This is a genomic window from Falsiroseomonas sp. (assembly GCF_041690465.1).
In the GTDB taxonomy this organism is placed as follows: Bacteria; Pseudomonadota; Alphaproteobacteria; order Acetobacterales; family Acetobacteraceae; genus Falsiroseomonas.
Genome location: NZ_JAWLHG010000001.1, coordinates 221919 through 333181 on the forward strand (window position 1 = coordinate 221919; position 111263 = coordinate 333181).

The window sequence follows — 111263 nt, forward strand, 5'->3', positions numbered from 1 at the left end:
CAATGGTGCCGGGGAAGGCGCGGCAGGATCACTCCGTGCGCAGGTTGGTGGCGGCGGCCTTGCCGCGTTCCATCACCACTTCATAGGACAGCTTTTGGCCCTCGTTCAGGCCGGTGAGGCCGGCCTTCTGGACGGCTGTGATGTGCACGAACACGTCCTTTCCGCCATCCTGCGGAACGATGAAGCCGAAGCCCTTCGTTGCGTTGAACCATTTCACAGTGCCGACCGCCATGCGATCCGGGCTCCTCAACCTCTGGTGTCCGGGCGCCGATCGCCCGGACTGGGCGCCACGCGACGGCGCGACCTGGAGGCGGCCCGGGTGAAACAGGAACCCGGTAGGCACGGCAAGCCGGAACGCGAGGGCCTGTTCACGATGCGCGCCCGCGCGCGGCAAGGTCAAAGCCTGAGCTTGATGGTCACGCATTTGTCAGCCGTGCCGAAATCTCGCTCCGCACGCGACCCAACGCAGAAGGGGCGGGCCTTGCGGCCCGCCCCCCCTCACGCACTCCGATCCGAGTTGGATCAGAAGTCCATGCCGCCCATGCCGCCCATGTCGCCGCCGCCACCGCCGGCCGGGGCCGACTTGCGCTCGGGGCGCTCGGCGACCATCGCCTCGGTGGTGATCAGCAGCGAAGCGACCGAAGCCGCATCCTGCAGTGCCGTACGCACGACCTTGGTCGGGTCGATGATGCCGGCCTCGACCAAGTCCTTGTACTCGTCCTTCTGCGCGTCGTAGCCGTAGGACGCACCGTCGTTGCGGAGGATCTCACCCGCCACGACCGCGCCGTCCTTGCCGGCGTTCTCGGCGATCTGCTTCAGCGGCGCCTGGATCGCGCGGCGCACGATCTCGATGCCGACCTGCTCGTCGTTGTTGGTGCCCTTGAGGCCGCCGAGCTTCGTGGAGGCGCGCAGCAGCGCAACGCCGCCGCCCGGCACGATGCCTTCCTCGACCGCGGCGCGGGTCGCATGCAGCGCGTCGTCGACGCGGTCCTTGCGCTCCTTCACCTCGACCTCGGTGGAGCCGCCCACGCGGATCACCGCCACGCCGCCCGCGAGCTTCGCCAGGCGCTCCTGCAGCTTCTCGCGGTCGTAGTCCGAGGTGGTCTCCTCGATCTGCGCCTTGATCTGCTCGCAGCGGCCCTGGATCTCCTCCTTGGAGCCGGCGCCGTCGACGATCGTGGTGTTCTCCTTCTCGATGCGGACGGTCTTCGCCTTGCCCAGCATGTTGAGGGTGACGTTCTCGAGCTTGATGCCGAGATCCTCGGAGATCACCTGGCCGCCGGTGAGGATCGCGATGTCCTCGAGCATCGCCTTGCGGCGATCACCGAAGCCCGGCGCCTTCACCGCCGCGACCTTCAGGCCGCCGCGCAGCTTGTTGACGACGAGCGTGGCCAGAGCCTCGCCCTCGACGTCCTCGGCCACGATCACCAGCGGACGGCCCGACTGCACCACCGCCTCGAGCAGCGGAAGCATGGGCTGCAGGCCCGACAGCTTCTTCTCGAAGATGAGGATGTAGGGGTTGTCCATCTCGGCGATCATCTTCTCCGCATTCGTGATGAAATACGGGGAGACGTAGCCGCGGTCGAACTGCATGCCCTCGACGACGTCGAGCTCGGTCTGGATGCTCTTGGCTTCCTCGACCGTGATGACGCCCTCGTTGCCGACCTTCTCCATCGCCTTGGCGATCATCTCGCCAATCTCGGACTCGCCGTTGGCCGACAGCGTGCCGACCTGGGCGACCTCGGCGGAGGTCGTGATCTTCTTGGTGTTGGCCTCGAGGTACTTCACCACCTCGGCCACGGCCTTGTCCACGCCGCGCTTGAGGTCCATCGGGTTCATGCCGGCGGCCACGGCCTTGGCGCCCTCGCGGACGATGGCCTGGGCCAGCACGGTCGCGGTGGTGGTGCCGTCGCCAGCGATGTCGTTGGTCTTCGAGGCCACTTCGCGCACCATCTGGGCGCCCATGTTCTCGAACTTGTCGGCCAGCTCGATCTCCTTGGCGACGGTTACGCCGTCCTTGGTGATCCGCGGCGCGCCGAAGCTCTTGTCGAGCACCACGTTGCGGCCCTTCGGGCCGAGCGTGACCTTCACCGCGTCGGCGAGGATGTCAACGCCGCGGAGCATCCGCTCACGCGCGCTGGCGCCGAACTTCACGTCCTTTGCAGCCATGTTCTTCCGTTCCTTATGTCGAGGTTGGGTTCGAGATCAGCCGAAGCCTTGGCCTGGAGCCGGACCTCAGGCCGCCTTCGCGACGGAAGGGTTCTCGAGGATCCCCATGATGTCGGACTCCTTCATGATCAGGAGCTCCTCACCATCGAGCTTCACCTCGGTGCCCGACCACTTGCCGAACAGGATGCGGTCGCCCGCCTTCACGTCGAGCGCGCGCAGCTCGCCCTTGTCGTTCAGCGTGCCGGAGCCGACGGCGATGACCTCGCCTTCCTGCGGCTTTTCCTTGGCGGTGTCGGGGATGATGATGCCTCCCGCGGTCTTCTCTTCGGCCGTCACGCGGCGAACGAGAACGCGGTCGTGCAGGGGACGGAACTTCATACAATCCTCTCCTGACTGCTTCCAATTGAGTGGCAAGCTCTTCCGGAGATACGCGGGCCGCGCGCACGGCACCACCGCCGCCCGGACCCACCGCCACCAGGCCCATTCCGGCGCCCGCTAGCACTCCCCCCAGAGGAGTGCCAGAGATCTAGGCCAGAGCCAGCCCGCGGTCAAGCGGCGGCAGCACTCTCGGTGTGCGAGTGCTAATGCATTGAACCCGCACGTTTTTCTTGCATTGCCCCCTGTCCGTCATGCCATGATTCCCACCCCGTCAAGGCGCGGGACGCAGCCACGATGGGAACAAGGAAGGAACAGCACGGCGCAAGCCGGACGCGACAGGATCAGAGGACAGGAGCAAGATGGATCTCAGTGGTCTCCAGGGTCTCGCCCGCTATCCCCTCTACGCCGACTGGCGGCTGACCACGGCCGAGTTGCTCTACCACATGCCGGACCATCCGGGCCTGCTGCAGAGCTTCATCTGGCAGAAGCACGATCTGGCGCCCGGCTTTCCGGAGCTCGCCCGCTTCCTCGATTTCTGGCGCCGTGAGATCGAGGCGCCGCTGCATTCCGTCCGCGTCGCCTCCGCCGCGCTGACCCGGCCGGCGGAGCTGCGCTATGCCGGGGGCCAGTTCACCCTGCATTAGGTCGCGCGCCAGCCGCCACGCCCGGGCCATGGCGGCTTGGGCGCCCGGCCGACCGGTTCCGCATCCGCATCGGCATCCCTCCGCGCATCGCCGCGTTCGCCTTGCATGCCAACGACTGCCCACACCGCGGCAGTGATCAGGAGGCTTGCATGGCGACCAAAGGCGAACCCTACGATCCCGCAAAGTCAGGTGCGTATCCCGCGACCACGCCCTATTACCGCCGCCGGTCCAGCTGGGTCTGGGCGATCTTCGCGATCATCGTGGTGGCGCTGCTGATCTGGTGGCTCTGGCCCACCACCGAAACCGTGTCCCCGACGGCACCTGCGACCGTTCCCCCCGCCGCCGTGGCACCCCCGCCTCCGGCGGGCGTAGCGCCCCCGCCCGCCGCCCCGGCTCCGGCACCCGCACCGGCCCAGTAGGCCGACGCCCGCAACGCCGCGCCTCGGCGCGCATCGGCACCGCCGACGCGCCGGGGCGCGGCCCGTTACGCTCCCTCGCTGCTCTCCAGCGCGCGCGCCGCCCGGTGGCGGCGTAGCAGCCACACACTGATCGCTACCGAAGCCGCGAGCAGCACGCCCGCCAGCACCAGCTGCCACGCCCCCTCCACCCGTACCCCCTTGCCGAGCAGCGCGAAGACCAGCGTCTGCGGCAGGTAGCCGAGGGCAGAGCCCAGCAGGAACGGCACCAGCCGCAGCCCCGCCATCCCCGCCAGCAGGTTCAGCGCCAGATTGTTGCCGACCGGCAGCAGGCGCAGCGCCAATGTCGCCTCGAAGGGGCTGCCGGCCAGCACGTCGCGCAATGGCCGCAGCCTATGCCCGAACCTGCCTCGCAGCCGCCGCTCCGCCCAATCCCGCCCAAGCATCCGCGCCCAGCCATAGGCCGCGGCGCACCCCAGCAACTGCGCCGCCAGCCCGAGCGCGGTGCCGAGCACGGTCCCGAAGGCATAGCCGCCCAGGAAGGCCACCCCCTGCCGCGGCAGTCCCGCCGCGGTCAGCGCCGCGCCGACCGCGGTGAAGACCACCTCGCCCCAGAGCCCCTCGTCGCGGATGGAGGCGTCCACCCAGGCGGTGCCGGGCACCCCGCCGAGCTCGCGCAGCAGCACGCCGGAGGCCAGCAGGCCCGCAGCCAGCAGCAGCAACTTCAGCAGCGCCCACCGGGGGCCGCGCTCCACCGCGTCCGCCATCCGCGGTCAGCGCGGCGGCGCCAGCCGCGGCTCGGTGGCGCCCTGGATGAGCCGCTCCGCGACGGGGCGCTTCCAGCGCCGCTGCAGCCAGATCAAGCCGAGCATGTCGGCGATGCTCACCGCCAGCCGGTCCAGCGTGCCGTACTTCGACACGCCGCGGATGCGGGGGCGATGGTTCACCGCCTCGCTCACCACCCGCCCGCCCTGGCGCAGCACCAGCGCCGGAAGGTAGCGGTGCATGTGGTCGAAGCGCGGCAGATCGAGGAACAGCGCGCGTGGGAACACCTTCAGGCCGCAGCCGGTATCGGGCGTCGCATCGCCCAGCAGCCGTGCCCGCACCTTGTTGGCGACCCGGCTGGTCACCCGCTTCACGCCGCTGTCCTTGCGGCTGATGCGGTGCCCGGCCACCAGCACGCCGTCGCCGCCCGCCGCTTCCGACCGCGCCCGCGCCCAGAGCCGGGGAATGTCCGCGGGATCGTTCTGGCCGTCACCGTCGAGCGTGGCGATCCAGCCGGCGCGCGCCGCCCGCACGCCGCTCACCACCGCCGCCGACTGCCCGCAGGAGGCGGCATGCCGCAATGCCACCAGCGGGAAGCGGCCCATCGCCTCCGCCAGCCGCAACGCGGTATCGTCGGAGGAGCCGTCATCCACGCAGACCACCTCATAGCGTGTGCCGGCCAGCGCTGCGTCGATCTCGGCCAGCAGAGGCAGCACGTTCGGCCCCTCGTTGCGCATCGGGATGACCACCGAGAGCAGCGGGTCGGCCGGCGCGCTGGCGTCAAGGTCGCTCGGCGCCGGATCGGCGGAGCGGTTCCCGACGGGCACCGGAGCGGCGCCGGAAGCAGGCCGGTCCGGCCCCGGTGCAAGGTCTGGGGCCATGGAGGGCGGGGTAGCAGGGGGCTGCCCGCGCGGCAAGCAGCGCCGCCATTCCCCACGAACAGGGAGCCAAGGTGGGGCGAAGGTGTGGGCGAGCGCACAACCTATCCCTATTATAGTTTCATGCCGTTCGACGCCCGCTCCCTGCCCCCGCCCAAGGCCGAGCCCACGGTCCGGCGCGATGCCCGCGCCGTGGCGCGCTGGCTGCTGGGCGTTGCCGGCCTGGTCTGGATCATGGTGGCGATCGGCGGCGCCACACGGCTGACCGGCTCGGGCCTCTCGATCATGGAATGGGCGCCGCTCTCCGGCGCATTGCCGCCGCTGACCGAAGCGGAATGGACCCGCCTCTACGAACTCTATCGCACGATCCCGCAATACGCCCTGGTCAACCAGGGGTTCGGGCTGGAGGGCTTCAAGGAGATCTTCTGGCTGGAATGGATCCACCGGCAATGGGGCCGGCTGATCGGGCTGGCCTATCTCGCCGGCTTCCTCTGGTTCTGGCTGCGCGGTCGCATCCCGGCGGGATACAAGCCGCGGCTGCTCGGCCTGCTGGCGCTCGGCGGGCTGCAGGGGGCGATCGGGTGGTACATGGTCGCCTCCGGCTTCGACTCCGACCGCACCGAGGTCTCGCCGTACCGGCTGGTGATCCATCTCGGCCTGGCACTGGTTATCTACGCGGCCCTGTTGTGGACCGCGCTCGGCCTGCTGCGCCCGGAACCGGAAGCACCCGCCGCCGCGCGCCCGGTGCGGCGGATGGTCCAGGTCACCGCCTGGTGCGTGGCGGCGGCGATGCTGGCCGGCGGCTTCGTCGCCGGCACGCGCGCCGGGTTCACATGGAACACCTTCCCGTTGATGGATGGCGCGCTGTTTCCCGGCGGACTGCTCGCGCTCGATCCCTGGTGGCGGAACCTGACCGCCAATCTGCTCGCCGTGCAGTTCAACCACCGGCTGCTGGCCACGCTGGCGGCGCTGACGGCGGCCGGCGCGGTGTGGGCCGCCTGGCGGCGCCTGCCGCCCGGCCGGGCACGCCACGCCGTGTTCGGGCTCGGCGCCACGGTCGCGCTGCAATACGCGCTCGGCGTCGCGACGCTGCTCTGGGTGGTGCCGGTCTCGCTCGGCACGCTGCACCAGGCCACCGCGGTGCTGGTGCTCACCGCGGCCTTGCTGGCGCTGCACGCGCTGCGCCCCGCGCCGCCGGCTGCCCGCGCCGCATGAGTGCCGCCCCGATCGAGCTGCGCGTACTCGACGCACTGCCGCAGGCGGTGAGCGTGGTGGATGAGGCCGGGCGCCTCGCCTACGCCAACTCCGCCTTCTGGCGCGACGCGGGCGTGGAGCGTGCGGCGTGCCCGGTCGGTAGCCCGCTGCGCGACCTGGTGCGGCTGCTCGCCTATCGCGGCCTCTACGGCGCCGGCGACCCCGAGGCGCAGGTGGCCGCCGTTCTCGCGCTGGACCGCAGCCGCCCGAGCCGACGCCAGATCGGCCTGCCTGACGGCTCCCGCAGCTTCGAGACGATGTCCGTGCCGCTCGATGGCGGCGGCTTCGTCAATGTCGCGCACGACGTCACCGCCCTGGTCCGCGGGCGGGAGGAGCAGGCGGCGCGCGCCAGGCTGCTGGAGACGACGCTCTTCGGGCTGCGCGGCGGCGTGCTGCGGATGGATGCCGAGCTGCACATCGCGCTGTTCAACCCGGCCTACGAGGCGCTGCTCGGCCTGCCCGGGGGCACGCTGCGGCCCGGCATGACCCTGCAGGAGGTGTTCGAGCTGCTGGATGCGCGCGGCGAGTTCGCGACGCCCGGCACGGCGGCGGAAAGCGCCGCGCGCGTCGCCGGCAACCGCGATCGGCCGGTCAGCCGCCAGCGCCAGCGCCCGACCGGCACGGTGCTGCGCTTCGACAGCCAGCCAACCGCCGATGGCGGCTTCCTCACCGAGGTTGCCGACGTCACCGCCTTGAAGCGCGCCGAGGACGAGGCGCGGCGCCGCGCCGCCCTGCTCGACGGCGTGCTGGATGCGCTGCCGCACGGCGTCTGCGTCTACGGCCCCGATCGCCGGGTGCAGATGTTCAACCGCGCCTATGCACAGATGATGGACGGCGTCGGCGTCACGCGAGGCGAGACGCTGGAGGCGGTACTCGCCCGCCGCCTGGCGCAGGGCGAATACGACGAGGCCACCGTCGCACGCATCCGCGCCCGCTTCGCACCCGGTGCCGCCGACTTGCCGGTCATGCGCCGGGTGCGCCCGAATGGCATGGCGATCGAGAACAGCATGGCGGCGCTGCCGGATGGCGGCGTCATCTCGGTGTTCACCGATGTCACCGCGCTGCACCGGGCGGAGGAGGCAGCCCGCCAGCGTGCGGCGCTGCTCGACGGCGTGGTGGACGCGATGCCGCACGGCGTCTGCGTCTACGGCGCCGACCGCCGCGTCGCCATGTTCAACGAGGCCTATCGCCGCATCATGCAGGGCGCGGAGATCGCGGTCGGCGACCACATCGACCTGGTGGTGGCGCGCCGCATCGCCGAGGGCGAGTTCGACGCCGACTATGCCGCCATCACGATGGCGCGCAGCCATGTCCCCACCGGCCGCAGCGAGGAGGTGGTGCGCCGCCGGCCCAACGGCACCGTGATTTCCATCCGCACCGCGAAGCTGCCCGATGGTGGCCACATCTCCGTGGTCACCGACGTCACCGCTCTGCACCACGCGGAGGAGGCGGCGCGGGAGCGGGCCGAGCTGCTCGACGCCGTGCTGGACGCATTGCCCGAAGGCGTCGTGGTGTACGGCCCCGACAGGCGGGCGCGCATGACCAACCCCGCCTATCGCCGGCTGCTCGGCGACGCCGCGATCCGCATCGGCGAAAGCTTCGAGGAGCTCGCGGATCGCCACATCGCAATGGGCGAGCAGGCGCCCGAGATCGCCGAGGCGCTGGTGCGTCGGCATCACGGCCCGGCGGCCGGCGCGGCGGAACCGATCCGCCGCATCCGCAAGGACGGCACCGCCATCGTCACCCGAGCCGGGCGGCTGCCGGATGGCGGCCACATCGCGGTGCTCAGCGATATCACGCGGCTGCACCGCGCCGAGGAGGAGCTGCGCCGACGCGCCGCCATGCTGGAGGCGAGCTTCGCCTCCATGCGCCACGGCATCGCGATCTTCGGTCCCGACCGCCGCCTGCTGGCCGCGAACGATCGCACCCCGGCACTGACCGGCGTGCCGAAGGAGCGCTACCTGCCCGGCCGGCTGTTCGATGAGCTGGTGGACGAGCAGGTTGCCCATGGCGTGCTGACACCCGCGCGCGGCGAGGTCGCGAAGGCGGTGGACCGCAGCAAGCCACATCGCTTCGTACGCGACTCGGACGGCCGGGTGGTCGAGATCCTCTCAGATCCGACCGCGGATGGCGGCTTCGTCGTCACCTTCGCCGACGTCACCGCGCTGCACCGCGCGGAGGCGGCGCTGCGCCAGCGCGCGGCGATGCAGGCGGCGATGCTCGGCACGATCCGCCACGGGATCGTCCTCTACGGCCCCGATCGCCGCGCGCTCGCGACCAATGCCAAGACCTACGAGTTGACCGGCATGCCGCCCGACCGGCCGATGACCGGGCGGCTGATGGACGAGCTGGTGGACGAGCAGGTGGCGCGCGGCCAGATCGACCCGCCGCAGGCCGCCGCGATGAAGGCGATGGATCGCAGCCGGCCGCAACGATACACCCGCTGGCGCACCGATGGGCGCGTGCTCGACACCGTCTCCGAGCCGACGCCCGATGGCGGCTTCGTCATCACCTATTCCGACGTCACGGAGGAGCGCACCATCCGCGCCGAGCTGGAGCGCGCGCGCGCCCAGGCGGAGGCCGCCTCCGAGGCCAAGTCCCGCTTCCTCGCCACCATGAGCCATGAGCTGCGCACGCCGCTCAATGCGGTGATCGGCCTGTCGGAGGCGATCGGGCTGGATCCCGACCGCCCCCGTACCGAGGAATACGCGGCGATGATCAACGCCGCCGGGCGGCAGCTGCTGCGCCTGGTGGACGACATCCTCGATGTGGCGCGCAGCGACACCGGCCGCCTGGCCGCGGCGACGGAGCCGGTGGCGCCCGCCGCGGTGATCGCCGCCGTCGCCGAGGCCTTCGCGCCGGCCGCCACCGAGGCCGGCCTGACACTGCGCACCGAGCTGCCACCGCGCCTGCCACAACTGCGCGGCGACGCGCGGCGGCTGCGGCAGGCACTGGAGAAGCTGCTGTCCAACGCGGTGAAGTTCACCCCGGCCGGCGGATCCATCACGGTCTCCGCCGCCGTCGGGGAGGAGGGGCTCGCCATCCGGGTCGCCGATACCGGCATCGGCATCCCGCCCACCGAGCGTGAGCGGATGTTCGAGCCCTTCACGCAGCTGGACAGTTCGCTTGCGCGCCGTTTCCAGGGATCGGGCCTCGGCCTGCATCTCGCGCGCAGCCTGGCCGTTGCACTCGGGGGCACGCTGACGCTCGATGCGCCCCAGGAGCCGGGCGAGAAGCTGGGCGAGGGGCCGGGCACCGTGGCCGTGCTTCGCTTCCCACCCGAACGGCTGATCGCCGCGCCCGAAGCGGTGCCCGTTGCCGCCGGCACGCTGCCGGCCTGAACCCTGTTTCCTGCCGAGGATCCACGCTGTGACCGACGCGCTCACCGCCACCGACACCCTGTTTTTCTCCACCCTTGACCGTGCCGCCGCGGAACGCTTCGCCGCCGAGGCCGCGCAGGGCGCCGAGGATGGAGAGCTGTTCCTGGAGCATCGCGAAAGCGAGGCGATCAGCATGGAGGATGGCCGCATCCGCAGCGCCTCCTTCGACGCGACGCGCGGCTTCGGCCTGCGCAGCGTGGCCGGGGAGGCCGCAGGCTACGCACATGCCGCCGAACTGAGCGAGGCCGCGCTGGCGCGCGCCGCGGAGACGGTGAAGGCGGTGGCCGCCGGCCATTCCGGCACGCTGGACGTCGCGCCGCGCGCCACCAATGCGCGGCTCTACTCCGACCTGAACCCGCTCAACGCCATGGAATTCAGCGCCAAGACCGCGCTGCTGGCCGAGATCGACGCCTATGCCCGCGCCAAGGACCCGCGCGTCAAGCAGGTGATGGCGAGCATCTCCGGCGAGTGGCAGGCGGTGCAGATCCTGCGCCCCGATGGCCGCCGCGTCGCCGATCTCCGCCCGCTGGTGCGGATGAACGTCACCGTGGTGGTGGAGGCGAATGGCCGGCGCGAGACCGGCAGCTTCGGCGCCGGCGGCCGCTTCGCCTATGACCGCGTGCTGGGCGAGGCGAATTGGAAGGCCGCGGCCGACGAGGCGCTGCGCCAGGCGCTCGTCAACCTCGAGGCGGTGCCCGCGCCGGCCGGCGAGATGGAGGTGGTGCTCGGCGCCGGCTGGCCCGGGATCCTGCTGCACGAGGCGATCGGCCATGGGCTGGAGGGCGACTTCAACCGGAAGAAGACGTCGGCCTTTGCCGGCCTGCTCGGAAGCCGCATCGCCTCGCCCGGCGTGACCGTTGTGGATGACGGCACCATCCCCGACCGCCGCGGCTCGCTCACCGTGGATGACGAGGGCACGCCTTCCGCCCGCAACGTGCTGATCGAGGACGGCATCCTGGTCGGCTTCCTGCAGGACCGGCAGAATGCGCGCCTGATGGGCGTGCAGCCCACCGGCAACGGGCGGCGCCAGAGCCACGCGCACATCCCGATGCCGCGCATGACCAACACCGTGATGCTCGGCGGCGCGCATGAGCCGGGCGAGATCATCGCCAGCGTCAAGCGCGGCATCTATGCGGTGAATTTCGGCGGCGGGCAGGTGGACATCACCTCCGGCAAGTTCGTGTTCAGCGCCAGCGAGGCCTACCTGATCGAGGATGGGAAGCTCGGCGCACCGGTGAAGGGCGCGACGCTGATCGGCAACGGGCCGGACGCGCTGACCAAGGTGGCGATGGTCGGCAACGACATGGCGCTCGACCCCGGCATCGGCACCTGCGGCAAGCAGGGTCAGGGCGTGCCGGTGGGTGTCGGCCAGCCGACGCTGAAGATGACCGGGCTCACCATCGGCGGCACGGCGGTCTGACCTGCCGGCGCGCCGCGTCGCGTCGCAGCGGAGGAGACATCGCATGGACATCAGGCGAGCCGGCTCACGGCCTTCCGCGAAGGCCCCGGCGGAGTACTTCACCGGCCATGTCCGCCTCGATCCGCTGGTCGAGGCGCCCGATCCGGCGCGAATCGTCGCCGTCAGCGTCACCTTCGAGCCGGGCGCCCGCACGGCGTGGCACACCCATCCGCTCGGCCAGACCGTGATCGTCACCGCCGGCCTCGGCTGGGCGCAGCGCGAGGGCGGGCCGGTCGAGGAGATCCGGCCCGGCGACGTCGTCTGGTTCCCGCCGGGCGAGAAGCACTGGCACGGCGCGACCGCCACCACCGGCATGACGCATATCGCAATCCAGGAGAGGCTCGACGGCCAGACCGCCGAGTGGCTGGAGCCGGTGAGCGAGGCCCAGTACGGCACATGACGCAGGGCGCATGATCCACCGCGCCTGACGCGCCCATCCAGCTGGCGGTGCGGCATCACGAACGCGTGCGGCGTTCAGCCCTTGGCTGGTCATGGCGTTCCGCTTCCGCCACCCGTTCAACGCGGGAGCGCAAGGGAGAAGATGCATGCGGAAAGCTCTGCTGGCGGCGCTGGTGTCCTGCACGCTTGCCGGCGCGTGGCTCACGCCCATGCGCGCCGCCGCCCAGGTCACCATCTCCATCTCCTGCAGCGCGCTCGGCATCGAGGCGCGGCTGTGCCGCGAGGGTGCGGAGGCCTGGGCGCAGCGCACCGGCAACCAGGTGCGCCTGGTCTCCACGCCGAACAGCGGGACGGAGCGCCTGGCGCTTTATCAGCAGCTGCTCGCTGCGCGCTCACCGGATATCGACGTGTTCCAGGTGGACGTGGTCTGGCCCGGCATCCTGGCGAGCCACCTGCTCGACCTCAGCGGCAAGATCGACGTCTCCGGCCATTTTGAGGAGGTGGTGCGCAACAACACGGTGGATGGAAAGCTGGTCGCCATCCCGTGGTTCGTCAGCGCCGGCCTGCTCTACTACCGTCGCGACCTGCTGGAGCAGCACGGCGCCGAGGTGCCGGAGACCTGGCAGCAGCTGACCGAGACCGCCGGGCGCGTGATGCAGGCCGAACGCGCCGCCGGCAATGATCGGATGTGGGGTCATGTCTTCCAGGGCCGCGCCTATGAGGGGCTGACGGTGAACGGCATCGAGTGGCTCGCCAGCCACAATGCCGGGCGCATCGTGGAACCCGATGGCAGCGTCTCGGTGGACAATCCGCGCGCCGTGCAGGCGCTCACGCTGGCGCGGTCCTGGATCGAGCGTATCACGCCGCTCGGCGTGCTGAACTACGCCGAGGAGGAATCGCGCGGCGTGTTCCAGTCCGGCAACGCCGTCTTCATGCGCAACTGGCCCTATGCCTGGCCGCTGCTGAACGCCGAGGACAGCCCGGTGCGCGGCAAGGTGGGCGTCGCGGTGCTGCCGCGGGGCGCAGTGCAGGGTGGCGTGCATGCTGCGGGGCTCGGTGGGGAGCAGCTTGCCGTGTCGCGCTACACGGCGCATCCCGAGCAGGCGGTCGATCTGGTGCGCTACCTGACGAGCCGCGAGGAGCAGAAGCGCCGCGCGATCGCCGGCGCCTTCACGCCGAGCATCGTGGCCCTCTACGAGGATGAGGAGGTGCTGGCGCCCAACCCGTTCTTCCGGGATCTGGTGCCCACGCTGCGCAGCGCCGTGGCGCGCCCCTCCGGCGTGACGGGCGCGCGCTACAACCGCGTCTCGGCCGAGTTCGCCGCCGCGGTGCATGCCGTGCTTTCCGGCCAGTCGGAACCGGCCGAGGCGCTGGATCGCCTGGAGCGGCAGCTCACGCGGATCGGACGGGCCGGCCGCTGGTGAGCGCCGCAGGCGAGGCGGGCGCGGGCGCCACGGCGCCCGTGCGCCGGCCCCGCATTCGCCGCAGCGTTTCGGGCATGCAGCGGCGGCGGCGCCGCGCGGCCTGGCTGTTCCTTTCACCCATGCTGGTGGTGCTGGCGCTGGTAGCCGGCTGGCCACTGCTGCGCACCATCTACTTCGCCTTCACCGACGCGACGCTGTTCGACCTCGCCGGCCACGAGTTCCTCGGCCTGCTGAATTTCGAGCTGCTGGCGACCGATCCGGATTGGTGGCGGGCGGTGCGGAACACGCTGCTCTTCGCCACCGTCTCCGTCTCCATCGAGACGGTGCTCGGCCTGATCATCGCGCTGACGCTGAATGCGAAGCTGCGCGGCCGCGGCCCGCTGCGGGCGGCGATGCTGATCCCCTGGGCGATCCCGACCGTCGTCTCGGCGCAGATGTGGGGCTGGATGCTGCACGACCAGTACGGCGTGATCAACGCGGTGCTGCTCTCGCTCGGCATCATCGCGCAGCCCTGGGCCTGGGTGGCGGATCCCTCGCTCGCGCTGTGGTCGGTGGTGGCTGTGGATGTCTGGAAGACCACGCCCTTCATGGCGCTGCTCATCCTCGCCGCGCTGCAGCTGGTGCCCAACGACGTCTACGAGGCGGCGCGGATCGACGGCCTTGGCCCGGTCGGCATCTTCTTCCGCATGACGCTGCCGTTGATCCGGCCCGGGCTGATGGTGGCGGTGCTGTTCCGCGCGCTGGACGCGCTGCGCGTCTTCGACCTGATGTACGTGCTGACGGGCAACAGCCCGTCCACCGCCTCCATGTCGGTCTATGCGCGGCAGCAGCTGGTGGATTTCCAGGATGTCGGCATGGGCTCTGCCGCCGCCACCTTCCTGGTGCTGGTGGTGGCGGCCTGCGCCGCGCTGATCATCACCGCCGGCCGCGTCCGCTTCGACAGCACCGGGAGCTGAGGGCGATGTCGCGCGGGATGCAACGCATGCTGGGCCGCCTCGGCCTGTGGCTCGTGGTCGCGGTGATCGTGCTGTACACGGTGTTCCCCTTCTACTGGGCGGTCGTGTCCTCGCTGAAGGACGGGCAGGCGCTGTTCGGCACGGAGCTCTGGCCGCGCGACGCGGATCTGGGGAACTACGTCGCGCTGTTCCGCCAGCAGCCCTTCGGCCGCAACATCCTGAACTCCGTCTTCGTCGCGGGATCGGTGGTGGCGATCTCGCTGGTGCTGGCATCGGGCGCCGCCTATGCGCTGGGGCGCGTCAGCTTCCGCGGCCGGATGCCGCTGCTGATGGTGATCCTCTCGGTCTCGATGTTCCCGCAGGTCGCGGTGCTGTCGGGCATGTTCGAGCTGATCCGCTGGCTTGGCCTCTACAACAACCTGCTGGGCCTGACGCTGAGCTACCTGATCTTCACCCTGCCCTTCACCGTCTGGGTGATGACCACCTTCATGCGCGAACTGCCGCGGGAGCTGGAGGAGGCGGCGATGGTGGATGGCGCAACGCCGATGCAGACCATCATCCGTGTCTTCCTGCCGCTGATGGGCCCGGCGCTGGCCACCACCGGCCTGCTCGCCTTCATCGCGGCGTGGAACGAGTTCCTCTTCGCGCTGACCTTCACCCTCACCAACGAGATGCGCACGGTGCCGGTGGCGATCGCGCTGATCAGCGGCGCCTCCGCCTTCGAGCTGCCCTGGGGGCGGATCATGGCGGCCTCGGTGATCGTGACGGTGCCGCTGATCGTGCTGGTGCTGATCTTCCAGCGGCGGATCGTGGCGGGGCTGACGGCCGGCGCAGTGAAAGGTTGATCAGCCCTTCACCGCACGCTGCGGCGCGAGCCGGCTGGACAACAACTCGCCACGGCGCTCCAGCAGCGGATGCGCCACCGCCGCCAGATGCGCGCCGACCCGGCGCAGGTCGCGGATGGCATCCAGCACCAGGCCCGGCGTTGCGCCCGGCTCGCCGAGCGGGAGCGGCGCGGCGAGGGCGGCGCGGCGCGCCGCCTCGCGCTCGGTCACGCGCATCCTCTCCTTGGTCCGCACCAGGCGGCGCGCGGCCTCGGCGTCCTCGACCATGAACACCGCGACGGCCAGGCGCAGCTCCTCCAGCAGTCGCTCATGCAGCGCCGCAAGGTCGTCCCGGTCCTCTGCCGCCAGCGTCACGCCCCGGCGCAGGCGCTTGGTGGCGTGGCGCGCCACGTCGCGGCTCAGCACGTCGGCGGCATGCTCCAGCGCGATGGCGAAGGCCTGGATCTCGGCGATACGCTCCGCATCGGCATCCACCAGCTTCTCGGCGGGAATGGCGGCGAGGTAGGCCAGCACCGCGCGGTGCAGCCGGTCCACCACATCGTCCATCGTCGCCAGCGCCTTGGCGCAGTCGCGCTGCTCCTCGGTGAAGGCGCGGGCGGAGGCGTCCAGCATCCGCTCCAGCACATCGGCGATGCGCAGCACCTCGCGCCGCGCATTCGCCATGGCGACGGAGGGCATCGAAGCGGCGCCGGCATCGAGGTAGCGTGGCATCGCCTCGTCCAACTCCGGCCGCTCCGGCAGCGTGCGCGCCAGCACCCAGGCAAGCGGGCGGAGCAGCGGGAAGGCCAGCAGGCTCGTCACCAGGTTGAAGGCGAGATGCGCGTTGGCCACCAGGCGAACCGGCGCCGGATCCAGCGCCTGCATCCAGCCGGTGACCACAGGCAGGAAGGCCAGCACCAGCACGCTGCCGAGCACCCTGTTGACCAGGTTGCCGAGCGGCAGGCGCAGCCGCGCGCGCTGCCCGGCACGGCCGCCGGATTGCAGCAGCGGGTTGAGCGCGCTGCCGAGATTGGCGCCCGCCACCATCGCGATCGCCGCCTCCGCGCCGAGCACGCCGCTGCCGGCCAGTGTCGCGACGAACAGCACGCCGGCGATCGAGGAATGCGCCGCCCAGGCGATGGCGGCGGCGATCAGCAGGTTCGGCACCGGCGCATCCGCCAGCGCCGCCAGCACCTGTCCGAGCATGGGCGAGGCCTCGACCGGCGCCAGCGTCTGTACCAGCAGGTGCAGCGCAAGCAGCATCAGCCCGAGCCCGATCGCGACGCGGCCGAGGTCGCGCGTACGCGCCTGCGCGCCGGTGCGGAAGGCGACGACGCCCGAGAGGATCAGCAGCGGCGAGAGCCAGCCCACGTCGAAGGACAACAGCTGCACGATCAATGCCGTGCCGATGTTGGCCCCGAGCATCGCCGCCAGCGCCGGCACCAGCGCCACCGCGCCCGCCGCGGCGAAGGAGGCGATCATCAGCGCGGTCGCGGTGCTGCTCTGCAACGCCGCGGTCACCCCGAGGCCGGCGAGCATGGCGCGTGAAGGCCGGCCGAGCCTGGTGGCAAGCAGGACCTGCAACTTCCCGCCAAAGGCGCGCTCCACGCCGCTCTGCACCATGTGCAGGCCCCAGAGCAGCAGCGCCGCCTCGCCGGCGAGTTGCACCAGCAGGCGCAGCTCGGTCATCGGCGGGTCACCTCCTCATCCGAAGGCAGAACGCGCGAGGTGCGCCAGGTTGTCATGGCCCATGCGGGCATAGGTGAGCGGATGCGCCTTCGCCGGGTCCTGCTCCGCCTCCACCACCAGCCAGCCCGCATAGCCGGACGCGGCGAGCGGCTTCAGCGCCGCGGCGTAGTCCACGCAGCCATCGCCCGGCACGGTGAAGACGCCGGCGAGCACGGCCTCGAGGAAGGGCAGGTCGCGCGCTTTCGCCTCCGCCATCATGTCGCGGCGGATGTCCTTGCAGTGCACGTGCACGATCCGCGCGGCATGGCGCTGCGCCACCGCAACCGGATCGCCGCCGGCGAAGGTGAGGTGGCCGGTATCGAAGAGCAGGCCGACCTCCGGACCGGTGCTCGCCATCAGCCGGTCCACCTCCGCCTCGGATTCGATCACCGTGCCCATGTGGTGGTGGTAGGCGAGGTGCAGGCCGCGCGCCTTCAGCCGCCGTCCCATCTCCGCCATCCGCGGCGCGAGAACGGCCCAGTCGGCGTCCGACAGCATCGGGCGGCGCGAGAGCGGCGTGGTCCGCTCGCCATGGATGGCGCGGGACACCTCGGCATGGACCATCACGGTGCAGCCGAGCGCGGCCAGCAGCGCGATGTGCGGCTCGGCTTCCGCCAACTCGGCCTCCACATTGCGCTCCAGCAGGCGGGAGCCGTACCAGCCGGAGACGAGGTCCAGCCCGTGCCGCGCCAGGACCGGCCGCAGCTCCAACGGGGTGCGCGGGAACTTGTTGCCGAGCTCCACGCCCGCGAAGCCCGCCAGCTTCGCTTCCGCCAGGCAGGTCTCGAGCGGCGTCTCGGCGCCGAGCTCGGGCATGTCGTCATTGGTCCAGGTGAGCGGGTTGATCCCGAGGCGGACGGCCATGCTCATGCTCCTGCGCCCTGGCGCTTGCGGTTGGCCTCGTAGTCGCGCCGGGCGGTGTCCTGGGCGGGGGTCGTGGGCGCGGCGGTGACGGGCACCTCCCACCAGGCGCCGCCTTCCGCGGTGCCGGTCGCGGGGTCGGTGTCGATCACCAGCACCTGCGTTCGCTTCGCCGCCAGCGCCTTCGCCAGCGCGGCCTCCAGCGCGGCGATGCCGGCGACCTTCTGCGCCTGTGCCCCGAGCGCCGCGGCGTGCGCGGCGAAATCGACCTGCGGCGCGGCGTCGGGCAGCAGGTTGTTGAAGGGCTCGCCGCCGGTCGCGCATTGCAGGCGGCTGATGCAGCCGAAGCCGCGATTGTCGAGCACCACGATCGTCAGTTTGGCGCCGAGCGCGACCGAGGTCGCGATCTCGCTGTTCATCATCAGGTAGCTGCCGTCGCCGACCAGCACCACCACCTCGCGCGCCGGCGCGGCGAGCTTCGCACCGAGCCCGCCGGCGATCTCGTAGCCCATGCAGGAATAGCCGTATTCGAGATGATAGCTAGCCGAATCCGTGGCACGCCACAGCTTGTGCAGCTCGCCCGGCAGACCGCCGGCGGCACAGACCACGATACCGTCCTTCGGCATCGCACGGTTGACCGCGCCGAGCACCTGCGCGTCGGTCGGCAGGCCGGTTGCCTTCGGCTTCGGGGCCGCCGTCACGCGCTCCACGGTGCGATGCCAGCGCGCGGTGGCCGTAACGGCCTTCTCGTGCCAGGCGCGCGGCGCGGACCAGCGGCCGAGCGCGGTCGTGAGCGCCGCCAGGCCGCGCGCGGCATCCGCCACCAGAGGCTGCGCGCCATGCTTGTGGGCATCGAAGGCCACGACGTTGAGCGCCACCAGCCTCGCCTTGCCGAACAAGGCGCGCGACCCGGTGGTGAAGTCCTGCAGCCGCGTGCCGATGGCCAGCACCAGGTCGGCCTGTGCCGCCAGCGCATTCGCCGCTGCGCTGCCGGTGACGCCGATGGCGCCGAGATTGGCTGCGTCGTTCCAGGCGAGGCTGCCCTTGCCCGCCTGCGTCTCCGCCACCGGCACGCCATGGCGCCGCGCGAAGTCGGAGAGCAGCGCCTCCGCGCCGCTGTATTTCACGCCGCCCCCGGCGATGATCAGCGGGCGCTTCGCCGCGCGCAGCGCCGCCGCCGCCTCGCGCAGTTCCGCCGCATCCGGCTCCGGCGCGCGCGGGCGCCAGACCCGCTTGCGGAAGAACTCGGCGGGCCAGTCCAGCGCCTCGGTCTGCACATCCTGCGGGAAGGCGAGGGTGACGGGGCCGCACTCCGCCGGATCGGTCAGCACGCGCAGTGCCGCCGGCAACGCCACCAGCAGCTGCTCGGCGCGCATGATGCGGTCGAAGAAGCGGCTTACCGGGCGGAAGCAGTCATTCGCCGAGACCGTCGCATCGCCGAACGCCTCCACCTGCTGCAGCACCGGATCGGGCCGGCGGGAGGCGAAGACGTCACCCGGCAGGAACAGCACCGGCAGCCGGTTCACATGCGCCACCGCCGCCGCCGTCACCATGTTGGTCGCACCCGGCCCGATCGAGCTGGTGCAGGCCATCATCCGCCGCCGCGCATGCGCCTTGGCGAAGGCGATGGCGGCATGCGCCATGGCCTGTTCGTTGTGCGCGCGATAGGTTGGCAGCGCCCGGCGATTCGCGTGCAGCGCCGGCCCGAGGCCCGCGACATTGCCATGCCCGAAGATCGCCCAGACGCCGCCGAACAGCGGCAGGATGCGTCCGCCGAGCTCGGTCTGCTGCGCCGCCAGGAAGCGCACCGTGGCCTCGGCCGCGGTCAGGCGTAGACTGGGCATGCCTTCCCCTCGCCCCGGGATTGCCGCGGGCGCCCCTTGTGTTACGGTTTGATGACAGCGCCCGCAAGCGGCGCTTCCGCGGAAAACGACATGCTCCACTTCGCACAGTTCGGCGCCGGCCGCATCGGCGCCATCCACGCCGCCAACCTGGCGGCGAGCGGCCGTGCACGGCTGCGCCACGTGGTGGACATCCACGCCCCGGCGGCCGAGGCGCTGGCCGCGAAGCACGGCGCCCGCGCCAGCGACACCGCCGCGGCGCTCGCCGATCCGGAGGTCGGCGCCGTCCTCATCGCCTCCTCCACCGACACCCATGCCGAGCTGGTGATAGCCGCCGCGCGCGCCGGCAGGGCGATCTTCTGCGAGAAGCCCATAGACCTCTCGCTCGCGCGCGTGGATGCCTGCCTGGCGGAGGTGAGGAAGGCCGGCGTGCCCATGCTGGTCGGCTTCAACCGCCGCTTCGACCCGGATTTCTCCGAACTGCAGCGGCGCATCGCGGCCGGCGCCATCGGCAGCGTCGAGCAGGTGGTCATCACCAGTCGTGACCCTGGCCCGCCGTCCGTCGCCTACATCAAGGTCTCCGGCGGCCTGTTCCGCGACATGACCATCCACGATTTCGACATGGCGCGCTGGATGCTGGGCGAGGAGCCGGTGGAGGTCTTCGCCCAGGGCGCCAACCTGGTGGACCCCGCGATCGGTGCCGCCGGCGACATCGACAGCGCGATGGTGCTGCTGCGCACCGCCTCCGGCCGCATGGCCCACATCAACAACAGTCGCCGCGCCAGCTACGGCTACGACCAGCGCGTGGAGGTGTTCGGCAGCGCCGGCCGCCTGATCGCCGGCAACCGCACGCCGACCACGGTGGAGCTGGCCGATGCGCGGGCCGTGACCACCGACAAGCCGCTGCACTTCTTCCTGGAACGCTATGCCCCGGCCTACCGGATCGAGCTGGACGCCTTCCTCGACGCACTCGCCAACGGCACGCCGATGCCGGTCGGCGCGCAGGACGGGCGGCAGGCGCTGGTGCTGGCGGACGCCGCGTTGCGCTCGCTGCAGGAAGGCCGGCCCGTGAAGATTGCAGCATGAGCGTCCTGCCGAAGGTGCGGCTGGACGGCCGCGTGGTACTCGTCACCGGCGGCACCTCCGGCATCGGCGAGGGCTGCGCCCTGGCGGCGGCGGAGGCCGGCGCCGCGGGCATCTGCATCACCGGGCGCAACGCGGTGCGCGGCGCGGCGGTGGTGAAGAAGCTCCGCGCGCTCGGCGCCCGCGCGCATTTCGTCGCCGCCGACCTCGCCGATGCCGAGGCGACCAACGCCATCCTGCCGCAGGCCGAGGCGGCGCTCGGCCTGGTGGACGGGCTGGTGAACGCCGCCGGCCTCACCGACCGCGGCACCGTCCTGGATACCTCCGTCGCGCTGTGGGATCGGCTCTTCGCCGTCAACGCCCGCGCGCCCTTCCTGCTGACCCAGGCGATGGCGCGGCGGCTGAAGGACGCTGGCAAAACCGGCGCCGTGGTCAACGTCATCACCATGTCGAGCCACGGCGGCCAGCCTTTCCTCACCGCCTACTCCGCCTCCAAGGGTGCGCTGGCGACACTGACGAAGAACACCGCCTTCGGCCTGCGACCGCTGCGCATCCGGGTGAACGGCATCAACATGGGCTGGGCCGACACGCCGGGCGAACACGCGATCCAGGCGCGCGACGGCCGCCCGCCGGACTGGCGCGAGCGCGCCGAGCCGGAACAGCCCTTCGGCCGCCTGCTGCGCCCGTCGGATATCGCCGGGCTGTCCACCTACCTGCTGTCGGACGCCGCCGAGATGATGACCGGCGCACTGATCGACTTCGACCAGAACGTCATGGGCGCCTATCAGTGAACACCGCCGAACTCCGCCGCCGCCGGGATGCCGCCGCGGGCATCGCGCAGGAGGCCGCCGCGCTCGCCGCGCGCATGCGCGCCAGCGGCATGGCGGCGACGAAGATGAAGGGCGCACAGGACTTCCTGACCGAGGCCGACGGCGCCACCGAGCACTTCATCCGCGAACATCTGGAAGCGCTGTTCCCCGGCGAGCCGATCCTCGGCGAGGAAGGCGGCGGGGTGGCGCCGAAGGATGGCCCGCTCTGGATCCTCGACCCGATCGACGGCACGGCGAACTTCGCACGCGGCGGCGATCGCTGGTGCGTCTCGATCGGCATGGCGCTGGATGGCCGCGCCGTCGTCGGCGCCGTTGCCCGCCACGCACCGCGGGAGATCATCACCGGCGCTGCCGGCTGCGGCGCCAGCCTGAACAACGCGCCGATCCACGCCGCCGACACCCAGGACTTCGCCCGCGCCACCATCGAGGTCGGCTGGTCGCTCCGGCGCCCGCCCGAGGCCTATGTCGCGCTGGTCGGGCGCGTCATGGCAGCCGGCGCCGGCGTGCGTTCCTCCGGCTCCGGCACGCTCGGCCTGGTGGAGACCGCGATCGGCCGGCTCGACGCGTATTTGGAGCTGCACATCAATGCCTGGGACGCCGCCGCCGCGCTCGCCATCGCGCGCGAGGCCGGTTGCTGGACCAACGAATTCGACAGCGGCGACTGGCTCGCCGCCGGCAACCCGATCTGCTTCGCCGCGCCAGCGCTCGGGCCGCGGCTGGCCGCGCTGATGGAGGCTTGATGCCGCCGCGGCCGCGGTTGAGACTGTAACGCAAACCATGCAACGCAGCGGCGCGGAACGAACCCGCCCGGAACCAGGGAGACCAGCACTCATGTCCACCACACGCCGCCTGTTCGGCGCCCTCTTCGCCGGCGCGCTCACCGCCACCCTGCCCGGCGCGGCCAGCGCCCAGGGCAATCTCACCGTCTATTGCTCGGTGCAGGAGGAATGGTGCCGCCCGATGATGGCCGCCTTCGAGCGCGCCACCGGCATCCGCGTCGCGATGACCCGCAAGAGCTCGGGCGAGACGCTGACCCAGATCCGCGCCGAATCCGCCAACCCGCGCGGCGATGTCTGGTGGGGCGGCACCGGCGATCCGCACATGCAGGCCGGCCAGGAGAACCTGACCGTCGAATACCGCTCGCCCAACCTGGCACAGCTGCATCCCTGGGCCGTGCGGCAGGCGGAGCAGACAGGCTTCCGCACCGTCGGCATCTATGCCGGCGCACTTGGCTATTCCTACAACACCACCGAACTCGCCCGCCGCCGCATCGCAGCACCCCGCTGCTGGGCAGACCTCGCCAAGCCGGAATTCCGCGGCGAGGTGCAGGTCGCCGACCCGAACACCTCCGGCACCGCCTACACCATGCTGGCGACGCTGGTGCAGGTGATGGGTGAGGAACCGGCCTTCGAATACCTCCGCGCGCTCCATCGCAACATCAACCAGTACACCCGCTCCGGCGCCGCGCCGGCGCGTGCGGCGGCCACCGGCGAATCGCTGGTCGGCATCACCTTCCTGCACGATGCGGTGACGCAGCGCGTCAACGGCGCACCGGTGGAACTCGTCGGACCCTGCGAGGGCACCGGCTACGAGATCGGCTCGATGTCCATCATCCGCGGCGCCCGCAACATGGAACAGGCGCGGCGCTTCTTCGACTGGGCGCTGACGGCAGAGGCACAGGCGCTCGGCGCCGAGGCCAAGGCCTATCAGCTGCCGTCGAACCGCAACGCGCCGATCCCGCCGCAGGCCCCGCGCTTCGAGAACGTGCCGCTGATCGACTACGACTTCGCCCGCTGGGGCCGCGCGGAGGAGCGCAACCGCATCATCCAGCGCTGGGAGCGCGAGGTGCGCGCCGGCGCGCGCTGATGCGCTTCGGCTGAGCCACGCGGTCAGCGCGTCTTGGGTGCCCTGAGCCTGGGCCGCGTGGCGCTGCTCTGCGCCACGCTGGGCCTGCTGCTGCTGCCCTGGCATGGGCTCGAGGGCGGCGTCGCCGAGCTTGCCGCCTGGCCGGGCGGCGCGCCGGCGCCGCTTCTGGCGCTGCTGGTGACGGGCGCGCGCTGGTGGCTCTGGCCCGTGGCGCTGCTGGTGGGTGTTGCGGCTCTGCCCTTGCTGCGCGGCCGCGCGCCTAGGACCCTGCTGACGCTGGCGGGTGCCGGCATCATCGTCTGGATCCTCGCGATGGGCGAGGCGATCGGGCTGCGCGGGCTGGAATGGCAGTGGCTCGCGCCGCTGCTCGGTGCGCCGCCGCCGCAACCCTCGCTCGGCTGGGGCGCGCTGTTCGTGCTGATCGGCGCGACCGGGTTGCTCGCCGCCGGGCTCGCGGCGCGGGGGGCCTTCGGCGCGGATGCCTTCATCGCCTTCCTGGTTGCCGGCAGCGCCTTCCTGCTGCTGGTCTTCGTCTTCGCCCCGCTCACCACCATCCTGATGGCGGCGATCTACGACGGCGACCGCTTCGCACCCGATGCGCTCGCCACCCGCCTCACCGCGCCCGAGGCCTGGAGCCTCGCCTGCCTTGCGAGCCACCAGGGCTGCGGCGTGGTGTGGAACACCTTGCTGCTGGCGACGCTGACGGCGGTGATCTCCACCGCCATCGGCCTGTTCTTCGCCCTGCTGGCGGTGCGCGGCGGGGTGCGCGCGGCGCCGCTGTTCCGCGCCATGACCATCCTGCCATTGATCACGCCGCCCTTCGTGGTGGCGATGGCGCTGATCGTGCTGTTCGGCCGCACCGGCATGGTCACTACCGCGCTGTGGGACTGGTTCGACATCCCGCGCAGCCGCTGGATCTACGGGCTGCCGGGCGTGCTGCTTGCGCAGGTGCTGGCGCAGGCGCCGATCGCCTTCCTGCTGCTGGACGGCGCGCTGCGTGCGATCTCGCCGAGCCTCGAGGAGGCCGCCTCCACCATGGGCGCGCGCCGCTTCCGGGTGTTCCGCAGCGTCACCTGGCCGCTGCTGAAGCCCGCCCTGGCCGCGGCCTTCCTGCTCGGCTTCGTCGAATCGCTCGCCGATTTCGGCAACCCGCTGGTGCTCGGCGGCGATTTCGACGTCCTCTCCACCCGCATCTTCTTCGCCATTGCCGGCGCGCGGCATGATCCCGGCCGCGCCGCGGCACTCGCGCTGCTGCTGCTGGCACTGACGCTCGGCGCCTTCGCGCTGCAGGCCCTCTGGCTCGGCCGGCGGCGCTACACCACCATGACGGGCAAGGGCGATTCCGGCCTGCCGGCACCGCTGCCGGCGGGACTCAGGCTGACCTGCTCGCTCGTCGTGTGGCCCTGGATGCTGTTCACCGTGGCGGTCTACGGCGTGATCCTGGTCGGCGGCTTCGTGCATGATGTCGGCCGCGGCGACATGAGCTTCACCTGGCGCCACATCCTCACCGCCTTCGAGGTGGAGTGGATGGACGGCATCGCGCTGCGCGGCTCCGCCTGGGACAGCCTGCTGACGACGATCCAGGTGGCGGCACTCGCCGCGCCCTTCACGGCGGGCCTCGGCATCCTGCTCGCCTGGCTGATCTCGCGGCAGGATTTCCGCGGCCGGCGGACGCTGGAATTCATGACCATGCTGTCCTTCGCCATCCCCGGCACGGTGGTCGGCGTCTCCTATGTGATGGCGTTCAACGTGCCGCCGATCGAACTGACGGGCACCGCGCTGATCCTGATCCTCTGCTTCGTCTTCCGGAACCTGCCGGTCGGCGTGCGCGGCGGGCTGGCGGCGCTGGCGCAGATCGACCGCTCGCTCGACGAGGCCAGCGCGACGATGGGCGCCGGCGCGGTGGACACGCTGCGCCGCGTGATCCTGCCGCTGATGCGGCCTGCCATCATCACGGCACTCGCCTACAGCTTCGTGCAGGCGATGACGGCGGTTTCGGCGGTGATCTTCCTGGTCTCGGCGCGGCACAACCTGGCCACCGTCTACATCGTCGGCCGCGTCGAGGCCGGCGAGATGGCGCTGGCCATCGCCTATTCCACGGTGCTGATCTTCATCATGCTGTTCGTCGTGCTGGGCATCGAGAAGCTGGTCGGCCGCGCCCGCATCGGCCGCCGCGCCGCAACGGAAGGCCGCCTCGCCGGCGGCATCACGGCCGGCGCCCCCACCGCGCCGATGCGGGCCGGAGCCTGATGCCTGCCATGTCCGACCATCCCGCCATCACCTTCGACCGCGTCACCAAGGCTTTCGACACGGTGCGCGCGGTGGACGAGGTCTCCTTCAGCTTCCCGCAGGGCGCGCTGGTGACGCTGCTCGGACCATCGGGCTGCGGCAAGACCACCACGCTGCGCCTCGTCGCCGGGCTCGAACTGCCCACCGATGGCCGCATCACCATCGAAGGCCGCGACGTCACCCGCCTGGCGGCGGCCGAGCGGCGCATCGCCATGGTGTTCCAGTCCTATGCGTTGTTCCCGCACATGAACGTGCTGGAGAACGTCGCCTATGGCCTGCTGGTCAACGGCGCGCGCAAGCCGGCCGCGGAAGCCGATGCGCTGTCCATGCTGAAGACCCTTGGCCTTGAAGGTCTCGGCCAGCGCCTGCCGTCCGAACTTTCCGGCGGCCAGCAGCAGCGCGTGGCGGTGGCGCGCGCGCTGGTGCTGCGGCCGCAGGTGCTGCTGTTCGACGAGCCGCTCTCCAACCTCGATGCGCGCCTGCGCCGCCGCGTGCGGGAGGATATCCGCGACCTGCAGAAGCGCCTCGGCCTCTCGGTAGTCTACGTCACCCACGACCAGCAGGAGGCGCTGGCGGTTTCCGACCTGGTCTGCGTCATGCGCGCGGGCCGGATCGCGCAGATGGGCACGCCCACGGACCTCTACGAAGACCCCGCCGACGCCTTCATCGCCGATTTCATGGGCGAGGCGAACGTGCTTGCCGGCGAGGTGCTCGGCCCCGGCCGCATCGCGCTCGGCGGCGCGGAGCTTTCCACCACCATGCGCGCCCATCCGCCCGGCCCGGCGCAGCTCGCGGTGCGACCGGAATCGGTTGCACTGCTGGCCGATGGCGAGGGCCTGCCCGGCCGGATCGGCCGCGCCGCCTTCCTCGGCCAGACTCGTGAATACGAGGTGGAGACCGCCGCGGGCACCTTGTTCGTCGTCACGGCGGCCGCGGCACCTGCTTTTGCGCCCGGCGAGGCAGTGCGCTGCCGGCTGGAACGGGTTATTCCCCTGCGGGCGTAGCGCACCGCACCCCGCGACCCCACATTGGCCGAGACGCAGTTCCCCTTGGAGGGCGCTGCGCTTCCCGCAATCCGAACAGCGCGAGGCCCCGCCCACCCCGGGGCCCCCAGGATGTCGTCCCATGGCACAGATCAAGACCGGACAGGCCAGCTCCGCGCCGGCCATCGACCCCACACGCCTGGAGGAAGAAGTCGCCTACCTCGCCAAGCGCCACCGCATCTCGGCAGCCATCGTGCGGGAGATCATCCGCCGCATCGGCACCGTGGAGCGCAGCGCCGTGGAGCGTGAGATCCGCAAGGGCATGGCGCGGCGGTGAATGACGCGATCCGGGTCAATCCGGCACCGGTGCTGACCCTCTGGGCGGCGGTGGTGGCGGAGCGACTCGGCCATTCGCCCGATGTCGCGCTTGGCCTTGCCGGCGCGGTGGCGGGCACCTCCCCGCTACTGGCGGGCGTGGCCGGGGGCGAAACCATCCCGCTGCTCGGCCGGATGGTGCCGGTGGTGGTGGCGCAGGACGGCACGCGCCACGCTGCCGGCGCGGCGGGACAGCCGGTGGCGGTCGAGCCGTTGCGGCACTACCTCGCGCGCGCCTTCGGCCCGCATCTGGCTGTCGTGCGCGCCGCGATGGAGGCGCGCGCCGCCGCGCTGCCGCCCGAGGAGCTGAACCGTCTCGGGCTGCGGCTCTACGAGGCGTTCCGTCCGGACCCGCCGGCGACGCTGCGCGGCAAGGGCTTGCTGCACCTCGAACGGATACGCGCCGCCGCGGCGTGACCCGCGCCCGGCATCAGCCCGCGCGCTCCTCCACCACCTGATCCCGCCAGAAATAGAGCGGCCCGGGGCCGGCCCCCTCCTCGGCCGGGGCCAGGCGCAGCATCTCTCCCGTCCGCTCAAGCAGCCGCCAGCCCTGTCCCCGGAAGACGGTGACACAGCCGCCAGCCGTGCGCGCCGTCGCAAGGCGCCGCAGCGCCGCCGCGTCCGACGCCGGCTCGCGCAGCAGGCGGAGTGCATCGGGATCGGCGCAGCCGGTGGTGCCGTCCTGCGCCACGCGCCAGACCGCGGGTGCCGCCGGGGCCCGCCGGGGCGGGCGCGGCTGGGCTGCCTGCTGCGTGGCAGCCGGCCCGCCCCCCGCCGGCGCGGCAGGGGCGGCGGGCTCGACAGCCGCGCAGGAGACGACGAAGGGGAAGGAGATCCCCAAGAAGATCATTGCCTTCCGCTGCATTGCTCACCTTCTGTTGAACGCGATGCGGTGGCACAACCGCTGCGCGAGATCCATTGTCACCCCAGACTAGCGGAATCGAAGCCCCGTGGATCGAGTCGCGGCATCGTGAGCGCATGTGAGCCTGAAGGACACGTGATGCGAGCTCTTCCAGCGCCGGCGCGGCGTGCCACAACGGGCGCTTCACCCGATGGCGGTCGGCGACGCCTGCTGCAGCTCAGCGCCTGGTCGTTCCTGGCGATGGCCGTGCCGGTCGCGGCGCCGCGCGCCGAGGACGCTGCCCGGCAGCGCCTCGCCCAACACGCCCTGGCACTTGCCGAGGCCGCGGAGGCGGAGCTGCGACGGGCGGAGACGGCGCTGCTGACCGCCGCGGCCGCGCTTGATCCGGGCCGGGCGCCGACCCTGCCGGTGGCGGCGCTCGATCGTGTGGTGCGGGCCGCCGCCACCTCGCTCGGCCTGCCGGTCGCCGGGCTCGATGCGTTGCTGGCGCCGCTGGTCGATTCGGATCTGCCCGCGGGCACGCCGCTGCCCGCCTCCACGGCCGGCCAGCTCGCCGCCGAGGCCCTCGGCGCGATGCGCCCGGTTGTCGGGCCATTGGTCGGGCCAACGGGGCCAGAGGCGATTCTCGGCGTGGCCGTGCCGGTGGCGCGGCCGGAGGGCGGGCGGCCGCTCGGCGTGCTGGTCGCCCGACTCACCGCCGAGCGGCTGGCAGCGCTGCTCGCCGCGACGCTGGTGGCCGATGGCCCGGCGGAGGAGATCACCGCCGCCTGGTTGGTTTCGGCAGGCGCGGAAGGCGCCGCGCCGGGGCCCCTCGCCTGGATCCGCCCGGGCGACCTCCCTGCCGGGCTGACGATGCCCGACGCCAACGCCGCCCTGGTCGAGACGCCGGCGGAGGGCGGCGCGCCGCCTCGGCTGCTGGCCATGCGTCGGCTGGCGCGCGTGCCCCGCTGGGCGGTGGCGCTGGCTGCGCCGCTCCCCACCGCTCCAGCCACCGCGGCGCCGCCCGCGGCCAGTGCGGCCACGGCCCTCGTGCCGGCCGGCACGCCGCTGGCCGCCGTTGCGCTCGGCGCCGCCGGCTTCGGCGCGCTGCTGGGCACCGCGCTGGGCCGACGCCGCCGGCAGCCCGCTCCATCACTGCCGGATGCCGCCGAGGACGACGCGATCGCCGCACTCGGCGCGGCCGAACAGGAGGCCCGGCAATCGCTCGCCGAGTTGCGGGCGATCTGCGACACCATCCCGGTCGGGCTGGCGTTGCTCAGTCCGCGCGGCGTGCTGCTCAGCGCCAATCTGCGCTTGGCCGCCTTCGCCGGGCTGCCGGCCGAAAGCCTGCCTGGACGCCTCGCCGCCGATGTGCTGCCGCCGCCGCTGGCCGAGGCGATCCTCGCCGGCCAGGCGCAGGTGCTGCGCGAAGGGCGCCCGGTGCTGGATGCTCCGTTGGCCGTGGAGGCCCCCGGCACGCTGCGCCATTCGCGCAACCTGCTCGTCTCCTGCCATCCGGTGCGCGGCCCCTCGGGCCGCGTCGAAGCGGTGAGCGCCACGGTGCAGGATGTGACCGAGCGCGCCCGCGCCGAAGCCGGGCGCGACCTGCTGGTGCATGAGCTGAACCACCGCGTGAAGAACACCCTCGTCACCGTGCAGACCCTCGCACAGCAGACGCTGCGCAACGCCGGCGACGACCCCGCCGCCTTCGAGCGCAGCTTCGGCGACCGTCTGCGTACCCTTGCGCGCGCACACGACCTGCTCACCGCCCATGCCTGGGGCGCGACCGAGCTCCGGCTGGTGGTGCAGGCGGCCCTCGCCCCCTGGCTCGGCGATCTCCGCATCACCACCGAGAACGGGCCGGATGTGACGCTGCGGCCGACCCAGGCGCAGGCGCTGGTGCTGGGCCTGCACGAGCTGGCGACAAATGCGGCGAAGCATGGCGCGCTGACCCGCGACGAAGGCCGCGTGCGCCTCGGCTGGAGCCTCGACCGCGACGGCATGGTGGTGCTGCGCTGGGTGGAATCGGGTGGCCCGCTGGTGGCGCCGCAACCCGCGCGCCGCGGCTTCGGCACCAGGCTGCTGGAGCGCGCGCTGCGCCAGGACCTTGGCAGCGGCGCCCAGCCGGAGATCGTCTATGATCCGCTGGGCCTGCGCGCGACGATCCGCTTCCGCCCCGGCGGCACGCTGATGCCCACCGCGCTGCCCGCGCCGGCCGCCGCCCCGCCCAGCCCGCCGGCGCGCGCCTACAGCGCGAGCGTCGTGGGGTGGAACAGCTCCTCCGGCGCCACCTCGCGCGCCGCAAGCCCATCGGCCAGCGCGTAGCGGCACATCGCGGCGATCTCGTCGCGGTTGCGCGCGAAGCCGTAGGGCCAGGGATCGCCGCCCATGATCGCGGTCTGCCGCGCAGCCTCGGCGGCGATCCAGGGCAGCGAGACGCGAAGCACGTTGACCATCGCAAGCTCCGCCAGCGCCTGCGCCTTGGCTTCCGCGAAGGCGGCGTGGAGGGCGGCGGCGAGGTCGGGATGCGCCTCGGCCACGTCGCGGCGGATGGCGATGCAATGCATGATCGGGAAGAAGCCGGTCGCCTTGAAATAGGCTTCCTCCGCCGCGCGGCTGTCGGCGAAGAGCCGCGCCACCGGCGCGCTGCCGTCCAGGAAGCAGGCCGGCGGGCGCGGGCCGATGAAGGCGTCGATCCGGCCATCGGCGAGCATCGCTTCCAGCGACTCGCCGGCCGCGATCTCCTGAACATCGAGGCCGCCGGGCAGGTTCAGCTTCGTGCGTTCGCCGCCCGAGCGCCACTTGATGCCGCGCGTGTCCACGCCGTGCTGCTCGCGCAGCATCCCGCGCACCCAGAGTGCTGCGGTCTGCTGGTATTCCGGGACGCCGATGGTGCGGCCCGCCAGATCCTCCGGCCGCGAGATGCCGCGATCGGTGCGGATGTAGATGGCGCCGTGGCGAAAGGCGCGCGAGGGAAACACCGGCACGCCGATATAGCGGCTGTCGCCACGCGCGACGGAGAGCATGTGGCTCGCCATCGAAAGCTCGGTGATGTCGAAGCGCGCCTCGCGCATGGCGATGCGGAACATCCCTTCGGGCTCGTCGGGCGTGGTGGCGATATCGAAGCCGGCAACCTTGATCCGCCCATCATGGATCGGGCGGGTGCGATCGCTCATCGTGCATGTCAGCGTGAGGGTCATGTGGCTTTCGCGATGTTGTCGGGCGTGAAGGGCCAGCGGCGGAGGCGCACGCCGAGCGCATCGGCGACCGCATTGGCGATGGCGCCGATGGCGGGGCCCATGCTGCACTCGCCGGCGCCGAGCGGCGGCGCCTCCGGCCGTGCGATGATCTCCACCGCGACCTGCGGCACCTCGGAGAAGCGCAGGATCGGGTAGCCTTCCCAGCTGTCGGAGGTGATCCTGCGCGCATCGTGCCGCACCGATTCCAGCAGGCACATGGAGGTGGCCTGGATGGCGCCGCCCTCGATCTGGTTGGCGATGCCGTCGGGGTTGACCGGCTCGCCCACATCCACGGCAAGCCAGAGGCGGCGGCAGAAGATGCGCTCCGCGGCCTCGATCTCCGCCACCGCCGCGCACCAGGCGCCGCTGCCCTTGTAGCGCGAGACGGCGAGGCCGAAGCCGACCCCTTCCTGGTTCCTGCGCGTCTCCCAGCCCGCCATCTGCGCTGCCTTCGTCAGCACGTCGCGCGCGCGCGCGTCGTCCAGGTGGCGCAGCCGATGCGACAGGGGATCCTCGCCGACACGGGAGGCAAACTCGTCCATCACGCTCTCGATCGCCCAGACATTCACCAGCGCGCCGAGGCCGCGCAACGCGCTGGCGCGGATCGGCATCTCCAGCACGCGATACAGGTCCACGCGCAGCGCCGGCACGCGATAGGGCGGCACCGCGTTGCGCTGCGCCCCGCCGCCGCCGGCAAGCGGCGGGTTTATGGAAAGCGGTACCGGGAAGGGATCGGCGAGCATGGAGGCCGCGAGCAAGGTCGGGACCTCGCCGCGGCCGGGCCGGCCGGAATGGCCGTTCGACGTGACCTCGTGCTTCCAGGCCGTCAGCGTGCCCTGCGCATCGGCCTCTGCCTCCACCTCCACCAGCATGGCGGGCGAGAAGGGCGACCAGCCGAGTTCCTCCGCACGGCTCCACAGCACGCGCACCGGCCGGCCCGGATGCGCGCGCGCCACCAGCGCGGCATCGAGCGCAACGTCGTCGGCGCCGTTGTGCCCATAGCAGCCGCTGCCCTCGACATGGTGCACGACAATCGCCTCGGCGGGCATGCGCAGCGCCTTCGCCAGGTCGGTGCGAAGATTGTAGATGCCCTGGGAGTGGCTCCAGACCTCGACGGTGTCGCCGTCCCAGCGCGCCACCGCGCAGGACGGGCCGATCGAGCCATGCGCCAGGAACGGACGGAAGAACTGCCCGGAGACGCGATGCGCCGGCGCCGGCGTCTCCGCCGCGCGCTCCACCACGACGCTGCTCTCGCGCGGCGCGGCACGCAGCCAGGCTTCGACCGCGCCCTCCTCGGGCAACGTGTCGCGTTCATCCCAGGCGGCACGGCGCGCGAGGCGTTCGGCGGCGGCCTCGGCGTGATGTTCCTCGGCGGCGACGACGGCGAGCACATCGCCGTCGCGGAACACCACCGCCTCGCCCGGCAGCGCGCCGTCCTGCACCGCCCGTAGCCGCGCGCCGCGCGAGGGCGGACGGACCATGCGGGCATGCAGCATCCCCGGCAGCCGCAGATCGTGGGCGAAGCGCGCCGCGCCGAAGACCTTGTCCGGCAGGTCGAGCCGCGCCGCCGAGGTGCCCGCGATGCGCCGTTCGGCGGCAGGCTTAGCCCGCGCCTCCGGCGAGGCCTCCACCGCCAGCAGCCCCGCATCCGCCATCGCCCAGTAGGAGCCGAGCACACGCCCGTCGGGCGCGACGAACGCGCCGTCGCGTACCGCGATCTCCTCCACCGGCACCCCGCTGCGCTGCGCGACGACGCCGAGGAAGATGCGCCGCGTATCGGCGCAGGCATGGCGAAGCGCCATGCCGCATTCCTGCACCGAGAGCGAGCCGGAGGTCACCGCCTCGTCCGGGCTCTCCGGCGTGCTCGCCGGCCGCACGCGGATCCTGCCGAGCGCGACATCCAGCTCCTCCGCGGCGATCTGCGCCAGCGCCGTCAGGATGCCCTGGCCGAGCTCCACCTTGCCGGGCGTGATCGTCGCGAAGCCCGCCACGTCGAATGCCAGCCAGCGGTCCAGCCGGCGGTTGACATGCAGGCTGCCCGGCAGCTTCGGCTTGCCGTCCTCGACCGGGCCGCGGAAGGCGAGGTTCATGGTGTCATGCCTCAGGCGCGCCCTGTTCCGCCGCGCGCAGCACCGCGCGCAGGATTCGGTTGTGGCTGCCGCAACGGCAGAGATGCGGGTCGAGCGCGGCGCGCACCTCCGCCTCGGTTGGCCGTGCCACGCGCCGCAGCAGCGCGGCCGCGGCCATCAGGATGCCGGAGAGGCAATAGCCGCATTGCCCCGCCTGCAGATCGAGAAAGGCGCGCTGCAGCGGGTGCGGCGCCTCGGGCGTGCCGAGGCCTTCCACCGTCTCCACGCGCCGCCCCGCCGCCGCCGAGACCGGCAGCGTGCAGGCATAGGCCGGCACCCCGTCGAGCAGCACAACGCAGGCGCCGCATTGCTCCGCGCCGCAGCCGAAGCGCGGCCCGGAGAGGCCGAGCGGGCCGCGCAAGGCGGCCAGCAACGGCGCATCATCGTCGATGTCCGGCGCGACGGGCGCGCCGTTCAGGTCGAAGGCGACGCCCACTAGGCGGGCGTCATCTTCGCCATGCGGATGAACTCGGCCTGCCGCGGGATGTCGGCGCGCAGGAAGGCGTCGAACTCGGCGATGCTCATTGGCCGCGGCTGCGCGCCGAGCCGGGCCTGCGCCTCACGCGTGGCGGGCAGGGCGAGGATGCGGTTCAGCCCGGCGTTCAGCCGCTCGCGGATCGCCAGCGGCGTCGCCGCCGGCGCCATGATGCCGAGCCAGAGCGAGGCCTCGTAGCCCGGCAGCGTCTCGGCCACCGTCGGCAGTTCCGGCATCAGCGGGCTGCGCGTCGGGCCGGTGGTCGCCAGGCCGCGCACGCGGCCCTCGGTGATCTGCGAACGCATCGTCGGGATGGCGTCGAACATGATCGGCACCTGGCCCGAGATCAACGCGGTGCGCGCCTCGTTGGAACCGCGGAAAGGCACATGCGTCGCCGTCGCGCCGGCCATCGAGAGGAACACCTCGCCGGCCACGTGGTACGGCGTGCCCGGGCCGGAGGAGGCATAGTCGTACTTGCCCGGATTGGCCTTCAGCAGCGCGATCAGCTCCGGCAGTGTCTGCGCCGGGATCGAGGGATGGATGGCCAGCACGTGGTGGGCGATGTTGATCGAGGCCACCGGCGCGAGGTCACGCATCAGCTGATACGGCCGGTTCGGCAGCAGCGTCTCGTTGGCGGTGTGGGTGTTGGACATCACCAGCAGGCTGTGCCCGTCGGGTGCGGACTTCACCACGTTGTCGGCACCGATCGTGCCGCCTGCGCCCGGCCGGTTCTCCACCACGAAGGGCTGGCCGAAGGCCTGCTGCAGCGGCTCCGCCAGGAAGCGCGCGGCGACATCGGCGGAACCGCCGAGGCCGAAGGGCACCACCAGGCGCACGGGCCGCTGCGGCCAGGCATCCTGGGCCCGCGCGACCGCGGGAAGCGCAAGGCCCGCCGCGCCGAGCGCGAGGATCTTCCGGCGTTCGATCATGTGTCGCTTCCTCCTGGACGGAATGTGAGCCGCACAATCGTCAAGCAGGTGCAAATCGGCAACCCCTCGCGCGGGGCCGCGACCCCGGCCGGCCGGCTGCGTTGTCGCCGCGCCAGCGGAGGACAGGAGGCAATCATGGCCGGCGCGACGACGGCTTCGGAGTTCACGCCCCGTTTCGGCGCGGTTCGTGCGCTGGCGCGCAGCTGGTGGCTGTTCCTGCTGCGCGGGGTGGTCGGGATCGCCTTCGGGCTGCTGGTCTTCCTCTTCCCCGGCCCCGGGCTGGTGGCGATCCTCGCCTTCCTGGCGGCCTGGATGCTGGTCGATGGCGTCGCCTCGCTGATCCAGGCGTTCCGGGACGAGCCCGACCCGGCAGGGCGGCATCGTTCGCGCGCCTGGCTGGCGCTGGATGGCGTGCTCTCGCTGGTGCTCGCCGCGGTGATCCTGCTGCTGCCGGGCCTCTCGGCGGTGGCGCTGGTCATCGCGGTTGGCGCCTGGGCGATCGCCGTCGGCGGGTTGCGCGTGGTGCTCGGCTGGCGTGCCGGGGACTGGCTGCTCGGCCTGCTCGGCGCGCTGACAGTGCTGGTCGGGCTGTGGCTGGTGATCGCGCCGGGGCCGGGATTGCTGGCGCTGGTCTGGCTGGTGGGACTCCAGGCGATGGTGGTGGGCTTCCTGTTCCTCGCCTTCGGCTGGCGGCTCCGGCGGATCGCGCGAGATCCGCACGGGCCGGAGGCCGCCGCCTGACTCCCACCCGACCGACCTATTCCAGTTCGGTCGGAACGCGGCCTAGGCGAACACCAGGTCGGCCGCGCCGAGATCCTCCACACCAGGCAGCCAGACCTCGCCCAGGCTACCGTCCGGCGCGGCAATGCTGACTAACGTGCCTGCGCCCCGCCCCGCCCAGGTCACCGCATCGGCGGAGGCCGCTTCGAAGCGAAGAAGATCCTCGCCAGGAGTGAAATCCAGAACCACGTCGCGGCCGGCGCCGGAGCCGGCCTCGAACCCGAAGGCGGCCGGCGCGGCCACCATGCCGAAGGCGAAGATGTCCGGCCCCGGCCCGCCATTCAGCCGATCGGCGCCGAGCCCGCCATGCAGCGTGTCGCTGCCCGCGCCGCCGACCAGCCTGTCGTTGCCCCAATCGCCCACCAGCAGGTCGGCGCCGGCCCCACCCAGCAGCAGGTCGTCTCCGCCGGCGCCGAACAGGACATCGTCGCCCGCCCCGCCAAGCAGCAGGTCCGCCAGGTCGTCCCGCGCCAGATAGGCAGCTGCGGCGCCAGGGCTCTCGGTGGTGCCGTTGCCATAGAGGGTGTCATTCCCGGCGCCGCCGCAGACCAGGTCCGCGCCGTAGCCTGCGAACACCAGGTCGTCGCCTCGCCCGGCGTGGATCAGGTTGCCGGGCCGGGGAACCGTACCCACGGGATCGCCCAGGATGGTCTCATCCGCCGGGCTGCCGTGGAGGATATCCGCTTCGGTGGTGCCGGCCAGTGTCAGCAGCATCCTCTTTCTCCCTAAAAGACGTATTGCATACTATCTACCAAACCAAGGGTTGGCGCGCGGCGAAGCGGGTCCAGCGAGCAACAGGTCGAGAGGTCGCACCGCGGCGCGGCAGGGAAGCCGATCCCGGACTCTGCACTCACCGAGTGATTGGATTTGATGCTCAGGCTTCAATCGATGGGCGTGGGATCCCACTTGCTGGCCTCACCGGATGCGGCGGGCACAGCTCACCCAACGTGGCCGGGCGCCTCAGGTGGCGAGTTCGACCATCACCGGCACGTGGTCGGACGCCTTCGGCCAGTCCCGCGCATCCTTCAGCACGTGATGCGCACGCAGCCCGCCGGCGAGGTCCGGCGACACCCACACATGATCGAGCCGCCGCCCGCGGTCCGAGGCCCGCCAGTCGGAGGCACGGTAGGACCACCACGTGTAGAGCTTCTGCTCCGCCGGCACGAAGTGGCGCAGCGCATCATGCCATGCGCCGGCGCGCATCAGCGCCGTCAGCGCCTCGGTCTCCACCGGCGTGTGGGAGACGACGTCCAGAAGCTGCTTGTGGGACCAGACATCGTGCTCGAGAGGCGCGATATTGAGGTCGCCCACCATCACCGCGCGGCGGATGCCGCCGGCGGCGTGCCGTTGCGCGGACCAGGCGGTCGCCTCGGCCACGAAGTCCAGCTTGTGGGCGAATTTCGGGTTGGCGGCGCGGTCCGGGACATCGCCGCCGGCCGGTATGTAGAAGTCATGCAGCTCGACGGCGCCGCCCGGCGCGTCCAGCTCGACCGCCAGGTGCCGGCAATCGCCCTTGCCGCACCAATCCGGATCCTGGCCGTCGCGCAGCGCGAAGGGCAGCTTCGAAAGGATGGCGACGCCGTTGTAGCCCTTCATCCCGCGCACCGCGCGATAGGGGAAGCCGAGCGCCGCCACGCCCTCATGCGGGAAGACCTCGTCCGGGCACTTCGTCTCCTGCAGGCAGACCACGTCGGGCGAGAGCTGCGCGACGAGGTCGGCCAGCAGCGGCAGGCGCAGCCGGACGGAGTTGATGTTCCAGGTGACGATGCGCAGCGGACGCGCGCCGGCCACGATGGCGGGCGCCGCCTTCGGCCTCGCCTTCCCGTTGGCGCGCGTCACCGCCATCGTCTCAGACGATCTTCGTCTTCACCTCGCCGACGCCCTCGACGAAGCCCTCAAGCACATCGCCCTTCACCACGGCGGCGACACCTTCCGGCGTGCCGGTCATGATCAGGTCGCCAGGCTCCAGCCGCACGAGGCCGGAAAGGTTCACGATCACCTCGGGCACCGACCAGATCAGCTTCGACAGGTCTGAGACCTGCTTCACCGCGCCGTTGACCTTCAGCTCGATCTTCCCCTTGGAGCCGTCATAGGAACCGTCGTGCTTCACCAGCAGGCCCATCGGCGCGGAGGCGTCGAAGCCCTTGCCCATGTCCCACGGGCGGCCTGTCTTCTTCGCCTCGTTCTGAAGGTCGCGCCGCGTCATATCCAGGCCGGCGCACCAGCCCCAGACATGCTTCAGCGCATCGGCCAGCGCGATGTTCGCGCCACCGGTGCCGATGGCGACCACCAGCTCCATCTCGTGGTGGAGCGACTTGGTCGCCGGCGGATAGGGCATGTCGGCGCCGTCGATCACCACGGCGCCAGCGGGCTTCGCGAAATAGAAGGGCGGCTCGCGCGTCGGGTCGGAGCCCATCTCGATCGCATGCTCGGCATAGTTGCGGCCGACGCAGTAGATGCGCCGCACCGGGAACTTCCCACCGCCCTTGACGGGCAGGTAAGGCATGGCGGGCGGGGCGATAACGAAGTCGGACATGGGGACGGGCACCCTCTGATCGGTCGCTGCCCTCATACCCCCTGCCTTGCCACGCGCAAGATCGTGAGCGCCACTTTCGCGCTCGCGCCGGGACCGGCGAAGCGCTGCGGCAGCCAAAAGAAAAAACGCCCGGTCAGGGGGGTGACCGGGCGCTACTTTCTAGTTCCGATCGGAATGGTCGGGCGAGCCGGCAGGGGAACCGGTTCGCTCACCGGCAAAGTATGGCCGGTCAGCGCACAGTAGCGCGTCCACAGGCGGCCATGCAAAAGGCGAATGCTTGGGAACCGACCGAAATCACGAAAATCCCGCTATGGTCGCAAGCTGTTGATCGCGGACAACCGAGCGGCGGTAGGCCGTGTCGCTCAGGCCGCGGCCAGCCGGCGGGACGAAGCCCCTGGCCGCTCGCCGGCCGCCCAGGCGGCGGCGGCGGCGCCGAAGGCCTCAAACAGCGCGCGGCTCAGCGCGTCGGTTTCCCAATCGTACTCGGGGTGCCACTGCACGCCCAGCACGAAGCCCGGCGCGTCCGGCACATGCACGCCCTCGATGGTGCCATCGGGCGCCCAGGCCTCGGCCACCAGCCGCGGCGCCAGGCACTTCACCCCCTGGTTGTGCAGCGAGTTCACGGGCACCGCCTCCGCCCGCCAGGGCAGTCCGGCGCCACCCCAGATCCGCGCCAGCATGCCGTCCGGGGCCACCCGCACCGCATGCGCCTTGCCGACGCGCACGCCCGGCAGCTTCTGGTCGGATGGCGTCGAGTGGTCCAGCCGCCCCGGCAGGTCCTGGATGCGCTGATCGAGCGAGCCGCCCAGCGCCACGTTCAACTCCTGGAAGCCGCGGCAGATCGCCAGCACCGGCAGCCCGCAGACGATCGCGGCGCGAATCAGCGGCAGGGTGGTGGCGTCGCGCTGCGGATCCTCCGGCGTGCCCTCGGCATGCGCCGGGCCTTCATAATGATCCGGATGCACGTTGGAGCGGCTGCCGGTGAGGATCAGCCCGTCGAGCCGCGGCAGGATCTCCGGTACCAGCGCCTCGCCGGCGGCCGGCAGCAGCACCGGAACGCCGCCCACCGGGCCGAGCGTGCAGCGCACATAGCTGTCCGAGGCGGCATGGTTGGGCGTGGCGAAGACCCCGAAGGGCTTGGTGCAGCAGGAGATCCCGACCAGCGCGCGCATGCTGCCCAATTTCATGCGACGACGTGGCGGGATCAAGACATCGTTTCGCGCTTTCCCTGGCACGCGGCGCATGGCTGGCGCGTTGGGAACGCCATAGGCCGGATCGGCAACCACGCGGCGCCATGCGCCGGAGAGAGGAGTCTTGCCCCGAAAATGCCCCGCGCAGGTCAACGCTGCGTCAACACCTCCACCGCAGGATGAGACGACGTGGCCGGGCGCGGAACGGCGCCCGATCGCCAGGATGGCCATCGCCCTTCCCACCAATGGTTCGCCCCATGCATGAGATTCGCATCCAGATCGCGAAGCGCTTGACCAGCCTGGTTGCCGCCCTTCGCCGGCGCCTGACCTACCGCCCGGAACGGCGCTTCATGCGCGGATGACGCAACTCGGGCCGGGCGCCCACCCCTGACGGCGCCTCAGGGCGCCAGGTGACGGACGGGCAGGCCGATGGCTTCCGCCACCAGCGTCCGGTGGCAGCGCGCCGGATCGGCTTCGAGGCAGAGCAGGCAGAGGCGCTCGTGCCGCGCCCGCTCGCGCAGCCCGGCCAGCGCGGCCTGCGGCTCCACGCCCGCGAGGTGGGCGGCGAAGACGCGCCGCATGACCTCCGGCCGGCCGCTGCGCGCCGCCTCCCGTCCCGCGGCCGGAGTGCCGAGCGCCGGCAGATGCTCATAGCAGATCCCAGCCTCCGCCAGCGCCGCCGACAGCGCCCGCTTGGCGAAGCCGGGCTTCCGGCTGTTCGCCAGCGCGCGCACATCCACCACCCGCGCCACGCCCGCCGCACGCAGCGCGGCCACCAGCGTGGCGGGCGTCGCGGTCTCGTAGCCGATCGTCGCGACCTCGCCTGGCGTCACTTCGGGATCGCCGCATGCGCCGCGAGGCAGGCGATGTCCAGGATCTGGTTCACCCCGGCATCCATCCCCACGATCTGCACCGGCGCCGACAGCCCGATCAGCAGCGGCCCGATGGTCTGCGCGCTGGTCAGGCGCGGGATCGCCTTGGAGAGGATGTGCGCGGCGTGCAGCCCCGGCATCACCAGCACATTCGCCGCGCCGGTCAGCCGCGAGAACGGATAGAGCTGCCGCCGCAGCGCCGGATCGAGCGCCACGTCGGCGGCCATCTCGCCATCGTATTCGAAATCCACCCCGCGCGCGTCCAGCAGCTTCACCGCGTCGCGGATGTTGGTCGGGATGCTGCCCTTCGGATCGCCGAAGGTGGAGAAGGACAGGAAGGCCACGCGCGGCTCATGCCCCAGGCTGCGCGCCGCACCGGCGGCCTTGATCGCGATCTCGGCCAGCGTCGCGGCATCGGGGCGCTCATGGATCGCGGTGTCGGCCACCAGCACCGTGCCGGACCGCCGCGCCAGCATCAGCGTCAGCCCGAACAGCACCGTCTCGGGCTGCGGGTCGATCACCATCCGCACGCCTTCCAGCGCGGCGGCATAGCTGCGCGTGACGCCGGTGACCATCGCATCCGCATCGCCGCAGGCGACCATGCAGGCGGCGAAGACGTTGCGGTCCTGGTTCACCAGGCGCTGGCAGTCGCGCAGCAGGAAGCCCTCGCGCTGCCGCTTGGCGTAGAGCCATTCCGCATAGGCGCGGTTCTTCTCCGACAGGCGCGCATTGTCGATCTCGATCCCCTCCGGCAGCGGGATGCCGAGCGAGGCGACGGTGGCGTTGATCAGGTCCTCGCGGCCGACCAGCACCGGCGTGCCATAGCCCGCTTGGCGGAAGGCGATGGCGGCGCGGATCACCTTCTCCTCCTCGCCTTCCGCGAACACCACGCGGCGCGGATTGGCGCGCACGCGCTCGGCGATCGCCTCCATCGCGCTGGCCGTCGCATCCAGCCGCCCGGCCAGGTCGCGCGCATAGCGGTGCAGGTCGGTGATCGGCTTGCGCGCCACGCCGCTGTCCATCGCCGCCTTCGCCACCGCCGGCGGGATGCGGCTGATCAGGCGCGGGTCGAAGGCGTTGGGGATGATGTATTCCGGCCCGAAGCGCAGCGAGGTGCCGGCGCCGGCGCCGGCCACCTCCTCCGGCACGTCCTCGCGCGCCAGCATCGCCAGCGCCTCGGCCGCGGCCACCTTCATCGCATCGTTGATGGTGCTGGCGCGCACGTCGAGCGCGCCGCGGAAGATGAAGGGGAAGCCGAGGACGTTGTTGACCTGATTCGGATAGTCGCTCCGCCCCGTCGCCACGATGCAGTCCGGCCGCACCGCGCGCGCCTCGTCCGGCGTGATCTCCGGATCGGGGTTGGCCATGGCGAAGATGATCGGGTGCGCGGCCATGCTGCGCACCATCTCGGGCGTCACCGCGCCCTTCACCGACAGGCCCATGAAGCAGTCGGCCCCTTCCAGCGCCTGGCCCAGCGTGCGCGCCGCGGTCTCCGTCGCATGCGCGGACTTCCACTGGTTCATCCCCTCGGTCCGGCCGCGGTGGATGACGCCCTTGGTGTCCACCAGGATGACGTTGTGCGGGCGGATGCCCATCGCCTTCACCAACTCCGCGCACGCGACCGCCGCCGCGCCGGCGCCGTTGATGACGAGCTTCACTTCCTTCAGGTCGCGATTGGTCAGGTGGCAGGCATTGATCAGCCCGGCGGCGGCGACGATCGCCGTGCCGTGCTGGTCGTCGTGAAAGACCGGGATGTCCATCAGCTCGCGCAGGCGCTGCTCGATGACGAAGCACTCCGGCGCCTTGATGTCTTCCAGGTTGATGCCGCCGAAGCTCGGCCCGAGGTAGCGCACCGCGTTGACGAACTCGTCCACATCCTCAGTGCCGACGCAGAGATCGATGGAATCGACATCGGCGAAGCGCTTGAACAGCGCCGCCTTGCCTTCCATCACCGGCTTCGACGCCAGCGCGCCCAGGTTGCCCAACCCCAGCACCGCCGTGCCGTTGCTGATCACCGCAACGAAATTGCCCTTCGAGGTGTAGTCATACGCCAGCGACGGATCGCGATGGATGTGCAGGCAGGGCTCCGCCACGCCCGGGCTGTAGGCGAGCGACAGATCGCGCGCAGTGGTCAGCGGCTTGGTCAGGCGGATCTCGAGCTTGCCCGGCCGGCCCTCCGCATGCATCGCCAGCGCTTCTTCGCCGGTGATGCGGGCAGTGCGGGTGTCGCCCAGCCCCTCGGCCGCGAGGCCCTCGGACAATGTCTTTCGCGCGTCGTCCATGGTCCAGCCATTCTCCCCAACCGACCACACTTATGCGACCCCGGCGCGCGCGACGGAAGCCAGCCGCTTCGCAACTGCGTTGTGCGCCTGTCCTCGCCTAGGCCGCGAAGGTCAGCTCCACCGCGACACCGGCGGGGTCGGTGAGAAAGATCTGGTGCAGCGGGAAGCCGGGCACCGGCGCCTCGCGCGAGGCAATGCCGAGCCGCGCCAGCCGCCCGCGTGTCTCCTCCAGCCCATCGGCACGCAGCGCGATATGGCCGAAGGTGCCGGCATCGCCGGCGGGCAGGGGCGCGCCATCGGGCAGCCGGGCGGCGATGTGGACCACCGCGCGCGCCCCGGCCCAGAACCAGATGCCCGGGAAGTCGAAATCCGGCCGCGGTCCCTCGGCGAGGCCCACCACCTCGCCCCAGAAGCGGCGCATCGCCGGCAGGTCTTCCGGACGGCAGCGGATATTGACGTGGTCGAGCCCACTGACCGGCATGGTGCGCTCCTCCCTTTGCGCCAGCCTGACAGGCGCGGGGCCGGCGCGTCCAGCGCCGTGCGGGGTTCAGATGCTGAATGCATAGTTCACCGCGAGGATTGCCGCCGCTCCGGCCAGGATCGAGAGCAGCCGGATCAGGATGATCAGCCGCACATCGCCGAAGCCGATCTCCCGCCCATGCGGCGTGCGCTGCGGCGGCTCGGCCGAGAAGGCCACCCGGCCCGGCCCGTGCGAGCCCAGCCCCATCACCAGGTGGGGCTTGCCCGCCCGCCGCCACAGCCAGGCCGGCCAGGCCAGCGTGGCGAAGGCGAGCCGCCCGCATGCCCGCAGCCAGAACAGGGCGCGGGAATTGCGGTGCAGGTGCAGCACGATCCAGGGATGGCGGAGATCGGCCAGCACGGTGACCAGCTCCGCCTTCTGCGCCGCGCCGCCGATGATCACATGGGCGACCGCGATGTCCTTCGCCCAGCCCGGCACCGCCACCGGCAACCAGAAGAACACCACGTCGAACATGGTGTGGAAGACGACCACATAGGTCCGCAGCAGCCCCGCCAGGACCACCGCGACCGGCAGCTGCGCCAGGTCGAGCACCAGCCGCGCTACCGAGACGGCCGCCATCAGCATCGCGATCCAGGAGAAGGCGCCGCCCCGCTGGTGCGATAGCTCGGCGGCAGGCGCGGACGGCACATTCTTCGGCTCATTCCGGAAAGGTGCGCAGTAGAGGGATGTGCGGCGAACCTGTCCAGGCGAGCGGATGCTTCGCAGCGTGCGCCGCAGGCGGTAGTCAGGCCGGGTGACAGACGGCCCCGCATCCGCCCCGCGCGACTGGATCCCGCTTGCCGAAGGCGACCGCATCCCGCGCGCCGAAGGCGCGACCCCCGCGCTCGCCCAATGGTTCGCCGCCAAGGCCGCGCATCCGGACGCGCTGCTGTTCTTCCGCATGGGCGACTTCTTCGAGCTGTTCTTCGCCGACGCCGAGGACGCCTCGACGATCCTCGACATCGCCGTCAGCCATCGCGGCGAGCATCGCGGCCAGCCGGTGCCGATGGCCGGCGTGCCGGCCCATGCCGTGGATGCCTACCTCGCCCGCCTGATCCGCGCCGGCCGCCGTGTCGCGATCTGCGACCAGATGGAGACGCCGGAGGAGGCCAAGCGCCGCAAGGCGCCCACCATCCGCCGCGAGGTCGTCCGCGTCGTCACGCCCGCGACGGTCACCGAGGACGGGTTGCTGGAAGCCGGACGCCAGGCCTGGCTGCTTGCGCTCGCCGAGACAGGCGAGGGCCTCGGCGCCGCCTGGCTCGACATCTCCACCGGCGCCTTCGCCACCGCCGCCCTGCCGCGCGCGGAACTCGGCGCGTTGCTCGCCCGGCTGGAACCGGCCGAGGCGGTGGTCGCGCCCGAACTCGCCGAGGATCCCGAACTCGCGCACCGGCTCGCCGGCCGCATCGCGCCGCGCCTGGTGCCGCGCGACCCCGCGCGCACGCTGCACGAGGCCTATGGCGTCGTCACCCTGGACGGCTTCGGCCGCTTCGCCGAGCCCGAGCTTGCCGCCGCCGCCCTGGCGCTCTCCTATGTGCGGGAGACGCAGGCCGGCGCCCTGCCGCGGCTCGACCCGCCGCGCCCGCAGTCGGATGCCGCCGGCGTACTGGCGCTGGATGCCGCCACCCGCCGCAGCCTGGAAATTCTCCGGGATCAGCGCGGCGGGTCGGAGGCTACGCTTCTCGCTGCGGTGGACCGCACGCTGACCGCGGCCGGCGCGCGCGAGCTGGCCTCGCGCCTCGCCGCGCCGCTGGCGGATGCGGAGCAGATCGCCGCGCGGCACGATGCGGTCGCCTTCCTGCTCGGCGATGCGGAGACGCGGCAGGCGATCCGTGCGGCGCTGAAGGGTGCGCCCGACATGGCGCGCGCGCTCGCCCGTTTGGCGCTGGACCGCTTCGCCCCGCGCGACCTTGGCGCGCTGCGGGTGGGCCTCGACCTCGCGGCGCAGATCGTCGCCGCGCTGGAAGCGCCGGCGCTGCCGATCCCGCCGCTGGTGCGCGAAGCCGCCACGGCGCTGCGGCTCGACCCCGCCCTCGCCGCCGAGCTGGCGCGCGCGCTGGCGGAGAAGCTGCCGGCGCGGCTCGACGATGGCGGCATCATCGCCCCCGGCTACGACGGCGAGCTGGATGCCCTGCGGCGCCTGCGCGATGGCGGGCGGGAGGCGATCGCGGCCTTGCAGTTGGATCTCGCCCAGGCCTGGGGCGTGGCCAGCCTGAAGATCCGACACCACCAGCAATTCGGCTTCCTGGCCGAGGTGCCCACCGCAGCCGGCGAGAAGCTTCTCCGGGATCCGCCATCCGGAGCCACCGGGCAGCTTGCGGCCATCCATCGCCAGACCATGGCGAACGCCGTACGCTTCACCTGCGCCGCGCTGGCGGAGCTCGACCGCAAGGTGGCCGAGGCCGGCCAGCACGCCGCCGCCCGCGAACGCGCCTGCGTCGCGCATCTGCGCCGGATGCTGCTCGACGCCGGCGCACCCGTCGCCGAGGCGGCGCGGGCGATGGCGGAGCTCGACGTCCACGCCGCCGCCGCCACGCTCGCCACCGAGGGCGGCTGGTGCCGCCCGGAGATCACCGAGCGCGCCGAGTTCCGCGTCGTCGCCGGCCGCCACCCGGTGGTGGAGGCGGCACTCCGCAAGGCTCGCGGCCCGGCCTTCGTGCCCAACGATTGCGACCTCTCCCCCGGCCGCCGGCTGTGCCTGCTGACGGGCCCGAACATGGCCGGCAAGTCCACCTGGCTGCGCCAGAACGCGCTGCTGGTCGTCCTCGCCCAGGCCGGCCTCTTCGTGCCGGCGGCCGAGGCGCGGCTCGGCCTGGTGGACCGGCTGTTCAGCCGGGTCGGCGGCGGCGACGACATCGCCGGCGGCCGCTCCACCTTCATGGTCGAGATGGCCGAGACCGCCGCCATCCTCAACGGCGCCACCGCGCGATCGCTGGTGGTTCTCGACGAGGTCGGCCGCGGCACCGCCACCTGGGACGGGCTCGCCATCGCCTGGGCGGTGCTGGAGGCGCTGCACGACCGCATCCGCTGCCGCGCCATCTTCGCGACGCACTTCCACGAGCTCACTCAGCTCGCCGGCCGCCTGCCCGAACTCCGCCTCGCCCAGATGAAGGTGCGCGACTGGCGCGGCGAGGTGGTGTTCCAGCACCTGGTGGGCGACGGCGCGGCCGAGCGCTCCTGGGGCGTGCATGTCGCCCGGCTCGCCGGCGTGCCGCGCCCGGTGCTGGCGCGCGCCGCACAGGTGCTCTCGGCGCTGGAGGCGCGCGCCCGCGCGGGCGGGCCGGATGCGCTGGCGGAGGAACTGCCGTTGTTCGCTACGCCCGGCCAGCCGCCGGCCCCCACCTCTGCCCTGCACGCGGCGGTGGCGGAGCTGGACCCCGATGCCCTTTCACCGCGAGAGGCGCAGGAAGCGCTTTACCGGCTGAAGTCACTGTCAACATCAGATACCGCAGCGCAACACGACGAGACTGTTGCCGCGGCGCGCAAGTCGTTATCGTGACATCGATGCCGATGTTCCTCGCGCACGCGCCCGACGCGGCCGGCTCACCCTCGGGGGAGACGCCGGAAGTCCTGCCCGACCTGATCGCCGCGCTGCTCGATGGCGAACGCCCGGTCGCGCGTGAGGAGGCGCTCGCCCAACTCCGCCGCCAGCTCGGTCGCATCCAGGGCAAGGTCCAGCGCGCCTTCGAGGCCCATGAGCTTTCCGGCCTCGCCGCCGCACGATGGCTCGCCGCGCTGACGGATGGCTTGGTCGGCGCGATCCACGGCTACACCATGGCCGTGGTTCCGCCGGGCCCGGGTGATGCGAAGACCGAGCCGCCCTTCGCCCTGATCGCCACCGGCGGTTATGGCCGCGGCGTGCTGGCGCCCTATTCCGACATCGACCTGCTGTTCCTCTCCGATGCGCCGCTCGGTCCGCAGGGGCGCCGCGCCGTGGAGTTCCTGCTCTACCTGCTCTGGGATCTCGGCCTGAAGGTCGGCCACGCCACCCGCACGGTGGACGAATGCATCGAGGATGCGAAGGGCGACGTCACCATCCAGACGGCGCTGATCGACGCCCGCTGGATCGCCGGCGAGCGCCCGGTGTTCGAGCGCTTCGATGCCGCCTTCGCCGCCTTCCGCAAGCAGTCCGGACTGGCCGCCTTCCTCGCCGCCAAGCGCGCCGAACGCGCCGCGCGCCACGCCCGCTACGGCGAGAGCCCCTTCCTGGTGGAGCCGCATGTCAAGGAGGGCCGTGGCGGGCTGCGCGACCTGCAGACGCTCTACTGGCTGGCGCGCCATGCCTTCGGCGTGCAGCGCATGCCCGAACTCGTCGGCCCCGCCAGCCCCGGCGGCGGCCTGCTGACGCCGCAGGAGGCGCGCGCCATTCGCCGCGCCTGGAACTTCCTCTGGACCGTCCGCTTCCACCTTCACTACGTCACCGGCCGCGCCGAGGAACGCCTCACCTTCGACCTCCAGCCGGTGGTCGGCGCCCGCATGGGCTACACCCGCCACGGCGTGCAGGACGGTGTCGAGCGGTTCATGAAGCACCTGTTCCTGACGGCGCGCGACGTGGTGCGCCTCACCCGCCTGCTGGAGCCCGCACTCGAACGCGCCGCCCTCGGCCCGCCGGCGGTGCTGCCCGCGGGGGATGCGGCACTCGCCCAGGCCGGCGTCGCGCTGGCCGATGGCAAGGTGCTGATCGCGCCCGACCGCAACGTCGCCGAGGATCCCGCGGTGATGCTGCGCCTGGTGCGCGCCGCCCGCGACCGGGGCCTCGAGATCCATCCGCTGGCGCATCGCGCGCTGGTGCGCAATGCGCGCTACGCGGTGAAGCTGCGCGACGACAAGGCGGCCAACGCGCTGTTCATCGATATCCTTTCCGGTCGCGATTCCGCGCGGTGGATGCGCACGTTGAACGAGGTCGGCTTCCTCTCCCGCTTCATCCCGGAGTGGGCGCGCATCGTCGGACTGATGCAGTTCGACACCTATCACGTCTTCACCGTCGAGGAGCACACGATCGAGGCGATCGGCGTGCTCGGCCAGCTGGAGCGCGGCGAGCTGGCGGAGGTCGCGCCCGTTGCCTCGGAGCTGGTGGGCCAGGTGCAGTCGCGCCGTGCGCTCTACGTCGCGGTGCTGCTGCACGACATTGCAAAGGGCCGCGGCGGCGACCATTCGGAGCTGGGTGCGGAAATCGCGCTCGATCTCTGTCCGCGCTTCGGCCTGACGCCGGAGGAGACCGAGACCGTCTCCTGGCTGGTTCTGAACCACCTGCTGGTCAGCCAGACCGCCTTCAAGCGCGACATCGACGACCCCAAGACGATCCTCGACATCGCCGAGACGGTGCAATCGCCCGAACGCCTGCGCCTGCTGCTGGTCCTCACGGTCGCCGACATGCGCGCCGTTGGACCCAAGGTGTGGAATGGCTGGAAGGCGACGCTGCTGCGCGAGCTCTACTGGCGCGTCGCCGAGGTGCTGGCCGGCGGGCTCTCCGTGCCGGAGCGCGACACCCGCGTGGCGCGCGCCCGCGCCGCCGCCGCCGCGATGCTCTCCGACCGGCCGAAGGAGGAGGTGGATCACTTCCTCGCCCTCGGCTACCCCGGCTACTGGCTCTCCTTCGACCCCGAGACGCATGCGCGCCACGCCCACATGATCCACGAGGCGGAGAGCGAGGGCGCGCCGCTGACGGTGCGCACGCGGGTGATCGAGGCGCGCGCGGTGACCGAGGTGACGGTCTATTGCGCCGACCATCCCGGCCTGTTCAGCAAGATCGCCGGCGCGCTGGCGGTGGCCGGTGCCTCCATCGTGGATGCGCGCATCCACACCATGACCAACGGCATGGCGCTCGACACCTTCTGGGTGCAGGACGCCGCCGGCGGCGTGTTCGACGCGCCGCACCGGCTGGCTCGGCTGGCGGTGCTGATCGAGCAGTCGCTGTCCGGCCGCCTCCGGCTGGACGCCGAGATCGGCAAGCTGCGCCGCGAGCCGGCCCGGTTGCGCGCCGTGCAGATCCCGCCGCGCGTGGTGATCGACAACCACGCCTCCAACTCGCACACGGTGATCGAGGTGAACGGCCGCGACCGCCCGGGCCTGCTGCACGACGTGACGGCGGCGATCAGCGAGCAGGGGCTGCAGATCGGCTCGGCGCACATCACGACCTACGGGGTGCGCGCGGTGGACGTGTTCTACGTCAAGGACGTGTTCGGCCTGAAGGTCGAGAACGAGCGCAAGCTCGCGACGCTGCGCAAGGCGCTGGTGGCGGCACTTGGCGGCGCCGAGGCGCCGTCCGCGGAGGAGGCGGCGCTCCGCGCCGTGTGAACGCCGGCTATCCGCGCGCGTTGGTCCCGCGTGACGGAGGACCGACGCATGGCGCAGGACGAGAAGGGCCGCAAGGGCGGCGCATCCACCGGAAGCGAGGCGAAGACAGCGCGGCCGACCAGCGTCGGGCCCCATCATGTCCGGGACAAGCAGGAGGATCCGGGCAATCCCGGCATCCGGCCCGAGGAGGGCTATGGCGCCGAGATCGCGCGCAACGACGAGGCGGCGCGGCAAGGCCCGGGCGGCGGCCCCATCGCGCCGTCACCCAAGACCGAGACTGCGGACGAGTCTGGCGGCACGGAGGAGATGCTGCGCAAGGCGGGCGCGCCGCGCAGCACGCCGCCACTGACCGGCACGACGAAGGAGTAGCTTCGCCTACCTCTCGCGGAACGAAAGCGACATCATGGTGACGGCGGGGTCGAGGCAGTCCCGCATCTCGCGCGGAAACTCCATCCACAGCGTGGCGACGGTGCCGTCCCGCGCCAGCAGGGTGCGCCGGTAGAAGATGCGGCCGACCATGTAGCCGCTGATGACGAACCAGTTGTCGCGGATGCGGCGATAGGTGATCTCGCCGCCCGCGTTCTCCACCACGTCGCCTTCCGCCTCGCGCAGCAGCGCGCGAAGGGTGCGTCCCTCAAGGTTCGGCGCGGCGTTGACGACTGCCGTGGCGCGGCGGTCCTCCGTCCAGAAGCGCGCGCTGTCACCCTCGGCCGGCACGCTCTGCGGATCGAGGCGGAAGACCGAGGGATAGTCGAAGCCGAAGCGCGCATTGCGGTAGCTTCGGCGTTCCCAGTCCTCGGGGGCCGCGCATCCGGCGGCGAGCGCCGACGACACACCGGGCAAGATGAAGACGGCCAGCGCACCGGCTCGGACCAGATGCATCGCGTGGCTCCGACAGTTGGTTGGCAGCCCCGCACAACGCAACGCAGCTGGGTTGGGCACGCGACTTTCCGCACTGCGAACAGCCACCGGGCGGTGCGGAGCCGTTCCGTTGCGCCGCGTGCTCGACTAGACTTGCTGCGCGGCGCGCAATCGGCCGCGCCGGGATCGGGGACGAACCGCGTGACAGACGAAGCTCCAGCCTCCGCCCGGCTCGCCATCCTGATCGACGCCGACAACGCGCAGCCCTCGGCGGTGGAGGGCGTCCTCGCCGAGGTCGCGCGCTACGGCATCGCCTTCATCCGCCGCGCCTATGGCGACTGGACGACGCCGAATCTCGGCGGCTGGAAATCGGCGCTTCTGGACCATTCCATCCAGCCCATGCAGCAGTTTCGCTACACCGTCGGCAAGAACGCGACGGACAGCGCGATGATCATCGACGCGATGGACCTGCTGCACTCGAAGCGCCTCGACGGCTTCTGCCTAGTGTCGAGCGACAGCGACTTCACCGGCCTCGCGCGGCGCATCCGGGAGGAAGGGCAGTTGGTCGTCGGCTTCGGCGAGAAGAAGACCCCGCGCCCCTTCGTCGCCGCCTGCGACCGCTTCGTCTATACGGAGCTTCTGGTCCGCAAGCCGGCGCAGGCCGAGGCGCCGCGCGAGAAGACGGCCAAGCGCCTGACGGACGATGCACATCTCGTGGATCTACTCACCGCCGCAGTGGATGCTGCGTCCGACGAAACCGGCTGGGCCCGGCTCGGCACTGTGGGCAGCAAGGTCGCGCAGCAGGCGCCGGAATTCGATTCCCGCTCCTGGGGCTTCGCCAAGCTCAGCGGCCTGATCGGGGCCATGCCGATCTTCGAAGTCGAGGAGCGCCGCAACGCCGACGGCACCTCCCGCACGCCCTATGTCCGGCGCAGGCCGCAGGCCGCCGGAACGAAGGGCGTGAAGGGCGCGGGCCGCGCCTGATGCCGACTACCCCAGCAACCGCCCGATGACGCGGGCGGTGTAGTCCACCACCGGCACGATCTTCCCGTAGTTGATCCGCGTCGGCCCCACCACGCCGATCGCACCCACGATCCGCTGGTCCTGGGCGTTGCGGAAGGGCGCGACGACCATGGAGAGGCCCGCGCTGTCGAACAGGCCGCTCTCGGCGCCGATGAAGATCTGCACGCCCTCGCCGCGCTGCGCGAGGTCAAGCAGGCGCAGCATCGTCTCCTGCGTCTCCAGCCGGTCGAACAGCGACTGGATCTCCTGCACGCGGTGCAGCTGGTCCAGGTTCTGCAACAGCTTCGCCTGGCCGCGCAGGATCAGCGTGCCGCCGACACCGCCGGACCAGGTGGCCAGCCCCGCCTCGATCACCTGCTGCGTCAACTCGTCCAGCGCGGTCTTGTGCGCGGCGATCTCGGCCTGCACGGCGCCCCGCGCCTCGTCCAGCGTGCGGCCGGACAGGCGGGCGTTGAGGTAGTTGCTCGCCTGCACCAGCGCGGAGGGCGGCAGGCCGGGCGGCACCTCGATGACGCGGTTCTCCACCTGGCCATCGGCGGTCACCAGCACCACCAGCGCGCGGCCGGGGCCGAGGGCGACGAATTCGATGTGCCGCAGCGGCGCCTCGCTCTTCGGCGCCACCACCAGCCCGGCGGCGCCCGCCAGGCCCGAAAGCATCTGGCCCGCCTCGGCCAGCGTGTCCTGCAGGGAACGGCCGCCGGCGGCGCAGCGGGCGGCGATGGCGTCGCGCTCCTCCTCCGGCAGGGCGCCGAATTGCAGCAGGCCGTCCACGAACAGGCGCAGGCCCCGCTCGGTCGGCAGGCGGCCGGCGGAGGTGTGCGGCGCGAACAGCAGCCCGGCATCCTCGAGGTCGGCCATCACGTTGCGGATGGTCGCCGGCGAGAGCGCCTGCGGCAGGCGGCGGGAGAGCGTGCGGCTGCCCACCGGCTCGCCGGTCGCGACGTACAGCTCCACCAGCTCGCGCAGGATCGCGGCGCTGCGATCATCGATGCCGGGCGGCAGGGCAGTACCACCCCCTGGGCCACCCCCGAGCGGCAGGGCGGCGGCGGAAAGACTCACGGCCGCTACCCTGGTGGGGCGCGGCGGCCGGTGCATCGGACCCATGGTCGTGTGTCCCGGACGTCTTGCTTGGAGTGGAACAGTAGGGAAACGGCGGCATCCCGGTCAACCTCGCGCATCGCTGCTGGACGACAGGAACGCGGCACCGCAGGGTGCGCGAGCCATGCGCCGCCTCCTGCTCCTCGCCCTGCTGATCCTCGCGGCGCCAGTGGCGGCCAAGGCCCGGGCGGAGACGCCGGCCGATCCCTGGACGGCCTGTACGCGCGCAATCGCCACCGCAGAGCGCGGCGCCGGCATCCCCGAAGGCCTGCTGCTGGCGATCGCACGCGTCGAAAGCGGGCGGCCCGCCCCGCGGGGCGGCGTCGCACCCTGGCCGTTCGCGATCAACGCCGACGGCTCTGGCCGCTTCCCGGAAAGCAGGGCCGCCGCCGTCGCCGAGGTGGAAGCGCTGCGGGCGCGGGGCATCCGCTCGATGGATGTCGGCTGCATGCAGGTGAACCTGTTCCATCATCCGGACGCCTTCCCGGACCTCGGCGCCGCCTTCGATCCCGCGCGCAACGTCGCCTATGCCGTGCGCTTCCTGCGGGAGCTGCGCGCACGCACGGGCAACTGGGCCGAGGCGATCGCGCAGTATCATTCGACCGAGCCGGGCAGGGGGCTTGCCTACCATTCGCGGGTGCGGGTGGCGCTGGTGGCCTCCGGCACGCTGCTCTCGGCGCCGGCCGGGCTGCGCGGGCTCTGCGCGCCGGGGCGGCGGCCCTCGGTGCTGGTGGCGCCGAACGGCAGGCCACGGGTGGTCTGCCGCGCCTGACGCAATGATAGCCGACGAAGTGGATCGCGGCGCCCCCAAGCCGACGCTGGACGCCGCCCCGCGCGGGGGGTACGGGGCGCCATGATCGACTCCCCCGCCGGCTCCAAAGCCCCCTTGTACCGCCCCTCCGGCCGCACCGCCGATGCGCTGCGCGAGGTCTCGCTGACGCCGAAGGCCTCGCGCCATGCGGAGGGCTCCTGCCTCATCCGTTTCGGCATGACGGAGGTGCTCTGCACCGCCAGTGTCGAGGGCAAGGTGCCGCCCTTCCTGCGCAACTCCGGCCAGGGCTGGGTCACGGCCGAGTACGGCATGCTGCCGCGCGCCACCCACACCCGCAGCGACCGCGAGGCCGCGCGGGGCAAGCAATCCGGCCGCACCCAGGAAATCCAGCGCCTGATCGGCCGATCCTTGCGCGCCGTGACGGACCTCAAGGCGATGGGCGAGATGACCGTCACGCTCGATTGCGACGTGCTGACCGCCGATGGCGGCACGCGCACCGCCTCCATCACCGGTGCCTGGGTCGCGCTGCACCTGGCCTTCGAGCATTGCATGGCGAAGAACATCCTCAAGAAGAACCCGCTGCGCGACCAGGTGGCGGCGATCTCCTGCGGCATCTGGAACGGCACGCCGGTGCTCGACCTCGACTATGAGGAGGACAGCAAGGCGGAAACCGACGGCAACTTCGTCCTCACCGGCACCGGCGGCGTGGTGGAGGTGCAGGCGACGGCAGAGGGCGCGCCGTTCAGCGAAGCCGAGCTGACGGCGCTGCTCGGCCTGGCGCGCAAGGGCACGGACGAGCTGTTCGCGAAGCAGCGCGAGGCAATCGGGAAGTGAGCCACCGGCTGCTCACCGACCCGAAGATCGTGCTGGCGACGCACAATGCCGGCAAGGTGCGGGAAGTGGCGGAACTGCTGGCGCCGTGGAAGCTGGACGTCGTCAGCGCCGGATCGCTCGGCCTGCCGGAGCCGGCCGAGACGGAGGAGAGCTTCCTCGGCAATGCCCGCATCAAGGCCCTGGACGCGGCACGCGTCGCCGGCCTGCCGGCGCTGGCCGATGACAGCGGCTTCTCGGTCGCCGCGCTCGATGGCGCGCCCGGCGTGCGCACCGCCGACTGGGCGGAGACCCGCCAGGGAGACAAGATCGTCCGCGACTACGCGCTGGCGATGAGCAAGGTCGAGGAGCTGGCACGGCATGCCACGGACCGTCGCGCCTGGTTCTCCTGTGCGCTGGTCCTCGCCTGGCCGGACGGCCACAGCGAGGGCTTTCTCGGCGAGGCGCATGGCCACTGGGTCTGGCCGCCACGCGGGACCAACGGCTTCGGCTACGATCCGATGTTCGTCCCCGACGGCCATGCCCAGACCTTCGGCGAGATGACACCCACGGCAAAGCACGCGATCAGCCATCGCGCCGCCGCCTTCGCGCAATTCGCCGCCGCCTGCCTGCCGCCGCCTTCTTGAGATAGGCCGCCGCACGCCGCTACTGTCGCGGCAGAGGCGCGGGGGATTTTCGCCATGCGGGCGATGCGGACATTGCTGCTGGGGGTCGCGCTGCTCTGGGCAGGCGCGCCGCGCGCCGAACCCCTGACCAGCGACGCCGTGCCACCGGCCGCCACCGGCGTGCGCGTCACCGTGATCGCCGAGGGTATCGCCCGCCCCTGGGCGCTGGCCTTCCTGCCGGACGGGACGATGCTGGTGGCGGAACGACGCGGCCGGCTGCTGCTGGTGCGCGACGGCCAGGTGGATCCCCGGCCCATCGAGGGCCTGCCGCCGATCTACGTCGCCGGCTCCGCCGAACATCTCGCCGGCATGGCCGACCTGGTGCTGCACCCCGATTTCGCGCGCAACCGCACCATCTTCTTCAGCTACGCGCATGGCACGCCGGAGCGCAACCAGACACGGCTGGCCCGCGCCGTGCTGGATGGCCACCGATTGCGCGACCTGCGGGTAATCTTCTCGGCCGAGCCGGAGAAGGTCAGCTACGGCGCCTTCGGCAGCCGGATCGCCTTCCTGCCGGATGGCACGCTGCTGTTCACGGTCGGTGACGGCGGCGATGTGCCGGTCGGCCCGGATGGCCGCATGCCGCAGGAGAATGCGCAGGATCTCTCCACCCACATGGGCAAGGTGGTCCGCATCAACGAGGACGGCAGCGTCCCGCGCGACAATCCTTTTCTCGGGCGCGTCGCGCCGCAGGCGCGCGGAGAAGGTGTCCCGCAGGCGCGCGGAGAAGGTGCGCCGCAGGCGCGCGGCGAACGCGGGGCGAGGGGGGAAATCTATGCGCTCGGCAGCCGCAACAGCCAGGGGCTGGCCTGGGATCCGATCCGCCGCACCGCCTGGTTCACCGACCACGGCGCGCGCGGCGGCGACGAACTGAACCGGCTGGAGGCAGGCCGCAACTATGGCTGGCCTGTCGTCACCCACAGCCGGCAGTACGATCCCGATGCACGCATCGGCACCGGCACCGCCGCGCCCGGCATGACCGATCCGGTGATCGTCTGGACCCAGGCCACCGCGCCCTCCGGCCTGCTGGTCTATACCGGCGATCGCTTTCCCGCCTGGCGCGGCGACCTCCTCTCCGGCGGGCTGATGAGCAAGGATGTGCGGCGCATCCGCCTCGATGCCCGTGGCCGCGTGCTGGGGGAGGAGACGATCCCGGTCGGCGAACGCGTCCGCGACGTGCGGCAGGGGCCGGACGGCTACATCTACCTGCTGACGGACCGCTACCGCGCCGGCCGCATCCTGCGGTTGGAGCCGGAGTGAGAACCATCCTGCGCCGCACGCTTCCCCTCCTGCTGCTGGCCGCACTGGCGCGGCCGGCAGAGGCGGCGGAGGCAGGCGCGCTGCACAGCGCGGCGGGCGTCGTGCCGCGCGACTCGGCGGCCACCGGCGCGGTGGTCTGGGTGCACCCATTCGCGCGGGAATTGCCCGCGCCCGATGCGCCGGCCTTCGCCGAGAGGCTGGTCGCCGCCGGCTGGGACCTGTGGCGCTTCGACCGCGCCGGCGGGCCCGATCCGCTGGCCGAGGGCGCGGCGCGGCTGGCCGCCGGCACGGCGGCGCTGCGGGCGCGCGGCTATCGGCGGGTCGTGCTGCTCGGCGAGAGCCGCGGCGCCTTCATCATGCTGGTGGCGCTACGCTACCCGAACCTCGCCGACGCGCTGGTGCTGGCCGCGCCGGCCGCGCATGGCCGCAGGCCGGAGCGCCGCCCGCAGGCGCTCGCCGATTTCGCCGCTGCGCTGGAGGCCGCCGATCGCCTCGCGCCGGCGCGCCTGGCGCTGTTCCTGTTCGATGACGATCCCTGGGATCCCGATCCATCCGCGCGCGCCGCGCTGTTCCGCGCCGCCGCCATCCGCCTCGGCCGCCCCGCGCTGGTGGTGGACCGCCCGCCGGCGCCGACCGGCCATGGCGGGCTGCAGGAGCCGGACTTCGACCGGCTGTTCGGCACCTGCCTCGCCGCCTTCCTCGATCCGGCCGGGCCGACCGCCGCCTGCCGCTGAAGCACCGCGACCACGTGCCCGTCTCCTGGCGCGTCGAACCGGGGCGGGGCAGCGGGCGTTCGCATCCTTCCATCAGCGAAGGTGACGCGACGTCATGGCCCGCAAGCAGCCCGATATCCGCCGAGACCAGGGCAAGACCGGCGAGGACACCACCGGTACCGCCACCGGCGCGAAGGGCCAGCCGCCCGGCGGCGAGAAGGATGCGCGCGGCCTGACGCGCGAGGGCACCGGCTTCGGCAAGGAGCCCGAGGGCGGCAAGCCGACCGATGCGGGCAGCGGCCCCTGGGCCGTGCACCCCGAGCCCAAGGGCGACTGACCGCTACATCAGGATAGCGGCGCTGAGGCCCAGCAGCGCCGCGGCGGCAACCCCGATCACCGTGAAGGTCAGGCTGGTGCCGGCCACGCGCCAGCGGAAGTTCTCCGGCTCGCGTGCGATCCCGGTGGCATGCGCGATGCGGCCCGCCACCAGCACCACGCCGAGCGCATGCAGCGCCCAATCCGGCAGGCCGTTGATCTCGCACAAGACCAGCAGCAGCACCGCGAACGGCACGTATTCGGAGAAATTGCCATGGGCGCGTGCCGCCCGCTCCACCAGCCGGTGCGAGGTGCCGAGGGCGACGCGGTATTGCCGCCGCGCCTTGATCACTCGCGTTGCCAGCCAGACGAAGTAGAGCGCGAGAACGCCACCGTAGAGCGCGGTGACCGGCAGCATCACGCGCTCTCCTTCACATCGGCCCGCGTGCCGCCCGAGAGACGCAGCAGCTCCGCCGGCGTCGTCGCGAAGACATGCCGGGGCGAGCCGGCAGCGGCCCACACCCGCTCGAAGCGGAACAGGTCCTCATCCACCAGAACCGGCGGCGGCGAGATGTGGCCGAGCGGTGCGACGCCGCCGATGGCGAAGCCGGTGACGTCCCGCACCCAGCTCCCATCCGCGCGTTTCACGTGAAACCCTGTCGCCGCGGCGACCTTGGCCATGTCCACCCGGTTGGCGCCCGAGGCGATGACCAGCACCGCGCGCTCGCCTCCACGCAGGACGATGGATTTGGCGATCTGCGCCACCTCGCAGCCCACCGCCGCGGCGGCTTCCGCCGCGCTGCGGGTGCCTTCGGGGAAGGCCTGCACCGTGTCGCCATGCCCGGCAGCCAGCAGCGCCGCGCGCACCCGTTCGACAGAACCTCCCGACACGCCCATATCCCTCCGCACGATGGAACCGCTGGCCCTCTACATCCACTGGCCCTTCTGCGCCGCCAAGTGCCCCTATTGCGACTTCAACAGCCATGTGCGGGAAACGGTGGACCACGCCGCCTTCGCCGCCGCGCTGCGGACGGAGCTGGCGCGGGAGGCAGCGCGCACCGGCCGCCGGAAGCTGGCCTCAATCTTCTTCGGCGGCGGCACGCCCAGCCTGATGCGCCCCGACACCGCCGCCGCGCTGATCGAGGACGCGGCCCGCCTGTTCGATCCTCTCCCTGACCTGGAGATCACCCTGGAGGCCAACCCCACCAGCGTCGAGCGCGAAAAGCTGCGCGACTTTCGCGCAGCCGGCGTGAATCGCGCCTCGCTCGGCGTGCAGGCGCTCGATCCTTCGGCCTTGGAGTTCCTCGGCAGGAAACATGATACGCCAGAAGCGATCCGGGCGCTGGAGTTTGCACGGGAAATCTTCCCGCGCCTGTCCTTCGACCTGATCTATGCCCGCCCCGGGCAGCAGGAGGCCACCTGGCGCGCCGAGCTGCGCCGCGCGCTCGCGCTGGCGGCCGACCATCTCTCGCTCTACCAGCTCACCATCGAGCCCGGCACGCAATTCGCCACCCTGCACGGCCGCGGCGCCTTCGCCCTGCCGGACGGCGAGGAGGCCGCGCGCCTCTATCTCGCCACCGCGGAGGAAGCGGCGCGCTTCGGGCTGCTGCGCTACGAGATCTCCAACTACGCCAAGCCGGGCGCGGAGAGCCGGCACAACCTCGCCTATTGGCGCTATGGCGACTACATCGGCATCGGCGCCGGCGCGCATCAGCGCATCACGCTGGACGACGGCACGCTGCTCGCCGCCCGCCGCCACCGCGCGCCGGAGGAATGGCTCGCCCGCGTGCAGCGCGACGGCCATGCCATCACCGAGGAGGAAGCCCTCTCCCCCCAGGACCGCGCGCGGGAAGCGCTGCTGATGGGCCTGCGCCTCGCCGAAGGCGTGGACCCCGCCCGCATCGCGCTCCGCAGCGGCCTTTCCTTCGAGGACAGCGTGGACACGCGCATGCTGGACACGCTGGCCGGGGAAGGCCTGCTCGCCTGGCGTCATGGCCGCCTGGCCGCGACACCCGACGGGCTGCTGCGGCTCGATGCGCTGCTGCCGCTGCTGTTGCGCTGACGACACGGCTGCGCTTGCCTGACGCCATGACCCGCACGGTCTTTCTCGGCGCCTATGGCCACGGCAACCTCGGCGACGAGCTCTGCCTGATGGAGGCGATGCGCGCCTTCCCCGCGGCCGAGAGCTTCGCCCACTCGGCCGATCCCGACTGGACCATGCGCTGCGTCCCCGGCCTTGCCGGCTGCTTCGAGCGCCTGCCGGACCTGCTCCGCCTGAAGCCCACGCGCATCGTCTATGGCGGCGGCATGTTCGGCATCGCCGAGGCGTTCCGCGCCTGGATGCCCTGGCTCGCCCGCGCCGCCGCCGAGGGCGCGGAGATCCATTTCCACAACCTCGGCATGGCTCGCATCAAGAACGATCTGGACTGGGTGGATGCGGATGCACGACGGGTGATCAGCGGCGCCGCCTCCTTCACCGTGCGCGACTACGTCTCCTTCGAGATGGCCGCCGAGGCCGGGCTCGGCCGCATGCCGCGCATCACCTTCTACCCGGAAGCCGACATCCCCGCCGAGGCCGGGCTTGCCGAGGCATTGCTGCCGCGCGGGCGCCGGCTGCTCGGCCTTTCGATCATCCCGCTGCCGCTCATGCGCGACTGCCTGCGGCACGACGCGGCGCGGGTGCGCGCGCTGCTCGCGCCCTTCGCCGACCACGCGGTGGTGCCGGTCGCCAGCACCGTGCATCGCGCGGTAGATGAGGAGGACGACATCGCCGGCATTGCCGCCTTCCTCGCCGATTTCCTGCCGGAGGCGGAGATCGCCGCGCCGATCCTGCTCGATCGCGCGCATTGGCGGGCGGAGCTGACGCCGGCGCGGCTCAAGGGGATCATCGCGCGCTGCGATGTGCTGGTGACACAGCGCAAGCACAACGCGATCCACGCCATCGGCAGCGGCGTGCGCGTGCTGGGCCTGCATCCGATGGAGGATGACAGCCTGCGCCGCACCTTCGTCGCGCTGTCGCACCGCCTGCCGCCGGGCTCCCGCTGTGTCGGGCTGGAGACGCCGCCGGCCGAGCGGACCGCAGCGTGAGGACGCTGCTGCTCACCGAGGCGCCGTTCCGCGACCTCGCCTCCCGCGCCATCCTCGCCGAGGCGGCGGAAGCGGTGCCGCATGCGCCGCCGCTGCTGCTTGCCACCCGCGCCCAGCGCGTGCCGGCCGGCTTCCTGCCGGTGGCGCCTGGCGAGGTGCCGGCCGGTATCCGCCAGGTGCTGCTGACCGGCATCTTCCTCGACCGCGGCCAGCTGGAGGTGGCGCTCGCCACCGCCGCCGCCGCCATCGCGGGCGGAGCGCGGCTGCTGGTGCACAATCTGGCGCTGGAAGGCGAGGCGGCGCGCGCTGAGGCGCCCGCGGGGGCGGCGGTGCTGGACCACGCGGCCGGGCTCGGCCTGCGCGACCACCGCACCGCGAACATCCTGACGCTCTGGCGCGTCGCGGCGCCGCTCCGCCTGCTCGGCTATCCCGAACGGCTGGTGCCGCCCGATGACGCGCTGGCGGCGAAGCTCCCACCGGGCCCGATCCTCGGCTTGGCGATCCGCGGGGGCGAGGAGATGCGCCGGTCCTGGCGTCCGCGGCTGCCGACCATCGCGCGCATCCTGTCGCTGGCGGGCGGCTGGGCGGTCCTCGCCCTGCCGACGCGCCTGCCCGGCGGGCCGGATGACGACCTGGTGGCGGCCCGCGAGATCGTTGCGGCAGCGCTGCCGGGCGCGGCCCTGCTGCTGCCGGAGCTCGCCGATCCGGTGGTCTGGCGGCGGCAGCTGACGCCGGCGCGGTTCAAGGCGCTGGTCGGGCGCTGCCGCATGGTGGTCACCAACCGCGACTTGGTCGCGGCCCTCGCGACGGCGTCGGGCGTGCCGGTACTCGGCCTGGCGCTGGGCGCCGATCGCCGCATCGTCTCCTGCCTCGCCACCGTGGCGAACGAGTTGCCGCCCGGCTCCGCCCTTCTGCACCCGGCCGCCGGCTGAAGGCCGGTCAGCCCCCCTTCGCCAGCTCCAGCGCGCGGGCATAGACCTGCTTGCGCGGCAGGCCGGTGGCGGCGGCGACCATGGCGGCGGCATCGCGCAGGCTGGCACCTTCCATCGCCGCCCGCAGCTGGGCATCGAGGTCCGCCTCGCCGGTCGCCTCCTCCGGCGCCGGGCCGACCACGATGCAGATCTCGCCCCGCGCCTCGTGCCCGGCGTAATGGGTGGCGAGCTCCGCCAGGCTGCCGCGGCGCACTTCCTCGAAGCGCTTTGTCAGCTCCCGCGCCACGGCCGCCGGGCGGTCGCCGCCCAGCCCCTCGGCGAGCGCGGCCAGCGCCTCGGCCAGGCGGTGCGGCGCCTCGTGCAGCACCACCGTCGCTGCAAGCCCCGCCCGCTCCGCCGCCCGCAGACGCGCGATCGCCGCGGCGCGCGGCCCGCCCTTCGGCGGCAGGAAGCCCAGGAAGAGGAAGGGATGCGGCGGCAGGCCCGAGAGCGTCAGCGCCATCACCGCCGCGTTCGGCCCCGGAATCGCCGTCACCGGCAGCCCCGCCTCGATCACCGCCCGCACCAGCCGATAGCCGGGATCGGAGACCAGCGGCGTGCCGGCATCCGAGGCCAGCGCGAGGCGTTGCCCTGCGCGAAGCCGTTCCAGCACGCGCGGCACCATCTCCGCCTCGTTATGGTCGTGCAGTGGCAGGAGCGGCGCGGACATGCCATGACGGGCCATCATCTGGCCGGTCACCCGGGTATCCTCGCACAGCACGGCGTCCACCCCGCCGAGCACCGCGAGCGCCCGCGGCGACAGGTCGCCGAGATTGCCGATCGGCGTCGCCACCAGGGACAGCCCCGCCGGTGCTTCCCGCGATGACGCCCGTTCAGGAGGGTCGCCGCTTGCCGTCATCCGCTCTGCTGCCTCCCCGAGACGCCGGCCTTCCGTCACGCCGCACCCTGGCGGGCCTGGCGATCGCTGCCCTTCTCGGCCTGTCGGCCTGTGCGCCGCAATACCCCGGCTCCGGCTATGTCGGAGTCGCGCCCCCGATCGGCATGGCGCCGGGGGGGCCGATGCAACGGGCGGCGCTGCTGCTGCCGCTGTCCGGGCCGCAGGCGGCGCTCGGCCAGGCGATGATGAACGCCGGCACGCTGGCGCTGTTCGACGAGGCGCCGACCGGCGTGGAATTCACGCCCCGCGACACCGGCGGCACTCCCGCCGGCGCCGCCGCGGCCGCCCGCGCCGCGATCGCCGAAGGTGCACGCGCCCTGGTCGGCCCGCTGACCAGCGCAGAGGCCGCGGCCGTCGCGCCGGTGGCGCGCAGCGCCGGCGTGCCGCTGCTCGCCTTCACCAATGACGAGCAGCGCGCGGGGCAGGGCGTCTGGGTGCTCGGCACCACGCCGCAGCAGCAGGTGCGCCGGGTGGTGGCGGCGGCGGCGCGCGATGGTGCGCAGCGCTTCGCACTCGCCGCCCCGAATACCGAATTCGGCCGCGCGCTGGCGGCGGCGCTGCGCCGCGCGACCGCCGATCTCGGTCTGCCGCAGCCCCGCATCGCCCTGCATCCCGCCACTGCCGAGCCGGGCATGGCCGCCGGCGGCGCGCGCGCGCAGATGCGCGACGTGGATGCGCTGCTGATCGGCGAATCCGGCGAGCGCGCGCGCCGCTTCGCCGCCGCCTTTGCCGGGCTCGCCAGCGCCATGCCGCCGCCGGCGTCCGATCCCGCCGCGCCCGACGCGCCCATCCCCGACACCGCTGAGCCGCCGCCGGGCCCGCGCCTGCTCGGCACCACGCTCTGGCTCAACGACGGCGCGCTGCGCGGCGAGCCTTCGCTGGGTGGCGCCTGGTTCCCCGGCCCCGACGCCCGCGCCCGCGCCCGCTTCGAGAGCCGCTACCGCGAAGCCTTCCAGGAAACGCCGCCGCGCGTCGCCGCCGCCGCCTACGACGCCGCGGCGCTGGCCGCGCGGGCGCTGCGCAGCAATGCGCCGGTGGACAGCCTCACCGCCTCGCAGAGCTTTTCCGGCGCCGAAGGCCCGGTGCGCCTGCTGCCGGGCGGGCAGACGCTGCGTGGGCTGGCGATCTACGCCCTTTCCCCCTCCGGCGATCCGCTTCTGCTCGAGCCCGCCGCCGACCCGGCCGGGCCCGGCTTCTAGCCGCGTCGTCGGCGCCTGAAGCCACAGGCGATGCCGGTCGCCGCGCCGCGCGCCAGGCGCCTGCTTGCCGCCGCCGCGCTGATCGGCGGCGTGCCGGCGACGGCGCTGCTGCTGCTGCTGCTGGGCGGCTGGCTCGCCGCGCTGCCCGCGCTGCTCGCGCTGGTCGCAACCGGCGCCGCGGCAATCGCTCTTGCACGGGTCTGGCTCGGCAACCTCCAGCGGCTCGGCGAGGCGATACGCCGCGCCGAGGCGGGGGAGGGCGAGGTGCCGGCGCTCTCCCACCGGATCGTGCTGCCCTCGGTGGCGGAGATCGCCGAGGATGTGCGCCGCCTGGCGCGCAGCGCCAACGAACGCGCCGAGCTGGTGATGCGGCTCCGCCGCGCCGACGCCGCGATCATCGAGCGCCTGCCCGACCCGCTGGTGGTGTTGGATGCGCGCGGCGCGGCGCTGCGCGCCAATGCGGCGGCGCGGTCGCTGTTCGGCAGCGGCAGCGGCGTCAATGCCGGCGCCGCCGGCGACCTCGCCGCGCTGCTCCGCCATCCCACCCTGGCCGACGCGCTCGACGCGACGCTGGCCGGCGAGGGGCCCCGCCAGGTGGACATCGCGCTGCCCGTACCGGTGCCGCGCGACCTGCTGGTGCATGTCATCCTGATGGAGCCGCCGCTCTCCGATGGCGGGCGCATCGTGCTGCTGCTGTCCGACCGCACGCGGGAGCGCGCGGTGGAGCGGATGCGGGCCGACTTCGTCGCCAATGCCAGCCACGAGCTGCGCACGCCGCTCGCCTCGCTCATCGGCTTCATCGAGACGCTGCGCGGCCCGGCCCATGACGATGCGGAGGCGCGGATGCGCTTCCTCGGCATCATGGCCGAACAGTCGGAGCGGATGCGGCGGCTGATCGACGACCTGCTCGGCCTCTCCCGCATCGAGATCACCGAGCACCAGCCGCCGACCGGCGAGGTGGACCTCGCCGCCCTGGCCGCGGCCGAGGCGGAGGCGATGGCGCCGATCCTGGCGCAGCGCCGCACCCGGCTGGAGACCGCGCTCGAGCCCGGCAGCCTTGCCAAGCCGGCGGATGCCGAGCAGCTCGGCCAGGTACTGCGCAACCTGCTGGAGAACGCGGCCCGCTACGGCCGGGAAGGCGGGACGATCCGGCTTGCCGTGGCGCGCGCCGCGCCGGGCGGGGAGGGGACGGCGCCGCGCTGGCCCTCGCGCCCCGGCGTGGTGCTGAGCGTCGCCGATGACGGGCCGGGCATCGCCCGCCAGCACATCCCGCGCCTGACGGAGCGCTTCTACCGCGTGGACCGCGGCCGCAGCCGCAATGCCGGCGGCACCGGCCTCGGCCTCGCCATCGTCAAGCACATCGTCAATCGCCACCGCGGCCAGCTGGTGATCGAGAGCGAGGAGGGCGCCGGCGCCACCTTCAGCGTGTGGCTGCCGGCCGGGGGCGGTTGAACCGGCCTACAGCAGCAGGTCGCCCGGGCCGAGCAGGGGAAGGCCCTTGAGCACGATCACCATGTCCGCCTCGGCGTCGGCATCGGCGGTATCGAGCTCGATGCGGAGCTGGCGCAGCGCGAAGTCGCGCACCATGCGCAGCTCCGCCACGCCGGCGCCACCGGAGAAGGCGGCGGTGCCGATCAAGGTGAAGGCGTCGTCCCCCGCCGTCGCCGCATCGGCATCCAACGCCGAGAGGTCGAGCAGGTCGGTGCCGCGCGCGAAGTCGAACAGGAGGTCCGTCGCCGCGTCCGTGCTGTCGGCGAGGTCGGCATAGGCGAAGACATCGCCCTCCGTCCCGCCGCGCAGCGTGTCGGCGCCGGCGCCACCGAGCAGCGTATCGGCGCCGGCATCGCCGAACAGGCGGTCGTCGCCGCCGCCGCCGCGCAGCAGGTCGTTCTCCGTCCCGCCGCGCAGCACGTCCTCGCCCCCTCCGCCATCCAGGGTGTCCGCGCCCACGCCGCCCAGGACGGTGTCGGCGCCTTCGCCGCCATCGGCGAGGTCGTCGCCGGCATCGCCGCGCACCCGGTCGCCATCGGCGCCGGCCTCCAGCGTGTCCGCGGCCTCGCCGCCGACCAGGGTGTCGTTTCCGGCGCCGCCAAGCAGCCGGTCGGCCTCGGCGCCACCGTTCGTCAGGTCGGCACCCTCGCCGCCGTCGAGCGTGTCCGCGCCGAGGCTGCCGATCAGCGTATCGGCGCCGGCCTCGCCGAGAAGGCTGTCGGCGCCGATCATCCCCAGCAGCCGGTCATCGCCGCCGGCGCCGGCCAGGGAATCGTCCCCGCCCCGGCCCTGGAGCGTGTCGGCGCCCTCGCCGCCAACGAGCGCCTCGGCGCCGCCCGTGCCGGACTGCGCGCCGCCCGGCGGGGCGAGGTCGAAGCGCGCGGCGCGGATCTGGTAGTCGAAGCCGTTGTTGGTGTCCTCCCAGGCGACGACGAGGGTGCCGTTGCCGGTCATCGTCATCTCGGGGCGGGTCTGCTGGCCCTGGATGGTGGAGTCGAGCCGCATCACCGCGCCATCGGGCGTGCCGTCCGCGTTCAGGCGCTGGCCGAGGACGTTCGAATCGAAGATCCCGGGGGCGTAGCCGGAGATCGCCACCAGCACTCCGCCATCGGGCAGCACGCCGAGCTCCGTCGTGCCGAAGCTCGACACATCGAAGGTGATGTCGCGCGCCGTGCCCTCGAGCGCGCCGGCGGCATCGAGGAAATAGACGCGCACCACGGATGCGCTGGCGCCGATGGTCAGCGCGTGGGCCACCACGAGGCCGCCATCGGGCCGCGCAGCGAGCACGGTGGCGTGTCGCTCGGGGTTGTCGGGGATGAAGGCCGGCAGCGCCGCGACCGATCCGTCGAGGTTGCGGAACACGATCTGGGAGACGGAGGTGAAGCCGTTGAAGGCCTGGGCCGCAAGCGCCAGCACGCCGGCATTCGGCCCCTGGAGCGCCGCCGCGGCGTCATGGATGCCGATCCCGACATAGGGCCCGGCGGAGGTCAGCAGCGTGCTGGTGGCGCCCGCGGTGCCATCCGCCTCGATGATGAGCAGCTTCAGCCTGTCCGGGCTGCCGGCACCGTCGGTGTACATCAGCCCGGCGCGTCCGCCGTCCAGCGCGACGATCTGGTGGAAGTTGACGCCTTCGGAGAAGGCCCCGCCGGTGGCGACCGGGATCTCGGCACCGACGAGGTTGCCGGTCGCGGGGTCCATGACGAAGGCGCCGATCCGACTGGTGCCGGCCGTGAAGTCGCTCACACCCCAGCCGGCCGCGACATGGCCGTTGGACAGCGTGACCAGGCCGGAGCCGTCGAAATACCCGGTCAGGTCGGCACTCACCGGCGCCGCGGGACCGAGCGCCGCGCCATCGGTGCCGAACCGCCGGACCATAATCGTGACGCCCCGGTCGGCGTCGATCGCCTAGGGATAGGTCGGCGGGGCCCCGCCGGCGGTTTCCGGCAGGAAGTCATTCCAGATCGCGACGAAGCCGCCCTCCGCCGTGCCGGTAATGTGAGGCCGATACTCGGCACCGTACCGCGATGTTCCGTCCTCCGGCCAGAGGATCAGGTTGGACTGGCCGTTGACCGGGTTGGGAACCCGCATCCGGCTTCTCGTGCGTGCTTGGAAATTGCTGCCAATCGATCCGGCATTTGCGCCTGAGGTGCAACCAACCTGAAGTCGATAACGCGGCGGCGCCACCCCGCCGACCACGCCAGCCCGGCGAAACCGCTTGCCTGAATCGGATACAATAGGCGATATCGGATCGCTGCCTCACGCGTGCGTGATGCCGCGCCGCGAAAGCCTTTCGCCGGCGGGGCGTTACCGCCCTGCCTTCCCGCCTGTCCGCCGCCACTGCCCGGAGTTCCGCGTGACCCCGCCCGAACCGCTGTTCCGCTCCTTCTTCATGGCCGGCTTCGAGTGCTCGACGCACCGCAACATGTCCCGCCGCCGGCTCGACATGATCGCCGCCACCCACCACGACATGCTCGCCTTCGAGGATTACAGCCAGCTTGCCGAGCACGGCATCCGCACTGCCCGCGACGGCGTGCGTTGGCATCTGGTTGAGACCTCGCCCGGCCAGTACGACTGGTCCTCCGTCCTGCCGATGCTGCGTGCGGCCGAGCGCGCCGGCACCCAGGTGATCTGGGATCTCTGCCACTATGGCTGGCCGGACGATCTCGACGTGTTCTCGCCGGCCTTCGTGGACCGCTTCGCCCGCTACGCCGCCGCCTTCGCCAGGCTGCATGTGGCGGAGACCGGGCGCGCGCCCTTCGTCTGCCCGGTGAACGAGATCTCCTTCCTCGCCTTTGCCGGCGGCGACATGGAGCGTTGCAGCCCGCATGCGAAGGGCCGCGGCATGGACCTCAAGCGCAACCTGGTGCGCACCGCCATCGCCGGCACCCATGCGGTGCGCGAGGCCGCCCCCGGCACCCGCACCGCCGCGATCGACCCGGTGATCCACATCGTGCCGCGCAACCCGGGCGAGGCCGAGGCGGTGCGCCTGCACAATGCCAGCCAGTGGCAGGCCTGGGACATGCTGGCCGGCCGCGAGGAGCCGGAACTCGGCGGCAGCGAGGAGGTGCTGGATGTCGTCGGGATCAACTACTACTGGAACAACCAGTGGCTCCACCACGGCGAGCCGCTCAGCGTGTTCGACGCCGCGCGCTTCCGCCCCTTCCGCGAGCTGATCGCCGATGCCGCCGCGCGTTATGCCGGGCGTGATCTGTTCATCGCCGAGACCAGCATCGAAGGCTGGCCCCGCCCTGCCTGGCTCCGCTACGTCACCGAGGAGGCGCTGGCCGCCATCGCGGCGGGGGTGAAGCTGCACGGCGTCTGCATCTACCCCATCATCTCCCACATCGGCTGGGACGAGGACCGCTACTGCCCGAACGGCCTGTTCGAGCTGCAGCCGAAGCACGGCCGGCGCGAGGTCTACCGCCCGCTCGCGGAGGAATTGGCGCGGCTGCAGGGTCAGGTGCGTGACTCGGCCTGCGCCGCACCCCGCACCGCGGCTGAGTGACGCAGCGCCGGGCCGCCCGTCGCGGGGCGGCCCGGCGCCGGCGGGTCACAGCACGAAGTCGTCCGCCACCAGCTTGCCCCAGCCCTGCACCAGGATCTCCATGTCGGCGGCGACGTCGCCATCGGCCTGGTTCACCTGCACGAGCAGGTATTTGCTGGCATTGTCGGCCGGATCGCCGATCCGCTCGAAGCGGACCTGCGCCTGGCCCGCGGTGAAGGCGGCCATGCCGATGAAGTCGAACGCACCATCGCCATCGAGGCTGTCGAGGAAGCCGAGGTCCAGCCGGTCCGGCGTGGCGTGGAAGGACGATCGCTCGAACTCGGCGATCACGTCGGGGGAGCCCGGCTCGCTGTCCTCCAGGAACAGGTAGAAATAGGTGTCGGAGTCGCCGAGCCCGCCGCGCATCGTGTCCGCGCCGTAGCCGCCGATCAGGATGTCGCCGCCCTCCCGGCCGAGCAGCAGGTCGTTGCCGCCGCCGCCGACCAGCCCGTCACCGCCCTCGCCGCCGTCCAGCCGGTCGTCGTCGGCGCCGCCGTCGAGCTGGTCGCTGCCGGCGCCGCCATAGAGCTCGTCGGTGCCCGCCGCGCCCAAGAGGATGTCGCCGCCCTCACCGCCGAACAGCCGGTCATCGCCCGCCTCGCCGAACAGCTCGTCGTCACCGGCATCGCCCTGCAGCCGATCGGCGCCGTCGCCGCCGGCCAGCAGATCGCGCCCGGCGCCGCCATAGAGTTCGTCGTCGTCGGCACCACCCTCGAGCGTGTCGGCGCCATCGTCGCCAAACAGGCGATCGTTGCCGCCCTCGCCCTGCAGCACGTCGTCATCCGTGCCGCCGGCAAGCCGGTCATCGCCGTCCCCGCCTGCCAGCAGGTCGCTGCCGGCGCCGCCATAGAGCTCGTCATTGCCGGCACCGCCGCCCAGCGTGTCGGCGCCATCGCCGCCGAACAGCCGGTCGGCGCCGTCCTCGCCCTCCAGCACGTCGTCGCCGTCATCGGCCTGCAGCCGGTCGTCGCCGTCGCCGCCCGAGAGCAGGTCGCTGCCGGCCCCGCCATAGAGTTCGTCGTCGTCGGCACCGCCGTCCAGCGTATCGGCGCCGTCCTCGCCGAACAGCCGGTCGTTGCCGCCCTCGCCCTGCAGCACGTCGTCATCCGCGCCGCCGGCAAGCCGGTCGTCATCCGCGCCGCCGGCCAGGCTGTCGGCGCCGGCATTACCCTCCAGCCGGTCGGGCCCGGCGTCGCCGAGCAGTAGGTCGGCCCCGCTGCCGCCGATCACGGTGTCGGCGCCGAGGCCGCCATCCAGCGTGTCACCCTCCGCGCCCGGCAGGGCGGGGTCCGGCGTGCCGAGGATCCGGTCGTCGCCACCGAGCCCAAGGATCGCCTGCGCGGCCGGCGTGCCGACCAGCGTGTCGGCACCCGCGCCGCCGCTGCCGCTCGGGCCCGGAATGATGGTGGTAGACATGGCGGAAGCTCCCCCGTCCTGATTGTCTGGAGCCGGCCCGCAGCTCGCGCCCGGCCGCGGAAGGCGGACGCATCAGCCGCCGGATCGTTCCGCTCATCGACATCACAGAAGAAGGATTGATCGTTATTCTGACAGCAGCCATCATTATTGTATACGATCTTGACCTGGAGCCGCGTCGCGCCTGCGTGGCAGATTCCCGGCCCGCACCGCCACTCTGCCCTTGACCCCAGGCCCCGGCGTGGCATTTCCCGCCCATCATGGACCTTCCCGCCGAGCCGGCGCCTCCTCCGGGCCTCTCAGGATCGCGGCCGCGGCTCGCGGTCGTGCTGTTCAACCTCGGCGGTCCCGACGCGCCCGAGAGCGTGCGGCCTTTCCTGGTCAACCTGTTCACCGACCCGGCCATCCTGCGGGTGCCCGGCTGGGTGCGCCCCTGGCTCGGCCGGCTGATCGCCTGGCGACGCACCAAGCCGGCCTCCGAGAACTATGCCATTCTCGGCGGCCGCTCCCCCCTGCTGGAACTCACGCTGGAACAGGCGGCGGCGCTGGAGGCCGCGCTCAACGCCGAAGGCAGCGTGGAGGCCAAGGCCTTCGTCGCGATGCGCTACTGGCACCCGATGACCGAGGAGACGGTGGCGCAGGTGAAGGCCTGGGCGCCCGACGAGATCCTGCTGCTGCCGCTCTACCCGCAATTCTCCACCACCACGACCGGCAGCTCCATGCTGGCCTGGGACAAGGCGGCCCGCCGCGCCGGTCTCGACGTGCCAACCACCACGCTCTGCTGCTTCCATTCCGACCCGGCCTTCGCCGCGGCCACCGCGCGGATCGTCCGGGGCGCCTGGGACAAGGCGCGGGCCGAACTCGACCCGGCGGTGAAGCTGCGCATCCTGTTCAGCGCGCATGGCCTGCCGGAAAGCATCGTCACCGCCGGCGACCCCTATCAATGGCAGGTCGAGCAGTCCGTCGCCCAGGTGGTGGACCGGCTCGGGATCGAGGAGCTGGACCACGTGGTCTGCTACCAGTCCCGCGTCACGCCCCAGAAGTGGATCGGCCCCTCCACCGAAGCGGAGCTCGAGCGCGCCGGGCACGACAAGGTCGCGGTGCTGGTGGTGCCGATCGCCTTCACCTCCGAGCATTCCGAGACGCTGGTGGAGCTCGACGTCGAATACCGCGAAGAAGCGGAGAAGCTCGGCGTGCCCGGCTATTTCCGCGCGCCGGCGCAGAATTCGGACACCGGCTTCGTGGCCGCGCTGGCCGGGCTGGTGCGCGCCGCGCGGGCCTCCGGCCGCAGCCTCTGCTCCTTCGCCGGTGCGCGGCAATGCCCGAAGGCCTGCCGCGACTGCCCGCATGAGAAGGCGAACGCCGACCGCCGCGCCAAGGTCGCGGCGTGAGCCTGCCGATCCGCCACCTCCGCCCCGCCGCCGTGCTGTTCGACTGCGACGGCGTGCTGGCCGACACCGAAGCCCTGCACGACCGGATCCTGGCGGAGGAGGTCAGCCGGCTCGGCTGGGAGATCACGCCCGAGGAAGGCGCGCGCCGCTTCCGCGGCCTGGCATGGGAGGCGATCGCGCCGCAGGTCGAGCAGCGCCTCGGCCCCGGCTCGGTGCCCGCCGACTTCTTGCCCAACCTGATCGCCCGCGTCGTGCGCGCGCTGGAGCGCGAGACGGAGCCGGTGCCCGGCGTGCTCGATGCGCTGGAGGCGGTCCGCGCCGCCGGCATCCCGGTTGCCGTGGCCAGCAACTCCTCCCGCCCCGAGCTTGCCACCAAGCTGCGCCGCCTCGGCCTCGCGGAGCTGTTCCGCGAGCGCGTGTTCAGCGTGGACGAAGTGGAACGCCCGAAGCCCTTCCCCGACATGTACCGCGCCGCCGCCGCATCCTGCGATGCCGACCCGCATCTCTGCGTGGTGGTGGAGGACAGCGTCGCGGGCGCACGGGCCGGCATCGCCGCCGGCTGCCGGGTGCTGGGCTACGCTGCGAGCACGCCGGCCGCGGCGCTGGCGGCCGCGGGTGCGGAGACCTTCACGCGCATGCAGGACTTGCCGACGCTGCTCGGGCTGGCGCCGGTCGCGGCGGCATGACGCTCGATTTCCTGGCGCCGTTCTATCTCTGGACCAAGTCGCTGCACCTGCTCTCGGTCTTCGCCTGGATGGCGGGGCTGTTCTACCTGCCGAGGCTCTACGTGTACCACTGCCAGGTGGCGGTCGGCGATCCGCGCTCCGAAACCTTCAAGGTGATGGAGCGGCGGCTGCTGCGGGCGATCATGAACCCCGCCATGATCGCCGCCTACCTGTTCGGCATCCTGCTGGTGCTGACGCCGGGTGTGGTGGATTGGCGCGCCGGCTGGTGGCACGGCAAGCTGGCGGGCATTGTGGCGCTGACCTGGGTGCACCACGACCTCGCGCGCGCGCGCAAGGGCTTCGCCGCCGACCGGCGCCCGCGCAGCGAACGCGGCTGGCGCATCATGAACGAGGTGCCGACGCTGGCCCTGATCCTCATCGTGGTGATGGTGATCGTGAAGCCGTTCTGAACGCCGCCCCGCCAGCGGAGCGAGGGCGGCGCATCCACGTCAGCGGCCGCTGGGCGGCGGCGGCGATTTCTTCGCCGGGGGCGGCTGGCTGAAGGGCGAGACCGGCGCCGCGGCCGGCTTCTTCGCGGCCTTCGGCTTCTTGGGCTCGCGCCCGCTGCGTTTCTGGCCCTTGGCCATGGTCGGTGCTCCTGTTGCGTCTGGTGCGCAGCATGCGCCTTCGCCCGGGAATTTGCAGCGGGAATGCGATGCGCCGGCACGGGCCTTGTCGGCGCGGGCCGATCGCCGGAACCTTCCGCGCATGACGGACCTCGCGCCACCGCCCACGCGGCTGCAACTCTTCCTGGCCTTCACCCGCATCGGGCTGCTGGCCTTCGGCGGCGCCGCCGCGCTGGCCCGCGCCGTGATCGTGGAGGAGCGCCGCTGGCTGGCCGAGCGCGACTACGCCGAGATCCTGGCGGTCGGCCAGGTTCTGCCCGGGCCGAATGTCGGCAACACCGCGGTGATGCTCGGCCGCCGCTTCCACGGCCTGACCGGCGCGCTGGCCGCCAGCGGCGGCTTCTACGCCGTACCGCTGGTGTTGCTGACCGGCCTGTTGCTGCTGCATGGCAGCTTCGGCGACGAGCCCGCGGTGCAGTCCTTCATGCGGGGCATCGCGGCCGCGGCGGCGGGGATGGTGATCGGCACCGCGATCAAGATGGGCCAGAAACTGAAGCCGCCTCCGGAAGCCGTTGTGGTAGGCCTGCTGGCCGCCGCCGCGGCCTTCTGGTTCCGCCTGCCGCTGCCGCTGATCGTGCTGGCGCTGGCGCCGGCCGCGATCTGGGCGGCGCTGCGCCGGCAGCAGACGGTGGCGCCCCGATGAGCGTGGTGCTGACGCTGCTGCTGACCTTCGCCACGCTGTCGCTGCTGGCGGTGGGCGGCGCGAACGCGATCGTGCCGGAGATGCACCGCCAGATCGTCGAGATCCATGGCTGGCTGGACAGCGCGACCTTCGCGCAGATCTACGCGCTGGCGCAGGCGGCGCCCGGCCCGAACATCCTGGTGGCCGCCGCGCTGGGCTGGGTGATCGCGGGTGTGGCCGGCATGGCGGCCGCCACCATCGGCATCGTCGGCCCTGCCTGGGTGCTGGCCTGGTGGGTTGCCGGCATCAGCGAGCGCCTGGCCGGGCGGCCCTGGTTGAAGGCGGTGCGCAGCGGCCTGGTGCCGATCGCGGTGGGGCTGATCCTGGCCTCGGGGCTGATCATGGCCGAGGCGGTGGCGGTCGGCGCGCTGCCAGTTGCAGTTGCCATCTTCGCGACACTGTTGGTGTGGCGGACCGAGTGGAACCCGCTCTGGGTGCTGTTCGCTGGCGGGGCGGCGGGTCTGGCGCTGTTCGGGTAGGCTGCGCCGGTTCAACGCTCGTCCATCTCTGCGACTGCGACGGAGAGTAAAGCCGGCACAGGCAGGATGCGAAGCGCGCGCCCACGGCGCTACAGGCAGGGATTGACAACAGGCTGACGCGGAACGGAGAGCAGCTCGGCTATCCGGCGCCGACGCTCGTCACTCGGAGTGTTGATATACGCGTTCAGGATCTGCCGGTTTTGCTCGCGCCGGCATATTCTGTGGACCTGCTCGGATGTGAACTGCCGCGCCTGAGCGCGCTGTGTCTCGAGTTGGCTCTCCCAGAAGCTGCGCGGCCTGCGCGCAAGGTCGTTGGCCAGTATGAAGGCCAGCATGTCCCGGAGGGCGTGCGCCGTATCCTCCCTCGCTTCGGCCGCATCGTCGGGGCGACAGGCATCGAGCAACACGCTGAAGATCCCTGTCAGGCCCCAGGCGCAAAGGACGGCGCCCTTTCCGCTCACGTCCTGCTCGACGAAACTCGTGCTGTCACCCTCGCCCATGCGCGACATCCGCACGCCGTTGGCCTCGACCGAGGTTACCAGGCCCTGCGGCGTCGTTGTCTCCTCCATGCGCGCGCCAGGCTGCCGGGCGAAGGCCTCGAACAGCGCGCTCGCATCAAGGCCCTGTGCGCGCAGGATGGCCGGCGCGCTGACCGCAAGAAGCAGCGCCGCAAGAATGGCGCTCACGCGCGTGGCCATCCTCGCGGCGCTCACCACGGTGCCACCTTCACGACACGATCGTCTCTCCCTCCGGCTCGCGCATCACGTAGCCATAGGCGAGGTTGCTGCGGCCCTGGCCGCTGGCGGCGTATTGCGCCTTCGCCTTGCTGACGTTGTCGCCATCGAGGTCGGCGCGGCGCTGGTAGTTGTACATTCGCGCGCTGGTCTCGCCGAAGATCATCCGCTTCACCGGCCCGTCCGCCTCGCCGAGCGGTGCGAAGCCGTGCTGGCGCCGCATCTCCTCCGGGATCTCCAGCCGGCGCAGCGCCTCGATCTGCCATTGCGGCGATCCCGTCCACACCGCATCCGTGCCCCACACGACATGATCGGCGCCGAGGCCGCGGATCAGCGTGCCCATGAGCGCCGCACACAGGCCAGGCTCGATCACCGTGGTCTGCGCGAAGATCTGGCCGAGGTCGCCATAGACGTTCGTCACGCCGTATTTCGCCGGGATCTCCGCCAGATCCGTCGTCCAGTCCACGCGCCCGGTGCGCGCGAACTGCTCCACGCCGACGCCCGCGCCACCGCCACCTGTCCAGCGATAGGCCGAGTGGTAGATGACGAAGTTGATGTTGGGGAAATCCTTCGCCGCCTTGCCGACATCGTCCACGCCCGCATAGGGCAGCAGGTGCGGGAAGCGGTCCGTCACCTGCTGCGGGTAGAGCCCCTTGTGCACGCAGACGATGTTCTTCCCCGCGCGCAGGATGCGTTCGTAGAAGGGATAGAGCAGGCGCTCGTCATCCATTCGCCAGGGATGCTGCGCCAGGTGCTTGTTGGTGTTGTCGCCGACCGTGTAGCCCTTCCAGGAATCCACATCGAGCTCGGTGATGCAGCGCTCCACCTCCTCCATCCAGCCGGGCTGGCCGGGGGTGAAGACGCCATGCGTCAGGACGCGACGCGTACCGGCGGCGTCGTTCACCCGCTTGCGCGCATCGAACTTCATGTCGTTGGTCAGGAACCAGTCGCGCGGATCCTCGGAGGGCGCGCCGCTGATCAGCGCCACCTTGGTGTCGCTGTCGAGGAACATCTCCTTGAACCAGTTCGCCTCCATCAGGTGCTCGATGGTCTGCTCCACGCCGACCAACTGCGGGTTCCAGCCAGCGCGGCCGACGGCGCGGCGCGCATTCACGAAGGTCATCAGCCGCGTGTCGGGGCGCAGGAAATGCGTGTGCACGTCCATGATGAACTGGCCGGCGAGGCCAGCCGCGCGCGCATCCGCCGCGCCGGGCGTCTGGGCCTCCGCCTTCGAGACTCCGTAGAGCTCGCCGTATTCCTCGTTCATCGCCAGGAAGGCGGCGGCCACGCCGGCGGCGGTCTGCAGGAAGCGGCGGCGGCTCAGCCCCTGCTTCGCGCCGATCTCGTCCGCCATCGCCTTGATGCGCGCCTCCACGCGCTTCTGCCGCTCGTTCTGCGGCGCAGGCCAGAACTCGTCGGACGAGACGACCTGTGTCGGGATCGGCGAGGGGAACATCGCCTCGTTCGCCGGGCGCAGCCGCGCGAGATCGTCCTCGGTCAGGAAGCCCGACATGGTGGCGCTCCGTGGCGGCACCGCCGCCGGCTGGGGAGATGGCTGGCGGTCGAAGCCTGCCGCACGCCGATGCGCCGAGGCAAGCAGGTTCCGGATGCGGTCCGTGTCGGAACCGAACGTGGCCGAAATGTGGCGCCGAAGCCGCACTGGGCCACGATTGCGCCACGTTCACGCTCAGGTGGCGCGCATCACGATAGCGTGCGCATCGTAGGTTGTATACTCATCCACCTCGCATTGGATGGACCCACGATGCCGCACCCTTCGCCCTCGCCTGCCGCCGAGCAGGGCGCGATCCGCGATGCCTGGCGGCTGGCGCGCGGCTGGGCGCGGGCGGAACCCTGGGCCGTGGTGGGCCTCGTCGGTGCGGCGCTGGTGCTGATCCTGGCGCAGATCGCGGTGGATTGGGGCCTCGCACTCTGGCAACGCGGCACCTTCGACGCGCTGGAGGCCCGCGACAGCGCCGCCTTCGGGCAGCAGATCCTGACCTTCGGCGCTTTGATGGTGGCGCTGATGGTCACCAGCGTCGGCCGCCTCTGGAGCCGGCAGATCATCGGCTTCCGCTGGCGGCGCTGGCTGGTGCTGAAGCTGCAGGCGGCGATACTGGCCGATGGCCGCCACCACCGCCTCGCCGCCGATGCCGCAGGCACCGACAACCCGGACCAGCGCATCGGCGAGAACACCCGCTGGGCGACGGCCATCGCCGTGGACCTGGTCTTCGGCCTGATCTACGCGGGCGTCCTGCTGGCCTCCTTTGCGGGCATGCTCTGGGCGCTTTCGGCCGGCTTCTTCCTGCCGCTGCCGTCCGGCCCGCTGCACATCCCCGGCGGCTTTCTCTGGGCGGCGCTGCTCTATGCCGGCTTCTGCGCGGCGATCACCTGGCGGCTCGGGCGGCGGCTGCCGGCCATCCACATGGCGCGCAACGCGGCCGAGGCCGACCACCGCTACGGGCTGATCCGCCTGCGGGAGAACAGCGAGGCGGTCGCCCTGATCGGCGGCGAGGCCGACGAGAAGCGCGGCCTGGCCGCCGCCTTCGGGCGCCTCGAGCTCGCCATGCACCGGATGTTCCGCACCGAGCGCGACCTGATGTGGCTCGGCTGCTGCTACATGGCGGTGGCGGGCGTGGTGCCGCTGGCGCTCGGGGCGCCGCTCTACTTCGCCGGCACCGTCACGCTCGGCATCCTGATGCAGACGGCGCATGCCTTCGTGGAGGTGACCCGTGCGCTGTGCTGGCTCACCGAGAACTGGCCGCGCCTGGCCGATTGGCGCTGCCACGTCGCCCGCGTGGTGGAGTTGGAGCGCGCGCTGGAGGCGCCGACGCCGCCCGGCGCGCTGCGGCGCGAGGAAGGTGCTGCAGCGCTGCAGCTGCGCGACCTCGCCCTCTCCACCCCCTGCGGCCGCAACCTGCTGCGCGCACCGGAGGTGACGCTCGCGCCCGGCGAGAGGCTGCTGATCCGGGGCGAGAGCGGCAGCGGCAAATCCACCCTGTTTCGCGCCATCGGCGGCCTCTGGCCCTGGGGCGAGGGCGAGCTGCGCATCCCCTGCCGCCGGCAGAGCATGTTCCTGCCGCAGCGCCCCTACCTGCCGCTCGGCACGCTGGCGGCGGCGCTCTGCTACCCCGCGCCGCCCGACACCTTCGCGGAGGAAACGCTGCGCGCCGCACTCTCCCGCTGCAATCTCGGGCATATCGCCGACCGGCTCGGCGAGCCGGCGCGCTGGGACCGCATGCTGTCGCTCGGCGAGCAGCAGCGGCTCGCCTTCGCCCGGCTGCTGCTGCACCGGCCGCGCTGGATCTTCATGGACGAGGCGACCTCGGCGCTGGACGAGGCGAACCAGGCGGCGATGTTCGCCCTGCTGGCGGCGGAGCTGCCGGAGGCGGCACTGCTCTCCATCGGGCACCGGCCGGGCCTCGACCGCTACCATGACAGGGAACTGGTCGTCATGCGGGGGCCGACGGGGACTTGGCTGGCGCCGCCCGCGGCGCCGCGGGCACACGCCCACCCGGCGCGGCCGCTGCCGCGCCGCGATCCCCATCGCGTGATCCGCAGCCGCGCTGCGCTGCCTTGACTTTCCCTGGCTGCGCGCCACCTGCGGGTTGACGGCTTGCGGCACAACCCATAGGGTCCGACCGCCTTCCGGCAATCGGCGAGTCGGGCATTTCGCACAGGGGTGATTTCACCCTGGACGGATCCGAAACCGCCGGTCCCTCCCTTCCAAGCCCTGGTCGCCGCGCAGGACGCCCGAGAATCGGGGCGCGCGGCACGGCAAGGGGCGCCTGACCGGCCGCGACGCGGCCCCGTCACTGCCCCACCGCAGCCAGGGTTCCCCTCGCCTTTTCCCGCGCGCAGTGCAAGGCGCGCAGCACGGACGCGACCGCCCATGCATCTATCCGAACTCAAGGCCAAGTCCCCGGCCGAACTCCTGGCATTCGCCGAGAATCTGCAGATCGAGAACGCGTCCTCGCTGCGCAAGCAGGACATGATGTTCGCGATCCTGAAGACGCTGGCCGACAACGAGCAGGCGATCTACGGCGACGGCACGCTGGAGATCCTCTCCGATGGCTTCGGCTTCCTGCGCAGTCCGCAGGCGAACTACCTGCCGGGCCCCGACGACATCTACGTCTCCCCCGCCCAGGTACGGCGCTTCGGCCTGCGCACCGGCGACACGGTGGAAGGCCAGATCCGCGCGCCGAAGGACGGCGAGCGCTACTTCGCCCTGCTCAAGGTGGACAACGTCAACTTCGAGCCGCCCGAGGCGCTGCGCCATCGCATCAACTTCGACAATCTCACCGCGCTCTATCCGACGCGGCGGCTGAAGATGGAGAACCCCGAGGCCGAGGCCGTCGCGAAGGGCCCGACCAAGGACTACACCCACCGCATCATCGACCTCATCGCACCGATCGGCATGGGCCAGCGCGCGCTGATCGTCTCGCCGCCGCGCACCGGCAAGACGGTGATGATGCAGAACATCGCCAAGTCCATCTCGGCGAACCACCCCGACATCTTCCTCATCGTGCTGCTGATCGACGAGCGGCCGGAGGAAGTGACCGACATGGCCCGCACCGTCCGTGGCGAGGTCGTCGCCTCCACCTTCGACGAGCCGGCGACGCGCCATGTGCAGGTGACGGAGATGGTGCTCGAGAAGGCCAAGCGCCTGGTCGAGCACAAGCGGGACGTGGTGATCCTGCTGGATTCGATCACCCGCCTTGGCCGTGCCTACAACTCCGTCGTGCCGTCCTCCGGCAAGGTGCTGACGGGCGGCGTGGACGCCAACGCCCTGCAGCGCCCGAAGCGCTTCTTCGGCGCCGCGCGCAACATCGAGGAGGGCGGGTCTCTGACCATCATCGCCACCGCGCTGATCGACACCGGTAGCCGCATGGACGAGGTGATCTTCGAGGAGTTCAAGGGCACCGGCAATTCCGAGCTCATCCTCGACCGCAAGCTCTCCGACAAGCGCGTCTTCCCGGCGATCGACATCACCAAGTCGGGCACCCGCAAGGAGGAGCTGCTGGTGGACCGCGGCTCGCTGTCGAAGATGTGGGTTCTGCGCCGCATCCTGAACCCGATGGGTACCCAGGACGCGATGGAGTTCCTGCTGGACAAGCTGAAGTACAGCAAGACCAACCAGGACTTCTTCGACGCGATGAACACCTGAGGGCGTGCGTCGCCTCGGGTTGGCCTGACGGCACTCCCCGGCCATGGCAGTCGCATATGGCCGGAGGCAGTGCCGGATGATTCTCCCTCTCCCCCTGACGGAGGGAGATGGCCGGGTGAGGGGGTGACGCGAGGGCGTGCGTCACCGACTTGCCAAGGCTTGATCTATGTCAATGCTCTTATATTAGGCTTTCCTACTCTGCTTCTGCGCCGCCGACGATCGGCAGCGGGGAGCGACACATGCCAAGAACCCTGGATTCCCGAGGCTGGGGGCCGACCATCGGACGGCGATCCCTCCTGCTTGCCAGCGGCGCTGCCGCCGCGGCACTGGCCATCCGGGCGCCACGCGCCGCGCCGGTCCGCACCGGCGCCAGGATCGTCGTTGCCGGCGCGGGCGCCGCAGGCCTCGCCGCCGCCTCGCGGCTGGCGCGGGAGCTTGAAGGCGCGACCATCACCCTGATCGACCAGCGCAAGCCGCATCTCTATCAGCCGGGCTTCACCCTGGTCGCTGCCGGGCTGAAGCCGAAGGAGTACGTGATCGGCGAAACGCGCGCTTTCGTCCCGCCCGGCGCCACGTTGATCGAGGAGGGCGTCGCCGAGTTCGACCCCGACGGGAAGAAGGTCGTCACCGACAGTGGCCGCGCCGTAGCCTACGACTTCCTGGTGCTCGCCACCGGCCTGCAGCTCGACTACGGCGCGATCGAGGGCATGGATGTCGCGCGCATCGGGCGGGATGGCTTGGGCTCGGTCTATGCCTCGCCGGATGCGGCGCTGGCCACCTGGCAGGCGATGTCGGCCTTCGCGGATCGCGGCGGCGTGGCGCTGTTCGGGCGTCCCGCCACCGAGATGAAATGCGCCGGCGCACCGCTGAAATACGCTTTCCTCACCGATGACATCCTCCGTCGGCGCGGCAACCGGGGCCGTGCGGAGCTGATCTACAACGCGCACAACAACGCGCTGTTCAGCGTGCCGATCGTCTCCGAGCGGGTGCGCATGCTCTACCAGGAGCGCGAGGTGAAGGTGAATTACGGCCACCAGCTGCAGGCGATCGACCTGGGCCGGCGGATCGCCACCTTCAGCACAGCCCAGGGGCCGAAGGAGCTGCCCTACGACTTCATCAACGTGGTGCCGCCCATGCGCGCACCGCAGGCGGTGCGCAACAGCCCGCTTGGCTGGCGCAGCGGACCCTGGCAGGCCGATGGCTGGGCGGAGGTGGATCGCCACACGCTGCGCCATGCCCGCTATCCCGAGGTCTTCGCCGTCGGCGACGTGGCCGGCGTGCCCAAGGGCAAGACGGCGGCCAGCGTGAAGTGGCAGGTGCCGGTGGCGGTGGATCACCTGGTCGCGACCATCGCCGGGCGCGAGAGCACGGCGCGCTACAACGGCTACACCTCCTGCCCGCTGATCACCCGGATCGGCCGGGCGATGCTGGTGGAGTTCGACTACCAGGACAACCTAGTGCCTTCCTTCCCCGGCGTGATCGCGCCACTCGACGAGCTGTGGATCACCTGGGTGATGAAGGAGGTCGCGCTGAAGCCGACCTACCTCGCCATGCTGCGCGGCCAGGCCTGAGGAGGGCGCCATGAAGGATCTTGATCTCTTCGTCTTCGTCGCGGTGTTCCAGGAGATGCTGGGGGCCTTCCTGTGGATCGGCCTCGGCGCGGTGGCGCTCGTCGCGCTGCTCTTCGTCTGGCTGCTGCTGCGCGAGCGCGGCATGGCGGCAGGGCGGCTGGTACGGTCGGAACTGGTCGGGCTGGTTGGTGGCGTGTTGGCGATCCTGGTGATGCAGGCCGTGACGCATTCCGGCTTCTCCGATATCGGCGGCCCGATCGATTGGGTGCTGGTGGCGCTGATCTGGCTTGCCGGCTTCGTGATCGCCACGCTCGCGGCCTATGTCGGCTTCGGCCTCCTGGCGCTGCGGCGGTCGGCACCGGTCACGGGCAGGCCCCTGCAGAAGCCAGCCTGACGCACGGCGGTGCGGCAAGGCCTCTTGCCGAACCGCCACCCGATCGGGGCAGGATGGCGGGCGCGCCCGGCGTGGCGCGCCGGATCGAGGAGCCCTGATGGATCGACCCACCGAGACCACGGGCAGCGCGCTGCTGCTGCGTGCCGCCACCTTTGCAGCCTGGGTGCATGCCGGTCACCGGCGCAAGGGCTCCGCCAGCGAGCCCTACGTCAACCATGTGCTGGAGGTGGCGCAGATCCTGGCCGAGCACGGCGCGCCGCAGGAGGCTGTGGTCGCCGCCCTGCTGCACGACACCATCGAGGACAGCGACAACGACCCCGAACCCATCACGCATGACCGCCTCGTGGCCGAGTTCGGCCAGGCGGTGGCGGACATCGTGGCCGAGGCGACGGATGACAAGTCGCTGCCCAAGGAGACCCGCAAGGCCCTGCAGGTGAAGCACGCACCGACCCGGAGCGATGCTGCCAAGATGCTGAAGCTGGCCGACAAGATCTCCAACTTGCGCGCCATCGCCGCGAGCCCGCCGAAGGGCTGGGACCATGCGCGCCGGGTCGAGTATGTCGGCTGGGCAGGGCGCGTAGCCGCGGGGCTGAAGGGCGCCAATCCCGCCCTCGATGCGCTGTTCGACGCCACCTACCGCGACGCCGTGGCGCGGCTGGCCGCCGAGGCATGAGCGCCGCCCTTGCATCTGCCGCGTCGCCGGATGTGCTGGCGCTGGAGCGGGCGACGCTGACCGCCGTGCCGGCGCCGCGGCTGTTGTTCGAGGGCGGCTTCGTGGCGCGCAGCTTCGCCGGCGGCACCGGCCGAGCCAACGCCGCCTGCCCGCTGGACGCCTCGCCCGATCCCGACCTGCCGGCGCGCATCGCGCGCATCGAGGCCTTCTACGCCCGTGCCGGCCTACGTTGCCGGTTTCGCTCCACGCCGCTCGATCCGCCTGGCCTGGCCACGTTGCTGGCGGCCCGCGGCTACCGCCCGCACGACGAGAGCCTGGTGATCGGCGGCGCGTTGGCCGGTTTCGCGGCCACCGACACGGCCTGCGAGATGCTGGCAGGCCCCGAGCCGGCCTGGATGGAGGTGCTCGCCACCGCCGAGCATCAGGTTCCGGCGCGGCGCGCCGAGAAGCTGCGAATGCCGGACCTGCTCGGCGTGCCGGCGGCCTGGGTGCTGCTGCGTCTTGCCGGCCAGCCGGCTGCCTGCGCCTTCGTCACCGCCGATGGCGAGCTGGCGGGGTTGTTCGATCTGGCGGTGCGGCCGGCATACCGCCGCCAGGGGCTCGGCCGCCGCGTCATGGCCGCGGCTGGCGCCTGGGCGGCGGCGCAGGGTGCGCGCTTCGCCTTCGCCCAGGTCGCCTGCACCAACGCGGCGTCGCTCCGGCTGAATGCCGGGCTCGGCCTGACGGAACGCTACCGCTACCGCTACCTGCTCCCGGGCTGAGCCGTCCGGTCGCCGGGCGGCGCAGGCTGCGCCGCAGCCGAGCACCGGAGGCGTGAATCGCCCGACAAGTTACAGGCCCGGGAGCCGTGGCGATCAGGGCGTCAGGACGGTGCTGCCGGTGGTCCGCCGCGCCTCGAGCGCGCGATGCGCCTCGGCCGCATCCTTCAGGGCGAAGCGCTGGTTCACATTGATCTTCACCGCGCCCTTGGCGACCACCTCGAACAACGCCTTGGCGCTCCCCTCGAGGTCCTCGCGCCTGGCGGTGTAGGTCGCGAGGGTGGGGCGGGTGAGATAGAGCGAGCCTTTCGCGGCCAGGACGCCGATATCCGGGATCGAGACCGGGCCGGAGGCATTCCCGTAGGACACCATCATCCCGAACGGCGCCAGGCAGTCGAGCGAGGTGAGGAAGGTGTCGCGGCCGACGCTGTCGAAGACGACCGGCAGCATGGCGCCCCCGGTGATCTCCTTGACGCGCTCGGGCAGGCTCTCGGTGCCGATCACGACGTGGTCCGCGCCGTGCGCGCGGGCGATCTCCGCCTTCGCCTCGGTGCCGACGGAGCCGATCACCGTGGCGCCGAGATGCTTCGCCCACTGCACCATGATCAGGCCGACGCCGCCGGCCGCGGCATGCACCAGGATGGTCTGGCCGGCCTGCACCTTGTAGGTGCGGTTCAGCAGGAAGCCGGCTGTCATGCCCTGCAGCATCATCGCCGCCGCCTGCTCGAAGGCGATCGCGTCCGGCAACTTCACCAAGCGGTCCGCCTTGATGCTGCGGGCCTCGGCATAGGCGCCGATCGGCGCCGTGGCATAGGCAACCCGGTCGCCGGGCGCGACCTCGGTGACGCCTTCACCCACCGCCTCGACCACGCCGGCGGCCTCCATGCCGATGGTCGCGGGCAGGGAGGGCGCCTTGTAGAGGCCGGTGCGGAAGTAGACGTCGATGTAGTTCAGCCCAATCGCGTGGTGCCGCACCAATGCCTCGCCGGGGCGGGGCGCGGGCAGCGGCACGTCCTCCCAGACCAGCGCCTCGGGGCCGCCATACTCGTGCACGCGGATCGCATGGTTCATCGGAGGTTTGTCCCTGCAAGACCGGGCCCGAAGGGGCCCAGCGCGAGTTGAGGCTGCCCGGCCGCATCGGTCATGCGGCGCTCGTGCTCGAGCAGCCAGAGCTTGGTGGTCGGACCCTCGCCGCCCGAATAGCCGCCGAGCACGCCGCCGGCGGCGAGCACGCGGTGGCAGGGGATGAGGATCGGGATCGGGTTGGCGCCGTTTGCCTGCCCCACGGCCCGGGCCGAGCTGCCCAGCAGCCGCGCAAGCTCGCCATAGCTGCGGGTCTGGCCAGCCGGGATGGCGCGCAACGCCCCCCAGACGCGGCGCTGGAAGGCCGTGCCGTGCGGGGCGAGCGGCAGGTCGAAGCCGCCGCGCGCTCCGTCGAAATAGTCCTGGAGTTGCCCCACCGCCCGGCCCAGCAGTTCCGTGCGGTCCTGGTCCCGCCCCCGCCCCCAGTCGAGCGCGACGATCGCGCCGTCCTCTTCGGAAACGGTCACCTCGCCGATCGGGGTCAGGCAGGTCAGTTGTGGCATCCGGCTGCGTCCAGGGGGCGCCATGCGCCACAACATCGCGCCTCCCGTCAAGCCGGAGGTATCCGGGGCCCGCTACGCAGCCCTGGCGAGGGGTGGCCCGCATCGCTACATCGATAGCAGTCCTCTCTCTCCCTCACGCCTGCCGGAGCCGCCTGTGACCGATGCCCCCCCTGCCGCGACCGCGCCCGGCCGCGCTCCGGCCGACCCGCCGCCCTACTTCCGCGCCCATGTCTTCGTCTGCTGCAACCGGCGCCCGGAGGGGCACAGGCGCGGTTCCTGCGCGGCCCGCGGCAGCGAGGACCTGCGCGACTACATGAAGGTGCGCGCGAAGGAACTCGGCCGGCGGGACGTGCGCGTGAACATGGCAGGTTGCCTCGACCGCTGCGAATTCGGCCCGACGATGGTGATCTACCCCGAAGGCGTCTGGTACAGCCCGAAGACCCGCGAGGATGTGGACGAGATCCTGCAGGCGCATCTGGTCGCCGGCGGGCGCGCCACGCGGCTGATGCTGACCGAGCGGGACGTGCCGCCGCCGAAGAAGGCCTGAGCGGCCGCTCCCTCGTGCGGGCACGGGGGGTGTTTCACGTGAAACACCCCCTCCGGCGGGCAGCGAGCAGGCAGATCGAGCGGATGAGCGACACCCAGCACACGATCTTTGCGAAGGCGTCCGGCGCCGGGCAGGCCGCCGTGGCGGTGATCCGGCTTTCGGGCCCCCATACCGACAAGGTCATCGCCCGCCTGGCCGGCAGGCTCCCGGCACCGCGTGTCGCGACGCTCCGCCGGCTGCGCTGCCCGGATACCGGCGAGACACTCGACCAGGCGCTGGTTCTCTGGTTTCCCGCCCCGCGCAGCTACACCGGCGGGGATGCCGGCGAGTTGCACCTGCACGGCGGCGCCGCGGTGCTGGCCGGCGTCTCGGCTGCGCTGGTGGCGCTTGGCTGCCGCCCCGCCGAGCCCGGTGAGTTCACCCGGCGCGCCTTCCTGCACGGCAAGCTGGACCTCACCCAGGCAGAGGCCATCGGCGACCTGGTCGCGGCGGAGACCGCCGCCCAACGCCGCCAGGCCCTGCGCCAGGCGGACGGCGCCCTCTCGAGGCTCTGTGAGGGCTGGACCGGCAGGGCCACGCGCCTGCTCGCCCACCAGGAAGCGGCCATCGAGTTCGAGATGGACGATCTGCCCACCGGGCTCGATGCCCGCGCGCGCAGCGAGGCAACCCTGCTGCGCCAGGAGATCGCCCGCCATCTCGACGATGGCGGCAGGGGCGAGAAGCTGCGCGAGGGCTTGTCCATCGCGATTCTCGGCGCGCCGAATGCGGGCAAGTCATCGCTGCTGAACGCGCTCGTCGGGCGCGATGCAGCCATCGTCTCCGCCCGGCCAGGCACGACACGTGACGTGGTGGAATGCCGCCTCGATCTGGGGGGCGTGCCGGCGGTGCTCGCGGATACGGCCGGCCTTCGCCGCGCCTCAGACGACATCGAGCAGGAGGGTGTGCGGCGCGCCCGGGCACGCGCCGGATCGGCCGATCTTGTCCTGGCCGTCTTTCCGGCCGACACGGTGCCCGACGAGGAGACCCTCTCCCTGCTGAAGGCCCGGCCGGATGCGCTGCCCGTCATGACCAAGTGCGATCTCGCCGCGCCGCCAGTGATGCCGGATGGCGTGAGACCCCTTCGGACCAGTGCCAGGACCGGCGCGGGCCTCGCCGAGCTGCGTGCCGCGCTTGCCGCCGCCGCGGCAACCCGCGCCGGGCTGGCCGAGGCGCCGCTGCTCACCCGCAGCCGCCATCGCGCAGCACTCGTCGAGGCGGTGGCGCTCCTCGCCGAAGGCGAGGCAGCCGCGCTACCGGAGCTTGCTGCGGAGGCCTATCGCGGGGCCGTTCTGGCGCTCGGGCGGCTCACCGGGCGCGTCGGGGTCGAGGACGTGCTGGATATCGTCTTCGAGGACTTCTGCATCGGCAAGTAGCCGGCCTATACCGCCTACCATGAGGACGACGGCACCCTACGACGTGGTGGTGGTGGGCGGTGGCCACGCCGGCTGCGAGGCTGCGGCAGCCGCGGCGCGCTGCGGCGCGCGCACCCTGCTGCTCACCCATCGCGTCGGGACGATCGGCGAGATGTCCTGCAACCCCGCCATCGGAGGGATCGGCAAGGGTCATCTGGTGCGCGAGATCGATGCGCTCGACGGGCTGATGGCCCGCGCGGCGGATGCGGCCGCGATCCATGTCAAGCAGCTCAACCGAAGCAAGGGCCCCGCGGTGCGCGGCCCGCGGGCGCAGGCGGACCGCCGTCTCTACCGCGCCGCCATGCAGCGCCTGCTGGCCGAGACCGTCAACCTCGACATCCTGGCCGATGCCGCCGAGGGGTTGGAATGCGATGGCGAGGGCGCGATCGCGGCGGTGGTCACGGCCAGTGGCCGGCGGATCGGCTGCGGCGCGCTCGTGATCACCACCGGCACCTTCCTGCGCGGCGAGATCCACCTTGGCGAGCAGCGCATCCCTGCCGGCAGGCAGGGCGATGCGCCGGCGGTGGGGCTGGCGCTCGCGCTCGAACGGCTGCGCCTGCCGCTCGCCCGGCTCAAGACCGGCACGCCGCCACGCCTCGACCGCCGCACCATCGATTGGGACGCGCTGGAGGCGCAGCCCGGCGACGACCCGCCGGAGCCACTCTCCTGGCTAACCGATCGCATCGCCAATCCGCAGGTCGAGTGCCGCATCACCTGGACCACGCCGGCCACCCACGCCCTGATCCGGGAGAATCTGCATCGCACGGCCATCTATGGCGGGCGGATCCAGGGCGTGGGTCCGCGCTACTGTCCCTCCATCGAGGACAAGGTGGTTCGCTTCGCGGAGCGTGACCGCCACCAGGTCTTCCTGGAGCCTGAGGGGCTGGACGACGACACCGTCTATCCGAACGGCATCTCCACCAGCCTGCCGGAGGAGATCCAGGCGGCGCTGATCGCCTCGATCCCAGGCCTGGAACGGGCGCGCATCCTTCGCCCGGGCTATGCGATCGAATACGACCACGTCGATCCCCGTGCCCTGCACCCGACGCTGGAAGTGAAGGGCGTGCCGCGCCTGTTCCTGGCCGGTCAGATCAATGGCACCACCGGCTACGAGGAAGCCGCCGCACAGGGCTTGATGGCCGGGCTGAACGCGGCCTGCCGTGCTGCCGGCGCGGTGCCGGATCGGGTGGTCGGGCGCGCGGAGGCCTATATCGGCGTGCTCGTCGATGACTTGGTGCTGCATGGCGTGTCGGAACCCTACCGCATGCTGACCGCGCGTGCCGAGCACCGGCTCAGCCTGCGCGCCGACAATGCCGGGCTGCGCCTGACGGAGCGCGGGATTGCCTGGGGCTGTGTCGGCGCCGAGCGCGCCCGTCGCCACGCCGCCTTCGCCGCGGCGGTGACCGAGGCGCTGGCCCGCGCTCGTGCCACCGAAGCCAGCCCCACGGCCATGGCCGCGGCCGGCCTGCCGGTGCGCCAGGACGGCAAGCGCCGCACCGCGCTCGAACTGCTCGCCCTGCCGGGTATCACCGTGCAGGCCGCCGCCGCCGCGTTCCCCTGGCTGGCCGGGCTGTCGCCGGACGTCGCCGTGCAACTGGAGGCGGAAGCGCTCTACGCGCCCTATCTGCGCCGCCAGGACTCGGAGCGGCGGCTGATCGAGCGGGAGGAGCGGCTGGCCATCCCCGAGGCGATGGACTTCGCCAGCGTGCCGGGCCTCTCGCGCGAGATGCAGCAGCGCCTCGCCGGCGCGCGGCCGGCCACCCTCGGCAGCGCCGGCCGCCTGCCAGGGATCACCCCCGCGGCCATCGCGGCGCTCGCGGTGCATCTGCGCCGCGCGGCGGCCGGCTGAGGTGTTTCACGTGAAACAGGGGGATGGCCCGGCACGCCAGCCGCTCCCGCCCATGCCGGAACTCGACCCTGCGCGGGTCGCCGCCCTTGAGGCGTTCCTCGAGTTGCTGCTGCGCTGGAACACGCGCATCAACTTGGTCGCGGAGCGCGATCCCGAGGCGATCCGCCAGCGCCACCTCACTGATGCGCTTCAACTCCTGCCCCTGCTGCCTGAGGGCGACGGCCCCTTGGGCGACCTCGGCAGCGGCGGCGGCTTTCCCGGCCTGGTGCTGGCCATCGCCTCCGGTCGCCCCACCCATCTGGTCGAGGCGGACCGTCGCAAGTCGGCCTTCCTGACCGAAGCGGCCGGACGACTCCGCCTGGCACGGCTCCGCGTGCATCCGCAGCGGATCGAGAACGCCACCCTGCCCCCGCTGGCGGCGCTGACCGCCCGCGCCCTGGCCCCGCTGACGACCCTCCTGCCGCACGCCGCGCGCTTTCTTGCGCCGGGTGGGGTTGCCATCTTCCCGAAAGGCCGTAATGCCGAAGCCGAGTTGACCGCCGCCCTTCCCGACTGGCATGTGCGCACCGAGCGGTTCGTCAGCCGCACCGACCCCGAGGCCACCATTTTCCGTCTGAGCGACATCCGACGTGCCCGCCCGGACGCCTGACCGCGCAGCGCCGCGAATCCTGGCCTTCGCCAACCAGAAGGGCGGCGTCGGCAAGACCACGACCGCGATCAACCTCGCGGCCGCGCTGGCGGCGGATCATCAGGTCATGGTCATCGATCTGGACCCGCAGGGCAACGCCTCGACCGGCCTCGGCCTCGGCCGCGCCGACCGGGGCGCGGGAAGCTACGCCCTGCTGGTGGAGGAGCGCCCGCTCGCCGAGCTGATCCGTCGGACCGCCATCCCGAACCTCTCCATCCTGCCCGCCGATCCCGACCTTGCCGGTGCCGAGGTTGAACTGGTCGGGTCCGACCGCCGCGAACACCGGCTGGCGGAGGCGTTCCACGCCGGCCGCGAAGCCCTGTCCGGCTTCGACTATGTCTTCCTGGATTGCCCACCTTCGCTCGGCCTGATCACCCTGAACGCCCTCGTGGCGGCGGATGGCGTCATCGTCCCGCTGCAGACCGAGTTCTTCGCGCTGGAGGGCATCAGCCAGATCACCCGCACCATCGACCGCGTGCGCCGCGCCCTCAATCCGCGCCTCGCGCTCGAGGGGATCGTCCTGACCATGGTGGACCGTCGCAACAACCTTTCGGAGCTGGTCGCCAGCGACGTGCGCAGCTTCTTCAAGGAGAAGGTCTTCGAGACCGTGATCCCCCGCAACGTCCGCATCAGCGAAGCCCCTTCCCACGGCCTGCCGGTCCTGCTCTACGATTTCCGCTCGCCCGGGGCGCAGGCGCATCTCCGGCTCGCGGCGGAGTTCCTCAGAAGGGAGCGCGCGCGCGCCCGCGTCTCATGAGCAGCAGCACCCGCAAACCCCCACCCTCGCGGCTCGGTCGCGGCCTCTCGTCGCTGATCCCGGATCCGCCGCCGAGTTCGGATCCCGCCGCGCTCCGCAGCCTTCCGGTCGAGGCGCTGGAGCCCGGCCCGTTCCAGCCGCGCGGCGGCATGGACAAGTCGAGCCTGCAGGAACTCGCCGATTCGATCCGCGAACACGGCATCCTGCAGCCCATCCTGGCCCGCCCGAAGCCCGGCAGCCCCGGCAGCTACCAGATCGTCGGCGGCGAGCGCCGCTGGCGTGCCGCGCAGCTCGCGCAGCTGCACGAGGTTCCCGTCGTCCTGCGCGACCTCGGCGACCGCGAGGCAATGGCCGCCGGCCTGGTCGAGAACCTGCAGCGCCAGGACCTCAACGCCATGGAGGAGGCGGATGGCTACCGCCGCCTGCTGGACGAGTTCGGCCTTACCCAGGAAGGCCTCGGCCAGGCTGTCGGCAAGAGCCGCAGCCATGTCGCCAACACGCTTCGCCTGCTCGGCCTGCCGACCGAGGTGCGCGACCTCGTGCGCAACGGCGTCCTCTCGGCCGGCCATGCCCGCACGCTGGTCGGCGCCTCCGACCCTGCCCGCATCGCCGCCCAGATCGTCGCCCGCGGGCTGAGCGTGCGCCAGGCGGAAGCCCTTGCCGCCGCGCAGGGCCGCCCGCGCCCCGGCGCCCAGGACCGCGCTCCGCGCGACCCGGAAACCGCCGCGCTGGAGCGCGACCTGACGGAGCGGCTCGGCCTGCGCGTCGCCGTGAAGCATGACGGCAAGGGCGGGGAGGTGGTGATCCGCTACCGCGACCTCGACCAGCTCGACGGTCTGATCCGCCTGCTTTCAGCAAGCTGAAGCCGGACCGCACCGCGCCCAGGCGGCGCCCTACCGCTTCGCCTGCCGTGCGATCGCCGCCAGGGCCGCCCGCGCGATGGTGACATCGGCGTCGCGGAAGGCGGTTGTCTTGGTCCGCTTCTCCGCCTCCAGGAGCGCGATGCCCACCGCCTCCAGCGCCGCCGGCGACCACAGCCGCAGCGCACGGTCGAAGGCCGGCTTCTGGCGGAAGAACACCGGTGGCCGCAGCACGGAGGCATCGCCGCCCGCCACCGCCGCCTCGTGTAGCCGCTGCACATGCCGCAGCGCCGCCCGCAGCACCGCGACGGGGCTCGCCCCCTCCGCGAAGGCCGCCGTCAGCGCCCGGTCGGCCCGCGGCGCATCGCCCAGCGTCGCCGCCATCAGCGCCTCGTCGAGGTCCATCGTCGCGCCGTCGGGCCCGCAGGCCAGCGCCGCCTCCTCATCCACCCGCCCGCCCGCACCGACATAGAGGGCGAGCTTCTCGACCTCCCGCCTGGTCTGCATCCGGTCTTCGCCGAGCCGCCCGGCCAGCCAGGACAGCGCCGGCGGATCGGCCTGCACGCCCTGCTCCTGCAGCATCCGCCCGAGGGTCGCCGCCAGCTCCTCGCCTCGCTCCCGGTAGCAGGCGATCGCCGCCACCTCCGGCGCCGCCTCCGCCATCGCGCGCAGCTTCGACCGCGGTCCGAGTTCGCCGCCTTCCAGCACGATCAGCGCCTCGCCCGGCGTCGCCAGCGAATCCTTGAGCGGGCCGGCGTGCACGTCGGTCGCCTCGCGCAGCCGCACGACGCGCCGCCCGCCGGTCATCGCCAGCGCGGCCGCCTCGCCGGCCAGCGCGCCGGGGCGGGCCGCCTCCTCGCGATTCAACTCCGCGAGGCGGAAAGGATCATCCATTCGCCCGCCCAGCACGGCGCGGACCAGCCCTTCGGCCCGCTCCCGCACCAGGCCGGCATCGTCGCCATAGAGAAGCACCGCCCGGAACGGCCCAGGATCGGCCAGCACGCCGGCAGCCCGCCGCGCATCAACCTTGGCCATCGGCCGCCCTCAGTCCCCGCTGCGCGTGGAGGTCACGGCGGGAAGGGGCCTCCCGGACCTATCCCGCCACCGAGTCCACCGCCGACGCCGCCAGACGGCCCGGGCAGCAGCGCGCCTGCCGGCGGGGCCTCCGGCAGCGCAAGCGGCGGCGAGACCGGCTCGATCAGCCGCGTCGGCGCGTCCAGGGCGCGGAAGCGCAGCGCCACGCGGGTGGCCACCTCGGCCGCCAGCAGTTCGGCCAAGCGCCGCTCCGTCGCCTCCCGGCTGATATCGGCGGCGAAGTACTGGTTGGGTTGGATGTTGTAGGCTTCCATCGCGCGCTCGAAGCCGTTCGCCACCGCCTCGCGCGGGCTCAGCCGCATCAGCGTCCAGTTCGCCGTCGCGATGTAGCGCACCCGGGTCGCCGAACCGTCCCGCAGGATGCCGAGCGGCTCGACGGCGACATTCGGCCCGACCACCACCTCCCAGCGCGCGGGCGCCGGCGCGCCGCCGACCGCCGCCAGGCGCTGTTGCAGGCCCCGGCGCAGCAGCTGCCCGAACCGCTCGGAGATCGGCGCCACGCGCGTCGCAGCCAGCTCCCCCGCAATCGCCGGATCCTCGCCGCCCGGTGCGCCGCCGCCATAGAGCGGGCGGAAGCCGCAGCCACCGGCGCCGAGCGCCAGCAATCCCGCAGCACCGCGCAGCACGCCCCGCCGGCCCGGCCCCTCGCTCGATGCGGCCCGCTCTCCTGCCATCGCCTCAGACCACCAGGTTGACCACGCGTCCGGGAACATGGATCCGCTTCTTGACGGGCTTGCCGCCCAGCGCACGCTGCACGTTCTCCTCGGCCTCCGCCAGGGCGAAGATCCGCTCCTCGCTCTCGCCGACCGGCACCTCGATGGTGGCGCGCAGCTTGCCGAGCACCTGGACCGCCAGCGTCAGCGTCTCCGCCTTCAGCAGCTCCGGATCGGCTTCGGGCCACGGCATCTGCGCCACCAGCGCCGCGGCTCCGGGGTTGAGCGCGGCGAAGACTTCCTCGGCCAGATGCGGCATCATCGGCGCCGCCAGCCGCGCCAGCGTCTCCAGCGCCTCGCGCCTTGCCGCGCCCATGCCCTCCGCGCCCGCCTGGCCCTCGGCCTCTCCGATGGCATTGGCGAATTCATGGATGCGCGCGACAGCGACGTTGAACGCGAAGCCTTCCAGCGCCTCGGTCACCGCGGCGATGGTGCGGTGCGTCGCCTGGCGCAGCTTGCGCGCCGGCCCCGCCGCCTCGGCGAAGGGCGCACCTGCCGGCGGCAGCCCGGCCACCGCCCCCGATGCCAGCCGCCAGAGCCGCTGGGTGAAGCGGAAGGCGCCGGCGACGCCCGATTCCGTCCACTCCATGTCGCGATCGGGCGGGTTGTCCGACAGGATGAACCAGCGCGCGGTATCGGCGCCGTAGCGCCCGATGATGGCACCCGGGTCCACCGTGTTCCGCTTGGACTTGGACATCGCCTCGACGCGGCCGATGGTCACCGCCTCGTTGCTGCCCTTCACCGTGGCGATGCGGCTGCCATCCGCGGCGGCGGAGAACTCCACCTCCTCCGGATAGAGCCAGCGGCCATCCGCGCCCTTGTAGCTCTCGTGCTGCACCATCCCCTGGGTGAACAGGCCGGCGAAGGGCTCCTCCACGCTGAGATGCCCGGTCGCCTTCATCGCGCGGGTGAAGAAGCGGCTGTAGAGCAGGTGCAGGATCGCGTGCTCGATGCCGCCGATGTACTGGTCCACCGGCAGCCAGGCATCCACCGCCGGCCGAGTCACCGGCTCCGCCGCGCCCGGCGAGCAGAAGCGCGCGAAATACCAGGAGCTGTCCACGAAGGTGTCGCAGGTGTCCGTCTCGCGGCGTGCGGGCGAACCGCATTGCGGGCAGGCCACGTGCTTCCAGCCCGGATGGTGGTCGAGCGGATTGCCGGGGCGCGAGAAATCCACGTCCTCCGGCAGCACCACCGGCAGCTGCTCCTCCGGCACCGGCACCGCGCCGCAGGCCTCGCAATGGATCACCGGGATCGGGCAGCCCCAATAGCGCTGGCGCGAGATGCCCCAGTCGCGCAGGCGCCAGTTCACCACGCCGGTGCCCTGGCCGGTCTTTTCCAGCTCCTCGATCACCCGCCGCTTGGCCGCGGGCACGTCGAGCCCGTCGAGGAAGCCCGAGTTGAAGATCGTGCCGTCATCGGTATAGGCGACATCGCCCAGCGTGAACCTGGCCGGATCCTCGCCGGGCGGCAGCACCACCGGCAGCACCGTCAGGCCGTATTTGCGCGCGAACTCCATGTCGCGCTGGTCATGGCCGGGGCAGCCGAAGATCGCGCCGGTGCCGTATTCCATCAGCACGAAATTGGCGATCCAGACCGGGAAGCTGACGCCTTCCAGAAAGGGATGCGCGACGCGGAAGCCGGTGTCGTAGCCGCGCTTCTCCGCCTGCTCGATCACCGCCTCGGAGGTGCCCATGCGGCGGCATTCGGCGACGAATTCGGCGGCGTGCGGGTCACGCGAAGCGGCGGCCGCGGCCAGCGGGTGCTCGGCCGCGACGGCGAGGAAGGACATGCCGAACAAGGTGTCGGGCCGCGTGGTGAAGACTTCCACCTCCCCGGTGCCGGCGACCTTTGAATCGGTCAGCCTGAACCGCACCCGCGCGCCCTCGCTGCGGCCGATCCAGTTGGACTGCATCAGCTTCACCCGGTCCGGCCAGCGGTCGAGGCCATCCAGCGCTTCCAGCAGCTCCGGCGCGTATTTCGTGATGCTCAGGAACCACTGGCTGAGCTTCTTCTTCTCGACCAGTGCGCCAGAGCGCCAGCCGCGGCCCTCGATCACCTGCTCATTGGCCAGCACCGTGCCGTCCACCGGGTCCCAGTTGACCCAGCTCTCCTTCCGCTCGACCAGGCCGGCCTTCCAGAAATCGAGGAACAGCTTCTGCTGCTTGCCGTAGTAGCCGACATCGCAGGTGGCGAATTCCCGCGCCCATTCCAGGCTGAGCCCCATGCGCTGCAGCTCGGCGCGCATGTTCGCGATGTTGTCGTAGGTCCACTTGCCCGGATGGATGCCGCGCTCCCGCGCCGCGTTCTCGGCCGGCAGGCCGAAGGCGTCCCAGCCCATCGGGTGCATCACCAGGTGCCCGCGCGCCCGCTTGTAGCGCGCCACCACGTCCCCCAGCGTGTAGTTGCGCACATGCCCCATATGGATCTTGCCCGAGGGGTAGGGAAACATCTCGAGCACGTAGTACTTCTTCGAGTCCGGCGGCGGCACGTCGGGCACCGCGAAGCAGGCGCGGCGGTCCCATTCGGCCTGCCAGCGCGGCTCGGCGGCGGCAAAATCGTAGCGCGCCAACGTCGCCGGGGCGGCGGAAGGCTGGGCGGCGCGCTCTTGGGTCTGGTCATTCATCGTGGGGCGCTGCGTGGCTCTGGAAACGGGGCCCACGCATAGACCGGATCGCGTCGCAGCGGAATTCTCGGCATGCCCCCGGCGACGCCGAAGCGCCGCCGCCGGTCAGTCGGCACCGCGCCAGGACCAAGCCGACAGCCTGGCGCCGGGCCGCGGTGAGGCTCAGCGCGAGGTGGCCACCGATTGACTGCGCAGTTCCCGCGCCCGGCTCAGCACCTGGTCCTCAAGCTCGGCCGAGGTGCTTGCGGAGACCGGCACATCCACCCAGCCGCCACCCGGCCGGCTCTCCTGCCGGAACACCACCACGCGCACCCCGTCGGAACGCAGCTGGCGGCCGAGGATGTAAGCGGTGGCGCGGAACCGCTCGCCGGGCACGCCCGGTGGCGAATACCAGTCCGTGATGATCACGCCGCCGAACGGATCGGCCGAGGACAGCGGCATGAAGGACAGCGTGTCGAGCGTGGCGCGCCAGAGGAAGGCATTGACCCCGATACCGACCCCGCCTTGGTCGCCGTCGGTCGCGCGTCGGCTGCGGTCGGTGCCGAACACCAGGATGCCGTCGCTGCCGCCCAGCCGCCCGCGCACCGAGGAGCGGCGGCTGTCATTGTTGTATTCCTCGAGGCCGGGTGTGCGCAGGTTCTCGGACCCGCACCCCATCAGTGCAGTCCCGACCGCAGCCAGCAGCAACCATCGCTTCGCCTGCATCACACCTCACCCCGGTCCCGAGCCTGTCGCCCGACAGGCGCCAGACTTAGCCCGCCACCGGCCGGCCGCAAACCCGGCCACGAAAACGAAAAGGGGCGGCAGGTCACCCTGCCGCCCCCTGTTCATCCAATCCCGCAGGATCAGAAGGCGAGGCGCACGCCCAGGGCGAAGATGTTCATGTCGCGGTCCGCACCGGCCGCGGTGAAGTCCTCGTCGTCGACGTTGTTGTAGGTCGCCCACAGCTCCATGCCCGGCGCCAGCGCGTAGGTGGCGCCGAGGCCCCACGCCGTCTGCTCGCGCTCGACCGGGCCAAGGTCCTGCGTGCCGATCGCATAGAAGGCGTTCACCGCGAAGGCGCCCATGCGATACACCGCGCCGAAGTTCAGCGTGGTGGAGTCGTCGAGGCCCCGCGCGAGGGCGCCGCGGCCGAAGGACGGGGCGAGGTACTGGCCCCACAGGTAGTGAGCGCCGACCGTCAGGCCGTAGCCGGTGACCGTGGCGCCGACCTGATAGGCGGTCGGATCCTCGAGGCCGCTGCCCGTGGGCGCGTCGCCGGTCATGAAGCCGAAGCCGGCGGCCACACCGATATTGCCGAAGCTGCCGCGGTAGCGGATGCCAGCGGAAATCTCGTTCTGGATGTTGCCCGTGGCGCTCGGGTTCGCGGTCTGGTCACGGCGGAGCGCGCCGTTGCCGAAGAACTGGCTCTCGCCCTCGCCCGCGTTCGGCGCGTAGCTGAGGCCGAAGTCGAAGCCGAAGAACTGCGGCGAGAGGTAGATGATCTTCGTCGAGTCGTTGCCGTCGTTGATGCTGGAGTTGATGTACTGGCCGTTGATCGCGAAGTCGATCCAGGCGCCGGACGGGCTGGACTGATGCAGCGACGGGGCGCTCACGGCCAGCTGGTTGGCCGCGGAGTCGTTGTCACCGAACTGCAGCGTGCCGAGCGTCGGGCTGCTGATGAAGCCCCAGGCCTCGTCGGTGTTCAGCGTGGTCGAACCGGCGCCGCCCGCGTCCGTCTGCAGCTCGATGTCGGCACCATAGGACAGGCCGTTCGCGGTCTTGCCGCGCACCGTCACGACGACCTCAAGGTCGGAGTACATCGAGATGGTGTTGTAGTCGCCGCCCGCCACTTCCAGGCTGTCGTCGACGAACGCCGTGCCGAAGTCGAAATAGCCGCCAACCCGCACCGTCGGGGCCGTCTGCGCCTGGGCGGACGTCGCCCCGATCAGCGCAGCGCCGACCACCGCAGTGGTGCCCAGCAGAATCTTGCGCATTCTATTACCTCCTCCTGAACCGGGTGGCCCCCGGCATGCGACGGCCCGCCTGCCCCCCTCGGCAGGTGCCGCGACCGGAGACTCCCCCCCGAGCGCAGTCAGGCCCGGGCAGACTATTGCTTTGATGGCGATGCGACGTCCATCAGCCACGAAGCACCGGCGCGACATCCGCGAGACAGTGTGGCAGGCGGGCCACAACCGTCGCATCCACCGCGCGGCTCAGCGCCCGGCCAGCGCGCCGATCGCCGCAAGCGCCGCGGCACGGCCGCGTCCGGCCTTCGGCAGCCGCGCCGCATTGCCTGCCGCCACCCCGCCCAGCGCCACCGCCGGCCGCCCCGATCGCGCCGCCAGTCCCGCCCAGCGCAGCGGGCCGAGCGCCGGGGCGCCGGGATGGCTCGCGGTCTGGAAGGCCGGCGACACCAGGCCGAGATCGGCCCGCAGGCGCCGCCCCCGCGCAGCGCCCGCGCGTCCGTGCACCGCCACGGACAGCAGCGCCCAGCGCACTCCGCCGCAGCGCGCACGCAGGAAGGGCAGCAGCCCCCGCGCCGGCACACGATCCGGCACATGCAGCCCGGCGCCAAGCCGCAGCGCAGTGCGGCCATCGCCGGCAACCAGCAGCAGCAGCCCGCGCCGGCGGCACATCAGCGCCAGCGCCGCCAGCACCGCCCCGTCCAGCCCGCGCGCCAGCACCCCCGCGCCGCGCGGCAGGCGCGCCGCCGCCGCGCTCGGATCGGGCAGCCGCACGGGGTCGGAGACCAGCCAGAGACGCGGCAGCGCCCGTCCGCCGCGCACCACCGCCGGCTTGAGCCGCCGCGACCACCCCTCTAGCGTCCGCACCCCACACTCCCGGATCACGCCGTGACCGACCAGGACGCCATCGCCCGCAACCTCGCCGCCGTAAAGGCCCGCATCGCGGCGGCCTGCACCCGCGCGGGGCGCGATCCCGCCGGCGTCACGCTCGTCGCCGTCTCCAAGACGCATCCCGCCGAGGCGGTGCTCGCAGCCCTCGCCGCCGGCCAATCCGTGTTCGGCGAGAACCGCGTGCAGGAGGCGATGGGCAAGTTCCCGACCCTGCGCGCCGCCAACCCGGCGCTCCGCCTGCACCTGATCGGTGCGCTGCAGACCAACAAGGCGCGCGAGGCGGTGCGCGTGGCCGATGTCATCGAAAGCCTCGACCGCCCGAAGCTCGCCGCGGCGCTGGCCGAGGCGATGCGCAAGGAAGATCGCACGCCCGAGCTGCTGATCCAGGTCAACACCGGCGATGAGCCGCAGAAGGCCGGCATTCCGCGCGCGGACGCCGACGCCTTCCTCCGCGCCTGCAAGGAGGAGCATGGCCTGGCCGTTTCCGGCCTGATGTGCATCCCGCCGCTGGAGGCCGACCCGCGCCCGCATTTCGCCTGGCTCGCGGCACTTGCCGCGAAGCACGGGCTGCGCACCCTCTCCATGGGCATGAGCGGCGACTACGAGATCGCCATCGCCGAGGGTGCGACCCATGTGCGCATCGGCACCGCGATCTTCGGCAGCCGACCCTACCCCGCCTGAAGCCAGGCGGCGCTACCCCACGGGTGCAGGCAAGCCGAGCAGCCGCGCGAGCCCGCCGCGCGAGCCGGCCACCAGATCGGCGAGCGTGTAGCGGTCGAGCACCGACAGGAAGGCATCCAGCGCCTCGGCCAGCACCGGCTTCAGCCCGCAGGCAGGCGTGATCACGCAGGTGCCGGAGCCCATGCAGGGCGCCAGCGCGAGCCCCGGCTCCGTTCGCCGCACGACCGCGCCGATGTTGATTTCGGACGCCGGGCGCCCCAGCCGCAGCCCGCCGCCGCGGCCGCGCAGCGTGACGACATCGCCCGCTTGGCCGAGCAGCAGCACGACCTTGTTCAGGTGGTTCTCCGGGATGGCATAGGCGGCCGCGATCTCGGGCACCGTCGCGCGCCGACCCTCCTCGACCGAGAGGTAGATCAGCGTGCGCAGCGTGTAGTCGGTGAAGGCGGTCAGCTGCATTGCGGCCCTTCGCCGGCAGGAGCGGGCACGGTCAATAGACCAGCACCACCCCGATCACCATCAGCAGGTTCCAGAACAGCATGTTGATCAGCGTCCGGATCATCATGCGGTCGTCGCCCGACCCGGCGCCGAGCAGATCGCTCACCACCTGCCCGGGAAAGAGGAAGGCCCTGGTCAAGGCTGTCATGGCCGTGCTCCGCGATCGCTACCGGGGCAGCCTGGCCCGGCCGGCGCCTTTAAGCAAGATGTTAAATACTTCTTTTTGCCTGAGCCTTGACGCGCCCGCACGCCGGCGGGATCACGCGGGGCAGCAGCAGCGACAGGGTGCCCCCTTCATGTCCCGCGTCTTCTCCGGCATCCAGCCTTCGGGCGTGCCCACCCTCGGCAACTATCTCGGCGCCATCCGCAACTGGGTGCCGATGCAGGACACGCATGAGTGCATCTTCTGCGTGGTGGACCTGCACGCCATCACCGTGTGGCAGGACCCGAAGGAGCTCGCGCGGCAGACGCGGGAGATGGCCGCGGCGCTGATCGCCTGCGGGCTCGATCCCCGGCGCTGCATCCTGTTCCTGCAAAGCCATGTGCATGCGCATGCGCGGCTGGCCTGGATCTTCAACTGCGTCGCGCGGCTCGGCTGGCTGAACCGGATGACGCAGTTCAAGGACAAGGCGGGCAAGGACCGGGAGGCCGCGTCCTCCGGCCTGTACGTCTATCCGAACCTGATGGCCGCCGACATCCTCACCTATCACGCCACCAAGGTGCCGGTCGGCGACGACCAGAAGCAGCATCTGGAGCTGGCCAACGACATCGCGCAGAAGTTCAACCACGATTACGGCGTGGACTTCTTCCCCACCATCGAGCCGCTGATCCAGGGCATCGCCGCGCGGGTGATGAGCCTGCGCGACGGCACGAAGAAGATGTCGAAGTCGGATCCCTCCGACCAGTCGCGCATCAACCTCACCGACGACCACGACGCCATTGCGCTGAAGATCCGCCGCGCCAAGACCGATCCCGAGCCCCTGCCCGAGAGCGAAGCCGGTCTCGAGGGCCGGCCGGAGGCGCGCAACCTGGTGGGCATCCTCGCCGCCATCACCGGCGAGACCCATGCCGGCGTGCTGCGCCACCACGGCGGCAAGGGCTTCGGCGCCTTCAAGGAAGTGCTGGCCGAGGCGCTGGTCGCGCATCTCGACCCGATCCGGCGGGAGATGTCGCGGCTGCTGGACGACCCCGCGGCGCTGGATGCGGCGCTGCGCCTCGGCGCCGACCGCGCGGACGCGATCGCGACCCCCATCTGCGACAGGGCCGAGCAGTTGGTGGGCTTCCTGCCGCGCCGCTGATCGTTTTCGCCCGCACCCCTGCGATGTGGTAGGGTCGCGCCATGTCCGAACGGGTGCGGGAGCGCTGGAGCTGGGACGCCTACCTGGAATGGGAGGCGAAGCAGGAGATCCGCCACGAGCTGGTGGATGGCGAGGTGCACGCCATGACCGGCGGCACTCTGAAACACAACTTGATGACGCGTCGTCTCGGGGCTGCCCTGGACCGCGCGCTCGGCGGTGGCTGCCGCGCCTATGGACCGGACGTCAAGGTGGCGACCGGGAACGGCAATGCCCGCTACCCCGATGCCGTCGTGGATTGCGGTCGCTTCGTGCCGACCGCCTTGCTGGCCCAGGACCCCGTCGCCGTCTTCGAGGTCCTCTCCCGCAGCACCGCCTGGGTGGACCAGACCTACAAGCTGCGCGACTACGACGCGACGCCGTCCATCCGCTACTACGTCCTGATCAGCCAGGACGAGCTGCGTGCGATGCTCTACACTCGCAACGATGCAGGCCGCCTCGACATCCGCGACGCGCAACTGATCGAGGGCGCGGAGGGCGTCATCGCGCTGCCTTCGCTCGGCGTCACGCTCACCCTCGGCGCGCTGCACGAGGGCCTTGAGGGCTGACGCTCAGCCCACCAGCAGCCACACCCACACGGGCAATGTCGCCACGCTGAGCAGATGTTCGCTGGTGGTGATCGCCGCCATCAGCTTCGCATCGCCGCCCATCGCCCGCGCCATGACATAGCTCGTCGCCGCCGTCGGCAGCGCCATGAACAGCACCGCGATCGCCGTCGGCAACGGCCCGAGGCCGAGCGCCGCGCAGAACGCCCAGGTGATCAGCGGCATCACCAGCAGCTTCAGCACCGCCGTCGCCGCCTGCACCCCCGGCCGGTCGCCCAGCCCCTGCATGCTCAGCGCCGCGCCGACGCAGAGCAGCCCGAGCGCCACCGAGGCCTGCCCGAGGTTGCGCACCGCCGGCTGCAAGCCCGGCGGCAGCCCGCCCAGCATGCCGATCGCGAAACCCGCCAGACAGGCCAGGATCAGCGGGTTGAGCAGCACCCGGCGCAGGAGTTCGAGCGGCCGTACCTCGCCACCCCGGCCCAGCGCGAAGGCCAGCGTCGCCGCCGTCTGCACGAAGGGCACGATGATGCCGGTGGCCACCGCGGCATAGGTGATGCCGTCCAGCCCCCAGATCGCGCCGCCGATGGCGAAGCCCATCAGGTTGTTGAACCGGATGCCGCCCTGCAGCACCGAGGTCATCGCGCCATGGCCGAGGCCGAGCGCACGGGCCAGCAGGACAGAGATCACCGTCCCCGCCGCCAGCGCCGCCCACAGCGCCGCCGCCATGCCGAGCACCGGCACCGCGCCGAACCGCACGGTGGAAAGCCCGGTGGCGATCAGGCAGGGCAGCAGCACCCAGAAGACCAGGCGCTCGATCCCCGCCCAGACCGTGTCGTCGCGCAGCAGGCGGCGCTTCAGCAGCGCGCCCAGCGCCAGCAGCCCGAACACCGGCACGAAGGCATCCGCCCAAGGTGCCAGCGTCATGCGAGAGCGCGCTCCAGGAAGCGGCGCACTACAGCCCGGCGCGCACCTGTCCGCCCGTGCTGCCACCGGCCGGCGCGGTCGCGCCGTGCGCGATGTCCCTGAGGCAAGCCGCCTCTCCCCGTCCCGATGCGCCCGCGGCGCGCGCCGCGGCGTAGGCCACCCGCAGCGCCCGGCCCGCAGCTTCGTCCCGGTAGAGCACCAGGTCGAGATGACATTGGCTGGCCTGGTAGTGCCAGATCTCCGCCGGCCCTTCCTCCCGCCGAAGGCGCGGCGTGCCGAGCCGGCGCAGCAGCGCCTCCGGCGTGTGCCCGACCAGCTGGCCCGCCATGGTCGGCGCAGCCTCGGCCGGCCCTGCGGCAGCCAGGGTGGCGGCCGCAGGCGCCTGGCTGCCCTCGACGGCCGCGACCACCGGCCTGGCGCCGATGCCGGCAGCTGAGCCCGCGCCGATTCCGGCGCCTTGTGCCGCGCCGATTCCGACGCCTTGCGCCGCGCCGATTCCGGCGACGCTCGCCTGATGCGCCGCCAGCGCGTCCTGCAGCGCGACCCGCGCGCTCTCCTCCGGTCCCGGCTGCGCGCAGCCGAGGAGAAGCAAGAGCGGAACCAGCTTCAGCCCCGGTCGCATCGTGGCGCGTCCTGCGCGAGGTGCGGAGGCAGGGCGTGCGCACACGCCCTGCGCTCCCGGCTGGCCCCTGTGACGGGCCGGCCGGATGTGGAGGATCAGGCCTCGGCCGGCACCGGCTGCGGCGCCGGCATGGCGGGCGCGGCGGGCTGGTCGCCCAGCATGTCCATCCGGCCGGAGATCTGGCCGCCTTCCTCCACCATCAGCCTGCGGCAGCGGGCGACGCCCACCACGCGGCCGGTGCCACGGATCACCAGCTGGCCGCGCGCGGTGATGGTGCCGTCGAAGGTGCCGGCGATCTCGGCATCCTCGACCTGCACCTCGCCCTTGAACACGCCGGTCTCGCTGATCGAAAGCTCGGTCGCCTGGATCATCTGGCTTTCGACCATGCCCTCGACCACCAGGCGCTCGGCCTCGGCGACGGTGCCCTGCAGGCTGATCCCCCGGCCGACCACCAGCGTGCGGCGGTCCGCGGTGCTGCGCGGCGCGGGGCCGACCGAGGCCGCGGCCGGGGCGGTGGACGCGCTCGGCATGCCGAGGCCGCCCATCTGCGCCGGGCGCGGCGGGATCGCGGTGCCGGAGGGCGGCGTCGGGCCGGCGGGCATGATCGGCGCGTTGCCGGGCTTGGTCGCGAGGCTCATGGCTTGGTTGTCCCTGGTCGAGAAGGGCGGCGGCGGCGCGCCGAGGTCGGGATCGCGTGCGGTCGGGACAGTGGCGTGCTGCGGCTCGGGAGGCTTCTCGTCGCGGCGGCGGCTGAAGACATTCATGCGCGAGCTCCCCCTGTCCTCGGTGCAGCCGCGGCAGTGCCGGGCCGCTGCGCGGCACGGCTTCCCCGACCCGTCGCGCAGGTCTCCGGGCTAACACGCACCCCCCGCCGAGACAACGGCCGAAGGGGGTCGCGGAGGCAGTTGTCCACAGCCTCGCGCAGCTTCTTTCGATGGCAGTCCGTTCCGATCTTCAGGCCGAATCGCGGTGCAGCAGGTGCACCATCGCCGCGGTGCCGATGACCGGCACCAGCAGGTTCAGCGGCGCCACCACGCCGAGCAGCGCGAGCGCGCCCCCGAGCCCCCAGATCTGCCAGCGCCGCCGCCGCTTCAACTCCTCCGCCGCTGCCACCGTCATGCGCCGCTGGGCGACACCGGCGAACAGACCCTCGCCCAGCGCGATCGCCGCCACCGCCCAGAGCACCGGCACGCCGATGAAGGGCACCAGCAGCGAGACCGGCAGCAGCACCAGCGTCAGCGCCCCCATCTTCGCCGCCAGCGTCAGCCCCGACCACACCTGCGCCGGCGTCGAGGCGCCGACCGGCGGCGGCAGCGCCGGATAGTGCCGCCGCTCCACCGCCGCCGCCACGCCATCGAGGAACAGGCTGGCGATCGCCAGCAGCATCGGCAGGAACAGCCACCACAGCGCCAGCACCGCCAGCAGCCCGCCCGCCGCCGCGGCGATGGTGGCGAGCCACCCCTCGCCGCCGGCCAGCCACCCCACCGCCGCGCTCGCCCCCCAGGCGAGCAGCAGCCCGGCGGCGAGCGCGAGCCCGGCGCCGAGCAGCAGCGGGCGGCGGAAGGCGGGGTCGGGGATCTGGCCGAAGGCCAACACCAGGGCTCTGAACATCCTGGCGGGGACTAGCGGTGGCGGGGCGGTTCCGGCAAGCATCCGCCGCCTTCAACTCCCCCGCAGCCCCGCACCCCATAAAGGCCCGGCACCCGCCCATGACCTCTCCCGCGCTCGACCTGCTCGGCATCGGCAACGCCATCGTGGACGTGCTCGCCCGCGCCGAGGATGCCTTCCTCGCAAGCCAGGGCATGGCGAAGGGCACGATGACGCTGATCGACGCCGCCGCCGCCGAGCGGATCTACGCGGCGATGGGCCCGGGCGTCGAAAGCTCCGGCGGCTCGGCCGGTAACACCTGCGCGGCGGCGGCAGCACTCGGCGCGCGCGTCGGCTATCTCGGCAAGGTCGCCGACGACGCCCTCGGCACGGTCTTCGCCCACGACATCCGCGCCGCCGGCGTGCGCTTCCCCTCGGCACCCCTGGCCAACGGCGCGCCCACCGCGCGCTGCCTGATCCTGGTGACGCCGGACGGCCAGCGGACGATGAACACCTTCCTCGGCGCCTGCGTCGCCTTCGGCCCGGACGACGTGGACGGGGCGGAGGTGGCCTCCGCCGCCGTCACCTACCTCGAGGGCTATCTGTTCGACCCGCCGGCTGCGCAGGCCGCCTTCCGCAAGGCGGCCCAGGCGGCGCATGCCGCGGGACGCAAGGTCTCGCTGACGCTGTCGGACCCCTTCTGCGTCGGCCGCCACCGCAGCGCCTTCCGCGCCTTCGTCGCGGAGGAGAGCGACATCCTCTTCGCCAACGAGGCCGAGCTGCTCTCCCTCTACGAGACCGAGGATTTCGCCGCTGCCCTGGCCGCGGTGCGGCAGGATGTCGGCCTGGCCGCGGTGACCCGCAGCGAGAAGGGCAGCATCGTCGTCGCCGGCACCGAGACGGTGGAAGTGGCGGCGGTGCCGACGAAGGTGGTGGACACCACCGGCGCCGGGGATGCCTATGCCGCCGGCTTCCTCGCCGCCCATGCGAAGGGCCTGGCGCTGGCCGAATGCGGCCGCTGGGGCAGCGTGGCGGCGGCCGAGGCGATCAGCCATTTCGGGGCCCGCCCGCAGGCCGACCTCAAGGCGCTGGTCGGCTGAAGCGGCGGCACGGCGGGTCGGAACCGGGCCGCGGGGCTGCGTTCTTGCCGGATGCCTGCGGCGGGCCCGCCCCGCCGAGATCCCGGGAGACCGCCATGCGCAAGATGCTGCCCGCCGTCGCCGCCCTTATGCTCGCCACCTTGCCCGCCTGGGCCCAGCAGCAGCAGCAGCAGCAGGGCGGCCCGCCCATCTACAATCTGGAACCGCCACCCCCCGGCGCGGGTCCGGCCGGCGATCCGCCACGCAGCGCTGCGAACCGCGACGCGGCCACCCCCGCGCGCCCCGCGCTCATCGTCGGCTACCTGGAGCAGGCCGACCAGGCGCTGCAGCGCAACAGCTGGTCCCGCGCGGGCGAACTGGTCGAGCGCGCCGAGACCGCCCTGCTCAACCGCCACACCCGCCCCGGCGCCGGCAGCGTCGAGATGGGCATGGAGGAGGGACGCGCACTGCAGGCCGCCGCCGCGGCCCGCGCCGCCATCCGCGAGCGCGACCGCGCGGCGGCGGCCGAGGCGCTGCGGAACGCCCGCAGCCTCACCGCGCAGATCGGCCAGGCGAGCGCCTCCGGGGCCGGCGCGGCCCCGACGCCCGGATCCGGGTTCGGGAGCGGCCCCGGCATGGGAACGGGCCAGGGCTCGCGCGGCACCCGCTGATCCGGGCGCTGACCCGCCCGGGGGCGCCTGCGCCGGCGTAGCGGCTGCCCCGCTTCGCCGGCGATGGATTGTCGCTCGCTTTTTGCGGTCCGCGCGCCTATGTGTGCGCCGCATCAAACGACAGACGCCTGCCCGCCAGTGGCCGGGGTGACCATGAGGTTGCCGCCGGGAGGAGGGGCCGGGCCCAAGAGACCGGACCTCGCCGCATGGACATCCGCAACGTCGCCATCATCGCTCACGTCGACCACGGCAAGACCACGCTGGTGGACAACCTGCTGAAGCAGGCCGGCGCCTTCCGCGCCAACCAGCAGGTCGCCGAGCGCGCGATGGACCGCAACGACCTGGAGCGCGAGCGCGGCATCACCATCCTCGCCAAATCCACCGCGGTCGAGTGGAAGGGCGTGAAGATCAACATCGTGGACACGCCCGGCCACGCCGATTTCGGCGGCGAGGTGGAGCGCATCCTCTCCATGGTGGATGGCGCCGTGGTGCTGGTGGATGCCGCCGAGGGCGTGCTGCCGCAGACCAAGTTCGTCCTGACCAAGGCGCTCGCCCGCGGCATCCGGCCGATGGTCGTCGTCAACAAGGTGGACCGCCAGGACGCCCGCCCCGACGAGGTCCACACGGAGATGTTCGACCTCTTCGCCGCGCTTGGCGCCGACGACGACCAGCTCGACTTCCCCATGCTGTTCGCCTCCGGCCGCCAGGGCTGGGCGGATGCGACGATGGACGGGCCGAAGAAGGACCTTTCCGCCCTTTTCGACCTGATCCTTTCCCACGTCCCGGCGCCGGGTCTCGACGCCTCGCTGCCCTTCGCGATGAACGCCGCGATCCTGGAGGCGGACAACTTCTTGGGCCGTATCCTGACCGGCCGCATCGAGCAGGGCGTCGCCCGGCTCAACATGCCGGTCAAGGTGCTGCGCCAGGATGGCTCCGTGGTGGAGACCGGCCGCCTGACCAAGCTGCTCTCCTTCCGCGGGCTGGAGCGGGTGCCGGTGGAAACCGCCGAAGCCGGCGACATCATCGCCATCGCCGGCCTCGAGAACGGCACCATCCCCGACACCATCTGCGATCCGTCCGTCACGGCGCCGCTGCCCGCCATCCCGGTGGACCCGCCGACGCTCGCCATGACCTTCCGCATCAACGATGGTCCTCTCGGTGGCCGCGAGGGCAAGAAGGTCACGTCGCGCCAGATCCGCGACCGCCTGTTCAAGGAGAGCGAGGGCAACGTCGCCATCAAGGTGACGGACAGCCAGGAGGCCGACAGCTTCGAGGTCGCCGGCCGCGGCGAATTGCAGCTCGGCGTGCTGATCGAGCAGATGCGCCGCGAGGGCTTCGAGCTGACCATCGGCCGCCCCCGCGTGCTGACCCGCGAGAACCCCGAGACCGGCGAGCGCGAGGAGCCCTTCGAGGAATGCCTCGTGGACGTGGACGAGGAATATTCGGGCGTCGTCGTGCAGAAGCTCTCGCTCCGCAAGGGCCAGATGCAGGACATGCGGCCGTCCGGCGGCGGCAAGGTGCGCCTGACCTTCATCATCCCGAGCCGCGGCCTGATCGGCTACCACGGCGAGTTCCTGACCGACACGCGCGGCACGGGCATCATGAACCGGCTGTTCCACGGCTATCAGCCCTGGGCCGGCACCATCGAGGGCCGCCGCAACGGCTCGCTGATTTCCAACAGCGACGGCGAGGCGGTGCAGTATGCGCTGTTCTACCTGCAGGAGCGCGGCACGCTGTTCGTGGACCCTGGCGTGAAGGTCTATGTCGGCATGATCCTCGGCGAGCACTCCCGGGACAACGACCTGGAAGTGAATCCCATCAAGGAGAAGAAGCTCACCAACATCCGCGCCGCCGGCAAGGACGAGGCGCTGCTGCTGATCCCGCCGCGCCGGATGAGCCTGGAGCAGGCGATCAGCTACATCGAGGATGACGAGCTGGTCGAGGTGACGCCCTCCGCCATCCGCCTGCGCAAGCGCTTCCTCGACCCGCATGAGCGCAAGAAGCACGCCCGCCGGCAGGAGAGCGAGGCGGCGTGAGGTGACATTCCCTCTGTCGCTTCTGCGGCGGAGGGACTGGCAAGGGGCCGCCTGAGCGTGCCGGCGGCTGAGGCGCCGCAAGGGATCCTTTGTCCCTGCGAGCCGCCGGACGCCGCCGATGCCGGTTCCATCGGCAATGATCTCTGAAGGGAGCGACGCGTGCAGGACCCCGACCTGCTGAGCGAAGCGGAGGCGGTCCGCCTCCACGCCTATGCGCCCTATTCCAACTTCCCTGTCGGCGCGGCGCTGCTCGCCGAGGACGGCAGCCTCCATCACGGCTGCAATGTCGAGAACGCCAGCTACCCCGCCGGCCTCTGCGCCGAACGCGTCGCGCTCGGCGCCGCCGTCGCGCGCGGGGCGCGCCGCTTCATCGCGATTGCCATCGCCGGGCCGCCGGGCGTGGCCATCTCCCCCTGTGGCATCTGCCGCCAGGTGCTGTCGGAATTTTCCCCCGACGGCACGCTGCGCGTGATCGCCCGCGATGCCGCCGGCACGCCCCGCGCCACCACCATCGTCGAACTCCTCCCCGGCGCCTTCGGCCCCGCCCAGCTCGGGCATTCCTGAGTCCGGGAACCCGAGGCGCGCCGCAAGCATTGCATGCGCATGCGCTGCGCCCTGCTGCTGCCGATCCTGCTCCTCGCCGCCTGCGCACAGCCGCCTGCCACCGCGACCTTCAATCCGATCGGCATGACCGAGGGCGAGCTGGTCTCCCGCCTCGGCGTGCCAAGCCGCGCCTACGAAACCGACGGCCGCCGCTTTCTCACCTGGGACAGCGAAGGCAGCGCCGGGCCCGCCGTCACGCCCTCCATCGGCCTCGGCGTCGGGCGCTTCTCCGGCGGCTGGGGCAGCGGCACGGCGATCGGCACCGGGCTCGGCCTCAGCTTCGGCGGCGGCGGCCCCAGCGGCTATTGCACCGCGACCTACGAGATGCGGGATGGCCGCGTCATCGGCGCCACCCGGCAAGGACCCGGCTGCGGCTGAACCATCGGGCCCCTTCCTTACCCCTGCCCGGACGGACCACACTCGCCCGCGCAACGAACGAGGGCGGCATGCGCGCTTTGCGGCTGAGGCTCGACTCGCGCGGGCGCGTGCTGCTGCCGCCGGCGCTGCGTGCGCTCTCCGGCCTGCGCCCTGCCATGCCGCTCGCCGTCACCTTCGCGGAGGCGCAACTCCTCGTCCGCCCGACCGACACCCCCGAACGCCGTGCGCCGACGCTCGACCGCAAGGGCCGCCTCACCCTGCCCGGGCCGCTGCGTGCGGAGCTTGGCCTCCTGGCCGGCGCGGTGCTGCTGGCGCGGGCCGCGCCGCCGGGCCTGCTGCTCGCCTCGCCCGCGGGCCTGATCGCCCGCCAGCGCGAGGCGCGGCTCGCCCTCACCCGCCGTCTCGCCGAGGCCTGATGCCGCCGCGCGTCGCCATCGCCTGCCAGGGCGGCGGCAGCCATGCCGCCTTCACCGCCGGCGTGCTCGCCTCACTGCTCGCATCCGCCCATCGCGACCGGTTCGAGCTGACGGCGCTCTCGGGCACCTCCGGCGGCGCGGTCTGCGCGGCGCTGGCCTGGTCCGGGCTGCTCGCCGGCGGGCCGGAGGAGGCGATCCGGCGGATCGAGGGCTTCTGGCACGACCTCGCGCCGGCCAACGCGGTCGAGGCCTGGGCGAATGACTGGTTCCAGCTGCTGCTCGCCCTGCCCTTCGCCGCCCGCACCAGCCCCTATGCCTATGCGCCCGCCGCCGAGCCGCGGCTGCGCCAGCTGCTGGAGAAATGGATCCGCCCGGCCGAGCTGCCCGCCCGCCGCGCACCGCCGGTGCTGCGCCTCGGCGCGGCCGAGGTGCTGAAGGGCGGCGGCGCGGCCTTCGACGAGGAACGCTTCACGCTGGACGACGTGATCGCCTCCGCCGCGGTGCCGCCGCTGTTCCGCGCCGTGCCGAACCGCGGCGGGCTGTGGTGGGATGGGCTCTACGCCCACAACCCGCCGATCCGCCACCTGCTCGACCTGCCCGACAAGCCCGCCGAGATCTGGGTGGTCCGCATCAACCCCGCCACCCGCGCCGAGGAGCCACGCACCGCGGAGGAGATCGAGGATCGCCGCAACGAGATGGCCGGGAACCTGCCGCTCGACCACGAGCTGGAGAAGGTACGCCTGGTTAACCGCGCCGTCGCCGCCGCGCCGGAGTGCAACGCCCGCTTCGGCTGGCGGCCGGTGACGGTGCGGCAGGTGGCGCTGGCGCTGCCGGGCATCGGCTATCGCACCAAGCTCGACCGTTCGGCGGCGCATATCGCCCGTCTGATGGCGGCCGGGCGTGAGGCGGCGCCCGGCTTCTTCGACGAGGCTTCCGTCATCGTTCGTCCGGAGGGCTGACGCCGGCGTAACAACTGGCGGGAGATGCAGTGCCGCACTAGCGGCGCGCGCTCGCGAAAGCGAGAGTAGCGCATGCTCCTGCTCCGCGATCGCCGCTTCCTGGTGATGCTCGCACTCGGCTTCGCGGCGGGCATCCCGCTGCCGCTGACCGGCTTCACGCTGCGGCAGTGGTTCTCCGAATCCGGCATCTCGCTGGCCGCCATCGGCCTGACCGCGCTGATCGGGCTGGCCTATGCCTTCAAGTTCCTCTGGTCGCCGGTGCTGGACCACGCGGCGCCACCCTTCCTCCGACGCCTGGGTCGCCGGCGCGGCTGGCTGGCGAGCATCCAGCCGGCGCTGATGCTGGCGATCCTGGCGCTGGGCTTCACCGATCCAGTGGGCGCGGCGGGGGTGACGGTGGCGATCGCGGTGCTGGTCGCCTTCCTCTCCGCCAGCCAGGACATCGTGGTGGATGCCTACCGCATCGAGGTGCTGGAGGAACGCCAGCAGGGCTATGGGCTGGCCTGCTACATCTGGGGCTACCGCGGCGCGCTGCTCGCCGCCAATGCCGGCGCGCTGGCGATGGCCGAGTTTGCCGGCTGGACGGCGGCGTTCGCGATGTGCGCCGCGCTGGTCGGCATCGGCTTCGTCGCCACCCTGCTGGCGCCGGAGCCGGAGGCGCGCCCCATCGGAGCCGCCACCTGGGCGGAGCGGCTGCGCGCGGCGGTGGTGGATCCCTTCGCCGACTTCCTCCGGCGTCGCTACTGGGTGGCCATCCTCGCCTTCATCTGCCTGTTCAAGCTCGGCGAGGCGCTGGCAGGGGTGATGACCGCGCCCTTCTACCGCTCGCTCGGCTTCTCGCGGCTGGAGGTGGCGGCGGTCGGCAGCGTCTTCGGGCTGGTGGCGACGCTGGCCGGCGTGATGGCGGGCGGCTTCGTGGTGGCACGGCTCGGCACCGGGCGCGCGCTGGTGGTCACCGGGCTGCTGCAGATGCTCTCCAACCTGATGTACGTGGCGCTGGCCCAGGCTGGCCATTCGATGCCGATGCTGTGGGCGCAGGTCGGGGTGGAGAACTTCACGGACGGGCTCGCGGACGCCGCCTTCGTCACCTACCTCTCGGCGCTCACCAGCCGCGCCTTCACCGCGACGCAATATGCGCTGCTGTCCTCGCTGGCCGCGGTGCCGCTGCGCACGCTGGCCGGCACCTCAGGCTGGCTGGCGGAGGGGCTCGGCTGGACCTGGTTCTTCCTGCTGACGACCTTCGCCGCGCTGCCGGCGATGGCGATCATGGTGTTCCTGCTGCGACGGCTGCCGCCCGACGAGGCGCCGGCGCCGGCTTCCGTCCTGCCGATCCCCGAGGAAGCCGCGCGATGACCGCGTTCTGGATGACGCCCCTGCTGCTGGTCGGCTCCAATATCCTGATGACCTTCGCGTGGTACGGCCACCTCAAGGCGCCGTCCTGGCCGATGTGGCTGGCGATCCTGCTCTCCTGGGGCATCGCCTTCTTCGAATACTGCCTGGCGGTGCCGGCCAACCGCATCGGCTACGGCACCTTCACCGGCCAGCAGCTGAAGGTGATGCAGGAGGTGATCACGCTCGCCGTCTTCGCGGTGTTCAGCGTGTTCTGGCTCGGCGAGGCGATACGCTGGAATTTTCTCGCCGCCGGGGCGTGCCTGATCGCCGCGGTCGTGTTCATC

At 72.0% G+C, this 111263-nt stretch carries 109 protein-coding genes (1 of these 109 only partly in view); 63 read left to right on the plus strand and 46 right to left on the minus strand.

Annotated features, from left to right (window positions below; all coding sequences use genetic code 11):
- Window positions 1-28: 28 nt before the first annotated feature.
- The 3 genes from ACESM1_RS01075 to groES all read right to left on the minus strand — a co-directional run bounded on the left by ACESM1_RS01075 (window position 29) and on the right by groES (window position 2547).
- Window positions 29-232, minus strand: coding sequence for a cold-shock protein (locus ACESM1_RS01075; RefSeq protein WP_372616919.1), 204 nt, complete (start codon window positions 230-232; stop codon window positions 29-31).
- A gap of 290 nt (window positions 233-522) precedes the next feature.
- Window positions 523-2169, minus strand: a complete 1647-nt coding sequence (groL, locus tag ACESM1_RS01080) for a chaperonin GroEL (RefSeq protein WP_372616921.1) — start codon at window positions 2167-2169, stop codon at window positions 523-525.
- A 66-nt stretch (window positions 2170-2235) separates the two neighbouring features.
- Window positions 2236-2547 (minus strand): co-chaperone GroES, encoded by a 312-nt coding sequence (groES, locus tag ACESM1_RS01085; RefSeq protein ID WP_372616922.1) that lies wholly within the window; start codon window positions 2545-2547, stop codon window positions 2236-2238.
- A 359-nt stretch (window positions 2548-2906) separates the two neighbouring features.
- Here groES and ACESM1_RS01090 point away from each other — a divergent pair, with 359 nt between their 5' ends.
- Window positions 2907-3191, plus strand: coding sequence for an usg protein (locus tag ACESM1_RS01090; RefSeq protein WP_372616924.1), 285 nt, complete (start codon window positions 2907-2909; stop codon window positions 3189-3191).
- Between the two features lie 484 nt (window positions 3192-3675).
- Here the strand turns inward: ACESM1_RS01090 and ACESM1_RS01095 are convergent, their stop codons facing one another.
- Window positions 3676-4362, minus strand: coding sequence for a TVP38/TMEM64 family protein (locus tag ACESM1_RS01095; protein WP_372616925.1), 687 nt, complete (start codon window positions 4360-4362; stop codon window positions 3676-3678).
- An 18-nt stretch (window positions 4363-4380) separates the two neighbouring features.
- Window positions 4381-5199, minus strand: a complete 819-nt coding sequence (locus ACESM1_RS01100) for a glycosyltransferase (protein WP_372616926.1) — start codon at window positions 5197-5199, stop codon at window positions 4381-4383.
- A gap of 138 nt (window positions 5200-5337) precedes the next feature.
- Between ACESM1_RS01100 and ACESM1_RS01105 the strand changes: the two genes are divergently transcribed.
- The 7 genes from ACESM1_RS01105 to ACESM1_RS01135 all read left to right on the plus strand — a co-directional run bounded on the left by ACESM1_RS01105 (window position 5338) and on the right by ACESM1_RS01135 (window position 14967).
- Window positions 5338-6465 (plus strand): COX15/CtaA family protein, encoded by a 1128-nt coding sequence (locus ACESM1_RS01105; protein WP_372616928.1) that lies wholly within the window; start codon window positions 5338-5340, stop codon window positions 6463-6465.
- Window positions 6462-9845 carry a PAS-domain containing protein gene (locus ACESM1_RS01110; protein WP_372616930.1) on the plus strand — a complete coding sequence of 1128 codons (3384 nt, stop codon included), beginning with the start codon at window positions 6462-6464 and terminating at the stop codon, window positions 9843-9845. The genes ACESM1_RS01105 and ACESM1_RS01110 overlap by 4 nt, the downstream gene beginning before the upstream one ends.
- A gap of 19 nt (window positions 9846-9864) precedes the next feature.
- Window positions 9865-11304 (plus strand): metalloprotease TldD, encoded by a 1440-nt coding sequence (tldD, locus tag ACESM1_RS01115; RefSeq protein ID WP_372617317.1) that lies wholly within the window; start codon window positions 9865-9867, stop codon window positions 11302-11304.
- 43 nt (window positions 11305-11347) lie between these two features.
- Window positions 11348-11743 carry a cupin domain-containing protein gene (locus tag ACESM1_RS01120; RefSeq protein WP_372616932.1) on the plus strand — a complete coding sequence of 132 codons (396 nt, stop codon included), beginning with the start codon at window positions 11348-11350 and terminating at the stop codon, window positions 11741-11743.
- Between the two features lie 145 nt (window positions 11744-11888).
- Window positions 11889-13166: an ABC transporter substrate-binding protein gene (locus tag ACESM1_RS01125; RefSeq protein ID WP_372616934.1), complete on the plus strand. Its 1278-nt coding sequence runs from the start codon at window positions 11889-11891 to the stop codon at window positions 13164-13166.
- Window positions 13167-13240: 74 nt separating this feature from the next.
- Complete coding sequence (locus ACESM1_RS01130) at window positions 13241-14122, plus strand: carbohydrate ABC transporter permease (RefSeq protein ID WP_372616936.1); 882 nt, start codon at window positions 13241-13243, stop codon at window positions 14120-14122.
- A gap of 26 nt (window positions 14123-14148) precedes the next feature.
- Complete coding sequence (locus ACESM1_RS01135; RefSeq protein WP_411278354.1) at window positions 14149-14967, plus strand: carbohydrate ABC transporter permease; 819 nt, start codon at window positions 14149-14151, stop codon at window positions 14965-14967.
- Here the strand turns inward: ACESM1_RS01135 and ACESM1_RS01140 are convergent, their stop codons facing one another.
- Genes ACESM1_RS01140 through iolD form a run of 3 tightly spaced genes read right to left on the minus strand, consistent with a single transcriptional unit; the run spans window position 14968 to window position 19379 of the window.
- A complete protein-coding gene (locus ACESM1_RS01140; protein ID WP_372616937.1) occupies window positions 14968-16635 on the minus strand; it encodes a Na/Pi cotransporter family protein in 1668 nt (555 codons plus the stop codon).
- Between the two features lie 15 nt (window positions 16636-16650).
- Window positions 16651-17538, minus strand: a complete 888-nt coding sequence (gene iolE / locus ACESM1_RS01145; protein ID WP_372616938.1) for a myo-inosose-2 dehydratase — start codon at window positions 17536-17538, stop codon at window positions 16651-16653.
- 2 nt (window positions 17539-17540) lie between these two features.
- On the minus strand, window positions 17541-19379 hold the full coding sequence (iolD, locus tag ACESM1_RS01150; RefSeq protein WP_372616939.1) for a 3D-(3,5/4)-trihydroxycyclohexane-1,2-dione acylhydrolase (decyclizing): 1839 nt from the start codon (window positions 19377-19379) through the stop codon (window positions 17541-17543).
- Window positions 19380-19469: 90 nt separating this feature from the next.
- On the opposite strand from iolD, the gene iolG reads away from it, so the two are divergent.
- From iolG to ACESM1_RS01190, 8 genes are all read left to right on the plus strand, one after another.
- Window positions 19470-20462: an inositol 2-dehydrogenase gene (gene iolG / locus ACESM1_RS01155; RefSeq protein ID WP_372616940.1), complete on the plus strand. Its 993-nt coding sequence runs from the start codon at window positions 19470-19472 to the stop codon at window positions 20460-20462.
- The gene (locus ACESM1_RS01160) at window positions 20459-21250 is read left to right on the plus strand and encodes an SDR family oxidoreductase (protein WP_372616941.1); all 792 of its coding nucleotides are present in this window, start codon (window positions 20459-20461) and stop codon (window positions 21248-21250) included. Before iolG ends, ACESM1_RS01160 begins: the two co-directional genes overlap by 4 nt.
- A complete protein-coding gene (locus tag ACESM1_RS01165; protein WP_372616942.1) occupies window positions 21247-22029 on the plus strand; it encodes an inositol monophosphatase family protein in 783 nt (260 codons plus the stop codon). The genes ACESM1_RS01160 and ACESM1_RS01165 overlap by 4 nt, the downstream gene beginning before the upstream one ends.
- 91 nt (window positions 22030-22120) lie before the next feature.
- Window positions 22121-23155: an ABC transporter substrate-binding protein gene (locus ACESM1_RS01170; RefSeq protein ID WP_372616944.1), complete on the plus strand. Its 1035-nt coding sequence runs from the start codon at window positions 22121-22123 to the stop codon at window positions 23153-23155.
- Between the two features lie 33 nt (window positions 23156-23188).
- Window positions 23189-25405: an ABC transporter permease gene (locus ACESM1_RS01175; RefSeq protein ID WP_372616946.1), complete on the plus strand. Its 2217-nt coding sequence runs from the start codon at window positions 23189-23191 to the stop codon at window positions 25403-25405.
- A gap of 8 nt (window positions 25406-25413) precedes the next feature.
- A complete protein-coding gene (locus ACESM1_RS01180) occupies window positions 25414-26448 on the plus strand; it encodes an ABC transporter ATP-binding protein (protein WP_372616948.1) in 1035 nt (344 codons plus the stop codon).
- Between the two features lie 121 nt (window positions 26449-26569).
- A complete protein-coding gene (locus ACESM1_RS01185) occupies window positions 26570-26764 on the plus strand; it encodes a hypothetical protein (protein ID WP_372616950.1) in 195 nt (64 codons plus the stop codon).
- Window positions 26761-27219, plus strand: coding sequence for a hypothetical protein (locus ACESM1_RS01190; RefSeq protein ID WP_372616951.1), 459 nt, complete (start codon window positions 26761-26763; stop codon window positions 27217-27219). The genes ACESM1_RS01185 and ACESM1_RS01190 overlap by 4 nt, the downstream gene beginning before the upstream one ends.
- A 13-nt stretch (window positions 27220-27232) precedes the next feature.
- Here the strand turns inward: ACESM1_RS01190 and ACESM1_RS01195 are convergent, their stop codons facing one another.
- Window positions 27233-27652 carry a hypothetical protein gene (locus ACESM1_RS01195; protein WP_372616953.1) on the minus strand — a complete coding sequence of 140 codons (420 nt, stop codon included), beginning with the start codon at window positions 27650-27652 and terminating at the stop codon, window positions 27233-27235.
- Between the two features lie 150 nt (window positions 27653-27802).
- Here ACESM1_RS01195 and ACESM1_RS01200 point away from each other — a divergent pair, with 150 nt between their 5' ends.
- Window positions 27803-29968 (plus strand): sensor histidine kinase, encoded by a 2166-nt coding sequence (locus ACESM1_RS01200; protein WP_372616955.1) that lies wholly within the window; start codon window positions 27803-27805, stop codon window positions 29966-29968.
- Here ACESM1_RS01200 and ACESM1_RS01205 read toward each other — a convergent pair.
- From ACESM1_RS01205 to ACESM1_RS01220, 4 genes are read right to left on the minus strand one after another with little or no spacing between them, the layout of a single operon-like run.
- Window positions 29890-30819, minus strand: a complete 930-nt coding sequence (locus ACESM1_RS01205; RefSeq protein ID WP_372616956.1) for an ABC transporter substrate-binding protein — start codon at window positions 30817-30819, stop codon at window positions 29890-29892. The two genes, ACESM1_RS01200 and ACESM1_RS01205, sit on opposite strands and share 79 nt — an antisense overlap.
- Window positions 30820-30839: 20 nt before the next feature.
- A complete protein-coding gene (locus ACESM1_RS01210; protein WP_372616958.1) occupies window positions 30840-32972 on the minus strand; it encodes a xanthine dehydrogenase family protein molybdopterin-binding subunit in 2133 nt (710 codons plus the stop codon).
- Between the two features lie 4 nt (window positions 32973-32976).
- Window positions 32977-33447, minus strand: coding sequence for a (2Fe-2S)-binding protein (locus ACESM1_RS01215; RefSeq protein ID WP_372616959.1), 471 nt, complete (start codon window positions 33445-33447; stop codon window positions 32977-32979).
- A complete protein-coding gene (locus ACESM1_RS01220) occupies window positions 33447-34415 on the minus strand; it encodes a tripartite tricarboxylate transporter substrate binding protein (RefSeq protein ID WP_372616961.1) in 969 nt (322 codons plus the stop codon). The genes ACESM1_RS01215 and ACESM1_RS01220 overlap by 1 nt, the downstream gene beginning before the upstream one ends.
- Window positions 34416-34550: 135 nt before the next feature.
- Between ACESM1_RS01220 and ACESM1_RS01225 the strand changes: the two genes are divergently transcribed.
- A complete protein-coding gene (locus ACESM1_RS01225) occupies window positions 34551-35156 on the plus strand; it encodes an HdeD family acid-resistance protein (protein WP_372616962.1) in 606 nt (201 codons plus the stop codon).
- 42 nt (window positions 35157-35198) lie between these two features.
- On the opposite strand, the gene ACESM1_RS01230 is transcribed toward ACESM1_RS01225, so the two are convergent.
- From ACESM1_RS01230 to ACESM1_RS01265, 8 genes are all read right to left on the minus strand, one after another.
- Entirely contained in the window at window positions 35199-35909 is a 711-nt protein-coding gene (locus ACESM1_RS01230) for a calcium-binding protein (RefSeq protein ID WP_372616963.1), read from the minus strand.
- Window positions 35910-36155: 246 nt separating this feature from the next.
- The gene (locus tag ACESM1_RS01235; protein ID WP_372617321.1) at window positions 36156-36968 is read right to left on the minus strand and encodes an exodeoxyribonuclease III; all 813 of its coding nucleotides are present in this window, start codon (window positions 36966-36968) and stop codon (window positions 36156-36158) included.
- Window positions 36969-37044: 76 nt separating this feature from the next.
- On the minus strand, window positions 37045-37731 hold the full coding sequence (locus tag ACESM1_RS01240) for a fumarylacetoacetate hydrolase family protein (RefSeq protein WP_372616964.1): 687 nt from the start codon (window positions 37729-37731) through the stop codon (window positions 37045-37047).
- 362 nt (window positions 37732-38093) lie between these two features.
- Window positions 38094-38903 (minus strand): gamma-glutamyl-gamma-aminobutyrate hydrolase family protein, encoded by an 810-nt coding sequence (locus tag ACESM1_RS01245; protein WP_372616965.1) that lies wholly within the window; start codon window positions 38901-38903, stop codon window positions 38094-38096.
- A 416-nt stretch (window positions 38904-39319) separates the two neighbouring features.
- Entirely contained in the window at window positions 39320-39754 is a 435-nt protein-coding gene (locus ACESM1_RS01250; RefSeq protein ID WP_372616967.1) for a DUF488 family protein, read from the minus strand.
- Window positions 39751-42075: an NADP-dependent malic enzyme gene (locus ACESM1_RS01255; RefSeq protein WP_372616969.1), complete on the minus strand. Its 2325-nt coding sequence runs from the start codon at window positions 42073-42075 to the stop codon at window positions 39751-39753. Before ACESM1_RS01255 ends, ACESM1_RS01250 begins: the two co-directional genes overlap by 4 nt.
- A 97-nt stretch (window positions 42076-42172) precedes the next feature.
- Complete coding sequence (locus ACESM1_RS01260; RefSeq protein ID WP_372616971.1) at window positions 42173-42556, minus strand: VOC family protein; 384 nt, start codon at window positions 42554-42556, stop codon at window positions 42173-42175.
- Window positions 42557-42622: 66 nt separating this feature from the next.
- Window positions 42623-43243, minus strand: coding sequence for a hypothetical protein (locus tag ACESM1_RS01265; protein ID WP_372616972.1), 621 nt, complete (start codon window positions 43241-43243; stop codon window positions 42623-42625).
- A 166-nt stretch (window positions 43244-43409) separates the two neighbouring features.
- On the opposite strand from ACESM1_RS01265, the gene mutS reads away from it, so the two are divergent.
- The 3 genes from mutS to ACESM1_RS01280 are packed head-to-tail and all read left to right on the plus strand — an operon-like array spanning window position 43410 to window position 49261.
- Window positions 43410-46094 (plus strand): DNA mismatch repair protein MutS, encoded by a 2685-nt coding sequence (gene mutS / locus ACESM1_RS01270; protein WP_372617323.1) that lies wholly within the window; start codon window positions 43410-43412, stop codon window positions 46092-46094.
- Between the two features lie 11 nt (window positions 46095-46105).
- On the plus strand, window positions 46106-48892 hold the full coding sequence (locus ACESM1_RS01275) for a [protein-PII] uridylyltransferase (protein WP_372616974.1): 2787 nt from the start codon (window positions 46106-46108) through the stop codon (window positions 48890-48892).
- A gap of 48 nt (window positions 48893-48940) precedes the next feature.
- Window positions 48941-49261: a hypothetical protein gene (locus ACESM1_RS01280; protein ID WP_372616976.1), complete on the plus strand. Its 321-nt coding sequence runs from the start codon at window positions 48941-48943 to the stop codon at window positions 49259-49261.
- A 6-nt stretch (window positions 49262-49267) separates the two neighbouring features.
- On the opposite strand, the gene ACESM1_RS01285 is transcribed toward ACESM1_RS01280, so the two are convergent.
- Complete coding sequence (locus tag ACESM1_RS01285; RefSeq protein WP_372616978.1) at window positions 49268-49774, minus strand: hypothetical protein; 507 nt, start codon at window positions 49772-49774, stop codon at window positions 49268-49270.
- Window positions 49775-49954: 180 nt separating this feature from the next.
- Between ACESM1_RS01285 and ACESM1_RS01290 the strand changes: the two genes are divergently transcribed.
- Window positions 49955-50737, plus strand: coding sequence for an NYN domain-containing protein (locus ACESM1_RS01290; RefSeq protein WP_372616979.1), 783 nt, complete (start codon window positions 49955-49957; stop codon window positions 50735-50737).
- 6 nt (window positions 50738-50743) lie between these two features.
- On the opposite strand, the gene hrcA is transcribed toward ACESM1_RS01290, so the two are convergent.
- The gene (gene hrcA / locus ACESM1_RS01295; protein ID WP_372616981.1) at window positions 50744-51835 is read right to left on the minus strand and encodes a heat-inducible transcriptional repressor HrcA; all 1092 of its coding nucleotides are present in this window, start codon (window positions 51833-51835) and stop codon (window positions 50744-50746) included.
- 163 nt (window positions 51836-51998) lie between these two features.
- Here hrcA and ACESM1_RS01300 point away from each other — a divergent pair, with 163 nt between their 5' ends.
- From ACESM1_RS01300 to ACESM1_RS01325, 6 genes are all read left to right on the plus strand, one after another.
- Window positions 51999-52646: a lytic transglycosylase domain-containing protein gene (locus ACESM1_RS01300; protein WP_372616982.1), complete on the plus strand. Its 648-nt coding sequence runs from the start codon at window positions 51999-52001 to the stop codon at window positions 52644-52646.
- A gap of 81 nt (window positions 52647-52727) precedes the next feature.
- A complete protein-coding gene (gene rph, locus ACESM1_RS01305) occupies window positions 52728-53480 on the plus strand; it encodes a ribonuclease PH (RefSeq protein WP_372616984.1) in 753 nt (250 codons plus the stop codon).
- Entirely contained in the window at window positions 53477-54103 is a 627-nt protein-coding gene (locus ACESM1_RS01310) for a non-canonical purine NTP pyrophosphatase (protein ID WP_372616985.1), read from the plus strand. Before rph ends, ACESM1_RS01310 begins: the two co-directional genes overlap by 4 nt.
- Window positions 54104-54157: 54 nt before the next feature.
- Window positions 54158-55402 carry a PQQ-dependent sugar dehydrogenase gene (locus ACESM1_RS01315; RefSeq protein WP_372616987.1) on the plus strand — a complete coding sequence of 415 codons (1245 nt, stop codon included), beginning with the start codon at window positions 54158-54160 and terminating at the stop codon, window positions 55400-55402.
- Complete coding sequence (locus ACESM1_RS01320) at window positions 55399-56136, plus strand: hypothetical protein (protein ID WP_372616989.1); 738 nt, start codon at window positions 55399-55401, stop codon at window positions 56134-56136. The genes ACESM1_RS01315 and ACESM1_RS01320 overlap by 4 nt, the downstream gene beginning before the upstream one ends.
- 94 nt (window positions 56137-56230) lie before the next feature.
- Window positions 56231-56452, plus strand: a complete 222-nt coding sequence (locus ACESM1_RS01325) for a hypothetical protein (protein ID WP_372616991.1) — start codon at window positions 56231-56233, stop codon at window positions 56450-56452.
- Between the two features lie 3 nt (window positions 56453-56455).
- Here ACESM1_RS01325 and ACESM1_RS01330 read toward each other — a convergent pair whose 3' ends face one another.
- Entirely contained in the window at window positions 56456-56848 is a 393-nt protein-coding gene (locus ACESM1_RS01330) for an MAPEG family protein (RefSeq protein ID WP_372616993.1), read from the minus strand.
- A complete protein-coding gene (locus tag ACESM1_RS01335) occupies window positions 56848-57321 on the minus strand; it encodes a YbaK/EbsC family protein (protein ID WP_372616994.1) in 474 nt (157 codons plus the stop codon). Before ACESM1_RS01335 ends, ACESM1_RS01330 begins: the two co-directional genes overlap by 1 nt.
- 19 nt (window positions 57322-57340) lie before the next feature.
- Between ACESM1_RS01335 and hemW the strand changes: the two genes are divergently transcribed.
- Genes hemW through ACESM1_RS01350 form a run of 3 tightly spaced genes read left to right on the plus strand, consistent with a single transcriptional unit; the run spans window position 57341 to window position 60449 of the window.
- Window positions 57341-58492, plus strand: coding sequence for a radical SAM family heme chaperone HemW (gene hemW, locus ACESM1_RS01340; RefSeq protein WP_372616995.1), 1152 nt, complete (start codon window positions 57341-57343; stop codon window positions 58490-58492).
- 26 nt (window positions 58493-58518) lie between these two features.
- On the plus strand, window positions 58519-59517 hold the full coding sequence (locus ACESM1_RS01345; RefSeq protein WP_372616997.1) for a polysaccharide pyruvyl transferase family protein: 999 nt from the start codon (window positions 58519-58521) through the stop codon (window positions 59515-59517).
- Window positions 59514-60449, plus strand: coding sequence for a hypothetical protein (locus ACESM1_RS01350; protein WP_372616999.1), 936 nt, complete (start codon window positions 59514-59516; stop codon window positions 60447-60449). Before ACESM1_RS01345 ends, ACESM1_RS01350 begins: the two co-directional genes overlap by 4 nt.
- Before the next feature lie 7 nt (window positions 60450-60456).
- Here the strand turns inward: ACESM1_RS01350 and rsmI are convergent, their stop codons facing one another.
- Entirely contained in the window at window positions 60457-61347 is an 891-nt protein-coding gene (gene rsmI, locus ACESM1_RS01355) for a 16S rRNA (cytidine(1402)-2'-O)-methyltransferase (RefSeq protein WP_372617000.1), read from the minus strand.
- Here rsmI and ACESM1_RS01360 point away from each other — a divergent pair.
- Both ACESM1_RS01360 and ACESM1_RS01365 read left to right on the plus strand, forming a co-directional pair.
- Window positions 61338-62585 carry an ABC transporter substrate-binding protein gene (locus tag ACESM1_RS01360; RefSeq protein WP_372617002.1) on the plus strand — a complete coding sequence of 416 codons (1248 nt, stop codon included), beginning with the start codon at window positions 61338-61340 and terminating at the stop codon, window positions 62583-62585. The genes rsmI and ACESM1_RS01360 overlap by 10 nt on opposite strands.
- Before the next feature lie 30 nt (window positions 62586-62615).
- Entirely contained in the window at window positions 62616-64037 is a 1422-nt protein-coding gene (locus tag ACESM1_RS01365; RefSeq protein WP_372617003.1) for an ATP-binding protein, read from the plus strand.
- Between the two features lie 6 nt (window positions 64038-64043).
- On the opposite strand, the gene ACESM1_RS01370 is transcribed toward ACESM1_RS01365, so the two are convergent.
- Together ACESM1_RS01370 and ACESM1_RS01375 are read right to left on the minus strand one after the other, a co-directional pair.
- Window positions 64044-65951 carry a calcium-binding protein gene (locus tag ACESM1_RS01370; RefSeq protein ID WP_372617005.1) on the minus strand — a complete coding sequence of 636 codons (1908 nt, stop codon included), beginning with the start codon at window positions 65949-65951 and terminating at the stop codon, window positions 64044-64046.
- A gap of 30 nt (window positions 65952-65981) precedes the next feature.
- On the minus strand, window positions 65982-66164 hold the full coding sequence (locus ACESM1_RS01375; protein WP_372617006.1) for a hypothetical protein: 183 nt from the start codon (window positions 66162-66164) through the stop codon (window positions 65982-65984).
- A gap of 265 nt (window positions 66165-66429) precedes the next feature.
- Between ACESM1_RS01375 and ACESM1_RS01380 the strand changes: the two genes are divergently transcribed.
- Window positions 66430-67581, plus strand: a complete 1152-nt coding sequence (locus tag ACESM1_RS01380) for a beta-glucosidase (RefSeq protein ID WP_372617008.1) — start codon at window positions 66430-66432, stop codon at window positions 67579-67581.
- A gap of 45 nt (window positions 67582-67626) precedes the next feature.
- Here the strand turns inward: ACESM1_RS01380 and ACESM1_RS01385 are convergent, their stop codons facing one another.
- On the minus strand, window positions 67627-69036 hold the full coding sequence (locus ACESM1_RS01385; protein ID WP_372617010.1) for a calcium-binding protein: 1410 nt from the start codon (window positions 69034-69036) through the stop codon (window positions 67627-67629).
- Between the two features lie 257 nt (window positions 69037-69293).
- Between ACESM1_RS01385 and hemH the strand changes: the two genes are divergently transcribed.
- The 3 genes from hemH to hemJ are packed head-to-tail and all read left to right on the plus strand — an operon-like array spanning window position 69294 to window position 71559.
- Entirely contained in the window at window positions 69294-70424 is a 1131-nt protein-coding gene (gene hemH, locus ACESM1_RS01390) for a ferrochelatase (RefSeq protein ID WP_372617012.1), read from the plus strand.
- Entirely contained in the window at window positions 70421-71110 is a 690-nt protein-coding gene (locus tag ACESM1_RS01395) for an HAD family hydrolase (protein WP_372617014.1), read from the plus strand. Before hemH ends, ACESM1_RS01395 begins: the two co-directional genes overlap by 4 nt.
- The gene (gene hemJ / locus ACESM1_RS01400; protein WP_372617015.1) at window positions 71107-71559 is read left to right on the plus strand and encodes a protoporphyrinogen oxidase HemJ; all 453 of its coding nucleotides are present in this window, start codon (window positions 71107-71109) and stop codon (window positions 71557-71559) included. Before ACESM1_RS01395 ends, hemJ begins: the two co-directional genes overlap by 4 nt.
- Window positions 71560-71598: 39 nt before the next feature.
- On the opposite strand, the gene ACESM1_RS01405 is transcribed toward hemJ, so the two are convergent.
- A complete protein-coding gene (locus ACESM1_RS01405) occupies window positions 71599-71736 on the minus strand; it encodes a hypothetical protein (protein WP_372617017.1) in 138 nt (45 codons plus the stop codon).
- Window positions 71737-71857: 121 nt separating this feature from the next.
- On the opposite strand from ACESM1_RS01405, the gene ACESM1_RS01410 reads away from it, so the two are divergent.
- Window positions 71858-72418 carry a chromate transporter gene (locus ACESM1_RS01410; protein WP_372617020.1) on the plus strand — a complete coding sequence of 187 codons (561 nt, stop codon included), beginning with the start codon at window positions 71858-71860 and terminating at the stop codon, window positions 72416-72418.
- Window positions 72415-72936, plus strand: a complete 522-nt coding sequence (locus ACESM1_RS01415; protein ID WP_372617021.1) for a chromate transporter — start codon at window positions 72415-72417, stop codon at window positions 72934-72936. Before ACESM1_RS01410 ends, ACESM1_RS01415 begins: the two co-directional genes overlap by 4 nt.
- A gap of 89 nt (window positions 72937-73025) precedes the next feature.
- Here ACESM1_RS01415 and ACESM1_RS01420 read toward each other — a convergent pair whose 3' ends face one another.
- Together ACESM1_RS01420 and ACESM1_RS01425 are read right to left on the minus strand one after the other, a co-directional pair.
- Entirely contained in the window at window positions 73026-73622 is a 597-nt protein-coding gene (locus ACESM1_RS01420) for a hypothetical protein (RefSeq protein ID WP_372617022.1), read from the minus strand.
- Between the two features lie 40 nt (window positions 73623-73662).
- Window positions 73663-75183: an amidohydrolase family protein gene (locus ACESM1_RS01425; RefSeq protein ID WP_372617025.1), complete on the minus strand. Its 1521-nt coding sequence runs from the start codon at window positions 75181-75183 to the stop codon at window positions 73663-73665.
- A gap of 249 nt (window positions 75184-75432) precedes the next feature.
- Between ACESM1_RS01425 and ACESM1_RS01430 the strand changes: the two genes are divergently transcribed.
- The 6 genes from ACESM1_RS01430 (at window position 75433) to ACESM1_RS01455 (ending at window position 82233) form a co-directional block, all read left to right on the plus strand.
- Complete coding sequence (locus tag ACESM1_RS01430; protein ID WP_372617027.1) at window positions 75433-77247, plus strand: ABC transporter ATP-binding protein/permease; 1815 nt, start codon at window positions 75433-75435, stop codon at window positions 77245-77247.
- Window positions 77248-77559: 312 nt separating this feature from the next.
- Window positions 77560-78834, plus strand: a complete 1275-nt coding sequence (rho, locus tag ACESM1_RS01435) for a transcription termination factor Rho (protein WP_372617029.1) — start codon at window positions 77560-77562, stop codon at window positions 78832-78834.
- A 239-nt stretch (window positions 78835-79073) separates the two neighbouring features.
- Window positions 79074-80405: an FAD/NAD(P)-binding oxidoreductase gene (locus tag ACESM1_RS01440; RefSeq protein WP_372617031.1), complete on the plus strand. Its 1332-nt coding sequence runs from the start codon at window positions 79074-79076 to the stop codon at window positions 80403-80405.
- Window positions 80406-80415: 10 nt separating this feature from the next.
- Complete coding sequence (locus ACESM1_RS01445) at window positions 80416-80799, plus strand: DUF5368 domain-containing protein (protein WP_372617032.1); 384 nt, start codon at window positions 80416-80418, stop codon at window positions 80797-80799.
- 97 nt (window positions 80800-80896) lie between these two features.
- A complete protein-coding gene (locus ACESM1_RS01450) occupies window positions 80897-81472 on the plus strand; it encodes an HD domain-containing protein (protein WP_372617034.1) in 576 nt (191 codons plus the stop codon).
- On the plus strand, window positions 81469-82233 hold the full coding sequence (locus ACESM1_RS01455; RefSeq protein WP_372617035.1) for a GNAT family N-acetyltransferase: 765 nt from the start codon (window positions 81469-81471) through the stop codon (window positions 82231-82233). The genes ACESM1_RS01450 and ACESM1_RS01455 overlap by 4 nt, the downstream gene beginning before the upstream one ends.
- Window positions 82234-82326: 93 nt before the next feature.
- On the opposite strand, the gene ACESM1_RS01460 is transcribed toward ACESM1_RS01455, so the two are convergent.
- Entirely contained in the window at window positions 82327-83301 is a 975-nt protein-coding gene (locus ACESM1_RS01460; RefSeq protein WP_372617037.1) for a quinone oxidoreductase family protein, read from the minus strand.
- Entirely contained in the window at window positions 83298-83816 is a 519-nt protein-coding gene (locus ACESM1_RS01465) for a methylated-DNA--[protein]-cysteine S-methyltransferase (protein WP_372617039.1), read from the minus strand. The genes ACESM1_RS01460 and ACESM1_RS01465 overlap by 4 nt, the downstream gene beginning before the upstream one ends.
- A gap of 154 nt (window positions 83817-83970) precedes the next feature.
- Here ACESM1_RS01465 and ACESM1_RS01470 point away from each other — a divergent pair, with 154 nt between their 5' ends.
- The 6 genes from ACESM1_RS01470 (at window position 83971) to ACESM1_RS01495 (ending at window position 89971) form a co-directional block, all read left to right on the plus strand.
- On the plus strand, window positions 83971-84363 hold the full coding sequence (locus tag ACESM1_RS01470) for a (2Fe-2S) ferredoxin domain-containing protein (RefSeq protein WP_372617040.1): 393 nt from the start codon (window positions 83971-83973) through the stop codon (window positions 84361-84363).
- An 83-nt stretch (window positions 84364-84446) separates the two neighbouring features.
- Entirely contained in the window at window positions 84447-85775 is a 1329-nt protein-coding gene (gene mnmE / locus ACESM1_RS01475) for a tRNA uridine-5-carboxymethylaminomethyl(34) synthesis GTPase MnmE (RefSeq protein WP_372617042.1), read from the plus strand.
- A 19-nt stretch (window positions 85776-85794) separates the two neighbouring features.
- Window positions 85795-87663, plus strand: a complete 1869-nt coding sequence (mnmG, locus tag ACESM1_RS01480; RefSeq protein WP_372617044.1) for a tRNA uridine-5-carboxymethylaminomethyl(34) synthesis enzyme MnmG — start codon at window positions 85795-85797, stop codon at window positions 87661-87663.
- A 52-nt stretch (window positions 87664-87715) separates the two neighbouring features.
- Entirely contained in the window at window positions 87716-88312 is a 597-nt protein-coding gene (rsmG, locus tag ACESM1_RS01485) for a 16S rRNA (guanine(527)-N(7))-methyltransferase RsmG (RefSeq protein WP_372617045.1), read from the plus strand.
- Entirely contained in the window at window positions 88293-89108 is an 816-nt protein-coding gene (locus tag ACESM1_RS01490) for a ParA family protein (RefSeq protein WP_372617046.1), read from the plus strand. Before rsmG ends, ACESM1_RS01490 begins: the two co-directional genes overlap by 20 nt.
- Window positions 89105-89971, plus strand: a complete 867-nt coding sequence (locus ACESM1_RS01495) for a ParB/RepB/Spo0J family partition protein (protein WP_372617048.1) — start codon at window positions 89105-89107, stop codon at window positions 89969-89971. Before ACESM1_RS01490 ends, ACESM1_RS01495 begins: the two co-directional genes overlap by 4 nt.
- 30 nt (window positions 89972-90001) lie before the next feature.
- Here ACESM1_RS01495 and holA read toward each other — a convergent pair whose 3' ends face one another.
- The 6 genes from holA to ACESM1_RS01525 all read right to left on the minus strand — a co-directional run bounded on the left by holA (window position 90002) and on the right by ACESM1_RS01525 (window position 97212).
- On the minus strand, window positions 90002-91003 hold the full coding sequence (gene holA / locus ACESM1_RS01500; protein ID WP_372617051.1) for a DNA polymerase III subunit delta: 1002 nt from the start codon (window positions 91001-91003) through the stop codon (window positions 90002-90004).
- 32 nt (window positions 91004-91035) lie between these two features.
- A complete protein-coding gene (locus ACESM1_RS01505; protein ID WP_372617053.1) occupies window positions 91036-91776 on the minus strand; it encodes a hypothetical protein in 741 nt (246 codons plus the stop codon).
- Window positions 91742-94399 (minus strand): leucine--tRNA ligase, encoded by a 2658-nt coding sequence (gene leuS / locus ACESM1_RS01510; protein WP_372617055.1) that lies wholly within the window; start codon window positions 94397-94399, stop codon window positions 91742-91744. Before leuS ends, ACESM1_RS01505 begins: the two co-directional genes overlap by 35 nt.
- Window positions 94400-94561: 162 nt before the next feature.
- On the minus strand, window positions 94562-95104 hold the full coding sequence (locus ACESM1_RS01515) for a DUF3576 domain-containing protein (protein ID WP_372617056.1): 543 nt from the start codon (window positions 95102-95104) through the stop codon (window positions 94562-94564).
- Between the two features lie 140 nt (window positions 95105-95244).
- Window positions 95245-96375, minus strand: a complete 1131-nt coding sequence (locus tag ACESM1_RS01520; protein WP_372617058.1) for a porin — start codon at window positions 96373-96375, stop codon at window positions 95245-95247.
- 219 nt (window positions 96376-96594) lie between these two features.
- A complete protein-coding gene (locus tag ACESM1_RS01525) occupies window positions 96595-97212 on the minus strand; it encodes a thiamine phosphate synthase (protein ID WP_372617059.1) in 618 nt (205 codons plus the stop codon).
- Between the two features lie 21 nt (window positions 97213-97233).
- Here ACESM1_RS01525 and ACESM1_RS01530 point away from each other — a divergent pair, with 21 nt between their 5' ends.
- On the plus strand, window positions 97234-97917 hold the full coding sequence (locus ACESM1_RS01530; protein WP_372617061.1) for a YggS family pyridoxal phosphate-dependent enzyme: 684 nt from the start codon (window positions 97234-97236) through the stop codon (window positions 97915-97917).
- A gap of 12 nt (window positions 97918-97929) precedes the next feature.
- On the opposite strand, the gene ACESM1_RS01535 is transcribed toward ACESM1_RS01530, so the two are convergent.
- Both ACESM1_RS01535 and ACESM1_RS01540 read right to left on the minus strand, forming a co-directional pair.
- On the minus strand, window positions 97930-98373 hold the full coding sequence (locus ACESM1_RS01535) for an Rrf2 family transcriptional regulator (protein ID WP_372617063.1): 444 nt from the start codon (window positions 98371-98373) through the stop codon (window positions 97930-97932).
- 31 nt (window positions 98374-98404) lie between these two features.
- The gene (locus ACESM1_RS01540; protein WP_372617064.1) at window positions 98405-98560 is read right to left on the minus strand and encodes a hypothetical protein; all 156 of its coding nucleotides are present in this window, start codon (window positions 98558-98560) and stop codon (window positions 98405-98407) included.
- Window positions 98561-98708: 148 nt separating this feature from the next.
- On the opposite strand from ACESM1_RS01540, the gene trpS reads away from it, so the two are divergent.
- Together trpS and ACESM1_RS01550 are read left to right on the plus strand one after the other, a co-directional pair.
- Window positions 98709-99710, plus strand: coding sequence for a tryptophan--tRNA ligase (gene trpS, locus ACESM1_RS01545; protein WP_372617066.1), 1002 nt, complete (start codon window positions 98709-98711; stop codon window positions 99708-99710).
- A 41-nt stretch (window positions 99711-99751) separates the two neighbouring features.
- Window positions 99752-100315 (plus strand): Uma2 family endonuclease, encoded by a 564-nt coding sequence (locus ACESM1_RS01550; protein ID WP_372617068.1) that lies wholly within the window; start codon window positions 99752-99754, stop codon window positions 100313-100315.
- Between the two features lie 3 nt (window positions 100316-100318).
- Here ACESM1_RS01550 and ACESM1_RS01555 read toward each other — a convergent pair whose 3' ends face one another.
- The 4 genes from ACESM1_RS01555 to ACESM1_RS01570 form a co-directional block, all read right to left on the minus strand.
- Window positions 100319-101236, minus strand: coding sequence for an AEC family transporter (locus ACESM1_RS01555; protein ID WP_372617070.1), 918 nt, complete (start codon window positions 101234-101236; stop codon window positions 100319-100321).
- A gap of 28 nt (window positions 101237-101264) precedes the next feature.
- Complete coding sequence (locus ACESM1_RS01560) at window positions 101265-101858, minus strand: hypothetical protein (RefSeq protein ID WP_372617071.1); 594 nt, start codon at window positions 101856-101858, stop codon at window positions 101265-101267.
- Between the two features lie 95 nt (window positions 101859-101953).
- A complete protein-coding gene (locus tag ACESM1_RS01565; RefSeq protein WP_372617073.1) occupies window positions 101954-102622 on the minus strand; it encodes a polymer-forming cytoskeletal protein in 669 nt (222 codons plus the stop codon).
- Window positions 102623-102812: 190 nt separating this feature from the next.
- Window positions 102813-103454, minus strand: coding sequence for an EI24 domain-containing protein (locus tag ACESM1_RS01570; protein WP_372617074.1), 642 nt, complete (start codon window positions 103452-103454; stop codon window positions 102813-102815).
- 113 nt (window positions 103455-103567) lie between these two features.
- Here ACESM1_RS01570 and ACESM1_RS01575 point away from each other — a divergent pair, with 113 nt between their 5' ends.
- From ACESM1_RS01575 to ACESM1_RS01615, 9 genes are all read left to right on the plus strand, one after another.
- A complete protein-coding gene (locus ACESM1_RS01575; protein ID WP_372617076.1) occupies window positions 103568-104545 on the plus strand; it encodes an adenosine kinase in 978 nt (325 codons plus the stop codon).
- A gap of 95 nt (window positions 104546-104640) precedes the next feature.
- Window positions 104641-105195 (plus strand): hypothetical protein, encoded by a 555-nt coding sequence (locus tag ACESM1_RS01580; RefSeq protein ID WP_372617078.1) that lies wholly within the window; start codon window positions 104641-104643, stop codon window positions 105193-105195.
- 206 nt (window positions 105196-105401) lie between these two features.
- Window positions 105402-107231, plus strand: coding sequence for a translational GTPase TypA (typA, locus tag ACESM1_RS01585; RefSeq protein WP_372617080.1), 1830 nt, complete (start codon window positions 105402-105404; stop codon window positions 107229-107231).
- A gap of 159 nt (window positions 107232-107390) precedes the next feature.
- Window positions 107391-107795, plus strand: coding sequence for a cytidine deaminase (locus ACESM1_RS01590; protein WP_372617082.1), 405 nt, complete (start codon window positions 107391-107393; stop codon window positions 107793-107795).
- A gap of 33 nt (window positions 107796-107828) precedes the next feature.
- Window positions 107829-108212, plus strand: coding sequence for a hypothetical protein (locus tag ACESM1_RS01595; RefSeq protein ID WP_372617084.1), 384 nt, complete (start codon window positions 107829-107831; stop codon window positions 108210-108212).
- A 68-nt stretch (window positions 108213-108280) separates the two neighbouring features.
- Window positions 108281-108628: a hypothetical protein gene (locus tag ACESM1_RS01600; protein ID WP_372617086.1), complete on the plus strand. Its 348-nt coding sequence runs from the start codon at window positions 108281-108283 to the stop codon at window positions 108626-108628.
- Complete coding sequence (locus ACESM1_RS01605; protein ID WP_372617088.1) at window positions 108628-109587, plus strand: patatin-like phospholipase family protein; 960 nt, start codon at window positions 108628-108630, stop codon at window positions 109585-109587. Before ACESM1_RS01600 ends, ACESM1_RS01605 begins: the two co-directional genes overlap by 1 nt.
- A gap of 72 nt (window positions 109588-109659) precedes the next feature.
- A complete protein-coding gene (locus ACESM1_RS01610) occupies window positions 109660-110940 on the plus strand; it encodes an AmpG family muropeptide MFS transporter (protein ID WP_372617090.1) in 1281 nt (426 codons plus the stop codon).
- Window positions 110937-111263, plus strand: partial view of a DMT family protein gene (locus ACESM1_RS01615; protein WP_372617092.1) — the 5' portion only. It continues 18 nt past the right edge of the window; 327 of the gene's 345 nt are visible here — the first part of the coding sequence; it begins with the start codon at window positions 110937-110939; its stop codon lies beyond the right edge, outside the window. Before ACESM1_RS01610 ends, ACESM1_RS01615 begins: the two co-directional genes overlap by 4 nt.

Excerpts from the sequence above, each read along its gene's own strand:
- ACESM1_RS01220 (WP_372616961.1), bottom strand. The coding sequence starts at position 34,415 with ATGATCGAACGCCGGAAGATCCTCGCGCTCGGCGCGGCGGGCCTTGCG.
- ACESM1_RS01410 (WP_372617020.1), top strand. The coding sequence starts at position 71,858 with ATGACGGACCTCGCGCCACCGCCCACGCGGCTGCAACTCTTCCTGGCC.
- groES (WP_372616922.1), bottom strand. The coding sequence starts at position 2,547 with ATGAAGTTCCGTCCCCTGCACGACCGCGTTCTCGTTCGCCGCGTGACG.
- groL (WP_372616921.1), bottom strand. The coding sequence starts at position 2,169 with ATGGCTGCAAAGGACGTGAAGTTCGGCGCCAGCGCGCGTGAGCGGATG.
- ACESM1_RS01610 (WP_372617090.1), top strand. The coding sequence starts at position 109,660 with ATGCTCCTGCTCCGCGATCGCCGCTTCCTGGTGATGCTCGCACTCGGC.
- iolE (WP_372616938.1), bottom strand. The coding sequence starts at position 17,538 with ATGGCCGTCCGCCTCGGGATCAACCCGCTCACCTGGACCAATGACGAC.
- rsmG (WP_372617045.1), top strand. The coding sequence starts at position 87,716 with ATGCCGGAACTCGACCCTGCGCGGGTCGCCGCCCTTGAGGCGTTCCTC.
- ACESM1_RS01195 (WP_372616953.1), bottom strand. The coding sequence starts at position 27,652 with ATGATCTTCTTGGGGATCTCCTTCCCCTTCGTCGTCTCCTGCGCGGCT.
- ACESM1_RS01260 (WP_372616971.1), bottom strand. The coding sequence starts at position 42,556 with ATGCCGGTCAGTGGGCTCGACCACGTCAATATCCGCTGCCGTCCGGAA.
- iolG (WP_372616940.1), top strand. The coding sequence starts at position 19,470 with ATGCTCCACTTCGCACAGTTCGGCGCCGGCCGCATCGGCGCCATCCAC.
- ACESM1_RS01560 (WP_372617071.1), bottom strand. The coding sequence starts at position 101,858 with ATGCGACCGGGGCTGAAGCTGGTTCCGCTCTTGCTTCTCCTCGGCTGC.
- ACESM1_RS01605 (WP_372617088.1), top strand. The coding sequence starts at position 108,628 with ATGCCGCCGCGCGTCGCCATCGCCTGCCAGGGCGGCGGCAGCCATGCC.
- leuS (WP_372617055.1), bottom strand. The coding sequence starts at position 94,399 with ATGAATGACCAGACCCAAGAGCGCGCCGCCCAGCCTTCCGCCGCCCCG.
- hemW (WP_372616995.1), top strand. The coding sequence starts at position 57,341 with ATGGAACCGCTGGCCCTCTACATCCACTGGCCCTTCTGCGCCGCCAAG.
- ACESM1_RS01300 (WP_372616982.1), top strand. The coding sequence starts at position 51,999 with ATGCGCCGCCTCCTGCTCCTCGCCCTGCTGATCCTCGCGGCGCCAGTG.
- ACESM1_RS01170 (WP_372616944.1), top strand. The coding sequence starts at position 22,121 with ATGTCCACCACACGCCGCCTGTTCGGCGCCCTCTTCGCCGGCGCGCTC.
- ACESM1_RS01460 (WP_372617037.1), bottom strand. The coding sequence starts at position 83,301 with ATGAACCATGCGATCCGCGTGCACGAGTATGGCGGCCCCGAGGCGCTG.
- ACESM1_RS01110 (WP_372616930.1), top strand. The coding sequence starts at position 6,462 with ATGAGTGCCGCCCCGATCGAGCTGCGCGTACTCGACGCACTGCCGCAG.
- ACESM1_RS01505 (WP_372617053.1), bottom strand. The coding sequence starts at position 91,776 with ATGTTCCCGGACGCGTGGTCAACCTGGTGGTCTGAGGCGATGGCAGGA.
- ACESM1_RS01315 (WP_372616987.1), top strand. The coding sequence starts at position 54,158 with ATGCGGGCGATGCGGACATTGCTGCTGGGGGTCGCGCTGCTCTGGGCA.
- trpS (WP_372617066.1), top strand. The coding sequence starts at position 98,709 with ATGTCCCGCGTCTTCTCCGGCATCCAGCCTTCGGGCGTGCCCACCCTC.
- ACESM1_RS01540 (WP_372617064.1), bottom strand. The coding sequence starts at position 98,560 with ATGACAGCCTTGACCAGGGCCTTCCTCTTTCCCGGGCAGGTGGTGAGC.
- ACESM1_RS01375 (WP_372617006.1), bottom strand. The coding sequence starts at position 66,164 with ATGCGGGTTCCCAACCCGGTCAACGGCCAGTCCAACCTGATCCTCTGG.
- ACESM1_RS01130 (WP_372616936.1), top strand. The coding sequence starts at position 13,241 with ATGCAGCGGCGGCGGCGCCGCGCGGCCTGGCTGTTCCTTTCACCCATG.
- ACESM1_RS01325 (WP_372616991.1), top strand. The coding sequence starts at position 56,231 with ATGGCCCGCAAGCAGCCCGATATCCGCCGAGACCAGGGCAAGACCGGC.
- typA (WP_372617080.1), top strand. The coding sequence starts at position 105,402 with ATGGACATCCGCAACGTCGCCATCATCGCTCACGTCGACCACGGCAAG.
- ACESM1_RS01200 (WP_372616955.1), top strand. The coding sequence starts at position 27,803 with ATGCGAGCTCTTCCAGCGCCGGCGCGGCGTGCCACAACGGGCGCTTCA.
- ACESM1_RS01275 (WP_372616974.1), top strand. The coding sequence starts at position 46,106 with ATGTTCCTCGCGCACGCGCCCGACGCGGCCGGCTCACCCTCGGGGGAG.
- ACESM1_RS01580 (WP_372617078.1), top strand. The coding sequence starts at position 104,641 with ATGCGCAAGATGCTGCCCGCCGTCGCCGCCCTTATGCTCGCCACCTTG.
- ACESM1_RS01285 (WP_372616978.1), bottom strand. The coding sequence starts at position 49,774 with ATGCATCTGGTCCGAGCCGGTGCGCTGGCCGTCTTCATCTTGCCCGGT.
- ACESM1_RS01210 (WP_372616958.1), bottom strand. The coding sequence starts at position 32,972 with ATGAACCTCGCCTTCCGCGGCCCGGTCGAGGACGGCAAGCCGAAGCTG.
- ACESM1_RS01075 (WP_372616919.1), bottom strand. The coding sequence starts at position 232 with ATGGCGGTCGGCACTGTGAAATGGTTCAACGCAACGAAGGGCTTCGGC.
- iolD (WP_372616939.1), bottom strand. The coding sequence starts at position 19,379 with ATGCCCAGTCTACGCCTGACCGCGGCCGAGGCCACGGTGCGCTTCCTG.
- ACESM1_RS01330 (WP_372616993.1), bottom strand. The coding sequence starts at position 56,848 with ATGCTGCCGGTCACCGCGCTCTACGGTGGCGTTCTCGCGCTCTACTTC.
- ACESM1_RS01415 (WP_372617021.1), top strand. The coding sequence starts at position 72,415 with ATGAGCGTGGTGCTGACGCTGCTGCTGACCTTCGCCACGCTGTCGCTG.
- ACESM1_RS01425 (WP_372617025.1), bottom strand. The coding sequence starts at position 75,183 with ATGTCGGGCTTCCTGACCGAGGACGATCTCGCGCGGCTGCGCCCGGCG.
- ACESM1_RS01440 (WP_372617031.1), top strand. The coding sequence starts at position 79,074 with ATGCCAAGAACCCTGGATTCCCGAGGCTGGGGGCCGACCATCGGACGG.
- ACESM1_RS01550 (WP_372617068.1), top strand. The coding sequence starts at position 99,752 with ATGTCCGAACGGGTGCGGGAGCGCTGGAGCTGGGACGCCTACCTGGAA.
- ACESM1_RS01280 (WP_372616976.1), top strand. The coding sequence starts at position 48,941 with ATGGCGCAGGACGAGAAGGGCCGCAAGGGCGGCGCATCCACCGGAAGC.
- ACESM1_RS01365 (WP_372617003.1), top strand. The coding sequence starts at position 62,616 with ATGCCGGTCGCCGCGCCGCGCGCCAGGCGCCTGCTTGCCGCCGCCGCG.
- ACESM1_RS01205 (WP_372616956.1), bottom strand. The coding sequence starts at position 30,819 with ATGAGCGATCGCACCCGCCCGATCCATGATGGGCGGATCAAGGTTGCC.
- ACESM1_RS01345 (WP_372616997.1), top strand. The coding sequence starts at position 58,519 with ATGACCCGCACGGTCTTTCTCGGCGCCTATGGCCACGGCAACCTCGGC.
- ACESM1_RS01385 (WP_372617010.1), bottom strand. The coding sequence starts at position 69,036 with ATGTCTACCACCATCATTCCGGGCCCGAGCGGCAGCGGCGGCGCGGGT.
- ACESM1_RS01600 (WP_372617086.1), top strand. The coding sequence starts at position 108,281 with ATGCGCGCTTTGCGGCTGAGGCTCGACTCGCGCGGGCGCGTGCTGCTG.
- hemH (WP_372617012.1), top strand. The coding sequence starts at position 69,294 with ATGGACCTTCCCGCCGAGCCGGCGCCTCCTCCGGGCCTCTCAGGATCG.
- ACESM1_RS01515 (WP_372617056.1), bottom strand. The coding sequence starts at position 95,104 with ATGCAGGCGAAGCGATGGTTGCTGCTGGCTGCGGTCGGGACTGCACTG.
- ACESM1_RS01160 (WP_372616941.1), top strand. The coding sequence starts at position 20,459 with ATGAGCGTCCTGCCGAAGGTGCGGCTGGACGGCCGCGTGGTACTCGTC.
- ACESM1_RS01495 (WP_372617048.1), top strand. The coding sequence starts at position 89,105 with ATGAGCAGCAGCACCCGCAAACCCCCACCCTCGCGGCTCGGTCGCGGC.
- ACESM1_RS01140 (WP_372616937.1), bottom strand. The coding sequence starts at position 16,635 with ATGACCGAGCTGCGCCTGCTGGTGCAACTCGCCGGCGAGGCGGCGCTG.
- ACESM1_RS01455 (WP_372617035.1), top strand. The coding sequence starts at position 81,469 with ATGAGCGCCGCCCTTGCATCTGCCGCGTCGCCGGATGTGCTGGCGCTG.
- holA (WP_372617051.1), bottom strand. The coding sequence starts at position 91,003 with ATGGCCAAGGTTGATGCGCGGCGGGCTGCCGGCGTGCTGGCCGATCCT.
- ACESM1_RS01445 (WP_372617032.1), top strand. The coding sequence starts at position 80,416 with ATGAAGGATCTTGATCTCTTCGTCTTCGTCGCGGTGTTCCAGGAGATG.
- ACESM1_RS01240 (WP_372616964.1), bottom strand. The coding sequence starts at position 37,731 with ATGTCCGACTTCGTTATCGCCCCGCCCGCCATGCCTTACCTGCCCGTC.
- mnmG (WP_372617044.1), top strand. The coding sequence starts at position 85,795 with ATGAGGACGACGGCACCCTACGACGTGGTGGTGGTGGGCGGTGGCCAC.
- ACESM1_RS01555 (WP_372617070.1), bottom strand. The coding sequence starts at position 101,236 with ATGACGCTGGCACCTTGGGCGGATGCCTTCGTGCCGGTGTTCGGGCTG.
- ACESM1_RS01255 (WP_372616969.1), bottom strand. The coding sequence starts at position 42,075 with ATGGACGACGCGCGAAAGACATTGTCCGAGGGCCTCGCGGCCGAGGGG.
- rph (WP_372616984.1), top strand. The coding sequence starts at position 52,728 with ATGATCGACTCCCCCGCCGGCTCCAAAGCCCCCTTGTACCGCCCCTCC.
- ACESM1_RS01565 (WP_372617073.1), bottom strand. The coding sequence starts at position 102,622 with ATGAATGTCTTCAGCCGCCGCCGCGACGAGAAGCCTCCCGAGCCGCAG.
- ACESM1_RS01230 (WP_372616963.1), bottom strand. The coding sequence starts at position 35,909 with ATGCTGCTGACACTGGCCGGCACCACCGAAGCGGATATCCTCCACGGC.
- ACESM1_RS01450 (WP_372617034.1), top strand. The coding sequence starts at position 80,897 with ATGGATCGACCCACCGAGACCACGGGCAGCGCGCTGCTGCTGCGTGCC.
- ACESM1_RS01405 (WP_372617017.1), bottom strand. The coding sequence starts at position 71,736 with ATGGCCAAGGGCCAGAAACGCAGCGGGCGCGAGCCCAAGAAGCCGAAG.
- ACESM1_RS01535 (WP_372617063.1), bottom strand. The coding sequence starts at position 98,373 with ATGCAGCTGACCGCCTTCACCGACTACACGCTGCGCACGCTGATCTAC.
- rho (WP_372617029.1), top strand. The coding sequence starts at position 77,560 with ATGCATCTATCCGAACTCAAGGCCAAGTCCCCGGCCGAACTCCTGGCA.
- ACESM1_RS01090 (WP_372616924.1), top strand. The coding sequence starts at position 2,907 with ATGGATCTCAGTGGTCTCCAGGGTCTCGCCCGCTATCCCCTCTACGCC.
- ACESM1_RS01575 (WP_372617076.1), top strand. The coding sequence starts at position 103,568 with ATGACCTCTCCCGCGCTCGACCTGCTCGGCATCGGCAACGCCATCGTG.
- hemJ (WP_372617015.1), top strand. The coding sequence starts at position 71,107 with ATGACGCTCGATTTCCTGGCGCCGTTCTATCTCTGGACCAAGTCGCTG.
- ACESM1_RS01465 (WP_372617039.1), bottom strand. The coding sequence starts at position 83,816 with ATGCCACAACTGACCTGCCTGACCCCGATCGGCGAGGTGACCGTTTCC.
- ACESM1_RS01430 (WP_372617027.1), top strand. The coding sequence starts at position 75,433 with ATGCCGCACCCTTCGCCCTCGCCTGCCGCCGAGCAGGGCGCGATCCGC.
- ACESM1_RS01135 (WP_411278354.1), top strand. The coding sequence starts at position 14,149 with ATGCTGGGCCGCCTCGGCCTGTGGCTCGTGGTCGCGGTGATCGTGCTG.
- rsmI (WP_372617000.1), bottom strand. The coding sequence starts at position 61,347 with ATGACGGCAAGCGGCGACCCTCCTGAACGGGCGTCATCGCGGGAAGCA.
- ACESM1_RS01595 (WP_372617084.1), top strand. The coding sequence starts at position 107,829 with ATGCGCATGCGCTGCGCCCTGCTGCTGCCGATCCTGCTCCTCGCCGCC.
- mnmE (WP_372617042.1), top strand. The coding sequence starts at position 84,447 with ATGAGCGACACCCAGCACACGATCTTTGCGAAGGCGTCCGGCGCCGGG.
- ACESM1_RS01185 (WP_372616950.1), top strand. The coding sequence starts at position 26,570 with ATGGCACAGATCAAGACCGGACAGGCCAGCTCCGCGCCGGCCATCGAC.
- ACESM1_RS01120 (WP_372616932.1), top strand. The coding sequence starts at position 11,348 with ATGGACATCAGGCGAGCCGGCTCACGGCCTTCCGCGAAGGCCCCGGCG.
- ACESM1_RS01520 (WP_372617058.1), bottom strand. The coding sequence starts at position 96,375 with ATGCGCAAGATTCTGCTGGGCACCACTGCGGTGGTCGGCGCTGCGCTG.
- ACESM1_RS01125 (WP_372616934.1), top strand. The coding sequence starts at position 11,889 with ATGCGGAAAGCTCTGCTGGCGGCGCTGGTGTCCTGCACGCTTGCCGGC.
- ACESM1_RS01370 (WP_372617005.1), bottom strand. The coding sequence starts at position 65,951 with ATGGTCCGGCGGTTCGGCACCGATGGCGCGGCGCTCGGTCCCGCGGCG.
- ACESM1_RS01180 (WP_372616948.1), top strand. The coding sequence starts at position 25,414 with ATGTCCGACCATCCCGCCATCACCTTCGACCGCGTCACCAAGGCTTTC.
- ACESM1_RS01225 (WP_372616962.1), top strand. The coding sequence starts at position 34,551 with ATGGCCGGCGCGACGACGGCTTCGGAGTTCACGCCCCGTTTCGGCGCG.
- ACESM1_RS01245 (WP_372616965.1), bottom strand. The coding sequence starts at position 38,903 with ATGCGCGCGCTGGTCGGGATCTCCTGCTGCACCAAGCCCTTCGGGGTC.